This window comes from Syntrophales bacterium (assembly GCA_026417625.1).
GTDB lineage: Bacteria > Desulfobacterota > Syntrophia > Syntrophales > UBA8958 > JAOACW01.
The window spans coordinates 1-115,343 of sequence record JAOACW010000002.1; the positions used below are offsets into that span (position 1 = coordinate 1).

Consider the following 115,343-nt stretch of genomic DNA (forward strand, 5'->3'; position numbering starts at 1 on the left):
AAAATACGATCACGGAGGAAGAGAAAATGGCAAAAGGTGTGTGGATAGTTGCAGAACAGAGAGATGGAGCTCTGCGCAAGGTGAGTTTTGAGCTGGCTAGCACGGCTCGTAAACTGGCGGATCAGCTGGGAGATGAGGTTGCAGCTGTACTTCTGGGAGGGGCTGTGGAGGCTCTAGCGGCAGGGCTTGGGAAATACGGTGGGGGTAAAGGATATGTGGCGGAGGATCCCGCTTTTGAACCCTACACAACGGATGCCTACGCTCAGGCAGTGACAAAGATTGTGAAGGAGAATGATCCCGTTATACTTCTCCTCGCTGCCTCGGCGCAGGGAAAGGATCTTGCAGCACGTTTGGTGGGATCCCTGGCGACTGGTATGGCCTCAGATTGCACGGATATAAAGATAGTGGACGGGAAGCTCTACGCAACGAGGCCTATGTATGCGGGGAAATGCTATGGGGAAGTGGTAATTGACAGTTTCCCCCAAATGGCATCGCTCCGCCCAAATGTATTTCCTTTGGTGGAAAATCCGAGGACTCCTCAGATCATCAAATTCGATCCTGGTCTTGGTGCGTTGAAGACGAAGGTTGTGGAGATTCAGAAAGAGGCCGCCGGTAAGATTGACGTAACGGAAGCCAACATCATAGTCTCCGGCGGAAGAGGTATGAAGGGGCCTGAGAACTTTGTAATTTTAGAGGAGCTCGCTTCCCTTCTTGGTGGTGCCGTTGGTGCTTCCAGGGCAGCGGTGGATGCAGGCTGGCGTCCCCAGTCCGACCAGGTGGGTCAGACGGGTAAGGTTGTTTCTCCCAATCTTTACATCGCTTGTGGTATTTCAGGTGCCATACAGCACCTGGCCGGTATGAGCTCTTCGAAATACATAGTGGCCATAAACAAAGATCCCGAAGCACCTATATTCCAGAAGGCGGATTACGGTGTTGTGGATGACCTCTTCAAGGTAGTTCCCGCTTTAACGGAGGAGGTTAAGAAGCTGCTGTAAAAAAACGCGAGAAAGGGGGGGCAATTATAGCCCCCCTGTTTTTACGGAGGCGCTATGGAAAAGTTCAAATTTTCCGTCGGCCATGAAGGCCGAGAGGTTTTCTGGAACGCCGAACACTTCGAACCATTTCTTTTCTTCTTTACATTTATAGCCCTAGCTATAATGCTCTATGGTCTCTACAGACGCTGGTTGATGTGGTACTCCATAGGTAAAACGGAGCCTGAGGACAGGACGGCGAACTTCAAGGAACGTTTCAAGATGCTCATCGTAAACGGTCTCCTTCAGGTTAAGGTTCTCAAGGATGCCTATCCGGGTATTATGCATGCCCTGATATTCTTTGGTTTTCTTGGGTTGTTTTTAGGAGCTGCCTTTGATGCAACGGAGCATCATCTAGCAGAACCCCTTGGTATGCCTTTCCTTGTGGGTAAATTCTATCTGTACTTCTCCTTTCTGATGGATCTTCTTGGGCTTGCCGTCCTCGTAGGTGTTATAATGGCAGCGTGGCGCCGTTACATCACGAGACCTGATCGTTTGGGTTACAGGGGTGTTCCTGACAATAAACCGGACGATGCCATTGCCCTCATTCTCATAGGGGGTATTATAATCACGGGGTTCATTCTGGAGGCTCTGAGGATCTCCGTGACATGGCAGTATACACCCTGGGAAACGTGGTCTTTTGTTGGTTGGAATCTGGCGAAGGTCTTCCACAACATGAGTCCACACGACGCGAAGACGCTGCATAAGCTGATGTGGTGGTTGCATACGTTTATTGCCCTCGGGTTTATTGCCTACATACCCTATTCGCGGCTGCTCCACATCTTCACGACGCCGGCGAATTACTTCATGGCAACGTTGCGTCCTACCGGGACACTGGAACCCATTCGAGATTTTGAGACGGCCGAGAGCTTCGGTGTGGGTACCATTGAGGAGTTCACCTGGAAGCAACTTTTCGATGCTGATGCGTGCACGCGCTGTGGTCGTTGCCAGGATGGTTGCCCGGCTTATTTAACGGGGAAGCCTCTTTCTCCAAAGAAGCTCGTCCAGGACCTGAAGGACTACTGGGTGGAGAAGGCACCTGCAGCTATTGCCGCTAAGAAAGCGGAACTTCTCGCAGGTGGAGAGGAGGCTAAAGCTCATCCTAAGTTGGTGACGCTTGTTAAATCTCTGGAAAGCATTGACAGGGTTGTAGATTCTTACCTGAAGAGCAAGAAAGAGGTTCAGGAAAGAACACTGGTGGGTGATGTTATCGATCTGGATGAACTTTGGGCATGCACGAACTGCATGTATTGCATGGAGAACTGTTCCGCAGCGATAGAACACGTACCCAAGATCATAGGAATGCGTCAGTACAAAGTTCTCATGGAAGCGGACTTTGCACCGGAACTCCAGCTCACTTACCGCAACATGGAGAACAATTCCAATCCCTGGGGTATTGGATCGCATCTCCGGGCAGATTGGGCGAAAGACCTGGGCATAAAGACCCTCGCCGAAGATCCAGATGTGGAGTATCTTTTCTACGTAGGTTGTGCGGGTAGCTTTGATGATCGTGGAAAGAAGGTGTCAGTAGCCTTTGCCAAAATTCTTCAAGCGGCGGGTGTGAGCTTTGGCATTCTGGGAACAGAGGAGGGATGTTGTGGGGATTCGGCGATGCGTGGTGGAAATGAGTACCTCTATCAAGCACTCGCGCAGGCTAACATTGAGGTTATGAACGGGTATGGGGTTAAGAAGATCATCACGACCTGCCCACATGGTTACAACGCCCTGAAGAAAGATTATCCTCACTTCGGTGGGAATTATGAAGTTTACCATCATACGGAGATCATAGCCAGGTTGTTGAAAGAGGGCAAAATACAGCTTAAGAAGCCTCTCGCAGGTATCTTTACGTATCATGATTCCTGTTTCCTCGGCCGTTACAACAACATCTACAGTGAACCGCGTAATATTCTGAAGTCTGTAGCGGGCATGAAACTTGTGGAGATGGAGAGGAACGGAGCGAAGAGTTTCTGTTGCGGTGCCGGTGGTGCGCGGATGTGGATGGAGGAGCACGGTGAACGTATAAACAACGCTCGAGTGAAGCAGGCTATTGATGTGAGTGCAGAGGGGATTGCCGTGGCTTGTCCGTTCTGCCTTACCATGATGAGTGATGGTGTCAAGGCCCACGGTCGAGAGGAAAGCATGGTTGCCCTCGACATAGCCGAAATTGTGTGGAAGGCTATGGGTCTGGAGGAAGAGAAATAGTCGGAGGAGGGGTAAGTTTAAGCGACTGATCCCTTTTGCGACCCCGGCATGCTTCAAGATGCCGGGGTTTTTATTTTATGATTTTTGGGATTTCTCTTGCGAGTACTTCGGCAACGACGGCGTGTCCCGCCGCTGTCCAGTGGAGATTTACGGGAAAGTACAGGTGGGGATTCGAGTTTGCAGCCTCTCTTAGGGGGTTAAGTAGGTCAATGAAAGATATACCATTATCCCTACACCACGAATAGAGAAAACGGTCGGGGTAGGTGGGGTCGAGGTTGGGTCTCTTTCCCAGGGTCTGTATCCAGATTTCAGGATAGACTTGGGCAGGTCCTGGGGCTACGGCTACGATCAGCTTGCCACCTTCCGCATTTACTTCTCTGGCGAGACGTAAGATGAGGGCCGTTGTTACTGACCAGGAGTTTTTCATTTCCTCATCACGGGGAGAGGTATACATCCTGGCTTCCCATTCGAAGCCTCCCTGTCGGGCTGGTATTATGTTTTTCTTCTCCAGGAAATTTCTTATGCTTGAAAATTTTGTTCCGGTGTTTACGAGAGTCGCGGCAAGGTGGGAGTACCCCAGCAATCGCACCCAAAAGGGGGTAACTTCACTTTCGTTTACGTGGAATTTACTTTGGGGTGCTTTTTTCCGAGGGACAGGTACGTTGCTCAGGACCAGCTTGCCCGTCCTATCTAGAATAAAAAAGGGTTTTTCGTAACCGTAGCGTTGTGAGGAAATGTTGTCCCATAGATCCGTCCAGAGATTTACCATGAGGAGGACGACGTCGGGTTTCCATTTTTTTCCCTGAATCTGCCAGAGCAAGAGTTCCTGGTCTGTGCCGTAACCTGATACCCCCAGGTTGAGAACCTCCCATTCGCCTTTTTGGTCGAGGAGGGCGGTGAATATTTTGTTTTCATCTACGCCGAACCCCCAGGTGTAGGAATCACCCAGGACGAGGAGGCGCTTTTTCTCGGAACGTTCATGAGGTATTTCCCTCCCACGGAACCCGTAACGATTTTGTTTTACATGGCAGGTGCAATCAATCCAGCGAAAGACGTCTACTGCGTTTTCCTTTCCCTTCCAGCCCAGTGTAGGGTCATAAGTGGTGAACTTACCCCTTTCTGATTCCACTATTGTGTTCATCTTCAGTAGGTTAATGTGGGGGAGTCCCAAAATTCTGAGGATCCCTTCGCCAATTAGCATCCCAATTAAGAGTCCAAGGATGAGAAGGGTTATCCTCGAAATGGGAGATGATCCTCTGGAAACTTTTTTTTTCGAGTTGCTCCTGGATTTCTTTATTCTTCTTGGACTCATAAAAAGGTTTTAGGTGAACGAGTATACGTTTGGTTAGCTTCTGTCAAGGAAAAGAGGGCTTATTGTTATGAGTCTTTAATGTTATGCTCTTGCTCAAACTGCATACCGTGTTTGAGGAGGTATACCCCTTTTGTTCGGAAGGCCCATGTAGAATGGGAGTTTTTCTCGTGTCTCAAGATTTCGCTATTAATCAGAGTCTCGGGCGAGGCGAAAAATTTTTACATCAGCGGCGGAAGAGTTCCAAAAAAAACTGGAGGTAATAAGCTGCACCCCACCGCCATATCTTAAGTTTTCTTTCACCACCTATGCGTGGGGGTTCGTCTCCCGGAATCTCCGTAACTTTTAATTTTTTTCTTGCTGCTCGTACAGATAGGAGTGGTTCCCAGCTTATACGTGTGTGGAAAAGTTTTTCTACTAAGTTGTAGTTTTCATCATTTAACAACTCAAGGTCATATATCAGTTGTTTTTTGTATGCCCGGAATATTACCATTGCGTCAGTGTAGTTCCCCCCGTGGAGAACGTTTATTGTTTTTGTGAACAGCCAGTTGCCGAATGCCGTTATGAAATCGTCATCGTAGCTTTTTGCCCCTGACAGATAACGGGAAACGATGACCATGTCGTAACCTTCTTTCATTTTTTCTATGAGAGATGGGATGAGTTCGGGTATGGAGTTCCCATCTGGACTGAAGGTTATAACTATGTCACCCTCCACATAGGGAAGGACCTCACAGTAAGCGTTACGTAACCCCGGTTTTTTCTGGATGTAGAGAAAATAATTGTTATTCTTTGCGTATTCTATCGTTCCGTCAGTTGAACCTCCATCAAGTATGATAATTTGATCGCACAATTCCCTTTTTATCCGCGGCATTATAACTTTCAAACCTTCTACTTCGTTCAGCGTGGGGACAATCAGAGTTGTTTTCATGACGGGATCCAGAATTTTTTATCATTCTCCGTTTTTTTTGCCTTAAGTAAAGATACTAAATTGTAGAGTATGAGGATTACACCTAAGTTCCCGAAGGTAATTAAAAATAAATGGGCGTAAAACACCTTCTTTTCTCGGAATATGAAATCAATTGTGGAGTTTCCTGGAGGAACGACAATACCTTTAAAGCCGAGATTGGTGCAGTAGATCGTTGTTTCTCTTCCGTTTACATAAGCCTTCCAGTATTTGTGAAAGGCATCAGCGTAATGCATGATTATAGGTCTTTGGTAGTTGTTAGAAATTTCCATTTCTATGTGGTTTGCGCTGAATTTTACCACTTTATAAGGGATATCAAGTCTTTCGTTTTTTAATAATGTACTTGAGATATTGTCGTCTAATTGATTAATGGGGTTCTGTACGTTTTTAGTTTCGGTATCAGTGAGTAATATATCTCCTTGATATTTAGTATCAGCAATGAGGTATTCGACTTTAGGTGAGGAATATATATTTTCAAAAAACTGGATTTTTGGGGAGTTACAACCCATAATCTTTAAGAAGGCAGGGTGGGAAGGTATGGGTTGTTCGATGTTTAAAGGTAGAAACTTTTCGTTATAAGCTATGTAATATCTATCTATGTTTATCAAACGATGATCAACCCTAAAGATTGAACTGCAGGGGTCAAAATAGAAGAACTGATCGGAATTCCAGTAATACGCTCCCCATTTTTGAAAAATGCAGTATCCTTTCTTCAAAATCTCTTTGTATTTAATGTCAGCACTTCTGATAAAAGTTTGGAAACGTGCATTTTTGTCGTAATTCATGGACCTGTCTGGTTGGAATGGATAATCCGTAAACTTGAACAATTCATATAGATTTTTTTCTTGGGTTGGGGGGAGCAGAATATGGAAGAAAAGCGATCTATAAGTCAGTAGTTCCCACGAATTTAGGATTATGATGAGTATGAGGAGTTTTATGCCATTTTTTTGAATTAATTTTTTGTTTTTTGCTTTCCAGATTATAAGGAGAAAAATTGTGGTTATTACGATGGATGTTAATTTGAAGATCATTATTTCCGAGCTTGCTTCTTCATATATGAGTGATCTGTGTTTAAACGGGACGAGGACTGATATTAACTTCCCAAGCAGAATCAAGCAGGTAGTAAAAAATAGAAATTTTGTTAGTGATTCATACCTAGACGTCTCATCATTTTTTGCGAGTGATATAGTTTTATCGAAAGCGAAACCGGCGATGAAAATAATGTACAGTTTGGCTATGCAGCTTACAAGACCCACATGGCGGAACCTGTCCATTAGAGGCCAAAAAAAGTAGCTCAACTTAGCGAAAAACCCGCCTACTGAAAACGATACCAAGAGTAAAAGTACTATCAGAAAGGTCAGTGTAATCTTATCCTGCAGAATTTTTTTTATGAGCATGTAGATAGCCAGTATAAAGAACGTAAGGGGCAATATACCCACGTATAGGAATTGATCGAGGCTTAATGTTAGGAAAGGAAAATCGGCTGGAACACCTGTTACAAGCTCCTTGTAATTCAAGTAAGAAATTTTTGAGTAGTTCAAAAAGACGCCATACGCCACCTTCCCACCAGCTTCTCTCATGAAATTTCTATAGACGATTTCTCCCGCTCCACATGATGTAAGGTATTTGTAAATTATGAAGATAGGAGTCAGTGTTAGTACTGTGACTGATATTATTTTTAAGATGTTGAGATAAACTCTTTTATCCTTTAGTTTTTTCGCAAAGATTTCTGTTTTGAACTGCGTAAATTGTATTTTTAACTCCATGTACCGGCGATTATCCTCTGTTTTGCCGGATTTTATGGATAAACTCTCAATAGGGGGAGTGTATAACAGCCAGTAGATTATCACAGTCAGAGCAACGAATAACGTTATTACAGGAAGTTGGTAAGGTAGGTTTCCGTAGAATGACCAGATTATCAAAAGAACATTTCCCATCAAGAAGTTGCTTATGGACTTCTCTTTTATGGCTTTTATGTATAGGTAAAGTACGAGGGGCATCATATAGTACAGGTGAAAGCTCCACCATATTTGGGATGCCCAGATTGCTGTACCGAAGACAGTGGTGGTCACAAAAAGGACTGTCCACGTATTTTTGTAAAATTCTTTCGAGAGAAGAATCGTCCCTGTAATCAGTACTATTTCATCGAAAAAAACGGATGCATAAAACATGAAATAGTAGTTTTCAGGGTGAAAGAATTTTACAAGTGGATAGTAAAAATTGTTGAGTATCCCGTTTTGTATGAGAAACCATATGTTGGTGACGGTTCCTTTGGTCAAAAATGGGAACCACTGGGGTATTTCCCCTTTCATTATCAGTTCATTCAAGAAACTGTACTGAAGTTGAAGGTACTGGAATGTGTCATGACCTAGAGGGATCCTTTTCGATATGACAAAGTTGATAAAGTAGAAAATACCAAGTAGAATGGTTGTTATTCCAAATATAGCCCTGTGAGATATCATACATTTACCGTTAGAAACTTTGCTTTGCGAGCCTAAATGAAAACTCAGGTGTTCTTAATGCCGCTAGTATTAAAAATCAATCATTTTTTCAGTTTCCTGTGATCTTATGATATAATCCAGTAAAAAAGGGAGGATGGCGACCATGACAGAGGAAAGCGTGTATCTCAAGAAACCGTGGCTGAAATCTTATGAAGAGGGTGTTCCTGAGTTTATCGATTATGAAGAGATATGTTTGCCCGACATTCTGGATCGTACTGCCCGTATGTCCCCCGATGCGTACGCCCTCATTTTTCAGGGGACTAAGGTTACTTTTCGTGAATTGAAGGATATGGTTGACCGCTTTGCCACCTGCCTTTCTTCATTTGGTTTGAAAAAAGGTGATGCCGTCGCCATACTCCTACCTAACACCATTCCTCTTGTAGTAGCCTATTATGCGATATTAAAAATTGGAGCGATTGCTGTGATGAACAATCCTCTGTATTCCGATGCGGAACTGGAGTATCAGTTCAACGATTCGGAGTCAAAAGCACTGATCACCCTGGATGTGCTTGCATCTCGGATGATTGCCCTTCGGGAGAGAACGGGTATCAGGCAAATAGTGGTTACGGGCATTGGTGACTATCTGCCATTCCTAAAGAGGATTCTCGGGAGGTGGCTAAAGAAGTACCCTTATGCAGATGTTCCAAAGGCCCCTGAGGTGTATTTATGGAAGGAGTGTTTGGCGAAGTATCCGCCCTCCCCACCTTATGTAAAGAACGACTTTGAAGATGTGGCTATGTACCAGTATACGGGGGGGACGACGGGTGTATCCAAAGGAGCCATGTTAACCCACGCCAATCTAAGCAAGCAGGTGCAGCAGTTGGAAGCGTGGTTCCCGAAATTTGGCAAGGGAAATGAGATCATGCTCGGTGCTCTTCCTTATTTTCACGTTTTTGGACTATCTGTATCTATGAATTTTTCCATCCATATGGGGTGGACACAGGTCCTTGTACCCCGTCCTCAACCAGCACAACTTTTGGAAGCTATCAGGGAATTTCGTCCCACCTTCGCTCCCCTTGTGCCTACGATGTACATTGGTATGCTAAACCATCCTGACCTCAAAAAAACTGATATGAGTTGCATAAAGGGTGCATTTTCGGGAAGTGCACCACTTCCGGTGGAAGTTATCCACAGTTTTGAAAAGGCAACAGGTGCGGTGATCGTGGAGGGGTTTGGAATGACAGAAACGACACCCGTTACTCATGTTAATCCATTCGCGGGTGGCGCCAGAAAGGTGGGAAGTATCGGTATACCCATTCCGGATACACTCTGTCGCATTGTCGATATTGAGACTGGTACCCGGGATATGCCTGTGGGTGAACCTGGTGAACTTATTATCAAAGGGCCTCAGGTGATGAAAGGTTATAAAGGCAAACCGGATGAAACGGCTAATGCCCTGAGGGATGGTTGGATGTATACGGGAGATATAGCGACGATGGACGAGGATGGATATTTTTACATAGTGGACAGGAAGAAAGATATGATCATTTCTGGTGGATACAACATATATCCACGAGAGATAGATGAGGTCTACTACGAACATCCTAAAGTTCAGGAGGCATGTGCCATTGGTATTCCTGACCCCAGAAAAGGAGAATGTGTGAAGCTGTTTGTGGTCCTAAAGGAGGGGGAAACTGCCACTGCTGAGGAGATGATTGAGTTCGGACGGAGCAGATTGGCGCCTTATAAATTACCCGTGGAGGTGGAGTTTAGGAAAGAGTTGCCCAAAACGAACGTAGGCAAAATTCTCAGGAAACAACTCCGCGCTGAAGAGATGGATAAAAGAAAGAGCTGAAATTGAGTACCACCTCTATTAAGGGCACAGGAAGCTCCTGTGCCCTTTTATTTTTATAGATGTTCCACGAATTCTACTTCCCTGGGGACTTTATATGGTGAAAGGTAGGTACGACAGTGTCTTAGGATGTCTCTCACTTCTACCTGAACATCGGAATTTTTGACTATAAGGGCCTTTACAATTTCGCCCCTCATGAGGTCTGGTTTACCAACCACTCGGGCTGCGTTAACAGCGGGATGCATTTCTAACACGAGTTCCACTTCCCGAGGATACACGTTAAATCCGCTTGTGATTATCATCCTTTTTTTTCTTCCCGTGAGGAATATGTAACCGTCGTTATCTATGCGGGCAAGGTCACCGGTATGCAACCATCCATTACGGATGACTTTAGCCGTTAACTCTTCATTATTGAAGTAACCTCTCATCACGTTTGGACCTCTGACAACGAGTTCACCTTCATCACCTGGCTCTTTGGCGTTACCATCTTCATCCACAACTCTTATTTCTACGCCTGGGATGGGGATGCCAATGGAACCAGGTTTATGTAAACCATCGAGTGGCGTTATGGTACATATCGGAGAGGCCTCGGTTAGTCCGTATCCCTCCAGCAGGGGTACACCAAATCTCTCTCTGAACGGTGAGATGTATTCGGGAGGAAAGGACGCACCACCTGTTATGCAGAAACGCAGCGAGTCGAGGTCGAACTTATCCGCCCCCTGATGAAAGATCATTCCCAAGTACAATCGGGGCACTGCACAGGTGTACGTTACCCCTTCTTTCTGAATCGACGAAAATATAGATTCCATGCTGAAATGTTCAAGAAGCACACATTTTGCACCGACGTAGATAGCGGCGAGCATGTTGGCAGCTGCTCCGAAGGCGTGATAGAATGGTATTACAGCTAAACTGCAGTCATCCTCAGTTCCCTTGTACATTGTTTTCAGAAGAACTGCCTGAGTGTAGAGGTTTCCATGGGTCAGAACAGCGCCGAGGGTTTTTTCTGTAAGTCCAGAGGTATAGATTATTACCGCAGGATCATCCTGAGAAGAAGTTGCTGAATCATTTATCTCACCGAAAGTTGTGGTAATTGCCTTCGTAAAAGGAGAAGGACTATCCATGCCTTTCGTTACTAGTAGGTGCCTGCACTTAGGTGTGTCGTTTTGTATCTCCAAGTAGCGTTTCAATAGTTCTTCCTCAGTTATTAGCATTGAGGATCCACTGTCATTCAGGAGATGGCGTAATTCATGAGGGGTGCTCTGAATGCTTACCGTTACTGCAATACCACCGAATTTAACTACTGCAAAGTAAGATATTACGAACTCAGGACAGTTGGGTAGCATTATGGCAACTCTGTCGCCCTTTTTTAGCCCTAGGGATTTTAAATAGGAGCTGAGAGCGCAAACGGCTTTTTTCAGCTCGCTGTAGGTTAGGCGGGCCTTGTCATGAACAAGAGCGATTCGATCTGGAAATCGGTGCGTTGTTTCCTCAAGGATATTCACTATGTTCATCTTTGAATGTTCCTCTGAATAAAGGTTTAAAGCCGCGGCATAAATTGAAGTAGATGCCAGACGACTTCATTTCATCCCTAACATATAGTTTGTCTTATTTCAATTCGTTGTTGATTTTCCTTGCCGGTCAGTGGGTTTCATTGTAGATACGGCTAAAAAACAGAGGAGATTTATAATGAAAAAGAGCATGATACCTTTTTTAGTCGCTGTGTTATTCTCTTTTAGTCAGGCCATGGCGCAAGACTCTCCCATCGGAAAGTGGAGGACTATCGACGATGAGACCAAACAGGAGAAGTCGATTGTGGAGATCTACGAAGCGAACGGCAAGTTATACGGAAGGATCTTGAGGTTAATTCAGGAGAAGGATGGAGGGGCAGGGAAGCTCTGTACTGAATGCCCGGGCAGTGATAAAAACAAACCCATGCTTGGGTTGGTGATCATCCGTGATCTTGTGCGTAAGGGCGATGAATACGCAGGGGGTACCATACTCGATCCCAAAAAGGGTAAGGTTTATAACTGCAAACTCAGGGTTATCGAAGGGGGAGAAAAACTTGAAGTTCGGGGCTTTATTGGCCTTTCTCTCATAGGTAGAACGCAGCTCTGGTACCGCGTGAGGTGAGTAGATGGCTGTTGTTATTGATGGAAACGCCATTGCGAGGAGTATCCGCGAGGATATTCGCGAGAAGACTTCAGTCCTTAAGATGGAGAGAAGAATCACACCTGGACTAGCTGTAATTCTTGTGGGTTCCAACCCCGCTTCGGAGATTTACGTAGGAAGGAAGAAAAAAGCTTGTGAAGAGGTTGGTTTTCTTTCTCGCGATTATCTTCTTCCGGAGGATGTGGATGAAAAAACCCTAATAAACATCATAGATGAGTTGAATGAAGACCCTGATATCCACGGGATACTTGTTCAACTCCCTCTGCCTGGTCATATCCGTACCAGTGAGGTTCTCCAGAGAATTGATCCCCAAAAAGATGTGGATGGATTTCACCCCCTTAACATGGGTTTGCTTTTGACGGGGAAGCCGCTCCATACGCCTTGCACACCGAAGGGAATTATGGAACTTCTTGATAGAACTGGCATTTCAGTCGAAGGGAAGGAGGCAGTAATTGTAGGTAGGAGCAATATAGTGGGTAAACCGACCGCTATTTTACTATTGAACCGGAATGCCACGGTTACAATATGTCACACAAGAACTCGGGATCTACCGTCCCTAACCAGAAGGGCAGATATACTCATTGTGGCTGTGGGGAGAGCTGAGATGATAAAGGGTAACATGGTTAAAGAAGGTGCAGTGGTAATCGATGTGGGTGTAAATCGCCTACCCAACGGGAAAGTGGTGGGAGATGTGGATTTCCAGGAAGTTTCATGCCATGCTGCATACATTACCCCCGTTCCTGGTGGTGTGGGACCTATGACAATTGCGATGCTCCTCGATAATACCTTGAATGCCGCAGTTAGATCACTCCCAGGAGCTTAAATATCTTATCAAAACGCTGTTCCCATGTGTGATCTCTCCGCGCTCTTCTGTAACCTGCTTGGCGGATTTGCTCCGCTTTTTCTGGGTTTTGTAGGAGTTCGCGGATCTTAGAGACGAGGTCTTCTAGTCCCTGGTAGGTCACTATTTCTCTGCCTATTTCGTAAACCTTTTCAAGTTCCGTGTGGTGTTCAGTAAGGTAGAGACCTCCACTCATCGGAATTTCAAAGTCTCTCCCTTTTAAACAATAGGTGTTTCGATGGCCCATGACTCCGCTGAATCCAAGGTTAATATGACTCTTGGAATAGAGCTGAACCATCGCCTCGGTACTTAGAGGTCCATTGAGCCAGCCACTACCAAACGCTTCAACCTTAATACCCCTTGCGCGGAGGTGCTCAATTACATGGCGTCGGTTTCCATAGCACTGACCTACGAAGGAGCACTCTATTGTTTTCTCCAAATTTAGGGGTTTGTGAACTTCAGGGTTGGCACCTTCCGGCAGGTAAATGGGTAGTGCCCCTTCCACTAAATATTTGACAAGCGCATCCTCAGTGCTAGTCCAATTAAGGGTAAAATAACGGCAGATGTCCCGTACGCCAAGAGCTTGTCCATTGTATATCTTTCCCACGAAGTTCTCCTTGTCGTTGAGTGATAGATTTACCGTTGGTATGCCGAGATGTTCAAAAAATTTCATAGTTTCAGGTGTAACCTGTTCACCAGTTACGTACATGAATATAACGTCCGGTCTAATTTTCTTAAGAAGATCTGAGACAAATGTGGTTAGATCGATGTTGAGGGTTTCTTTCATCCGCCTCGGCCATTCGCCTTCGAGGCCCAATCTTTCGAACCAATCATAACGCCATACCTCACCAAACTTCTCCAGAGCGGGCTTAAGGGATGTATCTTCCCAGTTGTAATGGTGGTAAATGGCAAGAATGCGGAGGTCACCTTTTTTCTTGGGTTTTATGCTGGGATGTCTCCTATGGATAATGTCTTTGATTTCACTTTCTCCAGGTACTTTGAGCCCCAGCTTGTGGAACATACGCCTGTACATTGTGTTTTCTCTTTGCAGTCGCCTCCAACCGAGCCATTCCCTTAGTTTTTTACGGTATATTTTCAGTGGATCTTCCATAGGGTGTATAGGCGAGGGCCGTTTGATTTATCCTCTCTACCGTTGATCATGTTTAAAACATGACCAGCGTCTACCGTGGGGATGGAGAGTTTTTCCGAAACATCTACGCAGACCAATAGGGCGCCGATACCGGCTCCCACAAGGCAAAGGTCTGTGTTGTCTGGAATCTGGGAGATTATGCTATTTGAAATCTGGGGCCAGCGGGTGGCAACGTAGTTTGCGGGTATTTCCACAAAAGATAGGTTGGGGTAACTCTTGAAACGTTTGAACCAATTCTCACAGTAATGGGGATTGTTGTCGGAGTTGACAATGCACACATTTTTCCCATTCACCAGTTCAGCAAAATAAGGTGACGTTAACCACGCGTACACCACATAGAAGGGGATATAGTTCTGTTTTGTTATCCTGATTCCGTTTTTGTGCAGGAATTCGAGAAAATTGAGTGATGATGAAGCTTTTTTGATCACCAAAAATGGAAAGATTCTTTTATCTTCGTTGATGTTACCCGGAAAGATCAAGGGCGCCAAAATGCCTTTGGCAGCGAGTTTCCGAAAAGCTGATACGTGGTAGGGTAGCGCCTTTTGTATGTGTCTTTTTGATTCTGCCTGACGGTAAAGGCCGTTGCACTTCATACTCATGTTGTAGAAAGCGTATTCCCCATCGGCAAAACGGACAATGGGTAAGCTCTTTCTGATCGTAATTGCTTCAGCGGTAAGGAGGTGAATTCTGTTCAAGTAATCTTCACCGTTTTTTATGTGCTTGTGAAAAATGCAGATTTCCTGTTCACGCATCTCGGGTTCGTTTATGGAGAACACATATTCGTTGTCGATACCTTCTATGTGAAGTTTGGCAAAAGTGAAATCTTCCTCTTCTATCCATTTATTAAGATTGAATTTTTCTACCATGGTCTTTCAAAATCAGGGGCGGTGAAATGTTTATCAACGATTTCGAAATAACTTTCTTTCGAGTTTCTGAGGAAATGATCCGTCTTTTCCCGGTGTGCTAAGCGGAAGAGGAAGGCTATTGGAGTGAGCACGAAGTAGAATATTAGGGAAAGCACTATTGTGGTGTTTATCCTTCCCAAAGTTCGCATTGCAGATATCCACCATTGGGCAATGATGCGGGCTAATCTGTTGTTGAATGTGTTTATCATGAGTAAAAAGATCGCCAACCAAACGAGAGGTAACCATCTGGTGAGTAAAAAAATAACAATAACGAAAAGTGTAAGTATGTTGAGCGCTCTGACATTCTCAAGGTGTTCTTTCATGTCCTCGCGACTTTCATTCAGAAAAGCGTGTATATAAAAGGTGCCAGTGGCGTGCTGCTCGCTATAATCAAAATGCTTATTAGAAGTAGAGTTACGACCATGGGAAGTAACCACCATTTTTTTCTCTCCTTTAGAAAAAACCAAAAATCTTTAAGTAGTTCCATCTTTTTAAATTTATCAACTTTTTTGATTTTGAACAACATTTAATCATCGATCGATGATCTTTACAATTTTTGGTTCGTTTTGAAGTTGCGTAAAAATTCCTTTGTTGTCTGGTATTTTACGATTTTCTCCATAATCATTTTGTTGCTTCTACGGAAGGGTAGTATTGCCCTTAAAGTTGCAAGACGGAAAGACGTTTTTATAATCTCTTTTCTGAGTATTTTTTTTACGGTGGTGTTGCTGTAGTGTTTGCTGTAAAAGGTGTACTCCGCACGAAGTTTTTTTAACCATAACTCTTTAAGGGGTGTGTTTCTCTCGCTCTGTCCGTGTAAATGGATGACCTTTGCACCTTCGATAAAACCAATTTCCTTTCCCTTTTTCCGTATACGTAGGCAGAGATCCTGATCTTCACCGTAAAGAAAGAAATCTTCGTCAAAGCCACCTACTGTTTTTATAATATCTGCAGGGGCAATCATAGCCGCACCTAACACGGCGGCAATCTTGCCGGGTAAACCACGGAGTTCGTACGATGTGTAACGTTGACCAGGGTATCGATATGACACAGATTCTTGATGGGTCCCATCGGGATTCACCATGTGAAGTCCGGCCAGTCCTACATGCGAATTGCTATTCATAAATTCCACAGCTTTGTTGAGACAGTTTTCTGTAAGAACCGTATCAGGATTCAGGAAGAGGATGTATCTGCCACGGCAAAGTGGCAACACTTGGTTGTTGGCTGCTGCAAAACCTCTGTTTTTTTCGTTCACTATGAGGTGTACCCAGGGATGTCGGGTGGAAATGAACTGTGCACTACCGTCATGGGACGCATTATCCACCACGAATGTTTCGAGATTTAAATCTCTCTGTTGCATTATTGATTTAAGACAGGAATCAGTTAAATCACGGGTATTAAACGAAACAACAACGATGGAAACGTCAATATAACTTGCCATGTTTTTTACTTAATACAATTCTGTAGATTTCGGTCATTTTCTGTGCCGTCCTCTTCCAAGTAAAGGCTCCGGCTGTTTTTATGGCCCCTTGGGAGAGATGTAACTTAATAACCGGCTGGAGGGTGTGTTTTATTAAATACGCAAACCTAGCACTGTCCGCAGGATCATCTATTGTAAAACCGTTCACGTTTTCTTCTATTAGATCTTTGGCACCAACTTTTGAACTCAAAATCACGGGTAGTCCTTTGGCCATAGCTTCCAGCACCACGATACCGAAGGTGTCGAACCGGGATGGCATTACGAATAAATCCGCCGATGAGTAAAGTTCATTTAAGGCTTTACGTGTCAATATCCCTGTAAATGTTACACTGCTTCCTATTCCGGCATTTGTGGCCATCCTTTGGTAAGGCCCTTTGTTATCTCGTCCCACAACGACGAGATGAAACTTAACCTCGGGAAATAAAACACGCAACTTTCCCAGGGCATTTATGAGGAAATCCAGACCTTTGATGTGAAAATTCATGGAGACGAAGAGCACAATGGGAAGATCTGAGGGGATACCGTACTTTTTCCTGGTGTGGTCTCTTAGGTTTTTTGATCCTGGTCCTGTGACCTCTTCTGGGTCGATTCCAGGATGAACAACTGAAACATGCGGTGAGGCGCTGGGGTATCTCCTGAGCAAATACTCCTTGGTCAAATTGGAAACAGCTATAAAGTGACAGTTTCTCTTAGAGTTTACCATTCGCTTTTCAACCCAACCCAAGGTGAGGTCGAAAAGACTGGGTTGGATTTTCCTCCGCACCTCTTTAATCCACAGAAGATGAGGTATACCGTGCAGTGTGTAGATATCCGGTTCAAACATCCTGTCATGGGCGTGGATTATGTCTATTTTAGCTCTTACACACGCGCGATGCGCAAAAAGGGCGAAAGACAACGGACGTAAGAATCGGGGAAATATGGGAATGGGGATACGGTGGAAAATCACAGGTGCTTTACTGGGTTGCCATTGGTTCGCAAAGATGTGAATCTCCCACATAGGATCAGAGGCAAGTTCGTCGGCCAGGGAGGCGGCGAACCCCTCCGCTCCACCTATCATTCCGTATTTGGGGATGCAGAAACCTATGCGAACTTTACTTGATTCCATACATTTTGGATAGCATGTTCCTTGCGATTTTTCATTGTTTAATTCAATAATTTTATATGCTATACGGGCGCAAAAAAGCCATGAGGTAAAACTTTTGGAAAGTAAAATTCCCATTTCGGTGGCAATCATCACAAAGAACGAGGAGGCGAACCTCCCTCGCTGCCTTGCGAGTGTATCGTTTGCCAAACAGGTTGTGGTGGTTGATTCGGGAAGTACAGATGGGACAGTGGATATAGCTCGAAGTTTTGGATGTGATGTATACGAGGAGCCTTGGAGGGGAGGGTTTGGAATTCAGAAGCAATTGGCTGTGGATAGGTGTTGTGAACCTTGGGTGCTCGTTCTCGACGCGGACGAGAGGCTCCCTGAGGAAACGGTGGATACGATAATCCGTGTGGTCACAGAGGGTGATCCCGATGTGATGGGTTACAGTTTTCCCCGAAAGAACTTTTTCCACGGACGTTGGATCCGCCATGCAGGGTGGTGGCCCGATCGCGTTGTCCGTCTTTTTCGTAGGGGCTGTGGAAGGATGTCCACTGCCCTTGTTCACGAAGGGGTAGAGGTTGACGGAAAGGTCATGAAACTTGAATGTCCCATTGAGCATTTTACCGATGGTGATCTGGCGAGGATTCTCCAGAAGATCGATCGTTATTCCACCTTAGGGGCAAAGACGGCTTTTAGTGAGGGGAAAAGGGCGACTATTTTTGGGGCGACAGTTAGGGCCGGATGGACTTTTTTTTATGATTATGTTTTTCGCTTTGGGTTCCTGGATGGGGAGCCAGGTTTAACGCTTGCCGTTACCGATGCGATTAACAAGTTTTTTAAGTATGCAAAACTTGCGCGGTTGTGTCGAGAGAAACTAGAGGTGGAGGAATAGGCGTATTGGTTGATGTATCTGTGATTATTGTCAATTACAATACAAGGGATCTGCTTCGGGATTGTCTGGAGTCTGTGGTAAACACGGTAAAGACGGTTACCTATGAGGTTATCGTTGTTGATAACGCTTCGGTGGATGGCAGTGTTGCCATGGTGAAGGAAGAGTACCCTTGGGTGAAACTGATAACGAACGAAAAAAATAGAGGTTTCGCGGCGGCGAATAACCAGGCTTTCGCTATTATGGAGGGTAGGTATGCCCTTCTTTTAAATACCGATGCCGTTCTTACTGAAGGGGCCGTTCATGAATTGTACTCTTTCATGGAGAAGACCCCCGAGACGGGTATGTGTTGTGGCCAACTTTTAAATGCGGATGGTTCAAAACAGAGTTCTATTGCTGTTTTTCCAACGATTGTCACGCTTTTGTTTAATATGTCTGTTTTGGAGTTTCTCTTTCCATCCCGTTTTCCAGGCAAACGTTACGAACATTTATCTCCCCTGGAGATTGAATCGGGTGTGGGTGCATGTCTAATGATACGCAAGGAGGCGCTGGATCACGTGGGGTGGTTTGATGAAAGGTATTTCTTTTTTTTCGAAGAGACGGATCTCGCTCGCAAGATGCACATGATGGGATGGAAGGTATTTTTTGTACCCACCGCCCGCATATACCATTACCAGGGGAAAAGTATTGGTGTTGAGATAAACTCGCGAATACATTTCTATAGATCGCGGTATCAGTACTTTAAGAAGTGGTACAACCCCATTTATTTTAGCTTGGTAAAATGTGTCATTTTTATTCGGCTTGCTGTGAATTTTCTGGGCCATGCGTTAGCGGCGGCATTTATGCTTGGTCGCGGCGAGGAGGTAGTGAGAAAACTCAAGTTGTACAAAGCACTCATTCTCCTTCATATAAAAGAACCTTCGTCTTTTGGTATTTGATAAAATGGAGTTTGTCGATCTTAAGAAACAACGAGAAAGAATAAAGACGCGCATAGTTCAGAACATTGAGCGTGTTATGTCCCACGGCCGTTACATCATGGGACCTGAGGTTGTGGAGCTTGAGGAGAGACTTGCCTCCTTTGTGGAGGTGGAACACGCCGTAGGTTGTTCTTCTGGGACGGATGCCCTCCTTTTGGCCTTGATGGCGCTGAGTGTTGGACCGGGGGATGCTGTCTTTACTACGCCATTTACGTTTGTGGCGACAGCGGAGGCGATTAAATTAGTTGGCGCTACCCCGGTGTTCGTGGATATTGATCCGAGAACTTATAACATTGATGCGGAAAAACTTGAAAGGGCTATCATTGCCCTTTCAAGGCAGGATTTATCTTTTTACCCCTTGCCACGGAATGCTAGGTATCTAAAGCCACGAGCGGTCATACCTGTAGATCTCTTCGGTTTACCTGCAGATTACGAAGCGATTGAAGAAGTTGCAAAGAGATACGGTCTGTACGTTATTGAGGATGCCGCCCAGTCTTTTGGTGCTGAGTACAAGGGGAGAAAAACCTGTTCCTTTGGGCAAATCGCATGTACCTCCTTTTACCCTGCTAAACCTCTAGGTGGGTACGGTGATGGAGGTATGTGTTTTACAGATGATGATGAACTGGCAGGTGTGTTGCGTTCTCTCCGCGATCATGGCCAAGGGAGTAGAAGGTATGAGTACATTCGTCTGGGAATTAACGGCCGTTTGGATACAATTCAGGCCGCTATCCTCCTGGCTAAATGGGAGATTTTCCCTGAGGAGTTCCAGTTACGCCAGGAGGTTGCAGCGCGCTACAGATCTCTCCTTGGAAGTAACAAGACTTTGGTTCTTCCAGAGGTACCGGAGGGATTAAAGTCAGCATGGGCTCAGTTTTCTGTTCTGGCAACTGATGAAAATACAAGAAGGGTACAAATGGAAAATCTTTCCAGAGCTGGAGTACCTACTGTCATTTACTACCCCAAACCTCTTCATTTGCAATGTGTCTTTTCAGAGTTGGGGTACAACGATGGAGATTTCCCATTTAGCGAGGACTGTGCAAAGCGTATATTCAGCCTGCCCATGCATCCCTATCTAACGTTGGAGGAGCAATTAAAAATTGCGGATGTTCTAAGCGGTACGGTCTACTAGAGATGATTGTTGGTAGATCTTTTAAACTGACCTCGGCCATTAAACGGATACTTCTGATACAGCTCGGTGATATTGGAGATGTGGTTTGGTCCTTGCCTACTATAAGGGCCATTAAAGAAGCGTATCCCGAATCTTTTCTTTCCGTTTGTGTCAGGGAGGGGCATGGTGGAGATTTGCTGAGGGCTGATCCCCATGTGGACCAGGTGCGGGAGGTTGCCCGTAGAAGCAAGAGCTTTTTCAAAGACCTTTGTGCGGATGTTGCTTTGATCAAAGAACTTAAATCGGCTCGTTTTGACGCAGTATTCGACCTGCGGGGGGATGAACGAGGCGCTTTTCTTGCCTTTTTCACCAGGGCACCCCTTAGAGCGGCCCAGTATTACGAAAATGTTTCCCTTCTCCGCAACGTGATGTTTACCCACCTTGTGAGGATAGCCGATGATGGTGAAAGGAGGGGGAGGGCAGCGGAACAGTCACTCAGGATTGTTCGTTGTTTTGGGATTGACACTGAACATAGGATACCAAAAATATACGTGCGAGAAGATTGGTTACATAATGCAAAGGCTATTCTTGGATCGTATCTGGACATGAGAGAAGGAAGGATCCCCTCTTTTATTAGCGTCAGCCCTTTTTCCCGCTGGTTTTACAAAGAATGGCCTATTGAAAAGTGGCAGGAACTCCTCAAGTGGGTGGTCCATAAAATAGGAGTACCAGTAGTTGTTGTAGGTTCAGAAAATGAGCGGAAAAGGGTTGAAGATATAGTTGAACCTATAGCAGATGGGATTGTGTTAAATCTGGCGGGGAAAACCACCCTTTCTACGCTTGCCGCTCTTTTAAGTATGAGCAGTTTACATATTGGAGTAGATACAGCAGGTCCCCATATCGCTGCTGCTGTGGGGACCCCTACAGTAACTCTCTATGGACCAACGGACTGGCGAGAGTGGGCTCCTATTGGGGAAAAACACTTTGTGGTTTCTACGGATTTGTCCTGTGCTCCGTGTTATAAGAAAGGATGTGGTGATCGTGGTAGAAGTCTATGTATGGAGGAGTTGCCCGTTGACAAGGTTAAGGAGGTCATTCGGAGATTTTTTCTGCCTCTTCGATGAGCATGATGGGGATTCCATCTCTGATTTTGTAGAGAAGTTTGCAATTGTTGCATATGAGTCCACTTAACTTTTCGTTGAGGTAGATGTCCCCTTTGCACTGGGGGCATGCCAGAACTTCAAGTAGCTCTTTGCTTATCGTCATGTTTACCTCCCAAAGTTTCACTTACTGCATTAAAAACGGGTTCAACGTCCAAATTACTCATACATGCTTTATTGTAACATTTTTTCAAAAAGCAGGGGCTGCAAGGAATATTGAGACGCACAACCCGATGATGGGTTCCGTATGGGCCTGTTCGTCGGGGATCTGTGGGACCGAACAGGGCTACGACGGGTGTTCCCACAGCGGCGGCAATATGCATCGGCCCTGTGTCGGTACTGACAACCAAATCGGCACGACGATAAAGAGAGGCCAATTGCCGCAGGGTAGTCTTCCCCCCCAAATTTAGAACGGGTGAGGTCATGTTTTTTTCAATACTGGCGAGGTAAGGTCCGTCGTTGTAACCACCTGTAAGTACAATGCCCCTATTCAATTCTTGGTAAATGCGATCACAGAGTTCTGCAAACTTTTTTTCACTCCAAAGCTTCGTTTCCCAGAGGGCGAAGGGATTCACAGCAACAAAGCCATTACAATTTTTGAGGGCTTCTGAACTTCTTAGTAGATCTTCTACGTGCTGGATATCCACTTCCTTTTCGGGGATGAGAAACTTCTTTTCTGTGACGTCCCCACCCAGGTAGGCCACGAAGTCTAGGTATCGGTCAACAGCATGTTTTGTGAGGTCTTCTGGGATCTTTTCTCTGTAAAATAAACCACTCAGTTCCTGAAGGCTTTTGTACCCGAGGGTTCTCATACCCTTCGACAACATGACAATGAGTGAGCTTTTTAAAAGGCCATGGAAATCGATTATTAAATCGTATCTGCGATCTCTTAATATCTTAACGAACGTCGATACCTCTCTGAAGACTTCTCTTACTTTTCCCCGTTTGAGGTTTTCGATCCAGGAAATGCGACGGGAGACGACAACCCTATTGAGCAAAGGATGATCTAAAATGAGATCTGCAGCTTTCTCTTCTACGACCCAGGTGATGTAGGCTTCGGGGTAAAGTTTTCTCAGCGCAGCAAGGGAGGGGAGTGTATGTACTACATCTCCTATGGCGCTCAGCTTAACTATAAGAATGTTCAATTCCCTTATGCCTCCTCCAGATATCCCACGATCCAGTTGGCTGCATCCAGAATATTCGCTGCAATGTAGTCCGGTTGAACCTCAAGGGTCTCTTTAACCTCTGGATTTCCCGTTTTCACGAGGATTCCTTTGCACCCCGCCCGTTTACCTGCGAGGATGTCTTTGAGCATATCACCAATCATCCACGAACGAGAGAGATCTATTTCCCACTCCTTAGCCGCTGTTTCCAGTAGGCCTGGTTCAGGTTTGCGGCATGAACATCTCATCTGGTATTTGCCTGAACCCTCAGGGTGATGGGGGCAGTAGTAAAAAGCATTTAGAATTGCCCCTTCTGCGAGGAACATTTGGCGAATCTTTTCGTGAAGTGCATTCACAAAGGTTTCATCGAAGTATCCCCGAGCAATACCCGATTGATTAGTTACGACTATAGTCAGCAGGTCGTGGCGGTTCAAAAGGCGGACTGCCTCAATTGCACCGGGCAATATCCTTAGTTTCTCCATACTGTCGAGGTATCCCACTTCTTCGTTCAACGTTCCATCTCTGTCAAGGAAGACTGCACGTTTTTTCATATCTCCCCCAGTTCTTTTGCTGATTCAAACACCTCCTCTGGTGTAATGAGAAGCATACATCGGAAATCTGTGGGGCACTTTTTCCGCAGACAGGGACTACATGGTACGTTTTTGTATATCACCTTTGTTTTTGGGCCTAAAGGGGATGTGGTTTTAGGATTTGTGGAACCAAAAATGGCTACCGTGGGAACTCCGAATGCAGCAGCAAGGTGCATAAGTCCAGAGTCGTTTGAAATGAATAGATTGCAGCAGGAAATGAGTGCGAATGCTTCGCGGAGGCTTGTCCTTCCGCCAAGGTCTATAGTCTCGTGGCGGCAGATTGATTTTACCATGGATGTAATCCTTCTGTCATTTTTGCTTCCGAAGAGCAACACGGTGGTGTTTCCTCTCTCCTTAATGAGGTCAGCTACTTTTGCAAATCTTTCAAGAGGCCATATTTTTGCAGGACCGTATGTAGCCCCTGGAGCTATGCCCACTATTTTTTTATTCTTCAGATCATAACGGTCGATTAGTTCGACTATCCGTCGTTTAACATCCTCATCGGGTTCCAGCTTTACTTCCGTTTCGTTATTCTGGCAGCCTAGAGCTTTTACCATCTCAAGATAGTAGAGGGTCTGGTGGACGTGTTTTAGTTCTTTCCTGAGGAGTACAGAATGGGTGAGTAAAAAACCCCGCAGGTCTGTGTTGTAACCTGCCCTTATTTTGATCCCCGCAAGTGAGGTAATGATGGCTGCCTCCATAGCATTCTGGAGCAGTATGGCTATATCAAACTCTTTTTTTCTAAGTTCCCTTGCTAGGCGGATTTTACCTATAGCGCCTTGATGAATCCCTGGATCGTAAAAGTAAACGGTCTCGTCCACTTCAGGTAAAAGTTGGTATACATCTGCTACCCAAGGTTTTGCCAGTACACCAATATAGGCTTCTGGATAGGCCTTTCTTATGGCTCGGATGGCGGGGATTGTCATAACGGCATCGCCTATCCAATTTGTCCCCCTTATAAGTATTCGTTTCACACCTTCTCTGGGTAGTTTTCTATTCCCCCTCACTTCGGGAGTTACACCTGTCAATTCCATTTTAGCTCACTTCTGACATGGTCTCGTCTTCCACCGTTGGTGGAGCCAGAACCACTGTTCCGGGTATTTCCTTATCATGTTTTCAATTATTTTCGCGAATCTCTGTGTGTTGGTAAAGATGTCCCTCTCGTAGTCGCCAGTATTGTCGATCTCGACCGGTTCCAGAAGGATGAAGCGGTAGCGGCCATCACTCATGCGGGGCATGAAAGCGGGAAGCACAGGGGAACCGGTTCTCATCGCCAGAACCGCAAGGCCGACGGATGTACAGGCAGGTCTCCCAAAGAAGTCTACAAAGACCCCTTCCTGGACAGATACGTTCTGATCGCTGAGAATCCCTATTACTCGATTTTTCATTAGAAGGCGAGTTATGATTTTACCTGAACCTCTATTTACTATCAGGTTGTTGCCGTGGAGGGTACGCACTGTGCGAAAGAGATCTTCCAGGAAACTATTATCGAGGGGGCGGTACACAATTTCTAGTGGGACTTTTGTGAGAGGGAATGCTGCCGTCATAAGCTCCCAGTTGCCGAAATGGGCTACCAGGGAGAGCACTCCGTGCCCCTGTTCGAGTGCTTTGTCCACATGTTCGAGACCTTCAAAATCCACCCAATTGTGGAGGTTTTCTTTTGTAATTGCAGGGATGGAGAAAAAATCCGCCATAACAATGCCTAAGTGACGGTAAGTTCCCTTGGCTATGCGGATAATCTCCTTTGTAGGTTTTTCGGGAAAGGCTCGGCGAAGGTTGTGTATTGTTATAAGGCGGTGTTTTGGTGAAAGATGATAGAAACTCCGGAGGAGAATAGTAAAGATGAACCTCCGTAATCTAAGAGGAACCATCCCCATCACTTTCAGTGTTAATTTTGTGGTCCAGTGTTTGATCATCTTCCCTTTAATCTATCGATTTCAGAGATAAGTTCTCCTATGGAGGGTAACACTTTCATTCCTATTCTAAGGGTGAGAACACGTTCACAAAACTCCGGAAAGCCATGCAGCTTCACCTCGTCTTTCTCCGTGGTTATAACGTAGTCTGGGGGCTTTTCTTTGAGGGTGTTTTGGATAAAGGTAATGTCATTTGGTTCATATCGATGGTGATCTGGAAACACCAAGAATGATACCAATTCACAACCGAGAGTTTCAAGGGTTTTTCTGAAAGATTGGGGAACAGCTATTCCCGTAAACGCCGAAACTTTTTTCCCCTTCAGAATATCAAGTGGATATGTGTTTCCTGTGGAGTATGATACGAGGTCAATGGGATAGCGAGAGCCATGGAAGATAGGTATTTCCTGAAGGGCGAATCTCTCTAGTACTTCTTGGATACATGGTGGGATGGATCCCTCCGAAGCGTCTTCTTCACCTGTAAGTATAAGAATGTCAGCCCTTTTAATGGCTTTAAGGGGTTCTCTTAATGGCCCTGCAGGGAGGATCCAGCCGTTCCCAAAACCTCGGCGTTTGTCAATGAGTAGTATATTTACATTCCGATGCAATTTCCGGTGTTGAAAGGCATCGTCAAGGATTATGTAATCTACTTGGAATAGTTCGATTGCCCTCTGACCGGCTAAATGGCGGTTGAGACAGACGATAATAGGGATATCTCTCAATCTCCTCGCCATGAGTGCAGGTTCATCACCCAAGATTTCTGGATTTAGATTTTTGTCTGCCCCACCATAGATCACATTCAACCCGCTTTCCCTTTTTCTACCGTAACCCCTAGTGAGTATTACCGGGCGTTTGTTTTTTCCCCTGTAGGTTTGAGCTAGGGTGATCGCAAGAGGGGTTTTGCCCGTACCACCTACAGTGAGGTTTCCTATGCTTATCACGGGGCAGGGCAGGCGTTTTGGGGATAATATTGTATTGTAGAGTATATTTCTTATTTCCACAGTGGCGCGATAAGCGATGGACAGAGGGGCAAGAAAAAGTAACATTGGTGATTTTCCCCTTCTGTACCAAATCCGCTCAAGCAGGACCTGTAGCGCATATGGTTTCGATATGTGAGTATTTTCATGTTTTCTCATGTACCTTTGTTGAGCGTTCTTCTTCTGCAAACTGTAGGTTGTAAAGTTTGTAGTATTCTCCTCTCTTCGCAAGGAGCTCTTCGTGGGTTCCCACTTCCACAATTTCACCATCCGTCATAACAACTATGCGATCCGCATTCCTTATCGTGGATAGTCGGTGGGCCACGAGTAAGGTGGTTTTCCCCTTCATCAGATTATCTAAAGCTTTTTGCACCTCTATTTCTGCTTCTGTATCTAGGGAAGAAGTGGCTTCATCGAGTATCAGTATGGGTGGATTTTTTAGAAGGGCTCTGGCAATGGCTATTCTCTGTCTTTCTCCACCGGAGAGTCTCGCCCCTTTTTCACCGATAATGGTATTGTAACCTTCGGGAAGTTCCATTATGAAATCATGGGCGTAGGCTGCTTTTGCAGCTTCGATTATCTCTTCATCTGTTCTGCTCATGTCCCCATAAGCGATGTTATTTTTTACTGTATCGTTGAAAAGGATCGTTTCCTGGGTAACGATTCCTATTTTTTGCCTCAGTGATGCTAGGTTGTAATCTCGAATATCTCGACCGTCGATGAGTATTTGCCCTTCCGTTACGTCGTAGAAGCGGGGTATGAGGTTGACTAGGGTTGTTTTCCCGCCGCCACTCATACCCACAAAAGCTACAATTTCGCTCGCTTTTATAAAGAGGTTTATGTTTTTCAACACTGGTTGAGAATCATAGGCAAAGGTTACATTGCGGAATTCTATACCTTCTTTGAGATCTTTCATTTCCACTGCATCTGGTTTGTCCTTAGTTTCTTCTTCGGTGTCTAGTATGTCAAAGACCCTCTGGGCACCAGCTATTCCCTGCTGTATTGTGTTGTTCACGTTTGTGAGCCTCTTTATAGGTTCGTAAAGCATAATTAATGCTGTTAGGAATGAAAAGAATGTTCCCGGTGTAGCTCCTCCTCTGATAACTTCATAGCCACCGTATGCCACAATAACTGCAATACCAATCCCACCGAGAAATTCCATGAAAGGACTGGAAGCCGCATGTATGGAGGTGGTTTTTATGTTCAGTTTGAACAGTTTTTCGTTCTCTTCAGCAAAACGTCTGTTTTCGTATTCCTCCATACCGAAAGCCTTTACTATTCTGGTTCCCGTGAAGGTTTCATGTAGTAGGGTGTTTAGGTTCCCCATCGTCATCTGAGATCGAAGAGCTACGTTCCTCATCTTTCTCCCAAACTGGGCGATGGGATAAACGACCAACGGGAGCACAAACGTAGCGATTATAGCTAGTTTCCAATTCCTATAGAAAATGACGAATATGAGTCCAATCAGAGTAAAGGTGTCTTTGAATAAGCTGGTTATCGCTTCTGATACGGTGCTCTGGATGTATCCGACATCGTTAGTAATCCGAGACATGAGAACGCCAGTTGGATTTCTGGTGAAGAAGGAAAGGGATTGATTCTGGATTTTTCTGTAAAGCTCTCTTCTGAGGTCGGCAACGATCCTCAGGCCGATGTAGTTCATGATAACCACCTGACCATAACTGCAGAGTCCCTTTATGAGGTAGATACCCACAACAATAATAGGAATCCAAACTAGAGCCTTAAGATCCTTTTTAAAAAAAATGTCGTCCAGTGCTGGTTTTACGAGAAATGCAAGTGATGACGTAGACACACCTACAACGAGCATACATAGGAGCGCCAGGAGGAATTTTGGAAGATGAGGTCTGGCGAGTTTTAGTAGTCTTTTAAATGTTTCCATGGCTATAGAATTTCACGGACGAGAGCTGCCGCACGCTCGGAAGCACCCGGTTTTCCCAGTTTTTCTTTTATCTTTGATAGTTCCTTTATCATCGATTCTCTGTATCCTTCATCCATCAGGATTTTCATGGTTTCCTTCGCTATGTTTTCTGCTGTTGCCCTTTTTTGAACTAACTCAGGTACCACAGTTCTACCTGCTATTATGTTCACGATACCTATGTGATCCACACGTACCAACATTCTACCAACCAGGTAGGTAAGGGGGGAAACTTTATACACGATAACCATGGGTTTTTCCATAAGGGCTGTTTCTAGGGTAGCTGTCCCCGAGGCCACGATGGCCACATCGGAAACTCCAAGCACATCATAGGTATTTTTTATAACTTCAATTTTTACACCCGGGTTTTTTAGCATTTCTTCGAAAATATTTAAAGACAATGTGCTTGCAGGGGGAAGAAGGAACTGGAGCGAATTTGTTTTTGATTCCATTATCCGCGCCGCTTCCATCATTACCGGAAGGATTCTTTTGATCTCGCTTTCTCTGCTACCCGGGAGCAAAGCTACTGTTTTTCGGCTTTCCTCTAACCCTAGCCGTTTTATTATTTCCTTCGGGTCGGATTGGGTTCTCACAATGTCCAGTAAGGGATGGCCAACAAATGTGGCCGTTACCCCGTATCTCGCGTAGAATTCTTCCTCAAAGGGAAAGATGACGGCTATTTTATCCACGTATTTCTTTATCTTTTTGATGCGGTACGTTCTCCATGCCCATACCTGGGGACTTATGTAGTAGAACACCTTTGTGTTAAGTGACTTGGCCACTTTGGCAAGGTGAATGTTAAACTCTGGGTAGTCAATTAGAATTACAAGGGATGGTTTTTTTTCCTTCAGGAATTTGATTATTTTTCGTCTCACTTTAAGTATATATGAGAGACTTGAAAATACTTCAGTAAATCCTACCACAGCGAGATGGGATACATGGGCAATGAGGTCTACCCCCTCACCCTGCATATAATCCCCACCTATCCCTGAAAATTTCAGGTCACCGTATTTCTTCAATGCTTTCACGAGTAGCGAGCCATGGAGATCGCCGGAGGCTTCTCCCGCAACGATTAAGACATGTTTTTCCCTTTTCATCACTACTCCGGTTGTGGAGGTACCGTTTTCATTTGGGATATGATTTCCAGGGCGAGTGCCAAGGATCGCCGACCGTCATAGCCTGAAACTTGTGGGGGTCTCCTGTTTTTGACACAGCTTACGAAGCTTTTTATTTCCTCCTCGAGGGGATCGTGTTTAGGGATATCAGGTGTTAAATTCTTTATGAGCCATTTTCCATCCTTATCCTTTATGCGCCCTAAGGATACGAGCTCTCTTTTTGCATAATCAACGGAGTGGTATCCCTCAGGTCCGAAAAAGCGGATTTTCTGCAGAGTTTTTCCCGTTACACGACTGGCAGTGATGTTAGCTACACAACCATCCTCGAAGGTTAGGCGCACGTTAGCTATGTCCACTTTGTCGGAAAGCACGGGAATACCCACAGCTTCCACTTTAGTTACAGGGGATTTACTGAAGTGGAGTATGATGTCCAGATCGTGAATCATGAGATCTAGGATAACATCCACATCTGTTCCTCTTTCGAAGAAGGGATGAAGTCGGTGGGCTTCAATGAACAATGGTTTTTCTATTACGCTTCTTAGGGCAACAACTGCTGGATTGAATCTTTCCACAAAGCCTACTTGAAGGACCTTTCCACTTTTCTCTGCTATATCGATAAGCTCATCTGCCTCTTCTAGAGTTGTGGTTATGGGTTTTTCCACAAGCACGTCTACACCTGCGCAAAGAAAATCTCTCGCAATGAAATAGTGAGAGACGGTAGGCACAGCTATACTTACAGCATCAACCTGCCCCAACAGCTCTCGGTAGTCAATGTAGGGTTTGCATTTGAACCTCTGTGCTGCAGTTTCAGCTCGCTCAGGTATTATGTCCACCACCCCTACAATGTGACAATCGGAGAGTTTCTCGTATTTCTGTAGATGATACGTGCCGAGGTGTCCTACACCTACAACGCCGATTCTAACCCTGTCCATTAACGTGTGATACCCCTCTGGGAGTTTTCGATAAATGAAAGCAGATGGCGTACCTCTGGTATATCTTCTACCTCATTTTTTACCTTTTCCAGGGCTGTCTTGAGAAGCAATTTTGAGCGAAATATTATCCTGTAGGCTTTTTTTAGCGCTGCTATTGTGTCTTCTTTGAAACCCCGCCGTTTGAGTCCCACCATATTTAGTCCATAAAGTCTGGCCATATTTCCTGCAGCCATTACGTAAGGGGGTATATCCCTTGAGACGGCTGAACACCCCCCCACAAAGGCATGCGCCCCTATTCTCGTGAACTGATGAACACCAGTTAATCCACCTATGATCGCATAATCTTCTACATGGATGTGACCTGCCAAATTTGCAGCGTTGGCCATAATCACATGATTTCCTAGCTTGCAGTTGTGTGCTATGTGACAGTAGGCCATTATAAGATTGTGATCTCCCATCATTGTTACCCCGATATCCTGAGCTGTTGCCCGATGAATAGTGACAAATTCACGAATGGTGTTGTAGTTGCCTATAATTACTCTTGTCTTTTCACCCCTGAACTTGAGGTCCTGTGGTTCTGCCCCAATGGAGGCGAACTGATAAATACGGCAGCCTTCTCCTATATCTGTGTGGGCTTGGATAACCACATGAGGTCCAATTACTGTATTTTTGCCGATGTTTACATCTGGGCCTATAACGGCATAAGGTCCTATTTCTACATCTCCATCGATGTTTGCTTTCGGTGAGACGATTGCAGTTGGGTGGATCTTCATTTTCCCTTTTCCTCAAGTTTTTTTTCCAGCTCTTCTATTTTCTGGGAGAGTGTGTTCACTGTTTTTAAAAGCCCTGGCAATTTTGGTAAGGATGAGGCTGTACGCAGCCATTCACGGTACGGTTGATGTGGGGCACCCGCAATGATGTTTCTCGGTTTAACATCTTTATGGACACCACACCTCGCCGCAATCATTGTACCATCCCCGATAGAGATATGGCCGACAATACCGGCCTGTCCCCCGATTACCACTCCCCGTCCTATCTTAGTGCTACCAGAAATGCCTACCTGACCTGCGATAACACTATTTTCGCCAATTACCACGTTGTGGGCGACCTGGACGAGATTGTCAATCTTGACCCCCCTCTTGATCCAAGTTTTACCTATGGTACCTCTATCTATAGTGGTATTAGCCCCTATCTCCACATCATCGTCGATTTGAACGATACCTGTCTGGGGTATCTTGATGTTTTCCTGACCGGGTTTGGCAAAACCAAAACCATCGCTGCCTATTACAGCACCCGCATGTATGATAACCCTTTTTCCTATAATGGAATTTCTGTAAATGGTAACGTTTGGGTAAATGATCGTATTTTCTCCCACCACCACATCATGGTCGAGAAAGACACCGGGGTACAGGACTACACCTTTTTCCACCCTGGTTCTTTCGCCGATAAAGCAGAAGGGGAAAACTGTAGCCTCCGGTGAAACGCAGGCGTTCTTTGCTATCCATGCCTTTTCGCTAGTGTAAGGAGATAGTTTTTCTTGCGGATGAAATAACCTGAGAAGTAATCCGAAGGCAGTGTATGGGTCGTCTACAACGACAAGATTCCTATTTGGGATCAAGGTATCCCGAGAAACAACAATTGCCGTCGCTTTTGTTGTGAGGGCTTTTTTTCTGTACCGCGGGTTGGCCACAAAAGTAATATCCCCCTCGCCCGCCTCATCGATACCCCGGACCGCACGTATAATCGCCTCTTCCTCGCCAACGAGGTCACCCATCAGGTAAGTGGCTATTTCTCTCAGAGTAAATTCCATTTCGGCTACTTCTTCTCTTTATAAGTTTTGTTGAACTCTTCGAGTACTTTACGAGTTATATTTCTCTCTTTGTCAAAATAAACTATAGGAATGGTACTTATGTCCATTATTAGCGTGAACTGTTCCTTTTCACCCAGGCTTTGGATGATCTTTATGATTTCGGGGTAGTATTTATTGAAAAGCTCCTGCCGGCGAGACTGCATCTCATCGTTTGCGTCCTTCACCATATCTTGATAAGCACGAAACTCTTTCTGGTATGCTTGTTCCTTCTCTCTCAGCACTTTTTCCTTGAGTATGGGGCGCTGTTTCTCCAGCTCATCCTTCATCTTTTGTAACTCTTTTTCCTTTTGCTCAATGGCTGCTTTGTTCTTTTCATATATTTTTTTCAGATCTTCGTTTGCCGCTTTGCCCGCCTCCGATGCAACCAGCACTTCTTCTACGTTGACTATCCCTATTTTTTCGGGAACGGCGAATGCGGGAAGTGACAAAATGATGAATATAACTACTGTTAATCCCACTACCCTTAGATATTTTTTCATGATTGCCTCCTTCATGTGATTGAAATTTTACTTTCCTTTACATAAACATACCAATTGTGAATTCCCATCTGTACGGTTCCTCTCCTTCTTTTCGATCTAGTACATATCCCCATTCGAGACGGAGAGGACCAATGGGCGAATACCAACGTACTCCAATTCCTGCTGTTTTTCTCATATCGTCAAAATGATATCCTTTTTCCCAGGCGTTTCCCGTATCGAAAAATACTACACCTTTCAAGCCGGCATTCTTCACGAGAGGAAATATTAGTTCCGCGTTGTATACCATCATAGTTTCTCCACCAATGACATCTCCAGTTTCGGGATCCTTGGGACCTACGTATCTTAGCCCCCGTATGCTTGTTATACCCCCAACGTAAAATTTCTCATACACCGGAATACGTTTACCTTCATGCCCCTGAAGATAACCTATTTTACCCCTTATGTTGAATACACAGTCAAGGGGGAGAGAAAAGTACCACGAGGATTTTACTATGTATTTATCGAATTCATTTGTGCCACCTAGTACGCCGCCCGCGTGCAACCAAGATATACTGTTTATGCTGCCTTTTGAGGGAAAGAACACATCGTCAGTGGTGTTTCTGGTTAGACCCAATTCAGCACTGCTTGTGGTACTTGTACCTTCCTGTTCTTTTATATATTTGGATGCATTCTGCTGGATATTTTTGACAGTGGCACTGTAGAAGCTGTAACTGATGGAACCATAAATTCTCTCCCACAGTGGATAACTCAGTGTTACGCTGAATCCACGGGGGTACACGTCATAAGTGTCATAGTAGTAGTAAGAGTTCCACAGATCAAACTTGCTCCAGAGAGGGATATCGAACAGCCATGGTTCTATAAAACTCAATTCATAATATTTGGAGACAGAACCCAAGGTGGCCTTAAGAGATAGTGTCTGTCCTCTCCCGAATAGATTTTGCTGGGCAATCTGGGCCATAAACATGGCGCGCTGCTGGGCACTGTAACCAGCACCTATGCTTAATATACCGGTTGGCTTTTCCTTGACGCGGATGTTTAGATCAGTTTGCATTGGTTCAAGACCCCGGGCTGTTTGAAAATCGATTTCTTCGAAGTAGTGGAGTCTTTCTAGGTTTCTGTAACTTTCCTTGAGTTTTGTACTGTTGTAAAGGTCTCCCTCCACAACTGAAAGCATCCTCCTTATAACTTTATCTCTCGTTTTTGTGTTCCCCGTGATGTTTATGCGGTTGAAATAAACGAGATGCCCTTTGGAGATTTCGTACGTAATGTCCACAGATTGTTCCTTCTCGTTAACATATGTTTTTGGTGTTACTTCTGCATATGCAAATCCTTCATCGTTGCATACCTGTGTGAGGTACTCTATGTCTTTTATAACTGATTCTCTGTCGAAGAAGATTTTTTTTGGCAATTTCAGATTTTCTATGAGTTTGTCCCGGGGTGTTGAAATCTCATCACCCTGTATCACTACCTTGCCAACTTTAAATTTCACTCCCTCATTTATGTGTATCTTCACATAAATGCCTTTTTTGTCAAATGTGATCTCTGGTTCGCCAACCTGGGCTTGGATGAAACCGTGATTCATGTAGAAAGCCCTCAGTTTGTGGATGTCTTGATTGAGCTGGTCTTTCTTCAGGGTTCCCGAATCGGTGAGAAAGTAGAAAAACCCTTTTTCAGAGGTGGTCATTATCTTTTTAAGTTCCTTGTCTGTGAAGGATTGATTACCTATAAAGGTGATCTTTCTGATGTACAGTTTCTCGTTTTCCTTGATCTGGAAAACTACGCGAACGTTTTTGTCCTTTACCTTTTCTGTTGTATACGTTATTTCTGCATTGTAGTATCCTTTGTTGTCGTAGAGGATTTTCATCTTTTCTATAGAAGATACGATCTTTTCCTCATTGAGGGGCTGGCTTTTCTTGAATGTCAGGGCATCCTCCAGACTCTTTGAGTCTAAAACTTTGTTTCCTTTAAAGACCACGTCGGTTACCAGTCCCTTTTCTTTTAAAAGGAATGCGACGACTTTTCCCTCAGGTGTGTCTGTAACGTCGACAACCACATCTTCAAAGTAACCCAAACGATATATGGATTTTATGTCCTCGGCAATAAGGGATTCGGAGAAAATCTTGCCCGGCGAGCTTTTTATTACAGAGACGATTGCGGCGTTTTCTATGGTTTTATTACCTTTAATCTCAATGCTGGAGATTTTCAGTTTGTACAGAATGTCTCCAAGAATTTGTTCGGCAAGTTTAGTGGCGAGCACGGGAATATTTTCTACTCCTTTTCCCTGTGTGGTTCGCAGAGACATCTTTTTACCCGTAGCAGTATCCGTGACCCTTGCATCTATGTTTATTTGATTGCCTATTTCAACCATACTTCCTGTTACGATGTGACTTGCCCCCAGTTCTCTGCCCTTGGAGAGAAGGAAACTTTCATGTGAAGTTTTCCCTGCTGTTAATCCGAATATAGTTTTTTTGTCCACCAGCTCCACCTTTCTCGATTTTAGAAGTTCTCGATTGAGAGCATCGTACAGTACTTCTTGGAGAAAAGGGATGTTCTGTTTGCTGTACACATTGAAGGGGAAAAGGGCTACTTTTACCTTGTCCATCGCATATGCGCTGGAGGAAATAGCTAACCAAATCAAAGGTAAAAGAGAAAATAGGAGGAAAATATTGATTCTAATCAAGGATCTGTTCTGACGTGAGGATTTTTCCATCCCGCAATCCTATCTGCTTATCCATGAGTTCGGCGAGGCTTCTATTATGGGTAACCACAACGAGGGTTATGTTTTTTGTTTTGTTGAGATTCATGAGAACCTCTTCTATCTTTTTTCCCGTTTCTGTGTCAAGGTTTCCCGTCGGTTCGTCAGCAAGTATTACGTCAGGTTCCATTACAATCGCCCTTGCAACGGCTACTCTTTGCTGTTCTCCTCCTGAGAGTTCTCCTGGACGATGATGGAGACGATCTTTCAGTCCTAGTTCCTCAAGTATCATATGTCCTTTCATTAGGGCTTCTTTTTTTGTGTAACCGGCAATTAGGAGGGGCATTATTGCGTTTTCCAGGGCGGTGAATTCAGGTAGTAAATTGTGGAACTGGAAGACAAAGCCTATTCGGTGGTTTCTGAAGTTCGCGAGTTTGAAATCGTCCCACTTAAAGATGTCCTCACCGTTGTACAGCATCAGGCCCGTTGTGGGGCGTTCAAGGGTTCCCATGATGTGCAATAATGTGCTCTTCCCTGCACCGGAAACGCCGTGTATAGCAAGGGATTCTCCTTTTGCGATATCCAAGTTGATACCCCGGAGGGCATCGACTCTCACGCTGTTTTTCCAGAACGTCTTTGTTAAGTTGCGGATGCTAATGAGAGATATTTCCCTATTGTTACTCATTACGGAGGGCCTCCACAGGGTCAAGTTTTGCCGCCTTCAGAGCTGGATAGATGGTCGATACGAGGGATATGAGGAGAGAGATTGATGCCACTATAATCACATCTGAGGGATTAACCCGTGATGGTAGTTCTGTTAGATAGTAGACATCGCCCGGTAAGAATTTTATTCCCAGTAGATGTTCCAGATAGCGCGAGATGGAACTTATGTTGTAGGCTACTGCAAGACCGGTGATGCAGCCCAGTGATGTTCCGATTAACCCGATGATCAATCCCTGGAAAACGAATATCTTCATTATGCTTTTGGAAGTGGAGCCCATAGATTTGAGTATGGCGATATCCCGATTTTTTTCCATTACGATCATGATAAGGGTGGTTACTATATTGAATGCCGCAACGAGGACGATGAGACTAAGGATAATGAACATAACCTTTTTCTCCATCCTGAGGGCGGCAAAGAGGTTCTTGTTCATTTCCATCCAGTGTCTCGTCCAGTAGGGAAAGCCCATTTTTTTCTCGATTTCTCGCGCCACGCTATCCGCTTTGTAAATATCTTCGATTTTTATCTCAATCCCCGTTACTGCGTCGCCAAGATTGAGAAATGTCTGGGCATCCTTCAGTGATAGACATGCTAGGGAGGAATCGTATTCGTAAAAACCAGTTTCAAAGATACCCACAATGGTGAAATCCTTCATCCTGGGTATAATGCCCATTGGGGTAGTTTCACCGAATGGGGATATTACAGTAAGGGTGTCGAAAAGAGAAACTCCCAGGTGTTTGGCTAGTTCTTTGCCAATTAATATACCTGGAAGGTCGTTCTTTTTGCTTTGCTTCATGAATGATGGTCTGTAATCCCGTTGTAGAAAGACTGGACTTCCTTCACGAAACTTACCCAGAGAGATCACTTTGAAGGCGTTTTCTGGGTCTATGCCTCGCAAGATGGCGCCGGTTACACTGCGTCTATGACGGATCAGCACTTGGGTGTGAATGAAGGGAGTGGAGGCAACTATGCCAGACATTTTATCAATATCTGCTTTTATTTCTCTGTAATTTTTTATTGGTCTTCCATATTCCAGGAGGATTACGTGGGCGTTCAACCCAAGGATCTTGTCTCTCAGATCCTTTTCAAAGCCATTCATCACTGCGAGAACTACAATGAGCGCTGCCACGCCCAGAAATATCCCTGCGATGGATATAAGGGTAATAACTGAAACGAATATCTGTTTTCTTTTGGCTTTCAAGTAACGTAAAGCCACGAACCACTCATAGGACATGGTTTGAGCTCACCCGTTTTTGATTCTCATGTGGGGGAATAGTATAACTTCCCTGATGGATGGGGAGTCCGTGAAGAGCATCACCAGGCGATCAATCCCTATTCCCTCGCCAGCAGTGGGAGGCATGGCATACTCTAAAACCTCTATAAAATCTTCATCCATTACATGTGCCTCTTCGTTACCCTCTTCCCTTTCTCTTGCCTGTATGATGAATCTCTCCCTCTGGTCTTCGGGATCGTTCAACTCTGAAAAGGCATTGGCGATTTCCTTTCCGCAAATATATAGTTCGAAGCGGTCCGTAAAGGCCGGATTGGCGGGATTTCTCCTCGCTAGGGGGGAAACCTCTACAGGGTACTGTGTGACAAAAGTTGGTTGGATTAGGTTTTCTTCCTGAGCTTCGAAAAGGTTCATGAGAATTTTACCGAATGAGTCGTTTTCGGAGACCTTGAGTCCAACACTTCGGGCGAAGTCTGCAATACTTCTTCTGTCAGATAGGACTTTTTCGGACAATTTGTAGTGCTCCTTTACCGCTTCCCACACCGTTATGCGGCGCCAGGGAGGGGTCAAATCAATGGTTTTGCCCTGGTATGTGAGCTGTAAAGTACCTTTTATCTCCTTGGCAAGGTAAACAAAGAGTTCTTCCGTTATTGTCATTAAATCTTCATAGTTGGCGTAGGCTTGGTAGAACTCCATCATTGTGAATTCAGGATTGTGATATGAGGATACGCCTTCATTTCTGAAACTTCGGTTTATTTCAAAAACCCTCTCCAGTCCACCCGTCACTAGACGTTTAAGGTAAAGTTCGGGGGCGATGCGGAGGTACAATTCCATCCCGAGAGCGTTGTGGTAGGTTTTAAATGGTTTTGCGGCTGCGCCTCCGGGTTTAGGTTGCATCATTGGTGTTTCCACCTCTAAAAAATCTCTCTCCTCCATGAATTTTCTGATCAGTGATATGATACGACTCCGCGTCTTGAATATTTCCACCACGTGGGGGTGGGTTATAAGGTCGAGATGTCTTAGTCTGTATCTAAGCTCGACATCGGTAAGACCGTGCCATTTTTCGGGCAAAGGTCGAACGGCTTTGGCAAGAAGACGGAATTCCTCAACATCGATGGTGAGTTCTTTTGTTTTCGTTCTGAACAATTTACCGGCGACAAAAACTATATCCCCCACGTCAAGTTTTTTAAATAGAGAAAATGTGGATTCTTCGAGGTTGTTTTTGCGTAGAAATGCCTGCAACTTTCCATGACGATCCTGAACAGTGATGAAGGCCCCTTTGCCGAAGTCCCTGACGGCCATCATCCGACCGGCGATAGAGAATTTTTCATCGAGATTCGCAAGTGCCTTTTCGTCCCAATCTCCGAACCGCTGTCTTATAGTTCCTGTTGTGTCTTTTACCCTTACGTCGTTGGGATAAAGTTCGACCCCCATCTCCCTTAGGAGTCTTATTTTATCTTTTCTCGCTCTTATAAGTTCACTTTCCGTCATTTCTTGTCACCGCACAAAAAGAAATTGAACAAAATCTGCTATACATTTTATAAAGGTTAGTCAAGGATATTTACGCGTTCCAAATTGAAATTGCCGGGTAAACCCAAGTGTAGTATGGAAGAAAAAAACAAAAGAGAGGAGGTCTTATGGTCAACAAGGCAATCCTCATTGGTAGATTGGGTGCTGATCCGGAGGTGCGTTATACACCCGATGGTTTGATGGTAACGAATTTTAACATAGCTACGGATGAGGTAAGAAGGGACAAGAACGGTGAGCGGATTCAGAAAACGGAGTGGCATAGAATCGTTACTTTCGGAAAACTAGCTGAGATTTGTGGTTCTTACCTTACCAAGGGGAAACTGGTATATATTGAAGGCCGTATTCAAACTCGGTCATGGGAAGATCGAGATGGGATACGCCGTTCGGTGACGGAGATTGTTGCTACAAATATGCAGATGCTCGATTCAAAGGGGGTGCCTAAGGTGGTGGCAAGCGCAGAGGAAGAGACACCTCCTTTCATCGGTTCTGAGTCTTTACCAGATGATGATGTCCCATTTTGAATGGGATATCACTTGGGTTCAATTTTGTTGGGGGAGGAGACGTTAAGCCCTTCGTCTGGTTCTCGCGTTGCCTTCTTGAAGTTTTTGATGCCCCGGCCAAGGGCGGAACCAATCTCGGGTAATTTTCCCGGACCAAATATAATCAAGACAATTACCAGAATTACCAACAATTCTGGTACACCTATACCGAACATCTTTTAATCTCCTTTCTCTTTTTTCTCGATAGTAAATTTATCCAGAAAGTTTGTCAAACACAAATTCCCCTCAAGGTACCTTAATGTGGACAACCTGTCCTTTCCCACCCAGATTTAAAAGTGGTTTCTCGTTGATATATACGTTTACTCCAGCAGCGTTTCCAATATGGAGGTAAAATGCCTCTCTTGCGTATCGTTCTATTCTATCGCCACTTTTTACAAACATCTCCACCGGTTTTTTATCATCCTCTTTTATTCTTATCCATGTCAATTCTTTACCCTCGATTGTAAGTTTGTGTAGTTTTGCCGGGGTTGATCTCTCTGCTTGTGTGGTCACCTGTTCCGTTGTTTGGGTAATCTCGTGTTTGGATTCAGGAACAGATTTATGGACTTCCGTGGGGATGGTTTCTTTATGCTCCGACTCTTTTTTTGGTTGATTTGTTGAATAGAGCAAAAGACCGAGGATAATTAGTATCAACGCAGCTATTGGTAGATATTTTAATTTACCCGTTATTATCTTAGGAATCTTCCCCTTTTTCCTACCGTTTATGACGGTTGTTTTCTTTTTTGCCTTCTGAATAAGGAACTCTTCGTATGCTTTCAGCAGTGGATTTGGATCTATATCCAGTATTTTGGCATACATCTTAATGAAGACCTTTGAGTAAACAGACTCAGGGAGTTTTTCGAATTTTAACTCTTCTATGGCTTGAAGTATATGGACCGCAATGCGTGTTGATTTATGTATGTCCTCGATGGTAAGACCCCTGGACTCCCGCACCGCTTTTAAGTCTATCGTTTTGCCCTCGAAAAGTTGTCCAAATGGGGAGACTCCTTCTGTCTTCATGTTGTCGATCATTGCTCTTGACCTTGGGTCTAAAAACTCTTAAAAATTTGTTCTACCGTAACAGATTTCAAGACCATCTTCAATGGGAAAGGAATTTTTACAGGGAACACGTGGAGGGTTTTGTGGATCTTAGAGAGCTTAGGGAATTTGCAGAGAAGGTCGCTGTTAATGCAGGAGAAATGTTGAAGGAAAGATTCCCTCTGAAACATTCTGTGGAGTTCAAGGGAGAGATTGACCTAGTTACGGAAGCGGACCGCTTGTCGGAAGCTATGATTTTTGAGGCTATTAGAAGTACATATCCTAGCCATGATTTAATAACTGAGGAATCAGTAGGTTTGGAAAGGGGTAATGTATATCGCTGGATTATAGATCCCCTCGATGGGACGACTAATTACGCTCATGGTTACCCTGTTTTCTGTGTTTCCATCGCCCTGGAGTTTGAAGGTGAAGTTGTACTTGGGGTGGTGTACAATCCTATGCTGAAGGAGCTCTTCGTTGCAGAAAAGGGGAAAGGTGCTTTTATGAACGGTGAGCGAATAAAGGTTTCATCTATAGACAACCTATCCAGAAGTCTCCTCGCCACCGGTTTTCCTTATGACATACGCTACAGTAAGGATAATAATCTGAATTTCTTTGTGATTATGGCAAGGAAAGCCCAAGCTATACGGCGAGGAGGCTCAGCTGCTCTGGATTTAGCCTATGTGGCTGCAGGGCGTTTTGATGGCTTCTGGGAATTGAAATTAAAACCCTGGGATATGGCTGCGGGGTGTTTGCTGGTAACTGAAGCAGGGGGTGTTGTCACTGATATAAAAGGGGGTCCTTTCCAACTAGGTTTGGACAACATCCTTGCCACAAATGGTCTTATACACGGGGATATGGTTGAGGCACTCAGAGAGGCTTTACGTTACCATCTGTAGAGGATCAGAAGCTGTACTCTAATTCGAAAACAGCCCTGTCGTTACGTCGCCAGCGTCCATATAGACTTTCACTTTCACCACCGAAGATTTCCAGCGACAGTTTGGATATCACTCCGTCCCGTATTTTGTACTTGGCGAGGTACTTTTGAAACCTTCCCGATTCTCCTTTTCTTAAGGTGAAATTGTATCCGAATTGGAATGTAAGGCGGTCGCTGTATTCGAAATTGATCCTGCTGAAGACATCATTTCTGCCTAGGCGTGATTTTTTTGAGCTTGACACGTAATTTTCAGCACTCTGCCTCTTTGTTATAGTTTCATAGGCATGCTCCACTGTGATGTCAATTTTTTCAAGTCCTACGTTTTTTGCCCAATCGTCTATGGTATATGTGACGCCGAGGAGGTGATGGATGTAATTGTCATCTTTACCGTCATAGGCGTAATTAAAAACCGCTTCTCCATGAAATTCCCACTTTTTATAGGTAGTGGAAAAACCACAGGCGTAGTCATCCACTTTAACCACCTCTTTAATTCTCACTTTTTTGGTTACTCCGGGAACGCTTGTGGCTCGTTCCTCTTCCCTTATCACATAGTAGGGATTTGGGCCGTGGTAATAGGAGAAAAAGAGGTCCCATCCTTTATAAGTGGTTTTCGCCCTGAAAAAATAGCCGAAGTTGGTATCCGAGATTTTTGGTTTGTCGGACTCCATTCCTAGATTGCCCACATCGTAAAAATCCGCTTCTGTTGGATCCCCTTTTCTACGCTCACCCATCCAGCGGGATGTTTCACTGGGCACCTTGTTTTCCTGATAAACTGGTAGAAATGCTCCAGTGAGCGTAAAGTTTTCCAAATAGTAATCAACCCTTGCCTGCCACAGGTTCAGGTCTTTCGGGTCCATGGGGTCGTTTAAATCCTGGGGTCTCATGCGGTCTGCAGGTACGAAAAGCGTGGAGATACCGTTGGTGATCGTTTTTTTTCCGATGATTGCGTTGTAGTTTGTCCCTGTGATATTCAAAAAAAGCTCGTGAACCTCCAAAAACCTCCGACGACGTTCGGTGTCCTGCCACCATTCGTGAAATCGTGTACCAGAGTACGTGTTTCTTTCATTACCAAATTCAGTCCAGATGCCGATGTTTAAATCCCAATTGTTTTTCCCTACTTTATCTGTGAATTTTCCGAGAATGTTGCCGAAGGTGTTTCTCATATCGGCCCCTTCCCTTTCAGGGGGATCTTTCATGTGTTGCGATGCCCTTAATCGAATGGAACCGTGGAAGTTCTTTATTAGATCGTGACCGAAACCTGTACCTTCTTTCTTTTCCACCTTTTCACTTTTTTCGAGAAGTTCCATTTCTTTGAGGAGGTTCTCTTGGCTTGGCGCCTGAGTTGTCTGCTGGGCGAAGTTCAATACAGGCAGTGATAGAATAAAAACGGTGGATAAAGTTATTATCACAGCTTTCTTGGTTATCGATTCAAGTCTCATATCTGCGTTCCCTTCTTTTGTTATCTTTCTACGCGACCAAGGAGCATCTCGTTGGTGTGGACCAATCTCTCACCAAGTATCCGCGAAAGGTTCAAGAAAAGCCTTCCTCCAATATGCGGGTATATCTTTTGAATTCTCTTCAGTCCTTCCCAATCAATCTCCAAATACTGAACAGGGGTTGTGGCTACCACATCAGCGGAACGGGGACCAGCTTTTACTAATGCTATTTCACCGAAGATATCCCCGGGTTTCAGTTTAGCAAAAGTAACTGTTTGACCTGTTTTTTCATCACGGCCGATTACCTCTGCTTCCCCATCCAGAAGGAGGAACATGCTGTTGCCAAACTCGCCCTGGACGACAATGCGTTCTCCTATCTTTTTTTCGCCCATTCTACCCAACAAACAGACCTTTTTACGGTGCCACGCCTTGAGTCCTTCGAAGAAGGGAGACTGTTTTATGACCTCTTCTCGTAACTTCAAACTAAAAAGCTCCCATAGTGTTAAGAGTTGGGTGGTCTTTAGGAGTATGGGAGTTATGATAAGGTCAGCGAGTAGTGCTACGACCATAACTATTGCCGACAGTAGACCGAACTGAATGACGGGTACAAAGTTCGATGCCATACAGACGGCGAAACCGAGGGCAAGGGCAATGGATGTGGAGACAACGGGACGTATTTCACTTTTTAAGACAGTTTTTATGGCTTCTATGTTGTTTTGCAGTCTTCTCATCTCACTGTTGTATCGACTCATTAAGTGCATGGTGTCGTCCACAGCAATGCCGATGGAAATGCACGCGACCATAGCTGTGCCTACGTTCAGGGGTATGTCGAAAATCCCCATAACACCGAAGATCACGATAATGGGAAAAACATTGGGTATGAGCGAAATTAGGCCAGCTTTTACGGACCAGAAAAGGATATACATGCAGAGGAAAACTACAAACAGAAGTAACGCTAAAGATTGCACTGAGTTAATGGCCAACGTTTCTGCAGCTTTGTTGATCAATATGTATTCCCCGGTAAATTCAAATCTGAAATTGGGATTCAGCGTTTTGCGTATGTATTCGCGAAGTTCCTCAAGAACTTTGTTGATCTCGTAACTTGCACTTATGTTGTGACGCACCATGATAACAACTTCGCTGTAATCGGGTGTTACGAAACGGGATAAATCGTCCCTTTGAAAGAACAGCAGATATTGAGCTATTAAATTGGAGTCGGAGGGGATACTGAAATAGTTTGGATCTCCTCCGTTCATTTCCCTGTTTATGAGAGCCACACGATCGGCAAGGGATTCGGTTTTATCGAACCACCCTTTCTGTGACATGTACTGTTGTATAGCGGCTACCTGTGAAAGGTACTGCGATTGCTTGAATGTGTCTGGAACCCCACTGGAGATGCGTATGAAAAAGGTCTGAGCCCCAGCAAGTTCTCTGTGCAACGTATCGCTCCGTTTTCTTAAGTCTGATTGGGGTTTGAAGTAGGCTATGAAATCGTTGTTTACTTTTACGAAGAGTATCGAGCCCAGAGCTATCACGGTAACTGCGGCGAAGACTGCTACTGAGTATTTGATTTTTTTAGGATTATTGACGAGGTCTACGATCCTCTCGGCAATCCACTGGAACACTTTATCAATTATGTGCGTTTTCTCCTCATGGTGTTTTACCTTCTTCGGTCCAAAAAGTCTTAGGTAAGCGGGTCCCAAGCTGAAGGTAATCAAAGGGTTTACGAACAGAGCGAAGGATGAAACAATACCAAACTGAACAAGCATCTTTATGTCGTTGTATATGATGGATAGAAATCCTAGGAATGTGGTCAAAGCCGTCATAAGCACCGCCATTCCCAGCTTGTTGGCCATGGATTCAACGGCTTTGTTTGAATCCCCCCGGTGTTCTTCTATGCCTTCCATGAATTCAGAGAGCATGTGTAAATCTTCAGTAGAACCTACGACGATTGTTATAGAAGGTACGATAACTGTGAGGACGTTGAGGGGAATTCCCACAATGACCATGAAGGCCAAGGTCCACAGCACAGACGTTCCCGCCGTCAGCATGGGCATGAGCCCAGCACTTAAGTTTCTCAATGCGATGATAAGGGTAGCGATCAATACCGTAACTGCAAGTGGTGTTATTCGAAGTTGGTCGCTTATTATATTTTCAGCGATGGCTCTTCTGCTGAAAGAGTTTCCAAACTGAAAGATACGATCAAATTTTCCCTCGTATTTACCGAGAATCTCATCAACCTTCTTTGAGAATTTTGGATGAAAGTCTGGATCTGATCTGTCGACGTTCACGTAGAGGTTTATGGCCGTCATGTTACCATCCCGTGAGATTAAACTGTCCAAAAGCAAAGGGTTCCTCAGGGCGTCAGCTTGGATTCGCTTTGCCTCCTCAAGAGTGGACGGTGGTATGTCCATGAGGGGGTTTGTTTCCAACTCCCCATTTCTTCCTTTGAAGTTCGTTACTGTAAAGAGACTCTCACACCTCTCTACATTTGGTAATTCCTTTAGGTCGTAGTGGAGGTTTTCCAGGACTTTTAACTTTTCTGGTGTGAAAAGGTTTTTGTCTCTAATGAAAACTACCGTTACATTGTCACTTCCAAATTTTTCCACTGTATCACGGTGATACTCTTTCGCAGGATCGCCCTCAATCATCATGCCTTCAGTGCCGGAATCAACACGAACCTGTAATGCGAAATAGCCTGCTACTATGGATATAGACGCTATAATAGCTATCACTAGCTTTGCGTGCCTTGCGCACCAAATCATAAATTTGCCCATTGGAAACCCCTTTGCTTTTTTCTAAATCAGTCGAGGTGTTTGCCCGAAAGTATGAACCTCTCCGTGAAGACAGAATCGTCCACCGGTACATTTATCTTGCGTTCCTTTGTAGCGGTAATTGTTTGGTGGTTCTTTTCGTGGTGAACCATTACTGTTTTCTGAGGTCGCCATACGGTTCCAGCAACGTTTACATACTCATGGTTTGTCTGTGTTTTCTGGAGATTACCGCGACGGTCATAAAACTCGGTTTTTAAAGTTATTAGATTCACCTTTTCTATCCACATTATGCGTTTGGAGTAGCCACTTTCTGCTTTCTTTTGTTCTGTGGCAGGTGTAGCTTCAATTACGTAGCAATCGTAACTTTTTCCATCGTGGTTTATTTTCTCCGAACGGAGGATTTTGTAGTTGTAGTTATCCAGATCTTCCGGTTCCATATCTTCGTATGTGAAGTCTGTACCCATGAAGTAGTTTTTCTTTCCCGCTTTAGCGATGCGTTGTTCGCTCTTTTTTGCAGGCATGTAAAGCCACTGATCGTTTTCTCTGTCCTTGTTTTCCCATGTGCGGAGAGCTGTCCCACGGATATCACCGGGACTTAAGAATACTATAAGGTATTTGTGCAGATCCTTTCCTGTCTCTTTGGCATACCTTTTGACTGTGCGGAGTTCCTTATGGCCGCTTTTATCAACGAGAAGCATGCTTTCAAGCCCTATTTCAGACTTTACCTTGTGTCTTTCCTTCTGTTTTTCCATTACCTGGCGTCCTGTCGGTTCCTGAGCCCCTATGTATGATGCTAGAAAGATAAGTACCGTTATACTTGCTAAATAGACTGTTGTTTTTTTTATCATGAAAGACCCTCCTTAGTTTTATTTTATCCTTTGCTCCAGTTTTTCAATTCTCACTCGTAGCTCTTCCACTTCTTCTTTTTGAGGTATATTGAGTTTTTTGAAGACTTCTTGGAAGATAAGTTCCAGTTTTTCTTCTATATCATCCTCAGGGATGCTGTAGTACCAATATGCGGTAATTTCCGTTAGTATTTTTTCTTTCTTCTCCTTTACTATTTCTTTCGTTCTCCTGGAGGTCTCTATGATGCTTTTTAGAGCTTCCTCTACCTCTTTCTCCGTTATCTCTCCTCGTTTGATCATTTCATCCACGAGTGATTTCATCTTTTCCGCTGTATAAAGAATCAATCCTGCACCCATGAGTAGGGATTTTCTTAACAAAGGCATGGATTTACCTCCTGAGGTGGACTGGAATTTGGATTGAGGATGAAATGTTGAAAGTGTTTGGGTGGCATAAAATTTTCCTTTTTTTCTCTTTTACATCAACGAAATCACTTTTTGCAAGAAAACTTTACCTCTTTTCTTCAGAGTATCCCTGAGCGAATAATGGATATTAGGAGCGCAATTCCTAGGATCCCCGCGAAACCGAAACCTAAAATACCAACAAGAGGGTATCCGAGAAGGTGGGGACCTACACCAGTATTGATTATAAGAGAGGAACCTATTATTAGGGCCGAGATAATGAGGGCAAAGGCAATACGATTGGAAGCTTTGTTCAAGGCCAGTGTAGTTTTTTCCAAACCTCTGTGTTCGAAGGATATTTTGAGTTTTCCCTGTTTTACGTGTTTGATCGTTTCGTGGATCTCCGAGGGGAGTGTTTTCACGTGACGGAAGATGGATTCCGTTTCATCCCATAGATCCCTCATGACCTTGCGGGGATGATATTTCTCCTTGATAATTCTCTTTAAGAAAGGTTTTACCTTTTCCGCCATATCGAAATCGGGGTCGAGGACAAGACCAATGGATTCCATTTGAGAAAGGGCTTTTATCATGAGATAGATATCAGGGGGTATACGGAGCTGGTGTCTAGAGATTATATCTGCCATATCGTGCATGATTTCTCCTATACGGAGCTCCTTTAGTGGTTTATAGAGATGCAGGTCCAGAAAGGTCATTAGATCTCTTTCTAAATACCGGCGATTGGGTTCCTCGTTCCATTCAACGATTCCGAGTACAGCTTCCGTTATAAGTTCAACATCTCGTCGAGCATAGCCAATTATGATGTCAGAAAAGAGGTCTTTGTAATGCTCGTCAAGTTGGCCCATCATCCCGTAATCTAAGAGGCAGATTACGTTATCCGGAAGAATGAAGACGTTTCCCGGATGAGGGTCAGCGTGAAAGAACCCGTGGATAAATATCTGTTCAAGGATTATGTCCGTGCCACGAGATGCGATTATTTTTCGGTCATATCCCGCCTGTTCAAGTCGGTCTATATCTGATACCTTGATGCCCTCTATGAATTCCATTGTCAAAAGACGGTCTGTACTGAGGTGTCGAAATACATGTGGAACGTATATTGCTGAATTGCCTTGGAACTGTCTTGCAAAACGATCCGCGTATGAAGCTTCAACATAGAAGTTGATCTCTTTACGGATGGTGCGGGCAAATTCATCTACGATGAGTGTTGGGCGGTATAGCTGCAATTCCTCTATGTATCTTTCCAGGAGTAAAGCTAGGTGGTAAAGTATGGCTAGATCCTCGGCTATGACTTTTCTGATTCCTGGCCTTTGAACTTTGACCGCTACCTCTTCGCCACTTACGAGTTTCGCTTTGTGGACCTGACCGATAGAAGCTGCTGCGATGGGTCTTTCTTCAAATTCAGAAAATACATCTTCCATGGGGCGTTGGAGTTCTTCTTCAATGATTGTCCTTGCATCTTCAAAGGGAAAAGGTGGTACTTCGTCCTGAAGTTTCGATAGTTCATGAGCCAGATCAATGGGGATGAGGTCCGGTCGAGTGGAGAGGATCTGTCCCATTTTGACAAAAGTAGGTCCTAGTTCCTCAAATGCCATGCGCAGTCTCTCGTAACCGGTTACGATTTCTATTCCTTCTTCGTGTGTGGGTGAGATCATGCGCTTTCTAAAGTTTATGTAACGTCCTAGATTTAAACGATCAACTATGCCGGCGTAGCCGTACTTGACCAAGACGGCAAGAATATTCCTATACCTGCCGACATTTTTATAGGTGTGCGTGATGAGACTGAGCTTGCTGAGTTGCATCAGTCTGCGACTTTTATTTTTTCTTCGAGCTTTGTTAGTCTTTCTTTCAGTTCCTCAATCTCCTTGCGGGTGGGAATATTAGCTTTTGCCATTATTTTCTTTATGGTGTTTTCAATTTTAGCTTCCCATTCTTGCTTTGCCTGGCGGGATTTTTCCCTTAGTTCCTCTAAGGTCTCTTTAGCTTCTTTCTCTGAGAGTTCCCCTCTTTTTACAAGCTCATCGACCAACTCCTTGATCTTTTCCGTTGTCAAAACGGCAAGTCCCGCCCCCATGAGGATTGTCTTTTTCATCGTGTTTAGCATCATTAACCCCCCTTATTTTTTGGGTAACTTTAGTTTTTTGGAGGGATTATGTCAAACAAATAAAAAATTTTTGTGGATTAAACTTGACTGTTTAGGGGGTTAGTTGTAGCTTGCAAAAAGTGAGGTAGTAAAGATGTGAGTGCAACCAATGGCATTTAAGTTTGCAAGCCGGTTTGAGAGTATAGGTGCCTATGTTCCAGAAAGTCGCCTTTCTACCAAAGAACTCATGGACAGAGTGAGCATGTGGGGGAAGATCGATCTCGAGAGCCTAACAGGGATTAGGGAGAGAAGGGTTTGCTCTAAGGGTGAAGATTCTTACACCCTTTCGGTACAGGCTGCTCTGGAGTGTTTCAAGTATTCTAACTATGCACCTTCGGATATGGATATGCTTATAAGTTGCTCAATCTCCCGATTTAAAGATGGCCCTAACTATATTTATGAGCCCCCCCTTTCCCTTTACATAAGGGAAGCAATTGGTGCTAAAAGGGCGATACACTTTGATATTACCAATGCATGTGCAGGAATGTTAACGGGTGTGATGATTATGGACAATTTTATCCGCCGGGGTGTGATTGAGAGAGGTATGGTTGTTTCGGGGGAGTACATAACGACACTGAGTGAGAATGCATTGCCCAAAGTGAAGACTATTATGAGCAAACAGCTTGCTTCTCTTACGGTGGGTGATTGTGGAGCGGCGGTTATACTAGAACGTTCACAACCGGGGAAATCTTCTCTATTCATTTCCAACTTTGTAACCCTGGCACAGTGGTGCGATCTCTGTATAGGGAAAGCAAGCAGGAAAAGTCCCGGAGCGGTGATGTTCACAGATGCCCGCAAAATACACCAGGTGGCGATAAGGGATATGCCGGTTATTTTAGAAAGGGCACTGAAAGATGCAGGGATTTCCTTAGGGGACATCGATCATATAATACCACATCAGACCTCCATCCGAGCCATTAGTTCGGGACGTAAACATCTTGCCCATTACTTTGGGATGCCTCCTCGTAACGTAATCGTGAATCTCGAAGAATTTGGAAATACGTCCTCCACAACCCATTTTCTCGCACTTTACAGGTTTTTAAAGGAGAGGGCATTTCAGGAAGGTGATCGTTTGGCGCTGATTGCTTTGGCTTCGGGTCTTGTTATTGGTGTGATCATTTTTACTATGGATGATTTGGTGTATCGTTATGGCAGCTAAAATAGTTGAGGTGGGTGTTAAGAGAGGTGGATTGTTTAGCCGAGGTTCCATAGATTTGGAGGCTAAAGCGGCTCGTATGTGCTTGAAGAGGGCCAATGTGGATCCGGAGCGTATTGGTTTACTTATAAATGCCGGTTTGTACCGGGATGAGCATATTGGAGAGCCGGCTATTGCCGCTTTCATCCAGAGGAGCATAAAGGCGAATATTGAGTTGGGAGACAAAAAGGGGACCTTTTCCTTTGATCTCTCAAACGGTGGTTCAGGTGTATTGAATGCCATTATGGTTGTGGATGGTTTTCTGGAAAGTGGGGAGATCGATTACGGTTTGGTTGTGGCGGGGGATGCCGAGCCTATCCCCGGGAGAAGCGTGGGNTACAACGGGGTTCCTTCAGCAGGGGCAGTGCTTCTTGGAAGGGGAAGGGAAAATGAGGGTTTTCTTTCCTTCCGGGCATTCACATATCCCGATTTCCTAGATGTGCGCTACGGTCGCATGGAGTGGCAGGAGCAAAGGAAAGAAAACTGGTTGATGGTAAAGGAAGATAATAAGTTCATAGATGCGTGTGTGGATTGCGCTGTTTGTTCTCTGGAGATATTCCTGTCAGAAATTTTCCTGGAACTTGATGATATTCATCTAATTGTACCATCGCAGATGCCGCTGGGGTTTCTCTCTTCTTTCGCAAAACGAACGGGAACGGAAAATAGGGTTGTTGACGTGACTACCCAATACGGTTATATTCATACTGCAGGTATCTTATTTGCTCTGGATACCGCGCGAAAGGATGGGAGATTTAAAGCAGCGGTAAACGTAATTTTTGTATCAGTGGGTGCAGGCATAACAGTTTTTCTGGCTTTTTACAGAAATACAAGTGCTCGATGAGCGAAAATAGGCTTCCCTTCGACATTTCTGCCCACCGGAACCTTTATCCTTTCAAGCTTAACTGGTTTTCAGTGGGGAAGCACAGAATACATTACGTGGACGAGGGTGAAGGTGAACCGCTTATTATGTTGCATGGAAATCCTACCTGGTCGTTCTTTTTCCGGGCACTTATAGTGAGATTCTCCCCAGGGTACCGGGTCATTGCACCGGATCATATGGGATGTGGTCTTTCCTCTCGACCCTCGGAGAATGATTTTGTCTATACCCTCGAGGGACATGTGGCCAATTTAGGGGCCTTGATAGAGTATCTGAATCTGGATACCCGTATTACTTTGGTGTTACACGATTGGGGGGGGATGATTGGTATGGCCTGGGCATGTATGCAGCCGGAGCGTATAGGTAGGATTGTGGTTTTGAACACAGGAGCTTTTCTCATACCCCCTGGGAAAAAACTCCCGTGGCAGCTTGGTTTTGTAAAGTACTTTCCCCTTGTGCCGGCATTGCTGATACGAGGACTAAATGCCTTTGCATATTTAGCTACGTATATGGGAGTTGAGGGAAGTATGACAAGGGAGGTGCGTAGAGCTCTTATAGCCCCTTACAACTCCTGGCATAATCGCATTGCTATTTTGCGATTCGTTCAGGATATCCCTGTAACGGAGAAAGACCGGAGTTACAGACTTGCCCGGTGGACGGATGAACATCTCCAGCTCTTCCGGGATGTTCCTATGTTGATCTGCTGGGGTGGTAAGGATTTTGTTTTTGATGATGCAATTCTTGCAGAATGGAGAAGACGTTTCCCCCGTGCGGAAGTTCATGTGTTTCCCGATGCGGGTCATTACATTCTGGAAGATAAGCCCCATGAGGTGGGGAACCTGATCGAGGATTTTTTAAACCGCTTTCCATTGTGAGGTACAGCGAAAGTGGCAGAAGTACCTGTTAGAACGTCGAATATAAGTGAACACTTGACAGAAACGGCGAGGAAATTGGCTTGCAAAAAAGCCGTTATCTGCCCTGACGGTAGTTCATTCACATTCCAGGAACTAGAGGAGGAAACTGATCGTCTTGCCTATGCCTTCGAGAGAATTGGTATAACCAAAGGGGTTCGCACAATTGTAATGGTAAGGCCTTCACTCCCCTTCTTCTCAATAACCTTTGCCCTCTTCCGAGTAGGAGCCATACCTGTGATGATCGATCCCGGTATGGGCAAACAGAGACTGGTAGAAAATCTTGCAAAAGTAGAAGCGGGGGCCTTTATTGGCGTGCCCCTTGCGCATCTTCTACGTTTGCTTTATCCAAAAAAGTTCAAGAGCGTGAAGGTGAAAGTAACCGTCGGTCGCCCCCACCTTTGGGGCGGATATACTTTGGCAGGACTTCTGAGTGAGCCTTGGCGGTCTTATAAACCCTCCTTCTCCTCCCCCAACGATATGGCCGCTATATTCTTCACCACGGGAAGTACAGGTCCTCCAAAAGGGGTGGTTTACGAGCATGGGATGTTCGATGCTCAGGTTCATTTTTTGAATGATCATTTTGGGTACGGAGAGGATGATGTGGATCTCGCTGCGTTTCCGCTGTTTGCCCTTTTTGATACCGTGTTGGGCATGACGGCAGTGATTCCTGATATGGATCCTACGAGGCCTGCGAAGGCTGATCCCGCAGTTATTGCTCAAACCATAGAGAGACACGGCTGTACTACCATGTATGCATCTCCTGCGCTCCTCGAGAATCTTGCCCGATATGGAAGGGAAAGAGGTTTGAGGTTACCGAGACTCCGGCGCATAATTACCGCTGGTGCCCCTGTTAGGCCCGCTCTTCTCGAGGATTTACACTCCCTGCTGCCCGATGATGCCCTGATACATACCCCCTATGGGGCAACGGAGGTGTTACCTGTATCGGATATTCACAGTAGAGAGATTCTTGAGGAAACGAGGACGATTTCTGAATCAGGCGGGGGGATATGTGTGGGGAAACCACTCAAGGGGATGCAGGTAAAGATCATAGAAATAACCGAAGAACCACTGGATAGCATTGCCAATGCGCGGGAGCTTCCTAGTTATGAAATTGGTGAAATCTGTGTGAAAGGACCGGTGGTAACGAAGGAGTATTTTAGAAATCCGGAGGCAACCCTGAAAGCCAAGATGAAAGATTACGACGGAGTATCCATCTGGCATCGCATGGGTGATGTGGGATACCTCGATGACAGGGGGCAGCTATGGTTCTGCGGACGGAAGTCCCACCGCGTTGTTACTGAGAAGGGTACACTGTTTACCATCCCGTGTGAGGCGATTTTTAATCGTCATCCCCGTGTCCGCAGGAGTGCCCTGGTTGGTGTAGGTCCTGAAGGTCGAAAGAGGCCTGTTATTATCGTAGAACTACACAGAGGTGACAGAGGTTTGCACAAAGATGAGCTTACAGCGGAGCTTTTAGAGCTTGCTAAGAGTGATGCACGCACAGAATCTATAGAAACGGTCCTTTACCATCACTCATTTCCTGTGGATATCAGACACAACGCCAAAATCTTCAGAGAAAAACTTGCCATTTGGGCGGCGAAACAGTTGGGTTTGTAAAAAACTTTATTGTTGAAGGGATTCAGGAAATGGAAGTTCTTGTTACTGGAGGAGGCGGATTCTTGGGCAATGCCATAGTGGAATGTTTGCTTGCCGAAGGTTTTAAAGTGCGAAGTTTTGCCCGGGGTGATTATCCTGAGTTGAGAAAGAAGGGTGTTACAGTGCTTCGGGGTGATCTGGTGGATATTGAGGCTGTTAAAAACGCCTGTGAGGGTTGCGATGTGGTTTTCCACTGTGCCGCCCGTGCAGGTGTGTGGGGGGATTATATGTCCTTTTACCTTCCCAATGTAATAGGAACGAAAAACGTTATTGAAGCCTGCCGATCGGTGGGGGTTAGTCGACTTGTGTACACCAGTTCGGCCAGCGTGGTTTTCGGTGATGAGGATTTAGAAGGGGTTGACGAAACTGTTCCCTACCCTGATCGGCACCGTTCTTTCTACACAGCAACAAAGGCCGAAGCGGAACAGATGGTTCTGAGGGCAAATGATCAAGATTTAAAGACTATTGCGCTTAGGCCCCATCTTGTTTGGGGACCGGGAGATACCCAGATAATACCGAGGATTATTGCCCGAGCCCTTAAGCGTAGGATCGTCCGCATTGGCGATGGGAGGAACGTTGTGGATACCACGTACGTCGATAATGCCGCTTATGCCCATCTCCTTGCAGCTCGTGCCCTCGATGAGAATCCTCGAGTTCGAGGAAGAGCGTATTTTATCACAAACGGGGAACCTGTGAATCTCTGGCAGTTTGTAAACAGAATTCTGGAGCTGGCAGGGATACCGCCGGTCAGAAGAGGTGTATCGCAGAAAGTAGGTGTTCTTCTTGGTTTGGTGGTGGAAGGGTTCTTTCGTGTTTTCCGTATCGAGGGAGAACCATTCATTACGAGGTTTTTAGCTGAGGAACTTTCAACCTCTCACTGGTTTGATATAAGTGCTGCGCAACGAGACTTGAACTACAAGCCTCTCATTTCCATTGAAGAAGGATTAAAAAAGCTCGCTCTCTGGATGGAGAAAGAGGGCCTTACTAAGAAGGGATAGCTGTGTTAGACCTATTCGCTCTGATGGGTGGGTCATTTGTTTTGGCTTTAACTGGAGCTGTTGTTCCCGGGCCTCTCTTTGCTGTGGTGGTATCGGAAACTTTGCGTACTGGTTTTAGAGCGGGACCACTTATGATTACGGGTCACGGTGTTTTGGAGCTTGCACTTGTCATTGCCCTACTGACTGGACTTGGACCTATTTTAAGCACCCCCTTATTCATAAAGTCGGTTTCGTTTATCGGAGGTGTTGTCCTCGTTGTAATGGGATATGATCTCATTAGAAAAACTGTGGGTTTTTCTCTTAGAAATGGGGAGGTGAAAGTTACAGGATATGGGAATCACCCATTGCTTACGGGAATGCTGGCAAGTATATCAAATCCATACTGGACACTGTGGTGGGTGACCGTAGGTGTTGGATATCTGACAGTAGCCCTTAAGTATGGTATTTCGGGGATAGTAGCTTTTTTTACGGGTCATATAGCAGCCGATTATGCGTGGTATGCCTTCGTCTCCTTCGGTGTGACTAGAGGCAGAAAGGTAATGGGTGGGCATGTCCATACTTTAGTCATTAGATTGTGTGGTGTGGTCCTTGTAAGTTTTGGCATTTGGTTTTTGTCTCGCATTGCATAGGGGGGATTTATGTGGAGGGATGAATTGACAAGGGCGGCACTGGATTATTCTCCTCTGGCCATTGTAGTGGTGGACGAGGACTATCGGGTGGTGTTGTGGAATAAAAAGGCGGAACGTATGTTTGGTTGGATGGCAGAGGAGGTGTTAGGTAAAGCTATCCCCAATATTCCGGGGGGTAAAGCTTCAGAGTTTTTCCGTATGATGGAGGAGGTGAAGAGGGGAGGGGAAGAGTTGGAATGGACGCAAAAAATGATGAGGAAAGATGGAAAACTCTTCGATGTAGCCGTACATGTTTCTCCTGTTTTTGATAGAGTTAGTGGCATGACCCATTACATCAGCGTCATTGAATATGTAACTGAGGGCGTTAGACTAGATGCAGAGTTGAGGGAGATGGAGTACATCATCGAGAGGTCTCCTCTTGTGGTGTTTCTGTGGCGTAACGCCCCCGGTTGGCCAGTGGATTATGTTTCGCGTAACGTCAGTCTTTTTGGATATGCGCCGGAAGATTTCACGGAGGGGAGGATTTTGTATGACAAGATCATCCATCCCGAGGATCTTCCCAGAGTGGAGGAGGAGGTTGATCGTTATACCCGAGAGGGACGTGTGGAGTATACCCAGGAGTATAGGATACTCACTGCTTCTGGTGATGTTCGCTGGGTGGATGACAGGACCTGGGTGCGCCGTGATGAACGGGGTAATGTAACTCACTATCAAGGAATTGTCCTGGATATAACGGACAGGAAATTGCTGGAGCAGCGATTGAGAGAGGAGAAGGAACGTTACCGCTACTTTACAGAAGAGATGTCGGATGTACTTTTCACCCTGGATTTGAATCTGAATTTAACTTACGAAAGCCCTTCTGTAAAGAGATTGCTGGGACAAACACCAGAGGAGAGGATGAAGCTTCCCATAGAGAAGAGGGTAACGCCGGAGAGTCTGAGGATTATCTATGACACCCTTGCCCAGGAGCTAGCTCTGGAGAAGACAAAGAAAGCGGATCCTGATAGAGTTGTCACACTGGAGCTACAACTCCTCGATAAGGAAGGAAAACCTCGCTGGTTTGAAGTGGCATTGCGGGGAATGAGGAATGAGCGCAAGAGAGTGGTGGGTTTCCTGGGTGTGGCGAGGGATATAGAGGAGCGAAAAAGGGTAGAAGAAGAGTTACGCAGACTTAATGCGGAGCTGGAAGAGCGAGTAAAAAAACGCACGCTAGAACTGGAAGCGGCTGTTCAAGATCTGGAGGCATTTACCTACTCGGTTTCTCACGATTTAAGAGCGCCGCTGAGAAGCATAGATGGTTTCTGTGCAATAATAGCCGAAGAATACGGTGATTTGTTAGACGAAAAGGTCAAGGGCTACTTTATCAGGATCCGCAAAGCCGTTAGTCATATGTCTCGTCTAATAGACGATCTACTCCGTTTGTCCCGGCTTGGTAGGGGAGAGTTGATTTATGAAGAAGTGGATTTGAGCAGAATGGCAAGAGAGATAGTGGATAGGTTAAGAGAGAAAGATCGTGCGAAGTCTGTAGAAGTGGTTATACACGAGGGGATGTGGACGAGAGGGGATAGACGACTTCTAGTTATCGCACTCGTCAACTTGATTGATAACTCCTGGAAGTTTACAGTTGAAAAGGAGGAAGCCTATATTGAGGTCGGGCAAACGATGACAAAGGATGGAAATAGAGCATTCTTTGTGAAGGATAATGGTGTAGGTTTCGATATGAGGTACGCGTCTAAACTTTTTACTCCCTTCCAGCGTCTTCATTCCTCCGAGAGATTTCCAGGCACGGGAATCGGGTTGGTGATGGTAAAGCGCATAATAGAGCGCCACGGAGGAAAGGTGTGGTTTGAATCTGTACCTGGGGAGGGTGCCACTTTTTACTTTACTTTAGGGGGGACATAGGAGGTATGAGTGATAGAAAAGTGCTTTTGGTTGAGGATAAATTTGACGATGTTGAATTGATAGTAAAGGCTTTAAGGGGGATTAACGTCCACACTAGCATGTTGTTTGTGGCACAGGACGGTGAAACAGCATTAAAGTATATCTTCGGTAATAATAAAGCACGAGTGAAGTCTCTATCTTTTGTCATGCTTGATCTGAAAATACCAAAAGTTGATGGTTTTGAGGTGCTCAGGGAAATCCGCTCTGATGAAGAGACAAGGTTGCTACCAGTGGTAGTTTTTTCTTCATCCTGTGACGAGAGTGATATTGAAAGGAGCTATCGTTTAGGGGCAAACAGTTATGTTTGTAAACCTGTAGAGTTTGAACAATTTTTGGGTGTGGTGAAACAGATTGGACATTACTGGCTTTTTTGTAACAAGACGTGTCCGGTTTTATGATGAATAAAACACTCAGGCTGCTTATTGTAGATGATAGTGAAGACGATGCCACTCTTATGCTTTGGACCTTAAAGAGGGAAGGATATAATTGTATCTCTAAGGTGGTTGACCAAGAGGAGGAGTTTCGCAAAGCTCTTCAAGAAGGTGTGTGGGATATAGTTATTTGCGATTATAGTTTGCCCAGATTTAACGGTATAAAAGCTCTTCAGATTTTAAAAGAAAAGGGGCTGGATATACCTTTTATACTTGTTTCAGGCGTAATAGGAGAGGAAACTGCAGTGGATGCCCTGAAGGCAGGGGCGTGGGATTTTGTGTTGAAAGATAGACTTACTCGTCTGGCACCTGTTGTTGAAAGGTCCCTGAGGGAGGCGGAGCATAAACGAAAGCTTAAGGAGGATGAAGAGTTATTGAGAAAGGCGTATAGGGATCTGGAAACCATCTTCAAAGCTATAGGTTATCCAACAATGATTCTGGATACTAACTACAGGATCCTCGATGCGAATAGAGTGGTCACTATGATAACGGGACTTGAGAAGGAAGAACTCGTCGGTCAATACTGTTACAAAGTGTTTTATTCTGGAGGGATCTCCAACTCCTCTCCTCCTCTTAACTGTCCGATGAGAGAACTGCTGTCGAATGGTGGGAGGGATAACGCCCAGGGTGAGGTGGAATGGAAGGTAGGTTACTTCATCGTTAACTGTACACCTGTGTTCGATGACCGGGGTGAGATAGAAAAGGTTATCCACGTTGCCACGGACATTACAGAGCGGAAAGAGTGGGAAAACGAGCGAAAGGCTACCATCAAAAGGACAAGGGACGTGCTCATTGCGTTTGTCAATGCGATGGCCAGTGCGGTTGAAAAAAGGGACCCTTATACCTTTGGGCATCAGCGGAGGGTTGCTAAATTGGCCCAGGCTATTGCCGAGTCAATGGATTTTCCTCGTGATATGGTAGATGGTATCTACTTGGCGGGGCTTGTCCACGATATCGGCAAGATCTCTGTTCCGTCAGAGATTTTGAGCAAACCATCGACACTTACAGAGATAGAGTTTCAGTTAATAAAGACCCATCCAGGGGTGGGGTGGGACATACTGAAGAACATAGACTTTCCCTGGCCCATCGCACGCATTATCCTTGAACATCACGAACGAATCGACGGTTCCGGCTATCCAAATGGGATTAAAGGCGAAGAGATACTGATAGAGGCCAGAATCCTCGCTGTAGCTGATGTAGTGGAAGCCATGGTTTCCCACCGCTCCTATAGACCGGCGCTTGGCATCGAAGAGGCCCTTTTGCATATAATGACCCATTCAGGGTCATTGTATGATCCTCGTGTTGTGGATGCATGTGTTAAATTGTTCCGTGAGGGAAGGTTCCACTTTGACTGAATGTAAATATCAGTGACGGCAGTGCATGCCCCTTCTGGGTCCTCTTTCTACCTGGATCAGTTTAAGTTTTGCTTGCTGTTCGGGCGTTAGAATTTTTTGGATTTCCAGTCTATATACGGTGTGTTTTTCCCGTAATTGGCTTCTTAGTGCATCTATCTCTCTCTGTAGAGAGATGATTTTCTCCTGATCGGGTGGTTGCTGCAACCACAGGATGCGTAGTTCACCATTCTTGCTGAACAGCTTGTCACGGATGGGTTTTGTTTCCCGAAGATACGCTTCCCTCAAAGAGGAAAGCTTAGCTGCCTGTTCCGACGTAAGGTTTAGGTCCCTTATAGTAGTGATGTCAGCAGGCCCCGAAGGACATCCCCACCAGCCATGCCTGGATTCCGCCGGTGTATACATTGCAGTTAACGCTAGGATGGCAATAACTAAAAAGGCAAGTTTCTTCTTCATGGTTCTTATTCTCCCTTTTTGAGGTTATTTTGAACAAAAAATGTGCCAGGTTTTTACCATTCTGAGATGGAGGATTTGCAGTGTTTTTTTAGATTGCGTTTTGTTCTTGTGGTTCATGGTGGATACTTTGTATACAGATGAGACTGGGAGCTGTATAATTATTATGCGCATGTTAGGTATGTTATCTAGCTCTATTTTCTCGTTTTCACCGTTATGTCAGTTAATGTTTGTTTATGATTATGGGTGAGTTCATTAAAGTTGTTGTCTTGCACTTCGATGAGGTGTATTGTCTTTACGATCGGAAAATAAGGCGGTGGGGGGAAGAGATCGATCTGAGAGATATTCAGGAAACGAGGTATCTTTGTTCGTGGGAGAATCTGGCGAGGATAGAGAAACGCCTTCCCGATTTTGGTAGATGTGTGACCTTTATAGGTAAGGGTGATTACCACTACGTGACTTATCTCTTTCTAAAAAGGTTGGGGACCCCCTTTGTCCTGCTCATTCTCGACAACCATCTGGATATGAAGAAAACCTTTAATGGTTACATAAGCTGTGGTTCGTGGGTAAGGGAGGCAGCAGAGCTTTTAAAACTTGAGAGGGTGTTTTTTGCCAACGATAGGATAAGGGGTGCTATAGGGGATAAAATAACTGGTTGTTCCTTCGTTTCCGAAGAGATAAAGAAGTTGGTGGGTGATATGCCCCTTTATGTGAGTATCGACAAAGATATACTGAGCAAAGCATATGTAGACACAAACTGGGATCAGGGAGATCTTTCCCCAGCTGACATTATTGAGATCATAAAGAGTTTCCCCAAAGAAAAGTTCCTTGGCATTGACATATGCGGTGAACCTGATGGGTTGAGTTTTTATGAGCATTCAAGAAGCGAAGAGATCAACTTGATGATTCTGAGAGGGATATTTGAAGAAAAGTGATGGGATCTTATGCGAATTGCCGTTATTTGTCATCTTTTTCATTCCTGCGCAGTTTAAGCGTTTCATCGAACTTAAGCCTTTTTGGGTATTGGTGGGATAAAGGTACTCCGCGATGGGATATATGGTCCTTTGCGTTTCGTATTTATGGCTGATCATGAGTACTCCCGTAAATATAACTTCTACGATTTTCCGCATAGGCGTTTAGGGATTCGTTTGAGGAATCTGATATTGATATCCTTGTTGAGATTTTCGCCTTTACGGAGAAGATTCGTACGCCCTTTGAAAAAAAGATGGTGGCGCCCTGTGTTCGCTGGTTGAAGGGAGGGAGAAGAAAAACTGTTAAATCTCCATCCTACGCTATCTGTAGTAAATGTTTCCCACCGGGACGATTTGATTGTTGTTTAAATTAACCGGATCGGGGGTACGCATGTTATGGGAGTCTTTTACCAAAGTTCTGTTCGTGAAGTTGACTCTTCTGGGAAATGGTTTTATCTATGGGATAACACAGAGAGATTTGTACACCCGGGGTTGGTTGGGCAGAACACTCAATGTTGGGGTGGCCTTGGGTTACGGTATGATGATGCTTTCTTTCCTCGGGGTTAAAGGTTAAAGCGGGAGAAATGGGTATGGTAGATGCGATGTTACGTGATTTTTTCTCTGTAGCGCGAAAGGTGGGTGTTTCCATTTCCACTTCTGAAGCCATAGATGCCGTGAAAGCTGTCGAACTCGTAGGGTTTGGAGATAGGGATACCTTGCGGGATGCTCTCCTCGTTTCCCTCGCAAAGACATTTTCTGAGAAGGCTCAACTTGCGGAGTGTTTCGATCGCTTTTTTTCCCTTAGGGCTATCCCGTTGAGCAATTCAGTCAGAAAAGAAAGGTCAGCTAAGTTGTTTAGAGAGAGGATTAAAGGTGATGTTCCACTTACATGGGCACTCATCACCGGCGATGTGGCAGGACTTTTCAGTGCCCTCGGTGCCGCAGCCGATCAGGAAAACATATCGGGTATGCGTTCAAGTATTCAGCTTAACCTGTTTACCTGGAGGATATTGAACAGGATGGGTATTTCTGAACTTGATGCACAGATACGGGAGCTGTGTGAGCAGGGAGACACATCGGCTCTTGAACTAGCAGCTATACTGCAGGATTTGCGCGACCAGTTCGTGAAGGGTGTGCGGGATTATGTGAGGCGGCGCTTTGAGTCATCCTGGGATTTGGAAGAGTTTAGAAAAGGTGAGGAGTTGAGATTGCGGCGAGTAAGTCTTTCAGCTGTGGAGGAGAAAGATTATGAAAAAATGCAGTTCCTAATCCAGCGGATAGTGAAGCGACTGAATGATCTTTACTCCCGTCGCCGCAAACGGGCTCGCCGGGGTGTCCTAGACTTCAAAAGAACACTGAGGAAAAATGTGACGTATCAGGGGTTTCTTTTTGTTCCTATGTGGAAAAAGCGGAAAATAGATCGTCCGGATGTGGTGACTATATGTGATGTTAGTCGTTCTGTTATAAGGTACGTTCGTTTTCTACTTCTTTTTCTCTATGGATTGAGCAAAGAGATTGTACGGATAAGGTCGTTTGTCTTTTGTACGAATCTTGTAGAGGTCACTGAGCTTTTTGAGAGGTATTCCGTAGCCGAGGCTATAGAAAGGATCCAGAATGTGATCGACATCCCCCTCATAATGGGGCGAACAGATTACGAGAGGGCATTCGGTGAGTTCTGCAGGCATTATTTGGATGCGGTAAATCACCGAACAACAGTTCTCGTTCTCGGGGATGCTAGGAACAACTATACTGATCCTCATCCCGAAAATCTCCGTGCCATATACGAAAAATGCCACAGACTTATATGGTTGAACCCGGAAATTCCCTCTCTTTGGGGCTCAGGAGATTCAGAGATGCACCGTTTTGCACCGTTCTGTACTAAGGTGCTGGAATGCAACACGGTGGACCATATTGACCGTATTGTTTCTGTAATACTTAGAAGGTGAGTATTTGGAGGTGTAAATCTTGGACAGGATAATTACCGCGATGAGTAACCCAGCGTTTTATCCTCACAACCCGGAGAGTGTTGATGTAGTTCAGACCCATATCTCTTTCATATTTCTCGCGGGTGATGAGGTTTATAAGGTAAAAAAGCCAGTGGATTTTGGTTTTCTTGATTTCACCACTTTGGAGAAGAGACGTTTCTTCTGTGAGGAGGAGTTGCGATTGAACAGGCGATTGGCCCCTTCTGTGTATCTCGATGTGGTACCTGTGACCGAACAAGGGGGTTCACTTAGTCTGAGCGGTGCGGGGCAGGTGGTGGAGTATGCGTTGCGCATGAGGCGTCTTCCTGAGGAGAGAATGCTGAAGAAGCTTTTGAACCGTGAGGATTTTGATCCCTCTGTGATGGATGTTATAGCGGAAAAGCTCGCGTCTTTTCACAGGGATGCAGCGACGGGAGAGCAGGTAAATGTTTATGGAAGCTTGGATACGATTCGAAGGAATCACGAAGAGAATTTCTACCAGACTGAGAAATATCGAGATATAACCATACCTTCAATCACTTTCCGTTTTATAAAATGTTACGCTTACTCATTCATGGAAGAAAAAAAGGAACTTTTTGAGAAAAGGGTTAGGGATGGTCGCATCAGGGAGGGACATGGAGATCTCCATTTGGAGCACATTATAGTGGCCGACGAGGAGGTTGTTATATTTGATTGCATAGAGTTCAATGAGCGTTTTCGCTGCGCGGATGTTGTTGCTGACGTGGCCTTTCTTGCGATGGATTTAGATTATAACGGTTATCCCTCGTTTGGTGATCGGTTTGTGAAGGCGTACGTAAATGCAAGTGGTGATGGAGAGCTTAACACTCTGCTGGATTTCTACAAGTGCTACTATGCATACGTTCGTGGCAAGGTGGTAAGCTTCAAGCTAGACGATCCTCACGTGGATGACCGGGAGAAGGAAAGAGATCTTGAGGTGGCCCAGAGGTATTTTGATCTCGCGTATACCTATGCGGCTCGCATGGATGTTCCCGTGCTTGTCGTAATGGCGGGATTGATGGGAACGGGAAAAAGCGTACTAGCCGAAAGAATAGGGAAGAGGATCGGTGCGGAAGTAATAAGAAGCGATGTTTTGAGGAAGGAGATGTTTTCTATTCCGTTAACAGAACACCGTCTGGATCCCTTTGGAGAGGGGTTATACACAGAAGACATCTCTAAACGAGTTTATGCCCGTGCCCTTGAGCGGGCTCTATCCACGTTGTCGAGAGGTAAGTCGGTAATTATCGACGCTTCATATAAGAGGGCAGAGGAGAGGAAAAAGGTTTCAAAAGCAGCGGAAACTATGGGTGTAAAGTGTTTCGTTGTGGAATGTTTGTGTCCGGAAGAGACGGTAAAGTCGAGATTGGAATCTCGGATGAGGACCTCTTCTGATGCTTCAGATGGACGCTGGGAGATCTTCGAAGCGCAGAAAAAGGATTTTGAACCAGTTCGAGAATTTCCGTCATCGCTTCACATTAGAGTTGATACATCACAGTCCATAGAAAGATGCGAAGAGCTTGTACTTACCCGTTTGAAGGGATGGGTTGAGTTATAATTTTGTGATTACTTTATTAATCACGGTGTATGCCTTCCTCTTCCGTCTTCCGGTAGTTTTAACCTCTGGTCTTCCGCGGCTCTATCGAGTAGAGATTCCTTTATTTGTTCTTTTTTTGCTTCGTTTTGTTGTTTTTCGATTTCCCTTTTATCAGTCTTGGCTTCCTCTTTGGCGAGGCGTTCCCTTGCTTCCTTCAGGTAAGTTTTGGTTTTGTAATCCAGACCTAGATTGGGGTAGTTCTTCTCGATGTACTCAAATCGTTTAATCGCGGCACGGTATTTCTTCTGTTTGAAGTAAAATTCGCCGACATAGAACTCGTGTTCCGCTAATCTCCTTCGGCATTCCTGCAATTTCTGCTCAGCTAAAGGGGCGAATTTACTCTGTGGATATCTAGTAATTAGCTTTTCGAATTCCTTAACTGCCCTTATAGTCGATGTTTGATCCCTATCTATGGACATCATCTGTTTGTAATGACACATACCTAGCTGGTATATTACGTAAGGTACATGTTCGTTAGTAGGGTGAAGATTGAGAAAATCCGTGTATGCCAGCTCTGCTTCTGCGTAGTTACCTTCACTGAAGTACGCGTCTCCTATGCCTATCTCTGCCATGATAGCAAGATGATGGATGGGGAACTGTTCTTTGAGTCTAGTGAAGTGCTCAATAGCTCTTTTGTACCTGCCATCTTTGTAAGCTTCCACACCCGCCGCGTATAGCGCTTCAGGTGTTCCCCTGGCCATCTTTCTCCTGCCCCAGAGATCTTTCCACCAGGCACACCCTGTAAAGGTGAGGAGCAGAGACACCATTAGAGTTGCAGAGATTATTTTTCTATGGTTCCTCAAATGTGGCCTCAGTTTTAAAGTACCTTTTTTATCATCGCCTCGATCTTGTCTTTGGGTACCACACCAATCACTCCGTCAACGGGGGCCCCATCTTTAAAAAGGATAAGGGTAGGGATGCTCCGGATACCGTATTTCGACGTAGTAACTGGATTTTCGTCCACATTCAATTTGGAGACTATGATGCGATCACCGTATTCCTGAGCGATTTGTTCAATGGTGGGTGCAAGCATTCTGCATGGACCGCACCACGGAGCCCAGAAGTCAACAAGCGCCGGTTTATCGGCTTTGAGTATCTCTCTATCGAAACTCTGATCAGTCACTACGAGAGGGGTTTCCCCTTTCATTTTCTCCTCCTAAAAAAGGCTAATATTGAAAATTTTTTCTCACATCGCCTCAACCTTGTCAATCTTCTTTTCTCTACATTGAAAATCTGGTATGGATTCTTTTAAAGGCAACGTTTGAAAACACTATGAGACGCTTGGGAATCATATCTGGTACCATTGCCCTCTGGCAAGATAGAATCGCACGGGAATTTGAACGAAGGGTAATTGAAACCCCCTATGGAATTACTCCTGTATGGTTCTCGGCAGATGTAGCAATAGTGGCACGCCATGTCGAAGAGTCAGGTCGTGTCTATGTCCTGCCTCATAGGATAAATCACCCAGCGAATCTGGCGGCCCTTAAATCGCTTGGTGTTACTGAAGTGGTGGGTTTGAACTCCGTTGGTTCTCTCAAATTGGATATTACACCTGGCTCTGTTGTTGTGCCCCACGATTTTGTTATGCTTTACCCGGGACCAACCATAGCTACGGATGCTCCATTACATATCCTTCCAGTTTTGAGTGAGAGAGTGAGGGAGAAGTGTCTTAAGGCGGCGAACCTCTGTGGCATTGAGGTGGTTTCCAAAGGTGTTTACTGGCAGACACCGGGGCCAAGACTGGAGACAAAGGCAGAAATAGCAATGATGGCAAATATAGCCGATGTTGTGGGAATGACTATGGCTTCCGAAGCGATTATCGCGAGGGAGATGGAGATAGAATATGCTTCACTCTGCTCCGTGGATAACTACGCTCACGGTATTGTTGAAGAGGCTCTGTCATTGGAGACAATTCTTGAAAACAGCAGAAGGAATGCCCAAAGAATTGCCACTATCATTGAAAGGTACATAGAGATGATGCGTTAAAGGTTGGTGATCGTGTTTTCCATGGGGATGATTTATGAATGCTAATGAGGCGAGAAGATTGGGGTTGCTCCTGGAGACCATGGCTAAGTTAGAAGAGGCTATAGCGGAACTTTACGATGAATGTGCCTTAAAATGGTCAAATGAGGGGATGTTCTGGAGGGAAATGGGTGAAGAGGAAAGGAGGCATGCGAAGATACTCAGACAGCTCGTAGAGATTTTGAGGGAGAATCCCGACCAGTTTGAGATAGGCCGTCTCTTTAATGAGGTGGCGATTAATACGGTGATTTCTGGGGTAAGAAAACATACTGAAAGTGTTCGAAAAGGAGTTTATGATTTTGTTAAGGTTTTGAATATTGCCAATGATCTGGAGTCTTCCCTTCTGGAATTCCGTTATACGGAGCTTTTTAAGACGAGAAACGTTGGGTATCAGAATTTGCTGAACGAGATATTTCAGGAAACGGTGAACCATCGTAACCGGTTGCTAAGGAAAATAAAAGAGTCGAATGTTTAGAAAGGTCTTTAGGTGAAACCACCTCTATTCCTTACCGTTTAGAGCCTTAATTTTTATTTGCAATAAAAATTTTATACCCCTTTGAGGTTTTTGGTTTTTTCCCTTTTTATATATGGCATTTCTCTCTGGGACTTATGATGTTTGAATCGTTCCTGGAACGGTTGTATGTCATATGCATTTGTGTGATTTTGAGAGCTGTAAATGCTGTCCGATAAACCGATGTCTCAAATCGGGTTGCAGGTGTATGTGAAAGATTTTAGGTGTCCAGTTAATAAGCAATAAATTGTCGTCTGCGGTCTCTACGTACTTTGTCAGACCAGCTCTTGTCCCTTATGTTAATTTGTGATAATCGGGATTTTTTCGAATATTTCACAATTCCTCGAACGAAGGAGAATACTGAGCCATGCATCTCTGGTTTACTGAAAGTGATATAAGGAGTTTTGGTCCTTTGTTTAAAGTAAAAAGAACACTTTGCCTTGTGGAGAGTAAGTTTCAGAAGATAGCCGTTTACGAGACACCTGAATTGGGACGTCTACTCGTTATTGATGGATTGGTTATGAGTTGTGAGTACGATGAGTTTGCCTATCATGAAATGTTGGCTCACGTACCTCTCTATGTACATCCCAACCCGAAATATGTCCTGATTATCGGTGGAGGTGATGGAGGAACGTTGAGAGAGGTTGTTAAACATGAGACGGTTGAAAAGGTGGATCTCGTGGAGATAGATGAGGAAGTGATAAAAATAACCAGAGAGTTTCTCCCAGGTCTCGCATCTGCCTTTGATCATCCTAAGGTCACCATCTGTATAATGGATGGCTATGAGTATGTAAAATGTGCCCGTAATCTGTATGATGTAATACTGGTGGACGGATCCGATCCGGTTGGACCGGCGGAGAGACTTTTTTCGCAGGAGTTCTTTGAATTATGTCGCCGGATACTGAATGATGAAGGGGTCTTTGTGTCTCAGACAGAAAGTCCATATGATGTGAATCTAAAAGCACACGTGCCGGTTATATTCAGCCGTTTGAGGGCCGTTTTCCCCAGAACCATGATGTATCTTGCCAATGTGTCCACCTATCCATCGGGATTGTGGTCTTTTGCCTTCTCTTCTGACCGGTATGATCCAATTGAAGATTTTCGGAAAGATCGTTTTGAGAGGGATGGGCTTGTCCTTAAATACTACAATGCGGATATACACAGAGCTGCATTTGTATTACCAAATTTTGTCAGAGAGATAATAGGGAGCAAGTGAGTGTTGTTGCTCAGAGGGTTTTTATCACATTGAGAGAGGACCATTCACCTCTCGAAATGTATGTAGCGAGGGTCTTTTGGGGAAATAAAATGCGATCTATTTCTTCTATCGTAAATCCTTTCCGTTTAAGATCTTGGACTTTAACCTGCAAATCCTCAAGGTACTCTTTTTTCTTTTGGATTAATTCCCGACCTTTAGTGTAAGGACCTCTGTGAGAGCAGAAAAGGTGAGTAAAGTCAAGTGAGAGTATCTTTTCCAGAGCTTTTATCATATCAGCTGCATTTTCTTCATGAAATATCGAAATGGGTTTTGTGGTGAGAAAAAGATCGCCAACGAATAGCCATCCCCTGCATGGTTCGTGAATTACAACATGGTCGTAACTGTGACCGCCTACATGTATCACATGGAGGCGGTGACTCTTAGTTTCCAAAAACTCCGGGTGGGCAAGAGCTTTAAAAGGTAGTCTCCTTCCCCAGAATAGACGCCTGTAAAGTGGAAGGGGACTTTCGATCTCTGTTTCCTCAATTCTTAGAGGACTAACGTAGATGGGGACTTCTGGGTAAACATCGTTTATCCAGTATCCCAGCCCACAGTGATCTTCATGAAGATGCGTTATTATGACCTGATTAGGTCTAAATGTGGTGAGGAATTTTTTTATATCCCGGGAGAGATTTGAAGGACCTGTGTCGATTAGAGTTCCCTCAACGTAGTAAATGTAGACATCAAGTTTTAAACCAAAAAAACTTGCTGTGAGTTTTCCGATTACAAGATCATCCTTCGGGTCGTGAAAGATTTTAGGCATAACTTAACCCATTTGTGAGTCCCTATCAATAATGTTCTCCAGAAGTTGCACCTCTACCTCTTCACCGCTAAGAATGCTTTCCCTTTCTTCAGGCAAAACGATTAGAGCATTTGCTTTTACCATGGATTTAAGAATGCCCGATCCTTGAGCACCTGTGGTGGTAACGTAAAATTCCTTTTCCTTTTTTTCCACTACGCCTCTTAGAAAGTACCTGAAACCCTTCTTTTTTTTAATGTTCTCGGTGGTAATTGCCCTTATTACGGGACGAAAAAGTTTTCTGAAACCCATCATTTTGAGTAAGGAAGGTCTGACGAACTGTTCGAACGTCACCATGGACGAAACGGGATTTCCAGGCAAACCGAATATGGGCGTTTCGGAAATCGTACCAAAGGCGAGGGGTTTGCCAGGGCGCATCGCTATCTGCCAAAATTGCACTGTTCCCATGTCTCCCATCACGTGTTTGACCAAATCGTACTCCCCGACAGAAACCCCCCCTGAAGTGATAATTATATCGGCTCGTAGACCCGCCTTGAGTTTTTCGATCAGGTCTTCCCTTCTGTCTTTTGCAATCCCAAGGTTTACAGGGATCGCACCACACTCCTTCACCTGAGCCATGGTACTGTAAGTGTTACTACTTATAGTTTTCCAAGGACTTTCTCCTTCGTCGATGTCGATGATCTCATCTCCCGTTGCTAGAATGGCAACTACCGGTCTTTGGTGTACTTCTACAAAAGCTCTGCCCAACGCGGCTAACATTCCCACCTCCGGTGGACGGATCACTGTTCCTCTAGGAAGGACAAGTTCCCCTTCTTTAACATCCTCACCGGCATATCGGACGTCAGTGTTGGGGTTCACCTCGGTGAATATGAAAATTTTCCTCCCCTCTCTTCGTGTGTCTTCTACTCTTACCACTGCGTTTGCACCCTCCGGAAGAGGGGCGCCTGTCATAACACATGCCGCTTGGCCGGGATGGATTTTCTTCTTCGGAAAGGTTCCTGCAGGAATTTCCTCAACAATGTCCAGAATAACGGGATTTTTTTTGGAAGCTCCTTTTGTATCCTCGAAACGGACAGCGTAACCATCCATAGCGGAATTGTTGCGCGGGGGTATGTTTCGTTTTGCCCATATGTCTTCCGCAAGAACCCGCCCCAGGGCATCTAGAATCCCTACCTTTTCGGTGGGGAGAAGCTCGAAAGTTGCAAGTATTCTCTCTTGGGCTTCTCTTACAGTTATCATGGTGTATTTTGTCCTTGAATAGCCAATAATAATGTTATAGTAGTTCCCGTCATGCATGAAGTAGAACTGAAAGTCAAGATAAGAAGAATGCTTGCTGAGAAAGACGGAATTCTCCTAGCCCATTACTATCAAAGACCTGAGGTTCAGGAGATAGCTGATTTTGTTGGTGATTCTCTGGCTTTGAGTATTCAGGCAGCACGCACTAAAGCGAAAATTATTGTGTTTGCAGGTGTTCACTTCATGGCTGAGAGTGCGGCGATACTATCCCCTGAAAAGACTGTCGTATTGCCCAGGATCGATGCCGGCTGTCCTCTTGCGGATATGGCTACTTCAGAAGATTTAGAACGGGCCAGACTAGAATATCCCGATGCGGTTTTCGTTGCGTACGTGAATTCTACGGCAGCCGTCAAGGCCAAAAGTGACATATGCTGTACGTCAGCTAATATTTTAAAGGTCGTCTCATCGCTTGAAGATGTGCGCAAGGTTGTTATATTACCCGATGGCAATCTTGCCCGCTACTGTGCCCGATTTTTTCCTGAGAAGAATATCATCCCCTGGCCGGGGTACTGTCCTGTGCACAAACGCCTCCGTGTGGAGGATGTAATCAAGGTTCGAAAAATGTATCCTCGGGCGGTATTTGCCGCTCATCCAGAGTGTGATTCAGAAGTGCTGGACCTTGCCGATTTTATTGGTAGTACAGCGGGTATAATAAGCTTTGCAGGTGAGACTGAAAAAAGGGAAATCATAGTTGGCACTGAATGCGGTATTTTCACAGAGTTAAGGAAGCGATATCCTGAAAAGGTATTCATATCACCTCTTGAAGACTTTATCTGTCCAGAAATGAAGTACACTACCCTTTGGGATGTGTACAGGGCCCTTAACGAGGTTAGTCCAGTGATTAGCATTTCTGAGGAGATCGCGGAGAAGGCGAGGTGGGCACTGGACAGAATGTTATCAGTTAGGTAATTATTCGCATTTCATGTGAAACTCATCCATTGTTATAGGGACTTTATGGCAATCGAAGAGATACTGGAGCGTCTGCGATCAGGGGAAAGGGAACTCCATATCGGTGAGATAGCGGGAGTAGGAAAGGCGTTTCTTGTTTCATTTCTCGTCCGTGAGCTTGAAGAGAGAATTTTAGTGGTATGTCCCACGGAAAAAGATGCTCAGTTAATGTGCATGGATCTAAAGTTCTTTTTACCAGGGGAATCCGTTTTTTTATTTCCTTCCCTGGATCTAATCTCAAGCGATCCTTTCCTGTACGATCGCCAAAGTGAGATCAAAAGAATTTTTGTTCTCAATTCCCTATTGGAAGGTAGTTCTCGGATAGTTGTCACCTCTATGCAGGCGTTGATACAGAGAACATTGCCCCGTCGAGTTTTTGAGTTATACCGAAGAAAACTCTCGCTTGGAGATATCATCGAAAGAGATGAATTAGTGAAAACGCTCATGGCTGGTGGATACACAAGAAATACCCTCGTTTCTTCAGAAGGTGAGTTTAGCGTCAGAGGGTACGTTGTAGATTTCCAGCTACCTGGGTCAGAAAATGGAATTAGACTGGAATTCGTTGGAGATGAGATTGAATCAATGAGGGTTTTTGACCCGGTGACACAGAGATCTGTGGAGGAAAAAGAAGGGGTTGTGCTTATTCCCGCGAAAGAAATGGTTTTTTCGGATAATAGTAAAGAAATTGCCATCCACAACTTTCGCAGAAGGTCGGAGATTCTGGGTGTCCAAAAGCGTATACGTGATTCATTGATGGAAAGACTTGCTACCTCTTTTTTTGAAATTAATCCTATGTACCATCCCCTGTTTTATAGAGACCCCGATGAAATGGGGGACCTTTTTTCATATCTGCCCCCAGGTACCATTCTTGTCGTGGACGATCCGTGGATGATTAAGAGAAACCTGGAGAAGCTTAAGGACGAATGGGAACGGCAACGTGAAAGTGCCCAAACGGAAGAGAGGTTTTTCCTAGATTGGGAGGCGCTCTTTTTAAGTGACAGAAAAATAGAAGTGGAGCTCACCTCATTTTCGCGTTTGTATCTAGAGAGTTTGGTAATAGGTACGGAGACGGAAGGAAACCCCGTTTTCTCTTGCTCAACTGAGCTTGGGTTAAACAAGGCTTCAACAAATGTGGAAGGTGGACCGCTAGTCCATCTCATAGAAAAGATAAAAATGTGGTTGGAGATGGGAATGCGGGTGATTTTTGTATGTGGTGGTGCTGACTCGGTACAACGGTCGATTCATCTGTTGAAGAATTATGGTCTTTCCCCTCAGGAGATGAAGAGGGATAACCGCTTTGTAGCAAATCTTTGTGGGGTGGGGAGAAGGGGTTTGGTGGAGATCTGTGAGGGACAAATAAACCGAAGCACCATAATCAAGGACATGGGCCTTGTTTTCATCTATGAGGATGATGTCTTTGGTAGAAAGTTGAGGAGACGGAGGATTTATAGATCTCCTCGAGAGGCTTTTTTCCTAAGATCTTTTTCGGAGTTGAAAGAGGGAGATTATGTTGTTCACAGAGATCATGGTATTGGTATCTTCAGGGGGCTGAAGAGAATAAAGGTTGAAGAAATAGAAAACGATTTTCTCCTCATTGAATATGCGGAGGGTGATAAGTTGTTTATCCCCGTGGACCGATTGGAGGCCATTCAGAGGTATATAGGTCCGGATGGTCATGTGCCACGTGTGGACCGCCTCGGGGGTAGCAATTGGGAAAGCGTGAAGGAACGTGTTAAGAGGTCTATTAGAGAAGTCGCTGAAGAGTTGGTGACTATATATGCTGCAAGGGAAGCTCTGGAGAGGGAGCCGTATGCTTCACCTGATAGCCTTGATGAGGAGTTCGCAGCGCTTTTTCCATATGAGGAAACACCCGATCAAGCAAAGGCCATAGAGGATGTTTATGTAGACATGGAGTCAACAAAACCAATGGATCGCCTAGTTTGTGGTGACGCCGGATTTGGAAAGACAGAAGTGGCAATTAGAGCTGCGTTTAGAGCCGTTATGAGCGCACGGCAGGTAGCGGTACTTGTTCCCACCACTGTCCTTGCTGAACAGCATTACGTGACGTTCAAAGAGCGATTCCGGAATTACCCTGTGAGGATTGAGGTGCTAAACAGGCTTAGGTCTAAGTCTGAACAGAGAAAAATTATTGACGATCTAAAAAAGGGATTAGTCGATGTTGTTATTGGAACTCATCGTCTGCTGCAAAAAGATATTCAATTTCGTAATTTGGGTCTTGTTATCATAGATGAAGAACAGCGTTTTGGAGTGGCTCACAAAGAAAAATTTAAGAGGTTGAGAACCCTTGTAGACGTTCTGACCTTAACGGCCACACCCATTCCCAGGACTCTTCATCTTTCACTGGTAGGAATCAGGGATCTCTCGGTGATCAACACAGCACCGGAGGGTCGTCAGCCCGTAAAGACATACGTTGTAGAGTTTGACGATCACGTGATCAGAGAGGCTATTCGACGGGAGCTCGACCGAGGCGGGCAGGTGTTTCTGCTGCACGACAGAGTCCGATCAATAGTACCAATGGCCCGTTACGTGCAGCGTCTCGTACCTGAGGCCAAAGTAGGCGTCGTGCATGGGCAAATGAAACCCGCGGATATCGAGAGTGAGATGGTGAAGTTTATCCACAGAGAGAGGGATGTGCTTGTCTGTACCACAATTATCGCTTCTGGTTTGGATATTCCAACGGCCAACACAATAATAGTTAACAGAGCTGATCGTTTCGGGCTTTCCCAGTTGTACCAGATAAGGGGTCGAGTGGGACGGTCTAGGGAAGAGGCTTATGCATACCTCGTTGTGCCCAAGGGGATTTCTCTTTCCACAGATGCTGCGAAGAGATTGAAGATTTTAATGGAGTTTTCTGAACCTGGTTCTGGATTCAGGATCGCTGCTAGTGATTTGGAGTTGAGAGGTGCTGGAGATCTACTTGGTTTGGCTCAGTCTGGGCATGTATCGGCTGTGGGTTACGAGTTATACACTGAACTTATGGAGAAGGCTCTTAAGGAGTTGAGGGGTTTGTCCCAGCCGGAAGAAGAATTCCGGCCCGAGATTCACATTGGGGTATCCGCTTTTATTCCTTCGGATTACGTGGAGGACGAGAGACAACGTCTTTCAATGTACAAGAGGATCTCTATGGCACAATCGGAGGCGGAAATCGAAGAGTTAAAGCGGGAAATGTTGGATTGCTTCGGGTGTATACCGGAGGAGGTGGAAAACCTGTTAAACGTGATTCGCATTCGCAACGAACTTATGAAGATAGGGGGGAAGAGATTGGTGTGCAATAGAAACCAGCTCACTATTACTCTTTCCTCAAATAGCCCTATTGAACCAAAAAGGTTGATGTCTCTGGCGAGGGATGAGCTGAAAGGATTGCGTCTCAGCCCAGATTATGCGTTGACGGTTCCTATCGGATATGTCGAAGGGCGCAACGTGTGCGAGAAGGTATTTTCGGTGCTAAGATTGGTGAATGTTCGTGCTAAAGTGTTCCAACGTCAAAAGGAGGGGTTAGTTGTTTGATATGGGGTGAAGAGGATGAGAAACTTAATCGGAATAATAACGATGCTTATTTTTGTTTTTTTTGTATCCACTCAGGATGTTAAGGCTGTGATAGTGGATCGCATTGTGGCAATAGTGAACAATGAAGTGATTACACTTTCGGAGCTGAACGCTGCTTTTGAGCCGTACCTAAAGAACATAGATCAAAGTTTGCGTGGTACAGAGAGGGAAAAGTTAGTCGATGAGGGGAAAAAGGCCGTGCTAAATCAGATGATCAACACAAAGCTCATTGAGCAGGAGGCGAAAAAGTCGGGTATTACCGTAAAAGATGAAGAGGTGATGGGTGCTATTCGAGAAACACTTAAGCGAAAGAACATTTCTCTTGAGGAATTTGTTGTGATGCTCGAGCGCGAAGGTGAAACCCTGGACGGGTATAAAAAGGAGATTTACAACCAAATATTGCGACAGCGACTGATAGGACGGGAGATACGTGCGAAAGCAGTAGTTAGCGAAGAGGAAATAGGGGAGTATTATCGGGTTCATCGGGAGGATTACGAGGGCAAAGAAGCAGTAAGAGTAAAGAAGATCTTTTTGCCCGCTCCAGCAGAAGGGGAAACAAGGGAGGATATAAAACGGCAGATTTACGATATTTACCAGAAGATTCTTGCGGGTGAATCATTTGAGGTGTTTGCGAGCAAGTACGCTCTCTCACCGGAATTAGCCGCATCCGGAGGAGATATAGGTTTTGTGGAGAGGGGAACAATGATTCCTGAGCTGGAAAAAGAGGTCTTTTCCCTCCGGGTGAATGAGGTGAGTAGAGTGATAGAACTTTCGCACGGGTTTTACATCCTAAAAGTGATTGACAAACGGGGAGCAGGTTTAAAACCTTTTCAAGAGGTGAGGAACGAGATCATTCAAAAGATTGAGGAGATGAAGACTAACCAGTTAATTGAAAAATGGTTGAATGAGTTGAGGAAAAAGTCTTACGTTGAGATTCGCTTGTGAATGTCATAAGGATCAGAGGAGCATCTCAGCATAATCTGAAATCGATAAGTTTGGATATACCCCGCGATCGCCTTGTGGTTATTACAGGCGTAAGCGGTTCGGGAAAGTCATCCCTTGCATTCGATACCATCTACGCCGAGGGGCAGCGTCGTTACGTGGAATCTCTTTCGGCTTATGCGCGGCAGTTTATCGGTCAGATGGATAAACCCGAGGTGGAATCTATCGAGGGCCTTTCTCCCGCCATTGCCATTGAGCAGAGAAGTGCGGGACAGAATCCTCGATCAACGGTGGGTACTGTAACAGAGATCTACGATTATTTACGTCTGCTCTTCGCCAGAATTGGGAAGCCCCACTGTCCCCAGTGCGGAAAAGAGATAAAATCCCAGACAGTCGATGCTATGCTGGAGATTATTCTAGCTATGCCTGAGGGGGTAAGGATAAATGTTCTTTCACCCGTGATAAGGGGTAAAAAGGGGGAATTTCAAAAAGAATTCAAAAAGTTTCTGCGCGATGGTTTTGTCCGTGTCAGAGTGGATGGTTTGATGCGTGACCTTACTGAAGATATTGTTTTGGATAAGAATAAAAGACACGATGTTGATGTTGTGGTGGATCGTTTGATTATCAGAAAGGGAGTGCGCCAGAGATTGAGAGATGCGCTGGAGATGGCGACGAAGCTCGCTGATGGTTTGGTTAAAGTAGAAGTCCAGGGTGGTGAAGAGATGTTTTTTAGTGAACGCTTCGCCTGCCCCGATTGTGGAATTAGTATGCCGGATTTGGCCCCACGACTTTTTTCTTTTAACAGCCCTTACGGTGCTTGTCCTGAGTGTGGTGGTTTAGGAACAAAAATGTTTTTCGATGAGAATCTCGTTGTTCCCGATCCAAGTCTTTCGCTCAGAGAAGGAGCTGTGCTTCCCTGGGCGGGTAAAACATCCCTCTATTTTTTCAACATGCTTGATGCTCTCGCTGAACACTATGGTTTTGACATAAATACCCCGTTTGCCGAACTGCCTCAACATGTGCAGAGGGTTATCCTTTACGGATCTGGGGATGAGGAGATTCGTTTCCGCTTCGACCGTGACGGTCGGAGGATTTTCTACACCCGTTCCTTTGAAGGTGTGATTAAAACACTCGAACGCCGGTACAATGAAACAACTTCCAGCGCTGTGAGAGCGGAGCTTTCCCGATACATAAACTTTAGAGAATGTCCACTTTGCAAAGGATCACGTTTGAGAAAGGAGAGTCTCGGTGTCACCATCGGCGGATTAAACATTTACGATGTTTGTCGTCTTTCCATAAGAGAGGCGGTTTCTTTTTTCGAGGAACTCTCGCTGACACCTCAGGAAAGGATTATCTCGGAGAGGATTCTTAAGGAGATAAAATCTCGCCTTCAGTTCTTAGTGGATGTAGGTATGGATTATCTTAGTCTGGACAGGCAATCCTCCACTCTTTCAGGAGGGGAAAATCAGCGCATCCGCCTTGCAACACAGATCGGATCAGGGCTCATGGGAGTTCTTTACGTGCTTGATGAACCCACTGTTGGACTACATCAGAGGGATACGCAGAGACTCATTAGGACCTTGAAGCGACTGCGCGATTTAGGAAATACTGTTATCGTTGTAGAACACGATGCCGATGTTATCCGTTCGTCAGATTGGATAATTGACATGGGACCGGGTGCCGGTGAATACGGTGGAAGGGTTGTGTTTCAGGGAACACCTGAGGAGATATGTAATGACAATGAGTCGCTTACAGGTCAGTACCTTTCTTCAAAACGTGTCATTCCTATACCGGAGAAACGGCGCAAACCAGGATCCCGGTGGATAATCATAGAAGGGGCCCATGAACATAATTTGAAAAACATTGATATACGTATACCTGTTGGTTTGTTTACAGTGGTTACAGGGGTTTCAGGTTCGGGAAAGAGTACCATGGTTGTTGATACCCTCTACCGTGCTTGCACTCATAAGTTGTACCATCGCCGTGGAGGGATCGGCAAAGTTAGGCGGATTGTTGATCTGGGCGGTGTAGAGAGGGTGATTCTAATAGATCAGCAACCTATCGGAAGAACACCTAGATCAAATCCTGCAACCTACACCGGGGTTTTTACGCCCATCAGGGAGCTTTTCGCTTCGTTGCCAGAATCAAAGGTCAGAGGTTATCTCCCCGGCCGCTTCAGTTTTAACGTCAAGGGTGGACGGTGTGAAGCCTGCGAGGGTAACGGTGTCATAATCATAGAGATGCATTTTTTACCTGATCTCTATGTTACATGTGATGTTTGTAAAGGAAAGAGATTCAATCTCGATACATTGGAGATAAAATACCGAGAGAAAAACATTGCCGATATTCTTGAAATGACGGTAAGTCAAGCTCTTGAATTTTTTGAGAATATCCCCGTTATACGAAATCGCCTAGAACTCCTCGCCGATGTTGGGTTGGGTTATATAAAATTGGGACAGTCGGCCACCACACTTTCAGGGGGTGAAGCTCAGCGGATAAAATTGTCGCGGGAGCTGGGGAAAAGATCGAATAGCAACACGCTTTACATCCTTGATGAACCCACGATTGGTTTGCATTTCGCTGATGTAGAGCGTCTTTTGGATGTCCTTATGCGTCTTGTAGATATGGGTAATACCGTCGTGGTTATAGAGCACAATCTTGATGTTATAAAATGTGCGGATTACATAGTCGACCTTGGCCCTGAAGGTGGGGATGATGGGGGCTGGATAGTAGCCGAAGGTTTGCCTGAAGATGTTGCCAAAAATGAATGTTCATGGACGGGAAAATTTCTGGCACCTATTCTCTTCAACACTTAGTTCGTAACCTCTGGCTGTATAGTAGGAAGCTTTGTCAAAGAAGATAACGATTCGTCTATCCAGTTCCAATGTGGCATAGATGTCCTGGGTTTTCTCCCACATTCCCTGGGAGAGAGCGAACTCCCAGATATGTTTTTTGACCAGACTGAGAGCACTCAGAACGTGGCTCAAAGCCACTCCTTGGAATCTGCATTCCCTTCCCCATTTGGTGAAGTAGCTCCTTACATCCTCATCCCCGTAAGATCCACCAAGCCAGCGCCCGAATTGTGAGAGTATTCTGTCCATTTCGGCAAAAAGGAAGGACTGGTCGAATTTCCTGTAGCCAACCGTTGATGGATTAGTGAGTATGTCCTTAAGCCATCTCCTCGAGATAATTTCAGCATTGTGCTCTATGACTTCCACAAGATTGTCAGATAGGAGTTTCCTCCCTATGGAAGTGACTTCATTTTCCTTAATGACATCTTTGAAGGACTCCACGATAGCCCAGTATTCTTCTTTTTCCCGTTTGAAACGTTCCACCGCTGCCCTGTTGGCATAAAAAGGTATAGATGGGAGTCTTGTGATGGGAAAGTAGCGTGCCTCCAGGGTGTCACTACCCCCACGGAGTTCTCCCCCTGTTTCCTCAACCTCAAAAGTGACGAAGAGAAGATCACCGTAGTAGCTACTTTTTGTGGATCTTATGTCAACTATACCCAAGATATGGCCTTCAAGTCCCGTTTCTTCCCTGAGTTCCCTTAAGGTGGCCTCTTCTATGCTCTCTCCTGCCTCAACGAAGCCGGTGGGTAAACACCACCTTCTGGGATATGGATGGCGGGCCCTTTTTACGAGGAGAATCTCCCTTTTCCTCGCTACGATTGCTGATACTACGGGAAGGGGGTTATCGTAGAAGAACCTGTTACAGGACAAACAATAATCTCTAATTATCCCATCCTCTTCTTTTTTTGTTAACGCTTCCCCGCAGATGGTACAGTATTTCCTCTTATTATTTTTCATTTTTGACACCTTGAGATGGGTTCAGATGAGATGAAAATACGATCATCCTTAGTTATTGTTATTATCCTTTTCTTGCGGGTTTGTAGGTGGACCCAGTTTATAAGCTCATTTAAAATCTGTGTTTCTTCGAGTTCTGCGTTGCTTATAAAGAAGGGTGCTTTGAACCGTATGTACTCCACCAGTTCCTCCGCATCCTCCCCAGTGAAGATGAGTTTGTTTCTGAAGTTTTTCACAGTGGTTCTTCTAAAAAATGGTTTCAGGCATTTAAGACCATTTTCTGCACAGAAACGGCCTATAACCTCTTCTAAAGGTAGCAGTTGGTTTTGCGACGAGGTACCTTTTCTTCTGAGTACCTTCTTTATTACCTCTGCGAGCTCGGAGGTGTTATTACGAAAATGGGTAATAGCTACAAGTAACCCCTTTTTATTGAGTATACGAGATAGTTGATAAATGGCGTCCGGGAAGTAATAGAGGGCATAAGAGCAGAGAATAAGGTCGAATGTGGATTCGGGTAGAGACGCCAAAATGCTTACCCCACCTCCGTAAAAGTCGCCTCTAACACCAACTCTTGCACACGTTTCCAGGAAAGGTTCCTTGTAGGAGGGTATGATATCCACCCCCAATACCTGGGCGTCTGGAGGGATCCGATCTTTTAAGGCTTCAGTGAAAGTTCCTGAGGCACAGCCGAGATCAATGATTCTTTTGAACGATGATAGATCTAGCCCTTCTAGGGCGTAGCTATGAATACTGCGGGGATTAGTGGAATGTTTTCTTATTAGTTCCCCGATTCTCTTGTGGGTGTTGATGTCTTCGAACGTTCGAATCAACTCTGTATCATACATGAAATAAAGTTAACCATGGGTAAAAAGTTTACTTATCTCAAGACCCCCTCTGAACTCAGTTTACATTTAATCCCTTTTCTCTCAAGTAGGTTTTTACCTCAGGGATGCTCAACAACCGAAAGTGGAATACAGAAGCAGCAAGGAGGATCTCTGCCCGACCTTCAGTAATGGCTTCGTAGAAGTGTTCAAGTTTTCCAGCCCCACCGGAGGCGACAACGGGTATCGAAACGACGGATGTAATAGCCTTTAAAAGAGGGATATCGTAACCATTCATCGTCCCATCGCCGTCCATGCTTGTGGGTAGTATGATTCCCGCACCACGATCCACACATTCTTTTGCCCATAATACCGCATCTTTTCCTGTAGGTCTGGTTCCCCCAGCGACCACAAGTTCAAATCCCGAAGGCATAAGGGCATTCCGTCTTGCGTCGATGGCGATCGTGATTTTCTCTGAGCCGAAGCGCCGTGCTGCTTCGTCTATGAGTGAAGGGTTTGCTATGGCTGCGCTGTTTACAGAAACCCTCGCTGCCCCCTCTGATAGAATCAGTTCCATATCCTCAATGCTGCTTATACCTCCACCAACTGTTAATGGGATGTGGATCACCTTAGCTACCTGGCGGACCCATTGGAGGCGCGTTTTTCTGTTTTCTAACGTGGCGGCTATGTCCAGCATAGCCAGCTCATCGGCCCCCTGTTCTTCGTAGAAAAGGGCATTCTCCACCGGATCACCCGCGTCGCGAATGTCAGTAAAATGAACACCTTTGACCACTCTTCCATCCTTCATGTCCAAACAGGGCATTATTCTTATGATTTTCATAGTAAAGCCATATCTCCTTCGTTTATACTAAATTTTTTCTCACAAAATCGTGGGCGTTCTTGAATATCAAAAGCCCCATTCCTTCTTCAGGTAGTTGTTCTCTAGTCCACCGGGGATGATTCGTAAAATGCAGATACGCTTCTGGATGAGGCATCAAGCCGAGTATCCGGCCTGTAGGGTCGCATATACCGGCGATTCCATCTACAGACCCGTTTGGATTTTCTGGATACGCCATTGTAAAGTCTCTGTACATCCGGTCACTGTACTGTAGCACGACTAAATTGCTTTCGTGGAGCTTTGTGCGTATGGAATCGTCACCGGTTACGAATTTTCCTTCACCGTGTCTAACTGGTAGGTACATACCCTTGGATCCCCGTGTAAATACACATGGACTATTCGGGTTTACCTTCAAGTAGACCCAGCGGTCCTCGAAGCGTCCGGAGTCGTTGAACGTTAGCGTGCACGATTGTATTCCGTAGCTGCCCCCAAGACCGGGCAGTAAGCCGAGTTTAATTAGAAGCTGGAATCCGTTACACACGCCAAGTATTAGTTTTCCATCAAAGATGAAACGGAGAAACTGGTCAAATAACCTTTCCCCTGATCCCTTAACACGGGCGTGAAGAATTCTGTTTGCACAGGCTTTGGCTGATCCTAAATCGTCTCCGTCTAGGAATCCACCAGGAAGATTAAGGAAGTGATAATCGTCTATCTTTTTCTCACCATGTAACAATTCGCTGAAGTGAACTATATCCACAACATCAAATCCTGCCAAACTGCAGGCATACGCTGTTTCCAGTTCACAATTAATACCGTATCCTGAAAGAACTATCGCTTTCGTTTTCGCCGACATATTTTAAAAATTGAGGGGTTTTTTCCAGGCAGACCTAAGGTCGTCTATGTCCTCATTGACTATAACCTTTCCGTCCAGTCCTCTTATTATCAATCTTCTCTCCTCGGTAACAACACCAATTATTCCCAATGGTAATCCAAAAAATCTCTTCTCCAGTTTTTCTTTCTTATCAGGCGGAACGGTGATTACGAAACGGCTTTGGGATTCGGAAAAAAGAAGCGTGTCGTTACGGGTAACACCTTCCTGTGGGACATTTTCAAGGAAAACCTCCATCCCCAGATTGCCGGCGAAAGCTGTTTCCGCCAGAGCCACAGCTAGTCCTCCGTCAGAGCAATCATGGCATGAGGCAACAAGCCCTTCATGAATAGCGTTGCTCAAAGTTTCGTATATTACTTTTGCCTTTTCAGGTCTTACCTTAGGAACGTTAGCACCAATGAAACCGTTTTGGGCATACCACTCTGACCCCCCCATTTCATTGTAGGTTATGCCTAATACATAGACTATATCTCCTGGATTTTTGGCGTCCATAGTTACAGTTTTTCTCACGTCCTCAATGTATCCTACAACGGAAAAAAGCAGTGTGGGGGGTATGGATATCTTAATGTCTCCGATTATATAGTCATTTTTCATGCTGTCTTTGCCGGAGATGCAGGGAACCCCGTAAACTGTGGTTATGTCGTACAGGGCTTGGTTTGCCCTAACGAGTTGCGCGAGTTTATATTCCGCATCGGGGTTTTTTGCTGAAGGTACAGGGTCACACCAGCAAAAATTGTCTAGGCCTGCCAGGCGCTTGAGCGAACCTCCCACGGCAATGGCGTTGCGAATCGCCTCGTCAATGGCACAGGCAGCCATGTGGTAGGTATCAATATCGCCGTACCTTGGACATATTCCGTTGGCAACAACTACACCCTCAAAGGAGTTCAACAGGGGACGAAGTACCGCCGCATCACTTGGACCGTCATTGAAGGTTCCCACAAGGGGTTTTATCACACTCCCTCCCTGAACCTCGTGGTCATACTGACGAATTACGGATTCTTTACTACATATGTTGAGTCGTGAGAGTAAGTCTTTCAGTGCTTTACCTAGATACTCTGGACAAGAAAACTGAGGTTCTTCCCTTTTTGGTGGTTTCCAGCGGGCCCTGAGTTTCATTTGGGGTACGCCCTCATGGAGAAAATCTAAGTGAAGGAAAGCTACAGTTTTACCATTGTAAAGGACGTGGAACATACCGGTATCGGTGTACCTACCCAAATCAGTGGCCTCAACGTCCATTTTGCGTGCCAGAGACAGGAATTCCTCCAGTTTTTCCGGTGGTACGGCGAGAGTCATCCTCTCTTGGGATTCTGAGAGGAGGATTTCCCACGGATCGAGTCCAGCGTATTTTAAAGGGGCTCTCTCCAAATGGAGTTCACACCCCCCTGATAGACGGGCTGTTTCTCCCACGGAAGAGGAGAGTCCTCCCGCCCCATTGTCTGTTATGCAACGGTATAGTCCTCTGTCCCTAGCCTTCAGCAGAAAATCGGTCATTTTTTTCTGGGTTATGGGATCCCCTATCTGAACGGCCGTAGTTGGTGATCCTTCGTGGAACTCTTCGGAAGAAAAAGTAGCCCCATGGATGCCGTCCTTGCCGATCCTCCCACCGGTCATTACTATTCGATCCCCTGGATTGATCTCCTTAATATGAGATAATTTTCCTGAGATTCTGGCGGGCATTATTCCTCCAGTGCCGCAGTATACGAGGGGTTTTCCTAAATAACGTTCGTCAAATACAATACAGCCGTTTACCGTAGGTATGCCGCTTTTGTTTCCACCATGCTCCACTCCTTCGCGAACCCCTTCGTATATCCTTCGGGGATGCAGCACTCTTGGAGGAAGTGGTTTGTCGTATGTGGGTGGGGCGAAACAAAAAACATCGGTATTGAATATGAGTCTCGCTCCTAGACCAGTTCCGAAAGGATCTCTGTTCACCCCAACTATGCCAGTTAAAGCCCCCCCATAGGGATCGAGAGCTGAAGGTGAATTGTGCGTTTCTACCTTGAAAACTAGATTGTAGTCATCATTGAATTTGATGACACCTGCGTTGTCTACAAATACAGACAGACACCAGTCGTTTTCTCTGAGCCTTTCCCTTATGAGATTTGTTGCACCTTTTATGTAAGTCTCGAAAAGGGAATTTATTTCTAGCACGTTTCCATGTTCGTCCTCGTATGTTATGAAACTGTTGAAGATCTTATGTTTGCAATGCTCCGACCATGTCTGGGCGAGGCACTCGAGCTCTACGTCAGTAATTTTGCTTCCGAGTCCAACCGTGCGTCTCATTTTGAGCACGTCCTCTCGCCTTAAGTAATTACGTATAGCCCTTAATTCTTCGACCGTTAGGGCAAGAACTCTTTCCGTGCTTAAGCGTTCTAAAGTTTCATCGTCAACCTCAAGATCAATTTCCTCTACCCTGGGAGTTTTATCACTTGTTACTCTGGGAATGTATATCTTTACCCCTTTCTCGGGATCCCAGGTTCTTCCCTCCACGATTTCATAACGTTCTATAAGGTCGTTAGCCAGAAGGTCTGAAGCAACTTGTTCAGCATCTTTTCTGCTGAGTGGACCGGATAGCAAGTATTGTCTGGATGTGTATACGTTGAACGGATGATCTGATGGAAGGTCTAAGAGGAGACCTAAAGCTTCTCTCGCCGTTTTCCCTACGTTGTCTGTCACGCCTGGCCGGAAACCAACCTCAATTAGCCAGTCAAATTTCCTTGCCAGAGGTTTATCGATTGAGTATTCTTGTACAATGGGGTCGCATAGAGGACCTGATGCATATAACTCCAACTCCTCAGCTGATAACTCACCATCAATGGTGTAGACATTTATGATACGGACCTCTTCTATGTTGAGACGGAGATGTTCCCGAATTTTTCTTTTGATCTTCTCCGCGAAAGCGTCTTTGATACCTTCTTTGAAAGCTATCTCTATTCGGTGTGGCATAGATGAAGCTTATATGACGCGATAGATTATTGTCAAGGGATAAGGAGAAGGGATACTGATACGATTGACAAATGTTACCGAGTTCATATAGAGATTTTACATGATAAGCATTTCAAAACTGTACTGTGGGGCTGATGAACCAGGGGATGCCATTCGATACGGTAATTCCTCCGCGAGAAGGCCCGTTGTTGTCTGGAACGTTACAAGACGCTGCAATTTGAGATGCATTCACTGCTATTCCAGTTCGAAAGATGTCAATTATTCTAACGAACTTACCACAGTAGAGGCCAAGCAGGTCATTGCAGATCTTTCATCATTTGGGGTTCCTGTTCTTTTATTCTCCGGGGGGGAACCTTTGATGCGCTATGATCTGGAGGAGTTGGTAGATTATGCCGTAAAAGGTGGTTTAAGAGTGGCTATCTCTACCAATGGGACCCTGATAAGCCGCGAGACGGCAGTGACGTTCAAGGCTCTTGGTGTATCCTATGTGGGTATCAGTTTTGACGGGTTAGGAGAGGTTCATGACCGTTTTCGAGGTGTGAGAGGAGCTTTCGACGCTTCTGTTAAGGGGTTAATCAACTGTAGGGATGCAGGTTTGAAAGTGGGGGTGCGGTTTACAGTAACTAGGAGAAATGTGTCCTCTGTGCCGGGTATGTTTGACTTTGTGGTTCGAGAAGGTATATCGCGTTTATGTTTTTATCATCTCGTGTATTCTGGCAGAGCTTCACATCTTATAAAAGAGGATCTTCCTCCAGGTGAGACACGTAAACTTATGGATACTCTTATGGATTGCACGAAGACGCTTTTTGAGAGAGGTGATGGAAAGGAGGTCCTCACCGTGGATAACCATGCCGATGGGCCGTACATTTATCTTAGGCTTCTTAGAGCGGGTTCTGAGAGGGCTAATGAAGTCTTAAAGCTACTTTCGGTAAGTGGGGGCAACAGTTCTGGTCAAGGTATTGGCTGTATTAGTTGGGATGGGGAAGTTTACGCTGATCAATTTTTGAGAACTGTTTCTTTGGGAAATGTACGGGAGAAGCCATTTAGTGAGATATGGTGCAATGGGGGTGACGGTTTGTTGAGAATGCTCAGGGATAGAAAACGTTACCTAAAGGGTAGATGTGCACACTGCCGCTTTTTAGATTTATGTGGTGGAAATTTCCGAGCACGGGCAGAGGCTGTAACAGGAGATATGTGGGCTTCTGATCCCGCGTGTTACCTTACTGATGAAGAAATCGGTTTGAGAGATTAACGTAAAGGAGGGAGGAGTATGGTGTTTCCCGATTACCGCCCCAGGAGGTTGAGGAAAAGTGAGAACTTTCGCAGACTGATAAGAGAAACGAGGCTTTCCGTTGATAATCTTATATATCCTCTATTCGTGGTGCCGGGGAAAGGTGTGCGGAGGCCGGTGAGTTCCATGCCCGGTGTGTTTCAGATGTCGGTGGATGAAATTTTAAAAGAGGTAAAAACTGTAAAGGAGCTTGGAATTCCTGCTGTTCTTCTCTTTGGAGTCCCCGAGGAGAAAGACGAACATGCGACCGGTGCATTCAAAAAGGATGGAATAATTCAGAGGACTGTAAGGGAAATCAAGAATAGAGTTGCAGAAATTATAGTTATATCCGACGTCTGCCTCTGCGAATACACGTCTCATGGGCATTGTGGAATTCTCAATGGTCGGGAAGTGGACAACGATGCGACCTTAGAAGTCCTTACGGAAACGGCTGTTTCCCATGCACAAGCGGGTGCAGATATGGTGGCACCATCTGCGATGATGGATGGGCAGGTGGGGGCTATAAGGGAGGCTCTCGATGAGGCTGGATTCTCATCTGTGCCTATTATGGCTTATTCTGCAAAGTATGCGTCAAGTTTCTATGGTCCTTTCAGAGAGGCAGCGGAGAGTGCCCCCAAATTTGGAGATAGAAAGTCGTACCAAATGGATCCTGCAAATGTAGATGAGGCTATTCGGGAAATTATGCTTGATGTAGAAGAGGGAGCAGATATTGTAATGGTAAAACCAGCATTGGCATATCTTGATGTTATAAGAAGGGTCAAGGAAGAATTTGATTTGCCACTTGCTGCTTATAACGTGAGCGGTGAGTATTCCATGATAAAAGCGGCGGCGCAAATGGGTTGGTTGGATGAATCTCTGATAATGATGGAGGTGTTAACTGCTATTAAAAGGGCAGGGGCGGATATAATAATCACCTATTTTGCAAAGGAGGCAGCTAAACTACTGACTAAATGAAAAGATTTTCAGCCACACTTCGCCTTATCGCATGGGAAGTTACCCGTCGTTGTAACCTCGCATGTATTCACTGCAGGGCAGATGCTAAGTCCGAAGGGGGCGTCGGAGAGTTAACCACCGAGGAGGCAAAAAAGTTTTTATTAGAGGTGTCTAAACTAGGCAGGCCAGTTTTGATACTAACTGGGGGAGAACCACTGTTGCGTGGGGATATCTTTGACCTTGCCGATTACGGTAACTCACTAGGCCTGAAGGTGGTAATGGCGACAAACGGTACCCTTGTTGATCGGTCTGTTGCCCGCGAAATCAAGAAGGTTGGCATACAGAGGGTAAGCGTAAGTTTGGATGGTGCTGATGAGAATAGCCATGACACTGTGAGGGGAATGCGGGGGGCTTTCAATGGAGCTTTGAGGGGCATTCGAATGCTTGTCAGGGAAAATGTGGAATTTCAGATAAACACCACCGTAACGGAAAATAACGTTCATCAGTTAAGGGATATTCATAAGCTTGCTGTTCTTCTCGGTGCTGCTGCTCATCATGTTTTTTTCCTTGTTCCTGTGGGTAGAGGTAAGGGACTAGTTGAGAAGGGACTTAAATCTGAGGAGTATGAAGAGGTCCTCGAAAACTTCTACGAGATAAGCATAAGGAGTTCCATTCCTGTTAAAGCTACGTGTGCTCCCCAGTTTTACAGAATAGCCAGACAGAAATGCGAGAATGTTAAAGGAGTGAATCGAAAAACGGAGGTTAGGGGACTCGCCACTGAAACAAGGGGATGCCTGGCGGGGATTTCATTCTGCTTTGTATCGCACGCCGGACATGTCCAACCCTGCGGTTATCTGGAGATAGATTGCGGTCAGATCAGAGAGGAAGGTTTCACACGCATCTGGGAGAGTTGTGAGGTTTTCGAAAAACTCCGAGATCTAAGCAATCTTAGAGGTAAGTGTGGGAGGTGTGAGTTCAGAGTGGTTTGCGGCGGGTGTAGAGCGCGGGCTTATGAATCCTCGGGAGATTTCCTCGATGAAGAACCTCTGTGTCTTTATGATCCTCATGGATTTGGAAAATAGAGGGGGACGTTGGTGGAGGGCAGGTCATTAAAATTGGATGGTATAGACATAAAACTTCTAAATATGCTTCAAGACGGTCTTCCTCTTGATCTGTGTCCTTTTGATGAGTTTGGGCGTGTATTAAATATACCTGGTGCAGAGGTCATCGCAAGAATTAAAAGAATGTTGGAGGATGGTATCATTAAAAGGACCGGTGCTATTTTTGATCCCAAACAGCTGAACTTCGTGAGTACATTATGTGCCCTCCATGTTTCTGAAAGTGAAGTTTTGCAAATTGCCGCCATTATCAATGAATACCCAAATGTAACGCACAACTACCTCAGGAAGGGAGAGCCCAATCTATGGTTCACTGTTATTGCGCCTTCAGAAAAAGAACTATCTCGAATCCTGGATGAAATAAGGGAGAAGACGGGAAAGTCTGAGATATTTAACTTTCGCGCAGTGGAAACATACAAGATAGAAGCCTGTTTTGAGTTTAAAGATGAAACAGAATGATGGGTCAACACTGTATCTGGTGGATGGGAGCAATTATTTATACAGGGCATTTTATGCCATAGGAGAGTTATCCAGTTCCAAGGGGTTTCCCACAAATGCCGTATTTGGTTTTACCAATATGTTGCTGAAACTTTTGCGGGAAAGAGAACCTCTGTACGTTGGGGTGGTTTTTGATGTTAAAGGACCTACGTTTCGACATGAAACATATGCAGATTACAAAGCCACCCGAAAACCTATTCCGGACGCCCTTATCCCACAGATATCGGTAACGAAGGAAATAATAAAGGCTCTCGGTATAGCGGTGTTGGAAATGCAGGGTCTGGAAGCCGACGATATAATTGGAACATTGGCTAAATCCTGGGCTTCTCAGGGCTTTAATGTTGTCGTTGTTTCCAGCGACAAAGATCTCTTGCAAATTGTTTCAGAGCGAATATGTGTGCTGGACACGATGAGGGACAAGTGTTACGACGCTAAAGCTGTGGAGGAGCGCTTTGGGGTCCCTCCTTGTCTTGTGGCTGATGTCCTCGCCCTTATGGGCGATACAACCGATAACATTCCTGGCGTGCCAGGTATCGGGCAAAAGACAGCGAAGAAGTTGATTTGTGAGTTCGGTTCTCTGGAAAATCTCCTCAAGCGTGTGGACGACGTAAAACCGCCCCGTTTACAGGAGGCAATCATTAAAAATGCCAATCAGGCTAGAATGAGCTATGAGTTGGTGCGTATTCGCACTGACGTTGGGATTGATGTAGGTGTTGAGACAATAAGAAGGACAAAGGAGGATAAGGCAAAACTCCTGGAACTGTTCAGGGAGTTAGAATTCTATTCCCTGCTACCGAAATTGGAGTTTGAAGCTAGTAAGAGCAGGGGACGGTGGATTCGTATAGAGGATCGTCGGATGCTCGAGTTATGTATTGACCACATAAGGGAAAAGGGCATTTGTGTACTTGATACGATTCCCTCGGGTTTACAGCCGGTAGGTGCTCGTATTCTGGGCATGGTGATAGGCATTCCTGAGATGGGTCTTTGGTATTTGCCTTCCACTGTGCTCGACGATGGTGGGTGGTTTTTGTTGCGGGATGTACTCTCCGATGAGAGTATATCTAAGACTGGTCACGATCTTAAGTTTACCCACATACTTTTGAAGTCTTACGGTGGAGAAATAAAAGGTGAAGAATTCGACACTATGATTGCGTCGTATGTTTTGAACCCTTCACGGCGGGGATTCGATCTGGCTGAACTTTCACTTGAATTTATGGGGGTACCTTTTTCAGATACTGAGAAAGAAACGAAGAGGATTTGTTCTACCGGAGTAGAAGGGGATGATCTTGATAGTGCTCTGATCGATAGCACAAGTAGGAAGGTAGAAATAATCTTGCAGCTAAGGACAGTACTGGAAGAGAAGTTAAAACAAAATGGACTGTATGAGCTCTTTCGGGATATCGAGATGCCCTTGGTGAATGTTCTTGCGGATATGGAGTACCACGGGGTTCTCCTTGACGTTGAGCTGCTTACCCGTATGTCTCTAGAGCTTGAAGACTTGCTCAACAGGTCTATGGAGAGAATTTACAGATTGGCTGGAGAGAGATTCAATGTAAATTCCCCTAAACAGCTTCAGAGAATTCTTTTTGATAAACTCGGTTTGCCCCGGGGCAGAAAGACCAAAGGTGGTTATTCAACAGATGTGGAAGTTTTGACTAGTTTGGCTATTAGTTATGAGCTTCCTGCGGAAATTCTCGCTTATAGAAGCCTTATGAAACTGAAGACGACCTATGTGGATGTGTTGCCTCAACTTGTTAATCCCAAGACAGGCAGAATACATACCTCTTACAATCAAGCAGTGACAGCTACCGGTCGGTTATCCAGCAGCAATCCCAATCTGCAAAATATACCGGTGAGAACAGTAGAGGGAAAGAGAATTCGGAGAGCCTTTATTGCTCCAGAAGAGTGGTGGTTGGTTTCGGCGGATTATTCACAAATTGAGCTGAGGATTCTGGCTCACCTCTCTGGGGATAAATCCCTGATACACTCATTTATTTCTGGAGAGGATATCCATACTCGCACCGCATCTAATCTGTTCGGTGTTTTTCCCGAAATGGTGGACGAGAGCATGCGCCGTCAGGCAAAGGTGATAAATTTTGGAATAATTTATGGTATGAGTCCCTTTGGTTTATCGAAGGAACTTCACATATCGAAGGAACAGGCTCAAAGATATATAGATGAGTACTTTTCCAAGTATGAAGGTGTTAAGAGGTACATCGAAGAGACACTTGACCGAGCCAGAAAGTTGGGCTATGTGCAAACCCTTTTTGGAAGAAGAAGATTCCTTCCTGAAATAAATGCAGATAATGCATCAGTCCGTCAGTTCGCTGAGCGAACAGCTATAAACACACCTATTCAAGGTACGGCAGCAGACATCATCAAAATAGCCATGATTCGCATTGCCCGTCGTCTAAAAGAGGAAAACCTTAAGAGCAAGATGATCATGCAGGTGCATGACGAGCTGGTTTTTGAAGTGCCCGAGGCTGAGAAGGATACTATGACAAAATTGGTGAAAGAAGAGATGGAACACGTTGTTAATCTCGAAGTGCCACTTCGTGTTGAAATAGGTTATGGACGGAACTGGGATGAAGCTCATCCGTGAGATGGCTATTCGAAAAGGAATTGTTGCTGCCGGTTTTTTAATTTTAGCTTTTATCCCACCTGTATCTGTAACTGTTCTTCATGCAGCCAGCCTTGAGGAGGCGATAAAAGATAAACTTGAGTTTTGGATACCATCTTTCCGTATTGTAAGAGAAGGTACGCCTTCACTTGAGGACATGCTCAAGGGATTTTACATGTCTAGAAATTTCAGAGCATTGTGGAATGACAGTTCAAGCATAAATTCCCCGCTAAATGAATTTTTAGATTTGATTGCCTCCTCACGGAGGGAGGGTTTAAGACCTGAACATTATAATTTTTTCTTGCTCAAGGAAATGTGGTCTCGTGAGGATCTTACCTTGGAAGAGAAAGCGAGAAGGGAGATTTTCACTACAGAGATGTTTCTGTTGTATGCGTGTGACCTAGCGTGGGGTCGATTCGACCCCAAAAGGGAATTTTTTCAATGGAGTCACCATAGGCGGGCCGTTGATCCTTATGCTGTATTAAGATTGGTTGCCGAAGGAGAAAGTGTAACCAAGGCTATCAGCTCTCTCGATCAGAACCATCCTTCGTATAAGGCTCTTAAGTCGGAGCTTCAAAAATACCGGGAAATTGCGAAGATGGGAGGATGGTCTTCAATTCCTACAAATGTAAATTTGAGGAAGGGCAAAAGAAGTCCTCTGATACACCAGCTCAAGGAGAGGCTGTTGCTCTCAGGGGACCTGAGACCGGAGGATGTGGGGGATGTATATCTTTTCGATGACAAACTGGAGCGGGCTGTCCGCCTTTTCCAGTGGCGTCACGGTATAGCTCCCACCGGTGTTGTATCTGGAGAAACAGTGAAAGAGCTCAATGTTCACGTTAGTGAGCGGATCCGACAGATAGAGATAAACCTGGAACGTTGGCGGTGGTACCCTGACAGTTTTGGAGCGCGATACATTCTAGTCATAATACCTGAATTTTTACTTTACGCTGTAGAGGGTGGAAGAACTGAATTATCGATGAAGGTTGTGGTAGGAACGAAGAAACAACCGTCTCCCGTATTCAGCGATATCATGAAATATGTGGAACTGAACCCAGCCTGGAATATCCCTGTATCTATTGTGGAGAAAGAAGTTATACCGGAGTTACTTAAAGATCCAGATTACCTTCAGAAGAAAAGAATTCGGGTATTTAGCGACTGGAGTCCTAACGCGAGGGAAATTGATCCAAAAACAATCAACTGGAGAAAGATAAATCCCGATTCGTTTCCCTTCAGGATTACCCAGGATCCAGGAGTTAATCCCCTGGGGCACATCAAATTCGTGTTTCCCAATCAATTTGACGTTTACCTCCACGACACAACTCAAAGGAGTCTGTTCCGTTATCCTAAGAGGATGTTCAGTCATGGATGCATCCGAGTGGAAAGACCTTATGACCTTGCCGCATGGGTGTTGAAGAGTAATTCCGGATGGGACAGAACTCGTATCGTAAAAGAAGTAAAAAGAGGGAAGAGGCAAGTAGTGGCCCTAGCGGAAACTGTTCCAGTGCACGTGCTCTACCTTACTGCCTGGGTGGACGGCAATGGTTTTCTCCATTTCCGTGAGGATGTTTACGGTTTGGATGGGACTCATGAGCGTACTCTCGACAGGCTTCGAGGAGCATTTAATCATGGTATGTAAAAAGTGCAATTCGCTAAATTGGAGATCGTTTCAGAGGTTGCTTTCCCTAAATGGTTAAGAGGGCTTTTTTATGGTTTTTGATATTTTTGATACTTGGGTCGTTTTTTGACATCCTGTATTCGGGCTTTGTGCCCGATGTGAACGCTCTGAAGAAGAAAAGCCCTGTTAAGACCTCGTTTATGAGATTTAGAGAGGAGCAATGGCGGAACGAAGGGAAAAATTTAAAAATAAAACAACAGTGGGTTCCTCTTAACCGCATTTCCCCGTATCTAATAAAGGCGGTAATTATTGCTGAGGATGATAAATTTTGGAAGCACGAAGGGTTTGATTTTGCTGCGATACAAATGGCACTCGAAAAGGACATCCGTAAAAAGGCCTTTGTCGCTGGAGGAAGTACGATCAGTCAGCAATTAGCGAAGAACCTGTACCTCACACCTTCAAAGAACCCTATTCGTAAGATTAAGGAGGCCATTTTGACGTGGAGATTGGAAAGGGCTCTCTCCAAAAGGAGGATAATAGAAATTTACTTGAACGTTGTGGAATGGGGTGAAGGTATTTTTGGGGTGGAAATGGCGGCAAGAAACTATTTCGGTAAATCCGCTGCAGAACTAACTCCGTGGGAAAGTGCGAAGCTAGCTGCTGTTCTGCCCAATCCTTTGAAGTATAGTCCAACTAAAGATTCTAGCTTTGTTCTCCGTAGGGCAGAGCGCATTTATGCTATTATGGTTCGTAGGGGAATCGTCATACCGGAGTATGAGGAGACAATCCAGGAAGTGCGGGAAGAAAAGACTGTGGATAGCTACGAGAGTAAGGAAAAAAATGTAGGTGATGGTGAAGAAAGAATGGAAAAGACATCTATTGATAAGGAGAGAAGGGGCTTCGTGCCGTCTTCGCAATCGTTAGGTCAGGAGAGCAAGTGACGGGTTATTTAATTGACTTGCTCATTTTCCAGTGTTAGAAAATTATGAATGTAGGAAGGAGAGGTGAGTTTGATTTTTTGGTTATGAAAAAACTTCTTTTTGTGATGGCCGTTTTCGCTATTTTGCTGTTCATCCCCTTTGAGGAGGCGTCTGTGTGGGGTGAGAGATATGAACCAGAAAGAATGGTGGATGCAGCCGTTAACTGGGGCAACGGTAAGGTTTATTTTTTTAAGGGTGGAAAATACATAAGATACAGTGCACGGCCGGATATGGACGATGAATTATTCGGACCTCGTCCGGATCCCGGTTATCCTAAAGAGGTAAACCATGAGACGTGGCCGGGACTACCATGGAAAGAATTTGACGCTGTTTTGAACTGGGGATCTGGTGTGGCCTGTTTTTTTAAAGGAGGACAGTTTGTGCGTTACAACATGATTGCTGACAGGGCAGAGCCAGATTATCCTTTGCCCATCAATGACAAGACATGGCCGGGGCTCATCTGGGAGGATGGTATTGATGCAGCTGTTAACTGGGGTAATGGGAAGGTGTTTTTTTTCAAACGGGGTGAGTATATACGTTACGATATTAAGACAAACAGGGCCGATCCGGGTTATCCAAAGCCTATTAACTACCTAACGTGGCCTGGACTTGTTTGGACAGATGGTATTGATGATGTGGTTATATGGGGTAACGGGAAAGTTTATTTCTTCCGTGGTGATGAGTACATAAGGTACGATATCAAAGAGGACAGAGTTGACCCAGGTTATCCGAAGAAGATAGACAGCCAGACGTGGCCTGGATTACAGTGGAAGTAGGGGATGCGCTTTATGGATAAGTATGTCTGTAATATTTGCGGGTATATTTACGATCCCCAAAAAGGTGATCAAGAGGGAGAAGTGGATCCCGGTGTTCCTTTTTTAGAATTGCCTGAAATTTGGGTCTGCCCCATTTGTGGATCAGGTAAGGAGGAGTTTTATATAGAATCGTGATTCTGGCTTTTCAAATTGTGCTATCTAAGGCCCCTTGGGTCAGGGGTATTTCTTTGATATGCCAGCGGAAGCATAAGCGATGGGAATTTTTATCCGTTGGTTGATCCTCACTATAGCCATTGTAATTTCCTCATACTTTATCGAGGGGGTTAGGGTTCAGGGTTTCTTATCTGCTTTTTCTGCCGCAGCAGTGCTGGGTGTGATGAATGTTTTTTTGAGACCTATTCTCCTCCTTGTGACTTTACCCATTAATGTTCTAACTTTGGGTGTTTTCACTTTTTTGATCAACGCCCTTCTTCTGAAAATGACTGCTGCGGTTATTCCTGGTTTTGACGTGGAAGGGTTCTGGTCGGCTGTTCTGGGTGCAATGGTCGTCAGTCTGGTTAGTTGGTTGCTTAACTTTACGATTGGTGATTCCGGCAGAGTTGAAATCATCACTTGGAAACGGAGGCAGTAGTGATTGAAGCAGCTGATCTGACCCCTGCAATGCGGCAATATGTGGAGATAAAGTCAAGATATCATGACTGTATTCTTTTCTTTCAGATGGGTGATTTCTATGAGATGTTTTTTGAGGATGCCATCACTGCGTCCAAGATTCTCGATATAACCCTTACCACGAGGAACAAGAATCAGAAGGATGCTATACCTCTTTGCGGTGTGCCCTGCCATGCGGCCAGCGGTTATATCGCACGTCTTGTGGAAAGGGGATTTAAAGTTGCTATCTGCGATCAAGTTGAGGATCCTCGAACGGCGAAGGGTATTGTTAAGAGGGAGGTCGTTCGCGTCGTAACGCCAGGTCTTGTTATTGACGGGGAAGGTCTGGAACCAAAGGAGAACAATTTTATAGCCGCAATTCTGGAGAGAGGTGGCACCTTTGGCTTTGCAGCTTTGGACATATCCACAGGTGAGTTTCTCATAGCGGAATTAGAAGATTTTACAGGTGTAGTGAGTGAGCTCGAACGGATACGATGCCGAGAAGTCGTTCTTGAGGAAAAAAAGGATCTAAAAACCTCATTCTCAAAAGCTCTCACCGAAGGCTACACCGTCAGGATAAATTTTCTTCCACCCCAGTATTTTTCTTTAGAGGCAGCCCGGAGACTTTTGAGACAGACGTTTTCCGATGGTGATGTGGAATCTACTTTTGCAGATAGAGCAGTACTTCTCACTGTGTGTGGTGCGCTTCTTAGGTACTGCGAGGAAAACCAGAAAGACTGTCTCAAACATCTTAAATTACCATTAGAGTATCGTCCTTCGTTCCATATGATCCTGGATGATACGGCCCGGTTAAATCTGGAACTTTTCACGCCACAATCAGGTGGTGAGCCGAAAGGCGCACTTCTCAATGTTCTCGATGAGACGGTCACGGCGATGGGGGGACGCAAGCTGAGATGGTGGATGAATTATCCTCTTGTTGAGCCCGTAAGAATTCGGGAACGTCTTGTTGCAGTAAAGGAGCTCTTTGAGAACCCTGGACTCCGTTATGAGATACGACGGGTTCTGGCGGAGATATATGACCTGGAACGGTTGGGGGCGCGATTAGCAATGGAGATGGCAACAGCTCGGGATCTGAATGCCCTTAAATCATCTATGCGATCCGTCGCCATTATCAAAGAACTTTTGGAGGCATGTTCGTCACCACTAATCTCATCATTAAAAATGTCTCTAGATGATATGCCGGACGTGAGGGATGTGATCGAGAGATCAATTGTTGATGACCCACCCTTGTCGATTAGGGAAGGTGGTATCATTAAAGAAGGATACGATGAGCAGTTGGATAGAGATATAGCTATTTCCCTTAACGCTAAAAAGTGTATTGCAGCCCTTGAGGCCTCTGAGCGGCAGAGGACGGGGATCGGTTCGCTGAAGGTGGGTTACAACAGTGTGTTTGGTTATTATATCGAGATAACAAAGGCTAACCTACACCTCGTTCCGTCTGACTATGTTAGGAAGCAAACGCTGGTTGGGGCGGAACGATATGTGAGTCCGGCGTTAAAAAATTTTGAACAGGATGTGTTAAGCGCTGAAGAAAGGCGTCGTCACAGAGAATATGAGCTCTTTGTAGGAATAAGGGCAAGTATCGCAAAAGAGGTCCGGCGCATTCAGAGAACTGCGGAGGTTATTGCTACTCTTGATGTTTTGTGTTCATTGGCTGAAGTCGCTCAGCAGAGGAATTACTGCTGTCCAGAGGTGGATGATGGTTTCACAATTGAAATAGATGAGGGAAGGCATCCTGTGGTGGAGGCAATGGGTTTTGCAGAACCTTTTGTGCCAAATGACACCTATTTGGATACTGCAGAAAACCGCTTCCTCATAATCACAGGGCCTAATATGGCAGGTAAATCCACTTACATTCGTCAGGTGGCGCTAATTGTTATCATGGCCCAAATGGGAAGTTTTGTTCCCGCTTCCTTTGCCCGCATTGGTGTTGTTGATAGAATCTTTACGCGTATCGGTGCATCTGATCGTCTCTCCAGGGGTGAGAGCACATTTATGGTAGAGATGAAAGAGGTGGCGCGCATACTTAAGCACGCTACGAATAGGAGTTTGATTGTGCTCGACGAAGTGGGACGGGGGACGAGCACCTTCGATGGTTTGAGTATCGCGTGGGCGGTGGCCGAGTACATTCATGATGAGGAACGTTTGAAGTCTCGGACACTGTTCGCGACCCATTACTATCAGTTGACAGAACTTGCGAAAACTCGGGAGGGTATCAAGAATTACCACGTTGCGGTACGAGAATGGGGAGATAAGATAGTTTTCTTGCGGAAGATCACGAGAGGAGGAACGAGTAAGAGTTACGGTATTTATGTGGCAAAAATTGCTGGGGTACCAGACCCCGTTATCCAGCGAGCTAAGGAGATTCTTAGAAACTTGGAGAGAGGAGAGTTCGATTGTGAGGGTAAACCGAAGATAGGTAGGGGAAAGGAAAAGGGCAGTTTGCCCGTTATTAAACAATTGGATCTGTTTGCGGATGAAGATTTGCTGATTAATGAGTTGAAAGAACTCGATGTTATGAATCTTACACCTCTCGAAGCTTTGAACATAATTTACAGATGGAAAGAAATGATACGGTAGTTGAGGATTAAGATTTTGGCGTATATGTAAGTACTACTGTGGAAGTAGCTTTATGGATAAACAAAATTCGTTAATCGAGAAACCATTTCCTTTTCTTCATATCTTACGTGCTTCCGCTGAAGACTTAGAGATTCGAGTTATCGGTTCACTTGGAATGGACCAGGTGGAGCAGTTTCTTAAGTGGGGAATGGGTTTTCTGGAGAGGTTTCCCGAAGTTAAAACTGTCGTTGTTGATATGGTAGAACTTAAACATTTGGACACCGCAGGTGCTCTTGCGCTTGTAGAATTGGAGCGTGTCTTAAATGAGAGGGGCAAACGGGTGTCTTTTAGGGGCGGTGAGGAAAAGGTGAGGAACGTGCTGAGTCTGGTATCCCCTAATTATCTCACCGCAAAACCTCTGAAAGGTGAAAATGACCGTCTTTTTTTGCTGGATAGGGTAGGTGAGGGGTTTTTACTTTTGTTGAAAGACGCCTATGACATTTTAACGTTTGTTGGGGAATTGCTCGTGGGGTTGGGCAGAGTTATTACAAATCCCCGAGAGGTCCGCTGGAATGATGTACTTTTCTATATGAAAAGAGTAGGTGGTGATGCCTTACCAATTGTGGGATTGCTCAGCATGCTTGTGGGCGTAATCATGGCATTTATGTCTTCTCTTCAGCTCAAGCAGTTTGGTGCTAATATATATGTGGCAAAGCTTGTGGGGCTCGCCATTGTAAAGGAGTTGGGACCTATGATGACAGCTATAATTGTTGCTGGACGATCGGGTTCTGCTTTTGCAGCGGAGATTGGGACGATGAGGGTAAATGAAGAAACCGACGCTCTTTTTACAATGGGTTTTGAACCGGTGTTTTTCCTGGCCATTCCTAAAGTTTTAGCGTCACTTTTCGTAGTTCCCCTTTTGGCCCTCTACGCTATGATGTTTGGAATTCTAGGGGGGTTGGTAGTGGGAGTTGTTGGCTTAGAACTAACTTTCTACACGTACTTCCAGCAGACGATGGAGAGTATAACTACGTTTGACATTTTAGCCAGTTTCGTGAAATCGGTGGTTTTTTCTTTATTGATTGCCGGAATTGGGTGTCAACGAGGATTTAAGGTTCAAGGTGGTGCAGAAGCTGTGGGAGCTGCGACCACCTCGGCGGTTGTCTCGGCTATATTTCTTGTCGTGGTTACTGATTCTTCGTTTGCAGTACTACTGCACTACGTGAGATAAATAAATACAGCTATAATGGCACAAGAAGCGGTTATCAGGGTGGAAGAAGTATCCATTGCGTATGGGGAAAACGTAATACTCAGGGACATTTCTTTTGAGGTTAAGGAAGGAGAGATATTTGCAATTGTAGGTGGGAGTGGATGTGGTAAATCTACACTTCTGAAGGCGATTATTGGTTTAGTCCCAGTTCGGACGGGGCGTATTTTTTTGAGGGACACAGATGTAGTTAATGGAAGCGAAGAAGAAGTCAGGCGGGAACTTGTAAACGTGGGTGTCCTTTTTCAGTCCGGTGCTCTGATCGGTTCTCTTACTTTGGCTGAGAATATTGCGCTACCTATTTTGAGGCATAAACGACTTCCGCTTTCATTTGTGGAAAACTTAATAAAGGTTAAACTTGGACTTGTGAATCTTACTGGATACGAGAATCATCTGCCATCGGAACTTTCCGGAGGCATGAAGAAGAGAGCGGGCCTGGCACGGGCTCTGGCACTTGATCCGCAGATACTTTTCTTTGACGAACCAACCGCAGGTTTGGATCCCATTACATCTGAAGAAATATACCAGCTTATTAGGAGTCTCAATGAAAGTCTGGGTACCACTATGGTGATAGTGACTCACGATATAAGTATGGTCCTTGAAATTGTTCATAGGGTTATAATGCTTGATGGTACTGAGAGGAGAGTGATTGCGGAGGGTTTCCCTGATAAGCTCTGCCGGAATTGCTCTGACCCAAGGGTCAGGAAGTTTTTCAGAAAGGGGTTGTATTAGAATGATTACGCGGAAAACCTCACGATTCGTGCTTGGTCTGTTCGTTACGGTTGGCGTATGCATAGGTGTGGTATTGTTAATCTGGGTGGGTGCGTCCCGTTACTTTGAGGAAGGTGATTTTTACGCCACATACTTCGACGAATCAGTTCAAGGTTTGCAGGTGGATTCCAGTGTTAAGTACAGGGGGGTTGATGTGGGACGGGTGGTGAAGATCGGCGTGGCACCTGATAATCGCCTTGTGGAAGTTATTTTGAAGATCAGGAAGCGAGGCATTGTTGATGAGGGAACTGTTTCGGAGCTAAAAACAGCAGGTATTACGGGAATTGTGTTTATTGAGCTCGATCGTGTGGAAAGTGCCGAACCAGTTGTGGGACCAAAGATCACTTTTACACCCAATTACCCTGTTATTCCGTCACGACCTTCCAATATTCGCCAGATCAGAATGGGCATTGCGGAGATATACGAGAAGATAAAAGCAATAGATGTGGAGGGTATCACAGCTGAGTTCAAAAAAACAGCGTATGCCTTGGAGTCTTTCTTTGACAACCCGGAGATGAAAAAAACGATGTATAATCTTCAGGAGATGAGTGCTGCGCTGGAAAAGGTAGCAAAGGGGCTGGAAAAGAAGTTGGCTGAGGGTACATTGGACGAAATTATTGGTGAAGCGCAAGTTGTCCTGAGGGAGACGAGGACAACTCTCTCTGCGATGAGGGAGGAGATCGACGGATTTAAAATGACCGAGAGGAGTGCCGAAATTTCGCGTTTGGTTGATGATTTGAATCGTAAAACCAAACAAGTTTCATCGCGCATAGATGTTCTTTTACGTGGACTTAATGAGAACACTGTACTCCTTGATCGTTTGCTGGAGCGTTTGAGCAATGATCCCTCAGAGCTTATCTTTGGAGGGAGAGTGCCTGATGAGGAATAGAAATTTACTGTGGGAGACTATCTTTTTGCTTTTTTTAATTTTTTCGGGATGCGCTGGAAGGGGCGGTACGTTTATTGAGTCTGTAAAATTTGCCCTTGAGTATTCAGTGCCTCCGATGAATTTTAAAGAAATGATCGATGCTTCCGTAAAGGTGGAACGTTTTTCTGCAAGTACGGAATACATGACAACGGTTATGTTGATCAAACCTTCTGAATATGTGAGGTCTTCCTACCGTCGCGGTAGGTGGCACGTCCCCCCTGCGGATTTGGTGACCTCTTTGTTTCTTAGGGATTTGAGGTTTTCAGGTTTGTTCAAAAGAGTGTATTCCCCTGATGATATTTTTGCCGTTGACTATAACGTTGATGGTCGAATTGAAGAGTTTCTTCAAGTGGACACTCCCGAAGGTTCCTATGCGTCACTCATCATTCTAATGACCGTTACCAAAAGGGATACTCAACATCAGGGGGTGAATGTGGTTTTTCAGAAGACCTATAGGGCCATAGAACCGCTTAAAGAGAAGAACCCCCGTGGGCTGGCGGAGGGTATGAGTCACGCCACCATGAGGGTTTCCCTTTCATTCATGGAGGATCTCCGGGAGAGGTTAAGTCCGTGAGTTATTTTATACAGACCCTTCTCACCTGAGCTATGTCGGTGAAACCCTGGAAACATTTAATAACGCCATCCTGAAACAGAGTGGTCATCCCTTCGCTTATGGCTATTTCCCGTAGTTTTTCCACCGGTTCTCTCCTTTGGATGGCTCTTTTTATGTTATCTGTTGCTACAAGAAGCTCGTGTATTCCCATCCTTCCCCTGTAGCCTGTGTTGTCGCACGAAGGACAACCTTTAGGTCTATAGAGTTTTAGGTCTTCGGTGTATTTTATATTCAACTTTTCAAATTCTTTGGGCCCGTAGTTCTCGACTATTGTCTCAAATTCTTCAAGACTTGGGTGGTAAGCCTCTTTGCAGTTTTTACACAGGGTTCTCACAAGTCGCTGGGCAAGGATACCAAGGAGGGCATCGGCGAAGTTTAGAGGATCAATGCCCATATCCAAAAGGCGCGTTATAGTTTCGGGGGCGCTGTTTGTGTGGAGGGTACTGAAGACTAGATGTCCTGTGAGAGAAGCTTCCACACCTGTTTTGGCAGTTTCATAGTCTCTCATTTCACCCACCATTATCACATCAGGATCAGCGCGGAGAAAAGCACGCATAGCTGCGGCAAAGTCGAGACCGATTTTGGGATTAACTTGAACTTGTCTTAGACCGTACTGGGTTATTTCCACGGGATCTTCCGCTGTCCAAATCTTTCGATCCGGTGTGTTTATGTGTTTTAGAATAGCGTGAAGCGTGGTGGTTTTACCTGAACCTGTTGGACCAACAACGAGAATCATACCGTAGGGTTTCTCTGCCAGCTCTTTAATTGCGTTATAGTTACGAGGGAGCATACCCATGGCTTCGAGCGGTAGTGTTTCCCCCTTTGCTAAGATACGCATGACCACATCCTCTACTCCACCTTGTGTCGGGATCGTAGCCACGCGCAATTCAATTTCTTCTCCTCCGGTTCTTTTGAACTTTATCTTGCCGTCCTGGGGAAGTCTTTTAACTGTGATGTCCAGATTGGACATGATTTTTATCCGGGAAACGATGGCTGATCTATAGCTGTAAGGTAGTGTCTGGTAAAGGGCACACATTCCGTCAATACGGAATCTCACTTCGACGTTTTTTTTCTTTATATTTGGCTCGATGTGAATGTCGGAGGCGCGGCGTGTATAGGCGTCGTTTATTATTTTATTGACAAGCTGCATTATAACACTGTCGGATTCAGATATAACTTCTACGCTTTCTTCTTCTTCAGGCTCTTCTTCAGCATCCGATTCAAGTTTGCTCAAGAGTTCAGTAATAGATTTTTCCTCCTCCGGCGATTTGAAAAAGTAGTTGATGAACTTTATAATGTCGTCGGCAAGGGCAACGTCGTATTTGATGTTTCGTGTTTTCAGAAGATTTTCGATCATATCTCTTTTGAGAATGTTGTTTGGATCGTCAACAATAACGTGGATTTTGTCGTCTATTTTTCCTATGGGTACCCAGAATTCCCTGCGCAAATATTCGCTATTCAAATTTCTGATGAGTTCGCCAGGTATAGGTATTTTTTCATCGAATTCGATGAAGTTGCAACGGAAGAACTCTGCAAGGGATCTTCCTATCTCTTCCTTCGGGATCCCGTATTTGCTCATAAGGTAGGATTCAATGGACATCTTTTGGGCTCGGGATTCTTCCCAGGAGTTTTCCAGTTGCTCTTCAGTTAGGTACCCCTTATCGAGAAGGTAGGCAAAACGTGTTTTACGTCTTTTCGTGTAGCGCTCTAAGTTGGAAAATGCGAGACCCAAGATGTTGCATATCTCTACAAGAGTGTTAACTTCATCTTCGGAGAATTTACCGGTACCTGTTTTTCTATTCAAGATTTGAACCACTCCCATAAGTTTTCCGTCGTAAATGATGGGGGAACATAGTACCTGCCGAGTACGGAAACCGGACCGCTTGTCCCAGCTGGGATCAAAGGAGAGTTCAAGATCGATTTTCTTGAGCTCCTCTTCGTCGTACGCGTCGGCTATATTAACTACCTTCTTGTTTTGGGCGACGTAGCCGGCTATGCTTCTGTTGCTTATGGGAAGACGAATCTCATTCAGTTTTGCACCGGAAAGGACGAAGGAGTAAATTTCATTTTTTTGCCTATCAACAGCGTAGATAGTCATGGAATGTGCGTTGAAAAGGTTTAGTATACTGTCCTTAAGGTCAACTATGATCTGCCTTACATTCTGCGCGGAGTATATGCGGTTTGTGATCTCCTGTATCTTTTTCAGAAGTATCAGTTTTTCTTCGAGCGTGTTGAAGTGGTGTGTTGTGTTTTCTGTCATACTAAGTTGTTACAACTTTTGAAATATCGGCAATCCTGTAAAAAAGATTCCAGATTTCTCTGAGAAGAGAAAGTCTGTTGTTCCTGATTTTTTCATCTTTCTCCATAACGAGCACATTGTCAAAGAAACGGTCGATGGGGTTCCTCAGTCTGGCCAAGGATTTAAGAGCTTCCACAAACTTTTCTTCTTTGAGGAACTGATTGACTTCCTCTTTAATATCGCATAGCGCAGTGTAGAGATTTCTTTCTTCATCCGTTTGGAATAACGATTTTTCAACTTCCCCGCCTTCGTAATCTTTAAGTATGTTGCTTACTCTGCGAAATGCAATGGACAATGCGTCGAAGTCTGGATGTTTACGAAATGACTCCACTGCTTCGATTTTCCTTACAGTTTTACAAATATCAGAATACCCTGTGGATATAACAGCATCGACTACATCATGTTGGTGACCTTGACTGATAAGCATGTTTTCTAGACGACCTCTGAAAAATTGGAGCACGTCTTCAACAACATCATCAAGTTTTCTATGTAACTTATCTTTCAGGATCTCCGCGCTTCTCTGGACTATATCATCGAGTTGAAGGGGATATCTTTTGTTTATTATGATGTTTATTATACCAAGGGCCTGTCTACGAAGTGCATAGGGGTCGGCCGTGCCAGTAGGTAGTAAGTTTACCCCGAAGAATCCGACTATGGTATCCATTTTATCCGCGATGCTTACAATGGCTCCTGCATCGGTTTCCGGTAATTCACCGCCCGCCGTCGTGGGTAGATAATGTTCATATATGGCCTTCGCTACATCAGGATCCTCTCCAGCTATTTGGGCATATTCCCGGCCCATAATCCCCTGTAACTCGGGGAATTCGCTAACCATAAGCGTGTCAAGATCGGCTTTTGAGAGGGTTGCTACACGGTCCACGGTGGATTTTAGCTCAGGATTTATAAGGTCTACGAGATATTCTGCGAGTTTTCTAAAACGTTCTACCTTTTCGTAGGAGGTCCCAAGCATGCTGTGGTACACGACTTTTTTGAGGTTTTCTACCCTTTGCTCGAGGGGTATTTTCTTGTCCTCCTCGAAGTAAAATTGTGCGTCTGCCAGACGGGCTTTTAGAACTTTTTCGTTTCCTTTTATCACTACCTCCGGGTTTCTTACCGCCGTATTATTAACGACAAGGAAATACGGCATTAAGTGGCCTTTTTCGTCAGTCACTGGGAAGTACTTCTGGTGAGAAATCATGGAGGTTGTAAGTACCTCTTGCGGTAATTTCAGATATTCGGGGTCAAAACCCCCACAGACGACAGTAGGGTATTCAACCAGGAAGGTAACCGTTTCTAGGAGATCTTCCCGAATAAACGGTCTTCCACCAACGGATCTTGCTGACCTTTCTATCTCTTTAAGTATAATGTTTCTTCTTATTTCGGGGTCAACAATGACATAATTTTTTGCCGTCTTTTCTATATAATCGGTGAAGTTTTTCACTTCAAATGCCTGTGGGCTCATAAATCGATGTCCATAAGATAGATTACTGCTCTTAATATCCCCGAGCGAAATAGGAACTATTTCACCGTCAAAGAGCGCAAGAATCCAGTGGATTGGCCTTGCGAATCTTATATCCAGTGATCCCCAACGCATAGATTTCTGAAATGGAATGGAGAGTATAAAGTTTCTTAGGAGATCCGGAAGGAGTTCTTTTGTTGGTAGACCCTTTATAGTCTTTTTGGCACAGATGTATTCCCCTTTTTCTGTTTGCACCAACTCCAATTGCGACACATCAATACCTTGAGATTTCGCAAATCCGATAGCAGCTTTCGTAGGAGCACCATCTTCGTCAAAAGCCACTTTTTTTGCTGGTCCTATCTTGATCTGAGTTTCTTCACTTTGGTTTTTAGCCAAATTTTCTACCCTAAGAACGAGCCGCCTCGGAGTGGCCATCGTAGTTACGGGTCCAAAGGATACGCGCGATTCCTGTAACCTTCTACATAAGATTTCTTTCATGTCATCTATTGCTTTTGGTAAAAAACGGGCAGGAATCTCTTCCGTTCCAATCTCCAACAATAACTCGGCATCCATAGCTTTGCTCCTCTCATCGATTCATAAGGGGGTAACCCATCTTTTCCCTCTGCTTTAGGTATAGCTCTGCACTTAATCGTGCTAAGTTTCTTACCCTCGCAATGTAACTTGTACGTTCTGCGACACTTATCGCTCCCCTGGCATTCAGAAGGTTGAAGATATGGGAACATTTCAAACAGCAATCATAGGTTGGTAAGACCAGCTCTTTTTCTGAAACGCGAAGCCCTTCTGTTTCGTACATATCGAAGAGTTTTCTTAGCATAGAAACATCGGCGAGCTCAAAATTATAAATGGACCATTCCACCTCACCCTGATGGTGTACATCACCGTATGTTACGTGTTCATTCCACTTTAAATCGAACACGTTGTCTATGCCCTGAATGTACATAGCAATACGTTCTATGCCGTACGTGATCTCTGCACATACTGGTTTGAGGTCTATCCCTCCTACCTGCTGGAAGTAGGTGAACTGCGTAATTTCCATCCCATCTAGCCAGACTTCCCATCCTAGTCCCCATGCACCCAAGGTGGGGGATTCCCAATCGTCTTCTACGAAACGTATGTCATGATCGAGGGGGTCAATACCTAGAAACTTTAAGGAATCTAAGTACAAATCCTGGATATTCGGCGGTGATGGTTTCATAATCACCTGGTACTGGTAGTAGTGTTGAAGTCGGTTGGGGTTCTCCCCGTATCTTCCGTCGGTCGGACGTCTCGACGGTTCCACGTATGCTACATTCCAGGGTTCCGGCCCAAGGGCTCTTAGAAACGTAGCGGGATTGAAAGTCCCTGCTCCTACCTCCACATCATATGGTTGCTGAATGACGCAGCCCTGGTTAGCCCAGTATCGCTCCAGCGCGAATATTAACTCTTGGAAAGTCACAGACTCTTACCTCCCCTAAAAAATATATGGACTTTTTAGCTTTCGGAAGAGTTACTTTACGGTTGTTTTTTTGTATTTGTTTTTAATTGTAGTGTCAATGGTTAATTTGACGCGTATGTTCCCATGAATGGATCTGTTCCAAGACCTTAAGAGACTTCAGTTCTTTACCTGTGAGGTGAAAGATGAAGCTCTTCAGTACATTCTTCGCCTCTTCTGCTATTTCCTGTGAAAGCTGTATGTGACGTAATTTGGTGAGAGGGACCCTCATTGCTAGGTTAAGTGTTTTGATAGTTCCTAAACTTACCGGCAATCCCATTTGTTCTCCAAAGTAACATCTGTCACATACGATGCCTCCACCTTCTTTGGCGAAAGTATAGCGGACACCCTTTGATAAAGGCAACTTGCATTGTGTACAGTGATCGAGAACAGGTTGGAATCCAGTGAGTTTTAGGAGTCGTGTTCCGAAAAATAAGGAGAGGTTGGATGGAGGGATGTTTTCTTCAAGGAGGGAGAGGAATCCACAGAGTTCGCTGTATATGGTGCGTTGGGGTTTACCTTCAGGTGTAAATGCATCGACCAGTTCGGTAAAATAAGCTGCGACAGTTGTTTTTACTACTGATATACGAAGTTTCTCAAAGTGTTGGATTACATCGCAGTTTTCCACAATAACGAGGTCTTCTCCCATCTTTCGCGAGAAGTAAAGTAGGGAACGGCAGAAGTTATCAAGAGCGTTGGCAAATCTTTTTCTGCTCCTCTTTGCTCCCTTTGCGATACCCCTGAGCTTTCCGTAATCTTTCGTATAAAAGGTTATTATAAGGTCAGATTCCCCGTAGTTTAACCTTTGCATAACCACAGCTTCTGTTTTTCGATGTTCTCTCATCAATGGTTAGGGGTTTGAGTGATAAACCACCCTTCCCTCTTTAATTGTCATGACAGATTTACCTTCGAGTTCCCAGGACGTGAAAGGAGTATTGCGTCCCATGGAGCAGAATTTCTCTGGTTCCACTTTCCATTTATGGTTTAGATCTATGACTGTTATATCGGCTCTGCTGCCTGGGCGTAAGGTACCTCCTGGTATTTTGAGAATGGTTGCAGGTATGGTACTCATTTTAGCTATCAATTGGTACAAAGTTAGTATACCACTGTGGACGAGGCGCAGACTTAGGCCCAAAGACGTTTCAAGGCCAGCGATACCGTTTGCTGCGGATTCAAATTCCACTTCTTTGTCGATGGCTGCATGGGGTGCATGATCGGAAGCTATAGTATCTATCGTTCCGTCCCGAAGACCCTCCAAAATGGCTTCGAGATCGGCTTTTGATCTCAAAGGTGGATTTACCTTGGCATTCACATCAAAATCATAAAGTGCTTCGTGAGTGAGGGTAAAGTAGTGGGGTGCGGTTTCTGCAGTAACCTTTACTCCCCTTGCTTTTGCTTCACGGATCAAGCGTACTGCCCCTGCTGTACTTACATGGGCGATGTGAACCGCTGTTCCTGTATATTCGGCAAGCATAATATCACGGCTAACCATGATGTCCTCTGAGATGGAAGGAATTCCTGGGAGTCCCAGTTCCGTGGATACAATACCTTCGTTGATCACCCCTCCTTCGGAAAGGTCCGTGTCCTCACAATGGGAAATTACGGGGATACCAAGGGAATAAGCATATTCAAGTGCTCTTCTCATGAGAGCGCTGTTCTTAACTGTTCGTCCATCATCGGAGATTGCCACGGCACCCGCTTCTTTGAGGTCCCAGATATCTGTCAGAAATTTGCCCTCTGCATTGACGGTCATTGAAGCGACGGGATATACATGGACGAGGCCACATTCTTCCCCTTTCCTACGGATGAATTCCGTTACTGCGCGATTATCGTTTATGGGTTTTGTATTTGCCATACAAGCAACTGCTGTGAATCCTCCCGCACACGCTGCCATACTACCGGTGGTTATGGTTTCTTTGTATTCCCATCCGGGTTCGCGGAGATGCACGTGCATGTCAATCAGCCCCGGTGTAACCACAAGTCCAACAACATCGATCACGGGTAGCTTTTCTGCCCCCGCTGGTAGCGGTTTTCTGCGAGGAACGAGCGCTTTTATTATGCCGTTTTCCACCAATACATCTGCTACTTCGTCCATATTTTGCGAAGGGTCAACAACCCTGCCACCTCTGAGTATAAATGACCGATCTTTATGAGGATCCATTATTTACCTCCTATGAGAAGGTACAACAGTGCCATTCTAACTGCCACGCCGTTTGTTACCTGGTCGAGAATAACCGAATGGGAGCTTTCAGCAATATCAGGTGATATCTCGATGCCTCTGTTTATCGGACCGGGATGCATTATCAGCACATTTTTTTTAGCAAGGGAGAGATGTTTACGGTTGAGACAGAAATGAGCGGAGTATTCCCTTAGACTTGGGAAGAGAACCTGTTTTTGCCTTTCCAGCTGGACACGGAGCATCATGATGACATCAGCATCCCTGATTGTGTCCTCTAATGTGGTGTGGACCTCTACTCCCAGACAGTGGATGTCTCGAGGTATCATCGTTACTGGGCCACCAACAGCTACCTTTGCCCCCATTTTTTTAAGGCCAAAAAGGTTGGAACGGGCTACCCGGCTGTGGGCAATGTCCCCAACGATACTGACTTTTATTCCCTCAAGGGTTCCCAGTCGAGATCGAATAGTCATCATGTCCAAAAGTGCCTGTGTAGGATGCTCATGAGCTCCATCGCCCGCATTGATTATCGATTGTCGAAGCAATCGGGCAAGCATATGGGGTGCCCCAGCGGCACTGTGGCGAATTACTATGATATCGGGATTCATAGCTTCTAAGTTTTTGGCCATGTCTATGAGAGTTTCTCCTTTTACAATGCTGCTTGTTGAAGCTGAAATGTTTATGGTATCCGCACTGAGTCTTTTACCCGCTATTTCAAAAGAAGTTCTGGTTCTTGTACTTGGTTCGTAGAAAAGATTTATTATTGTTTTACCTCTGAGTGTGGGTACTTTCTTGATTTCCCTTGTGGAAACCTCGATGAACGATTCAGCGGTATCGAGAATCAGATTGATCTCCTCCTTGGATAGTTCCCTTATCCCAAGAATATCCTTTCGCTGAAGCATTATTTGGATTCCTCCTCTTCCGTTTCAATTACAACCTCGTCCGATCCATCGACTTCTTTGAGATGAACAGAAACGGATTCCCAGAGAGCTGACGGTAGATTTTTTCCGACAAAGTCCGCCTGAATAGGCAATTCCCTGTGGCCGCGATCAACTAGAACTGCCAGTTGAATGAGTTTGGGTCTGCCAAAGTCTACAAGCGCATCCATTGCTGCTCGTATTGTTCTTCCTGTAAAAAGCACGTCGTCGACCAGGACTATTTTTTTCTCATCTATGGAAAAAGGGATATCCGTTTTACCAAGTTTGGGTTTTCTGTCTGTTAGGAGAAGGTCATCTCTGTAAAGTGTGATATCCAGGATCCCCAGGGGGGGGTCTACATTTTCAAAGGAACTAATTTTCCGCTGAAGTCTTTTGGCCAGGAAAACTCCTCGGGTCCTAATACCTACAAGGGCGAGATCCTTAACCCCTTTGTTACGTTCAAGAATTTCGTGAGCGATTCTTGTTAGGGAACGGTCAATACCCTCCTCGTCCATAACCACCCTTTTTCTCTTTTCTTCCATGCCGTTTTTCTTCCCCCTGTAAAAAAAAGGCCTCCCCGCAGGAAGGCCCTTTTGTTTGTAATTCCGTTTTGCGATAGAGGCTTCAATGTGAATCCTCCTTGTGGCTGGTTTTGTTTCTTACTGTAAAACAAAGAACAAGTCAAGTCGCAGGTTCGCGGCTTATTGAATCACCTTCCCTATCCTATCCCACCGTACTCGGTGTTTTTCCTTGTCCCAGGAAAAATAAATAATCAGAGCTTTTCCAAGCACGTCTTTCAAATCCACAAAGCCCCAGTATCTGCTGTCGTAGCTTTGGTCTCTGTTGTCACCCATTGTAAAAATCTTTCCCTTTGGCACGGTTATTGGGCCGAAGTTGTCTCTTGGTTGAATGGATGCGGGGTAGATGGAACTGTCGGTGTATACCCCGTATTTATCCTCGTAGGGTGAGCCATTGATGAAGATTTTTTTGTTTCTTATCTCCACCGTATCTCCGGCCACTGCTATTACACGTTTTATAAAGTCTTTGGAACGATCCTCAGGATATATGAATACAACGATATCACCCTTTTTTGGTTCATGGAACGGGATTAGTGTTGACCTTACAAATGGTAATTTTACCCCATAGTAGAACTTGCTCACCAGGATATAATCACCTACCAAGAGGGTTGGTTTCATGGAGCCCGAAGGTATTTTGAAAGCCTGTATTATAAAAGTGCGAATGAAAAGGGCGATGAGTATAGCTATAATTATAGCCTCGGCGTATTCTTGGATTTTAGATTTATGTTTTGTCATGGTGTTTCCCATCAGGAGTATATTCTCATCAGTGTTATAATAATCATGAGCATAGCAAGGCATCCTTTTGCTAAAGTGCTTAAAAAGCGCAAAAACATCAACTTTAAATCAAATCGAAGTGCTGGATGGACGTTATACCGGTTTACAATCTCTAAGGTGAGGATTCCCAAAAGGGCACCAGAGAAACCACCTATTATTACGCCTAAGCCGTATAGGTAGGGGGACAAAATTACGATGCCCAGTGACGCTCCCAGAAATGAGATGAGAATAGCTTTACCTGAGAGGCTCCATTTGTATGGTATCGATGTGTTAACTATAAATTCCAAGAATTCTGCTATAAGTGATATGATGATAAGTACCGTCAGTATTTTCCAGTCTATGCTCTGAAATCTTGTTAAAATGGCGATTATTGAAGCGGCAAACAATATAACAAATGTTCCAGGAAGCCTAAATATGGTTGCCATTTGCCCTATAAACATGATTGCGATTAGTAGACCTAATAGTATCTTTTCGAAAGAAAGCACGTCTATTTTTTCCTGAGCTTGAGACGAGAGGGTTTTAACTTTTCCCATGCTAGAACGACGGGACTTGCTATAAAAACAGAAGAATACGTACCAAATATAACCCCCACGAGAAGAACAAAGGCAAAGTCATTTATCACCGGTCCTCCGAATATGTATAAAACCGCTACTACCATTGCTGTTGTCAGCGAAGTGAGTATAGTTCGGCTTAGCGTTTGATTGATACTGTCGTTCATTACGATGGGAAGCGGTTTTTTTGATTCCTTGCGGACGTTTTCCCTGATACGGTCGAATACCACTATGGAATCGTGAATGGAGTAGCCAATAGTTGTGAGAAGTGCAGCAACCACCGGTAGGGAAAATTCTCTGCCTAGCAGGGCGAAAAAACCCATAACAACGATGACGTCGTGAATAACGCCTATAATGCCTCCTACGGCGTAGCGTAGTTCAAAGCGGAGTGCTATGTATATAAGCATACCAATCCACGATAGTAATACGGCGAAGATGGCTTTTCTTGTCAAATCTTTCCCCACTTTTGGTCCTACGTATTCAACCCTCTGTATCTCAATTGTACCCGATCCAAATAGGCTGCTTAATGATTCCTCAAGTTTTTCTGAGATGCCTTTGAATTCCGAGGAAGTTTCGGCAGTCCTCACAATGAATTCATTCTGGCCAAAAGGTTGGATAATCGCATCGCTGATGCCCAAACCGGTAAGGGCATTTCTGATGCTATCCGTGGGTATCTCTCTGTTTACCTTTATCTGTATAAGGGTGCCACCCGCAAAGTCAATGCCATAAGTTATACCTTTGATCAATAGCACCGCAATACTGAATATCGTCAGAATTATAGATAAAATAACGCACCATTTCATTGCCCTTACGAAATTTATGTTGATACCTGGTTTTACTAGTTCCATGAGAAACCTCTTTTCTAAATGCTTATGGTGGAGATCTTTCTACGCCATATAAAATAGTCGAATATGATTCTTGTGGTGAACACTGCAGTGAAAAGGCTGGCAATTATTCCCACACTTAATGTTGTGGCAAAGCCCTTAACAGGTCCTGTGCCAAATCCGAATAAAAATAGACAAGCAATAAGTGTGTTCACGTTGGTGTCTAGAATGGTTAGCATGGCTTTAGAATAACCTGTCTCAACCGCTGCTTTTGGAGTTTTTCCTGCCCGGAGCTCCTCCCTTATGCGTTCGAAGATAAGAACGTTTGCATCAACGGACATACCAATGATTAGAACGATACCCGCAATGCCCGGAAGTGTAAGTGTGGCCTTAAATGCCGCGAGGAACGCTAGAATAAGAATCATGTTCAATAATAGGGCGATGTTCGCCACAATACCAGAAAGTTTGTAGTAAACCGCCATAAAAAGTGCAACCAGGACACCTCCAATAATAGCCGCTTTGATGCCTTTGTCTATGGAATCTTGTCCAAGGGAGGGTCCAACGGTGCGCTCTTCGAGGATTGTAACGGGTGCTGGCAGGGCCCCGGCTCTAAGGACAATGGCCAGGTCTTTTGCTTCATCCATGGTGAAAGCACCTGTTATCTGTGCATTTCCTCCAGATATCTTCTCCTGAATTACCGGGGCTGAATACACAATCCCATCGAGCATAATGGCTAATCGGCGCTTGATATTTTCTCCTGTTATGCGCTCAAAATCTAAAGCTCCCTGGGCGTTGAACTTCAGTGTTACATGGGGTTCACCAAAGCGACTACCGATGACAACTTTGGCACTTTCTAAAGCACTCCCCGTAAGTAATGTTTTGCTCTTTAGGAGTATCGGTATAGTAGTCCTTTTTCCAGTTTCTCGGTCCACTCTGTACTCGTAAGCCAATTCGCTTCCCTCGGGCACGTTGCCCCTAAGAGCTTCCTCTAGGGAATGTTCGTCGTCTACCAGCTTGAATTCTAGAAGGGCGGTTTTACCGATGAGGTTTTTAGCTCTGTTTGTATCTTTGATCCCGGGCAATTGAACAACTATGCGATTCTCTCCTTCAGGAATAATTTCTGGTTCCTTAACCCCGAACTGATCTACTCTGTTTCTTATGGTTTCGAGGCTTTGCTCCACAACGTTTTTCTTCATCTCCTGAAGTCTTTTGTCTTTGAAACGGACTGTAACTCGCTCTTTTCCTTCCCGGGTTTCTGTAGAGTATATCTCAAGATCGGGAAATGAATCTTTAACTATTTTTCCGAAAGCGTCTCTGGCAGTTACTGTTGGGAATTCGAATGTAACCGAGAGATCTTTTTCCCTCTCTTCAATGATGCGAAAGCGGATACGCTGTTCCATCAAAAGTTCTTTGATGTTTTCAATTGTCCTATGCATAGTGGAAGCGATGGCCTTCTGGGTATCAACTTCAAGGAGTAGATGTGTACCTCCTTGAAGGTCGAGTCCCAGGGGAATTTTCTCTGTGGGTAGGAATTTTTTCCAACCTTCAGGAAGTTGGGGAACGATAGAGGGTATTAAATAAATCAGAGCAATTAGTGCCACTACAGTTGCAATGGCTGCTCTTATTCTTAGACTTTTTATCATGATTCACTCCTTGTTTGCTTTTTGCAGTACTTCACCAATAAAGTTGCGCGCGACTTTGATTCGGACTTTGTCCGCAATTTCAAGGGTGACCACAGTGTCTGTAAGGGCAACAATTTTTCCATAAATTCCCCCTACCGTCATAACGACATCGCCGTGGGAGAGGTTGGCTAACATCTCTTTTCGCTGTTTTTCTCTTTTCTGTTGTGGTCTGATGAGGAGAAAGTAAAAGATAGCGAATAAGATTATCATTACAAGTAAAAATCCCAAATCCACCCCACCACTCATGGGGCTTCCGTTCGTTGCATATGCACTGTTAACCAATGTTTTTTCCTCCTTCCTTTTCAGATTTTTTTAAAAATTCGTCTCTGAACTGTGTATATGTACCTGTTGCGATTGCTGTTTTTGCTATTTCCAGAAGGTTTATGTAATATCTCACGTTGTGAATGGTGTTTAGTATCATGGAAAGTATCTCTCCCGCCCGGAATAGATGCCTCAAGTATGCACGGGAAAAATTCTGACATGTATAACAGTCACATGCTTCATCTAAAGGTCGAGGATCATCCCGGTAGCGGGCTTGCTTTATAACAACCTTTCCTTCACTTGTAAACAGTAATCCATTTCGGGCACAGCGAGTGGGAAGCACACAGTCAAACATGTCGATTCCATAACTGATAGATAAAACGAGGTCCTCCGGGGTACCAACACCCATTAAGTAACGGGGTTTGTTCTCCGGGAGAAGGGGTACGGTTTCCTCGAGGATGCGAAACATTTCATTTTTTGGTTCTCCCACACTTAGACCACCAAGAGCATAGCCTTCGAAGGGAAGATCTACGAGTTCTTTTGCGGCTTTTTTCCTTAAATCGGGGAATACGCCACCTTGAATAATGGCAAATAGAGGTGTGTTTTTTTTTCGAGCCTTAAGACTGCGTAAGGCCCAACGGCAGGTACGTTCCGTAGCTCTTTTTGCCATCTCGTATGTTGACGGGTAGGCGATGCACTCATCGAGACACATCATAATATCTGATCCTAAGGATTCCTGAATTTCAATGGTTAGCTCAGGTGTAAGTAAATGACGGGTGCCATCAATATGGGACTGGAATACTACCCCTTCTTCGCAAATGTATCTTAGGTTTGCCAGGCTAAATACCTGAAATCCTCCACTGTCGGTTAATATTGGTTTCTTCCAATTGATAAAGTTGTGTAGTCCTCCAAAATTCTCGATGAGTTTGTGACCAGGTCTTAGAAATATATGGTACATATTAACCAGGATCATTTGCACTCCAATTCTATCCATAATTTCTGGAGTCAGAGCTTTGACAGTACCCTGAGTACCCACGGGCATAAAAATGGGTGTTGATACTTCTCCATGAGGTGTTCGTATATTACCTATTCGTGCCTGGGAGGCACTATCTTTCTTGCCTATCTTAAAAGGGAAGCCCATTGTCAGTGCTCTTTCTAGATTATCAACATGCAATCGCCGTAGCTGAAGAATCGATATTTTTCTTTGATCGCCTGTTGATAGGCTTTTTCTATTAGAGATTTACCAGCGAAGGCACACACG

The 115,343-nt window shown here is 44.9% G+C and carries 104 protein-coding genes (1 of these 104 running past the window's edge); 46 read left to right on the plus strand and 58 right to left on the minus strand.

Annotated elements, in window-relative coordinates:
- Both N2317_01555 and N2317_01560 read left to right on the plus strand, forming a co-directional pair.
- Nucleotides 1–995 (plus strand): electron transfer flavoprotein subunit alpha/FixB family protein (locus tag N2317_01555; GenBank protein ID MCX7816182.1); only part of this gene is annotated, 995 nt, incomplete at its 5' end.
- Nucleotides 996–1,049: 54 nt separating this feature from the next.
- A complete protein-coding gene (locus N2317_01560) occupies nt 1,050–3,233 on the plus strand; it encodes a heterodisulfide reductase-related iron-sulfur binding cluster (GenBank protein ID MCX7816183.1) in 2,184 nt (727 codons plus the stop codon).
- Nucleotides 3,234–3,303: 70 nt separating this feature from the next.
- Here the strand turns inward: N2317_01560 and N2317_01565 are convergent, their stop codons facing one another.
- From N2317_01565 to N2317_01575, 3 genes are all read right to left on the minus strand, one after another.
- Nucleotides 3,304–4,434 (minus strand): GDSL-type esterase/lipase family protein, encoded by a 1,131-nt coding sequence (locus tag N2317_01565; protein ID MCX7816184.1) that lies wholly within the window; start codon nt 4,432–4,434, stop codon nt 3,304–3,306.
- A 334-nt stretch (nt 4,435–4,768) separates the two neighbouring features.
- A complete protein-coding gene (locus N2317_01570; protein MCX7816185.1) occupies nt 4,769–5,470 on the minus strand; it encodes a glycosyltransferase in 702 nt (233 codons plus the stop codon).
- Nucleotides 5,467–7,968, minus strand: coding sequence for a hypothetical protein (locus N2317_01575; protein MCX7816186.1), 2,502 nt, complete (start codon nt 7,966–7,968; stop codon nt 5,467–5,469). Before N2317_01575 ends, N2317_01570 begins: the two co-directional genes overlap by 4 nt.
- Nucleotides 7,969–8,110: 142 nt before the next feature.
- Here N2317_01575 and N2317_01580 point away from each other — a divergent pair, with 142 nt between their 5' ends.
- Nucleotides 8,111–9,802, plus strand: coding sequence for a long-chain fatty acid--CoA ligase (locus tag N2317_01580; GenBank protein MCX7816187.1), 1,692 nt, complete (start codon nt 8,111–8,113; stop codon nt 9,800–9,802).
- A gap of 53 nt (nt 9,803–9,855) precedes the next feature.
- On the opposite strand, the gene N2317_01585 is transcribed toward N2317_01580, so the two are convergent.
- The gene (locus N2317_01585) at nt 9,856–11,310 is read right to left on the minus strand and encodes an AMP-binding protein (GenBank protein ID MCX7816188.1); all 1,455 of its coding nucleotides are present in this window, start codon (nt 11,308–11,310) and stop codon (nt 9,856–9,858) included.
- 175 nt (nt 11,311–11,485) lie between these two features.
- Between N2317_01585 and N2317_01590 the strand changes: the two genes are divergently transcribed.
- On the plus strand, nt 11,486–11,929 hold the full coding sequence (locus N2317_01590; protein MCX7816189.1) for a DUF2147 domain-containing protein: 444 nt from the start codon (nt 11,486–11,488) through the stop codon (nt 11,927–11,929).
- A gap of 4 nt (nt 11,930–11,933) precedes the next feature.
- A complete protein-coding gene (gene folD / locus N2317_01595) occupies nt 11,934–12,791 on the plus strand; it encodes a bifunctional methylenetetrahydrofolate dehydrogenase/methenyltetrahydrofolate cyclohydrolase FolD (protein MCX7816190.1) in 858 nt (285 codons plus the stop codon).
- Here folD and N2317_01600 read toward each other — a convergent pair.
- From N2317_01600 to N2317_01625, 6 genes are all read right to left on the minus strand, one after another.
- Nucleotides 12,769–13,842, minus strand: a complete 1,074-nt coding sequence (locus N2317_01600; protein ID MCX7816191.1) for a glycosyltransferase — start codon at nt 13,840–13,842, stop codon at nt 12,769–12,771. The two genes, folD and N2317_01600, sit on opposite strands and share 23 nt — an antisense overlap.
- A gap of 62 nt (nt 13,843–13,904) precedes the next feature.
- A complete protein-coding gene (locus N2317_01605) occupies nt 13,905–14,825 on the minus strand; it encodes a hypothetical protein (GenBank protein ID MCX7816192.1) in 921 nt (306 codons plus the stop codon).
- The gene (locus tag N2317_01610) at nt 14,819–15,187 is read right to left on the minus strand and encodes an SxtJ family membrane protein (protein MCX7816193.1); all 369 of its coding nucleotides are present in this window, start codon (nt 15,185–15,187) and stop codon (nt 14,819–14,821) included. Before N2317_01610 ends, N2317_01605 begins: the two co-directional genes overlap by 7 nt.
- A 17-nt stretch (nt 15,188–15,204) precedes the next feature.
- Nucleotides 15,205–15,351: a DUF5989 family protein gene (locus tag N2317_01615; GenBank protein ID MCX7816194.1), complete on the minus strand. Its 147-nt coding sequence runs from the start codon at nt 15,349–15,351 to the stop codon at nt 15,205–15,207.
- A 60-nt stretch (nt 15,352–15,411) separates the two neighbouring features.
- Complete coding sequence (locus N2317_01620) at nt 15,412–16,302, minus strand: glycosyltransferase family 2 protein (GenBank protein MCX7816195.1); 891 nt, start codon at nt 16,300–16,302, stop codon at nt 15,412–15,414.
- Complete coding sequence (locus tag N2317_01625; protein ID MCX7816196.1) at nt 16,286–17,446, minus strand: glycosyltransferase family 4 protein; 1,161 nt, start codon at nt 17,444–17,446, stop codon at nt 16,286–16,288. The genes N2317_01620 and N2317_01625 overlap by 17 nt, the downstream gene beginning before the upstream one ends.
- Before the next feature lie 94 nt (nt 17,447–17,540).
- Here N2317_01625 and N2317_01630 point away from each other — a divergent pair, with 94 nt between their 5' ends.
- The 4 genes from N2317_01630 to N2317_01645 are packed head-to-tail and all read left to right on the plus strand — an operon-like array spanning nt 17,541 to nt 21,526.
- Complete coding sequence (locus tag N2317_01630; protein MCX7816197.1) at nt 17,541–18,320, plus strand: glycosyltransferase family 2 protein; 780 nt, start codon at nt 17,541–17,543, stop codon at nt 18,318–18,320.
- 5 nt (nt 18,321–18,325) lie between these two features.
- Nucleotides 18,326–19,255, plus strand: coding sequence for a glycosyltransferase family 2 protein (locus N2317_01635; GenBank protein MCX7816198.1), 930 nt, complete (start codon nt 18,326–18,328; stop codon nt 19,253–19,255).
- A gap of 4 nt (nt 19,256–19,259) precedes the next feature.
- The gene (locus N2317_01640) at nt 19,260–20,423 is read left to right on the plus strand and encodes a DegT/DnrJ/EryC1/StrS aminotransferase family protein (GenBank protein MCX7816199.1); all 1,164 of its coding nucleotides are present in this window, start codon (nt 19,260–19,262) and stop codon (nt 20,421–20,423) included.
- A 2-nt stretch (nt 20,424–20,425) separates the two neighbouring features.
- Nucleotides 20,426–21,526 carry a glycosyltransferase family 9 protein gene (locus N2317_01645; GenBank protein ID MCX7816200.1) on the plus strand — a complete coding sequence of 367 codons (1,101 nt, stop codon included), beginning with the start codon at nt 20,426–20,428 and terminating at the stop codon, nt 21,524–21,526.
- Here N2317_01645 and N2317_01650 read toward each other — a convergent pair.
- The 16 genes from N2317_01650 to lysS all read right to left on the minus strand — a co-directional run bounded on the left by N2317_01650 (nt 21,495) and on the right by lysS (nt 38,669).
- Nucleotides 21,495–21,668: a Trm112 family protein gene (locus tag N2317_01650; GenBank protein MCX7816201.1), complete on the minus strand. Its 174-nt coding sequence runs from the start codon at nt 21,666–21,668 to the stop codon at nt 21,495–21,497. The genes N2317_01645 and N2317_01650 overlap by 32 nt on opposite strands.
- On the minus strand, nt 21,643–22,707 hold the full coding sequence (gene waaF / locus N2317_01655) for a lipopolysaccharide heptosyltransferase II (GenBank protein ID MCX7816202.1): 1,065 nt from the start codon (nt 22,705–22,707) through the stop codon (nt 21,643–21,645). The genes N2317_01650 and waaF (N2317_01655) overlap by 26 nt, the downstream gene beginning before the upstream one ends.
- A 5-nt stretch (nt 22,708–22,712) precedes the next feature.
- Nucleotides 22,713–23,276, minus strand: coding sequence for a D-glycero-beta-D-manno-heptose 1,7-bisphosphate 7-phosphatase (gmhB, locus tag N2317_01660; GenBank protein ID MCX7816203.1), 564 nt, complete (start codon nt 23,274–23,276; stop codon nt 22,713–22,715).
- On the minus strand, nt 23,273–24,349 hold the full coding sequence (gene waaF / locus N2317_01665; protein MCX7816204.1) for a lipopolysaccharide heptosyltransferase II: 1,077 nt from the start codon (nt 24,347–24,349) through the stop codon (nt 23,273–23,275). The genes gmhB and waaF (N2317_01665) overlap by 4 nt, the downstream gene beginning before the upstream one ends.
- Before the next feature lie 6 nt (nt 24,350–24,355).
- Nucleotides 24,356–25,231 carry a lysophospholipid acyltransferase family protein gene (locus N2317_01670; protein ID MCX7816205.1) on the minus strand — a complete coding sequence of 292 codons (876 nt, stop codon included), beginning with the start codon at nt 25,229–25,231 and terminating at the stop codon, nt 24,356–24,358.
- Nucleotides 25,228–26,271, minus strand: a complete 1,044-nt coding sequence (gene lpxK / locus N2317_01675) for a tetraacyldisaccharide 4'-kinase (protein ID MCX7816206.1) — start codon at nt 26,269–26,271, stop codon at nt 25,228–25,230. The genes N2317_01670 and lpxK overlap by 4 nt, the downstream gene beginning before the upstream one ends.
- Before the next feature lie 76 nt (nt 26,272–26,347).
- Nucleotides 26,348–28,099, minus strand: a complete 1,752-nt coding sequence (gene msbA, locus N2317_01680; protein MCX7816207.1) for a lipid A export permease/ATP-binding protein MsbA — start codon at nt 28,097–28,099, stop codon at nt 26,348–26,350.
- A gap of 2 nt (nt 28,100–28,101) precedes the next feature.
- Entirely contained in the window at nt 28,102–29,232 is a 1,131-nt protein-coding gene (gene lpxB / locus N2317_01685; GenBank protein ID MCX7816208.1) for a lipid-A-disaccharide synthase, read from the minus strand.
- A 2-nt stretch (nt 29,233–29,234) separates the two neighbouring features.
- On the minus strand, nt 29,235–30,182 hold the full coding sequence (locus N2317_01690; protein ID MCX7816209.1) for a Gfo/Idh/MocA family oxidoreductase: 948 nt from the start codon (nt 30,180–30,182) through the stop codon (nt 29,235–29,237).
- Complete coding sequence (gene lpxA, locus N2317_01695) at nt 30,182–30,955, minus strand: acyl-ACP--UDP-N-acetylglucosamine O-acyltransferase (protein ID MCX7816210.1); 774 nt, start codon at nt 30,953–30,955, stop codon at nt 30,182–30,184. The genes N2317_01690 and lpxA overlap by 1 nt, the downstream gene beginning before the upstream one ends.
- A complete protein-coding gene (gene lpxD / locus N2317_01700) occupies nt 30,952–31,992 on the minus strand; it encodes a UDP-3-O-(3-hydroxymyristoyl)glucosamine N-acyltransferase (GenBank protein ID MCX7816211.1) in 1,041 nt (346 codons plus the stop codon). The genes lpxA and lpxD overlap by 4 nt, the downstream gene beginning before the upstream one ends.
- A 5-nt stretch (nt 31,993–31,997) precedes the next feature.
- Nucleotides 31,998–32,531 carry an OmpH family outer membrane protein gene (locus N2317_01705; GenBank protein MCX7816212.1) on the minus strand — a complete coding sequence of 178 codons (534 nt, stop codon included), beginning with the start codon at nt 32,529–32,531 and terminating at the stop codon, nt 31,998–32,000.
- Nucleotides 32,532–32,568: 37 nt separating this feature from the next.
- Nucleotides 32,569–35,133: an outer membrane protein assembly factor BamA gene (gene bamA, locus N2317_01710; GenBank protein ID MCX7816213.1), complete on the minus strand. Its 2,565-nt coding sequence runs from the start codon at nt 35,131–35,133 to the stop codon at nt 32,569–32,571.
- 70 nt (nt 35,134–35,203) lie between these two features.
- A complete protein-coding gene (locus N2317_01715; protein MCX7816214.1) occupies nt 35,204–35,911 on the minus strand; it encodes an ABC transporter ATP-binding protein in 708 nt (235 codons plus the stop codon).
- Nucleotides 35,904–37,181 (minus strand): lipoprotein-releasing ABC transporter permease subunit, encoded by a 1,278-nt coding sequence (locus N2317_01720; protein ID MCX7816215.1) that lies wholly within the window; start codon nt 37,179–37,181, stop codon nt 35,904–35,906. The genes N2317_01715 and N2317_01720 overlap by 8 nt, the downstream gene beginning before the upstream one ends.
- A 9-nt stretch (nt 37,182–37,190) precedes the next feature.
- Nucleotides 37,191–38,669 (minus strand): lysine--tRNA ligase, encoded by a 1,479-nt coding sequence (gene lysS, locus N2317_01725; GenBank protein ID MCX7816216.1) that lies wholly within the window; start codon nt 38,667–38,669, stop codon nt 37,191–37,193.
- A gap of 146 nt (nt 38,670–38,815) precedes the next feature.
- On the opposite strand from lysS, the gene N2317_01730 reads away from it, so the two are divergent.
- Nucleotides 38,816–39,229 carry a single-stranded DNA-binding protein gene (locus N2317_01730; protein MCX7816217.1) on the plus strand — a complete coding sequence of 138 codons (414 nt, stop codon included), beginning with the start codon at nt 38,816–38,818 and terminating at the stop codon, nt 39,227–39,229.
- Between the two features lie 8 nt (nt 39,230–39,237).
- Here N2317_01730 and tatA read toward each other — a convergent pair whose 3' ends face one another.
- Nucleotides 39,238–39,423, minus strand: a complete 186-nt coding sequence (gene tatA / locus N2317_01735) for a twin-arginine translocase TatA/TatE family subunit (GenBank protein MCX7816218.1) — start codon at nt 39,421–39,423, stop codon at nt 39,238–39,240.
- Nucleotides 39,424–39,493: 70 nt separating this feature from the next.
- Nucleotides 39,494–40,279, minus strand: coding sequence for a DUF4115 domain-containing protein (locus N2317_01740; protein ID MCX7816219.1), 786 nt, complete (start codon nt 40,277–40,279; stop codon nt 39,494–39,496).
- A gap of 110 nt (nt 40,280–40,389) precedes the next feature.
- Between N2317_01740 and N2317_01745 the strand changes: the two genes are divergently transcribed.
- Complete coding sequence (locus N2317_01745; GenBank protein ID MCX7816220.1) at nt 40,390–41,184, plus strand: inositol monophosphatase; 795 nt, start codon at nt 40,390–40,392, stop codon at nt 41,182–41,184.
- 4 nt (nt 41,185–41,188) lie between these two features.
- Here N2317_01745 and N2317_01750 read toward each other — a convergent pair whose 3' ends face one another.
- The 6 genes from N2317_01750 to N2317_01775 all read right to left on the minus strand — a co-directional run bounded on the left by N2317_01750 (nt 41,189) and on the right by N2317_01775 (nt 48,795).
- A complete protein-coding gene (locus N2317_01750) occupies nt 41,189–42,661 on the minus strand; it encodes a hypothetical protein (GenBank protein ID MCX7816221.1) in 1,473 nt (490 codons plus the stop codon).
- A 20-nt stretch (nt 42,662–42,681) separates the two neighbouring features.
- Nucleotides 42,682–45,435, minus strand: coding sequence for an efflux RND transporter permease subunit (locus N2317_01755; protein ID MCX7816222.1), 2,754 nt, complete (start codon nt 45,433–45,435; stop codon nt 42,682–42,684).
- A gap of 26 nt (nt 45,436–45,461) precedes the next feature.
- Entirely contained in the window at nt 45,462–46,280 is an 819-nt protein-coding gene (locus tag N2317_01760; GenBank protein ID MCX7816223.1) for an outer membrane lipoprotein-sorting protein, read from the minus strand.
- An 18-nt stretch (nt 46,281–46,298) separates the two neighbouring features.
- Entirely contained in the window at nt 46,299–46,661 is a 363-nt protein-coding gene (locus tag N2317_01765; GenBank protein MCX7816224.1) for a phasin family protein, read from the minus strand.
- Between the two features lie 137 nt (nt 46,662–46,798).
- A complete protein-coding gene (locus N2317_01770) occupies nt 46,799–48,493 on the minus strand; it encodes an AarF/ABC1/UbiB kinase family protein (GenBank protein ID MCX7816225.1) in 1,695 nt (564 codons plus the stop codon).
- Complete coding sequence (locus N2317_01775; protein MCX7816226.1) at nt 48,493–48,795, minus strand: hypothetical protein; 303 nt, start codon at nt 48,793–48,795, stop codon at nt 48,493–48,495. The genes N2317_01770 and N2317_01775 overlap by 1 nt, the downstream gene beginning before the upstream one ends.
- A gap of 148 nt (nt 48,796–48,943) precedes the next feature.
- Between N2317_01775 and N2317_01780 the strand changes: the two genes are divergently transcribed.
- From N2317_01780 to N2317_01820, 9 genes are all read left to right on the plus strand, one after another.
- The gene (locus N2317_01780; protein MCX7816227.1) at nt 48,944–49,993 is read left to right on the plus strand and encodes a hypothetical protein; all 1,050 of its coding nucleotides are present in this window, start codon (nt 48,944–48,946) and stop codon (nt 49,991–49,993) included.
- Nucleotides 49,983–50,870 carry a hypothetical protein gene (locus tag N2317_01785; GenBank protein ID MCX7816228.1) on the plus strand — a complete coding sequence of 296 codons (888 nt, stop codon included), beginning with the start codon at nt 49,983–49,985 and terminating at the stop codon, nt 50,868–50,870. Before N2317_01780 ends, N2317_01785 begins: the two co-directional genes overlap by 11 nt.
- Nucleotides 50,867–51,781: an alpha/beta fold hydrolase gene (locus N2317_01790; protein MCX7816229.1), complete on the plus strand. Its 915-nt coding sequence runs from the start codon at nt 50,867–50,869 to the stop codon at nt 51,779–51,781. Before N2317_01785 ends, N2317_01790 begins: the two co-directional genes overlap by 4 nt.
- A gap of 12 nt (nt 51,782–51,793) precedes the next feature.
- Complete coding sequence (locus N2317_01795; protein MCX7816230.1) at nt 51,794–53,437, plus strand: fatty acid CoA ligase family protein; 1,644 nt, start codon at nt 51,794–51,796, stop codon at nt 53,435–53,437.
- A 29-nt stretch (nt 53,438–53,466) separates the two neighbouring features.
- Nucleotides 53,467–54,474, plus strand: a complete 1,008-nt coding sequence (locus N2317_01800; protein MCX7816231.1) for an NAD-dependent epimerase/dehydratase family protein — start codon at nt 53,467–53,469, stop codon at nt 54,472–54,474.
- A gap of 2 nt (nt 54,475–54,476) precedes the next feature.
- Nucleotides 54,477–55,103, plus strand: a complete 627-nt coding sequence (locus N2317_01805; protein ID MCX7816232.1) for a LysE family translocator — start codon at nt 54,477–54,479, stop codon at nt 55,101–55,103.
- A gap of 9 nt (nt 55,104–55,112) precedes the next feature.
- The gene (locus N2317_01810; protein ID MCX7816233.1) at nt 55,113–57,005 is read left to right on the plus strand and encodes a PAS domain S-box protein; all 1,893 of its coding nucleotides are present in this window, start codon (nt 55,113–55,115) and stop codon (nt 57,003–57,005) included.
- A 5-nt stretch (nt 57,006–57,010) separates the two neighbouring features.
- The gene (locus N2317_01815; GenBank protein MCX7816234.1) at nt 57,011–57,442 is read left to right on the plus strand and encodes a response regulator; all 432 of its coding nucleotides are present in this window, start codon (nt 57,011–57,013) and stop codon (nt 57,440–57,442) included.
- The gene (locus tag N2317_01820; GenBank protein ID MCX7816235.1) at nt 57,439–58,830 is read left to right on the plus strand and encodes an HD domain-containing protein; all 1,392 of its coding nucleotides are present in this window, start codon (nt 57,439–57,441) and stop codon (nt 58,828–58,830) included. The genes N2317_01815 and N2317_01820 overlap by 4 nt, the downstream gene beginning before the upstream one ends.
- Before the next feature lie 9 nt (nt 58,831–58,839).
- Here the strand turns inward: N2317_01820 and N2317_01825 are convergent, their stop codons facing one another.
- Nucleotides 58,840–59,283 carry a Spy/CpxP family protein refolding chaperone gene (locus N2317_01825; GenBank protein MCX7816236.1) on the minus strand — a complete coding sequence of 148 codons (444 nt, stop codon included), beginning with the start codon at nt 59,281–59,283 and terminating at the stop codon, nt 58,840–58,842.
- Nucleotides 59,284–59,522: 239 nt separating this feature from the next.
- Here N2317_01825 and N2317_01830 point away from each other — a divergent pair, with 239 nt between their 5' ends.
- The 4 genes from N2317_01830 (at nt 59,523) to N2317_01845 (ending at nt 63,788) form a co-directional block, all read left to right on the plus strand.
- The gene (locus N2317_01830) at nt 59,523–60,215 is read left to right on the plus strand and encodes a hypothetical protein (GenBank protein ID MCX7816237.1); all 693 of its coding nucleotides are present in this window, start codon (nt 59,523–59,525) and stop codon (nt 60,213–60,215) included.
- 427 nt (nt 60,216–60,642) lie between these two features.
- A complete protein-coding gene (locus N2317_01835) occupies nt 60,643–60,825 on the plus strand; it encodes a hypothetical protein (protein ID MCX7816238.1) in 183 nt (60 codons plus the stop codon).
- Nucleotides 60,826–60,841: 16 nt separating this feature from the next.
- Nucleotides 60,842–62,197: a VWA domain-containing protein gene (locus tag N2317_01840; protein ID MCX7816239.1), complete on the plus strand. Its 1,356-nt coding sequence runs from the start codon at nt 60,842–60,844 to the stop codon at nt 62,195–62,197.
- A 19-nt stretch (nt 62,198–62,216) separates the two neighbouring features.
- Nucleotides 62,217–63,788, plus strand: coding sequence for an AAA family ATPase (locus N2317_01845; GenBank protein MCX7816240.1), 1,572 nt, complete (start codon nt 62,217–62,219; stop codon nt 63,786–63,788).
- 20 nt (nt 63,789–63,808) lie between these two features.
- Here the strand turns inward: N2317_01845 and N2317_01850 are convergent, their stop codons facing one another.
- Together N2317_01850 and trxA are read right to left on the minus strand one after the other, a co-directional pair.
- Nucleotides 63,809–64,594 carry an outer membrane protein assembly factor BamD gene (locus tag N2317_01850; protein MCX7816241.1) on the minus strand — a complete coding sequence of 262 codons (786 nt, stop codon included), beginning with the start codon at nt 64,592–64,594 and terminating at the stop codon, nt 63,809–63,811.
- 50 nt (nt 64,595–64,644) lie between these two features.
- Entirely contained in the window at nt 64,645–64,974 is a 330-nt protein-coding gene (gene trxA / locus N2317_01855) for a thioredoxin (protein MCX7816242.1), read from the minus strand.
- Between the two features lie 125 nt (nt 64,975–65,099).
- On the opposite strand from trxA, the gene N2317_01860 reads away from it, so the two are divergent.
- The 3 genes from N2317_01860 (at nt 65,100) to speE (ending at nt 67,576) form a co-directional block, all read left to right on the plus strand.
- Nucleotides 65,100–65,813, plus strand: a complete 714-nt coding sequence (locus tag N2317_01860) for an MTAP family purine nucleoside phosphorylase (GenBank protein ID MCX7816243.1) — start codon at nt 65,100–65,102, stop codon at nt 65,811–65,813.
- Nucleotides 65,814–65,847: 34 nt separating this feature from the next.
- Complete coding sequence (locus tag N2317_01865; protein MCX7816244.1) at nt 65,848–66,324, plus strand: hypothetical protein; 477 nt, start codon at nt 65,848–65,850, stop codon at nt 66,322–66,324.
- 403 nt (nt 66,325–66,727) lie between these two features.
- Nucleotides 66,728–67,576 (plus strand): polyamine aminopropyltransferase, encoded by an 849-nt coding sequence (gene speE / locus N2317_01870; protein MCX7816245.1) that lies wholly within the window; start codon nt 66,728–66,730, stop codon nt 67,574–67,576.
- Nucleotides 67,577–67,586: 10 nt separating this feature from the next.
- Here speE and N2317_01875 read toward each other — a convergent pair whose 3' ends face one another.
- Nucleotides 67,587–68,378 (minus strand): MBL fold metallo-hydrolase, encoded by a 792-nt coding sequence (locus N2317_01875; protein MCX7816246.1) that lies wholly within the window; start codon nt 68,376–68,378, stop codon nt 67,587–67,589.
- Between the two features lie 3 nt (nt 68,379–68,381).
- Nucleotides 68,382–69,614 (minus strand): molybdopterin molybdotransferase MoeA, encoded by a 1,233-nt coding sequence (locus N2317_01880; protein ID MCX7816247.1) that lies wholly within the window; start codon nt 69,612–69,614, stop codon nt 68,382–68,384.
- Between the two features lie 51 nt (nt 69,615–69,665).
- Between N2317_01880 and nadA the strand changes: the two genes are divergently transcribed.
- The 4 genes from nadA to uvrA are packed head-to-tail and all read left to right on the plus strand — an operon-like array spanning nt 69,666 to nt 77,944.
- Nucleotides 69,666–70,580, plus strand: coding sequence for a quinolinate synthase NadA (nadA, locus tag N2317_01885; GenBank protein ID MCX7816248.1), 915 nt, complete (start codon nt 69,666–69,668; stop codon nt 70,578–70,580).
- A 45-nt stretch (nt 70,581–70,625) separates the two neighbouring features.
- Nucleotides 70,626–74,147 carry a transcription-repair coupling factor gene (gene mfd, locus N2317_01890; protein MCX7816249.1) on the plus strand — a complete coding sequence of 1,174 codons (3,522 nt, stop codon included), beginning with the start codon at nt 70,626–70,628 and terminating at the stop codon, nt 74,145–74,147.
- A gap of 15 nt (nt 74,148–74,162) precedes the next feature.
- On the plus strand, nt 74,163–75,131 hold the full coding sequence (locus tag N2317_01895; GenBank protein ID MCX7816250.1) for a SurA N-terminal domain-containing protein: 969 nt from the start codon (nt 74,163–74,165) through the stop codon (nt 75,129–75,131).
- A complete protein-coding gene (gene uvrA, locus N2317_01900) occupies nt 75,128–77,944 on the plus strand; it encodes an excinuclease ABC subunit UvrA (GenBank protein MCX7816251.1) in 2,817 nt (938 codons plus the stop codon). The genes N2317_01895 and uvrA overlap by 4 nt, the downstream gene beginning before the upstream one ends.
- On the opposite strand, the gene N2317_01905 is transcribed toward uvrA, so the two are convergent.
- From N2317_01905 to N2317_01925, 5 genes are read right to left on the minus strand one after another with little or no spacing between them, the layout of a single operon-like run.
- Nucleotides 77,900–78,937, minus strand: a complete 1,038-nt coding sequence (locus N2317_01905) for an NUDIX hydrolase (protein MCX7816252.1) — start codon at nt 78,935–78,937, stop codon at nt 77,900–77,902. The genes uvrA and N2317_01905 overlap by 45 nt on opposite strands.
- On the minus strand, nt 78,934–79,779 hold the full coding sequence (locus N2317_01910; protein MCX7816253.1) for a class I SAM-dependent methyltransferase: 846 nt from the start codon (nt 79,777–79,779) through the stop codon (nt 78,934–78,936). The genes N2317_01905 and N2317_01910 overlap by 4 nt, the downstream gene beginning before the upstream one ends.
- A gap of 55 nt (nt 79,780–79,834) precedes the next feature.
- Nucleotides 79,835–80,596, minus strand: a complete 762-nt coding sequence (gene hisF / locus N2317_01915) for an imidazole glycerol phosphate synthase subunit HisF (protein ID MCX7816254.1) — start codon at nt 80,594–80,596, stop codon at nt 79,835–79,837.
- 22 nt (nt 80,597–80,618) lie between these two features.
- Complete coding sequence (locus N2317_01920; GenBank protein ID MCX7816255.1) at nt 80,619–81,446, minus strand: phosphoribosylformylglycinamidine synthase subunit PurQ; 828 nt, start codon at nt 81,444–81,446, stop codon at nt 80,619–80,621.
- Between the two features lie 3 nt (nt 81,447–81,449).
- Nucleotides 81,450–84,428: an AIR synthase-related protein gene (locus N2317_01925; protein ID MCX7816256.1), complete on the minus strand. Its 2,979-nt coding sequence runs from the start codon at nt 84,426–84,428 to the stop codon at nt 81,450–81,452.
- A gap of 100 nt (nt 84,429–84,528) precedes the next feature.
- Between N2317_01925 and N2317_01930 the strand changes: the two genes are divergently transcribed.
- The 15 genes from N2317_01930 to N2317_02000 all read left to right on the plus strand — a co-directional run bounded on the left by N2317_01930 (nt 84,529) and on the right by N2317_02000 (nt 101,030).
- Entirely contained in the window at nt 84,529–85,680 is a 1,152-nt protein-coding gene (locus N2317_01930; protein ID MCX7816257.1) for a radical SAM protein, read from the plus strand.
- A gap of 18 nt (nt 85,681–85,698) precedes the next feature.
- Nucleotides 85,699–86,673, plus strand: coding sequence for a porphobilinogen synthase (gene hemB, locus N2317_01935; protein MCX7816258.1), 975 nt, complete (start codon nt 85,699–85,701; stop codon nt 86,671–86,673).
- Nucleotides 86,670–87,734, plus strand: coding sequence for a heme b synthase (gene ahbD, locus N2317_01940; protein MCX7816259.1), 1,065 nt, complete (start codon nt 86,670–86,672; stop codon nt 87,732–87,734). The genes hemB and ahbD overlap by 4 nt, the downstream gene beginning before the upstream one ends.
- Before the next feature lie 12 nt (nt 87,735–87,746).
- Nucleotides 87,747–88,229 (plus strand): Lrp/AsnC family transcriptional regulator, encoded by a 483-nt coding sequence (locus tag N2317_01945; protein ID MCX7816260.1) that lies wholly within the window; start codon nt 87,747–87,749, stop codon nt 88,227–88,229.
- Nucleotides 88,216–90,870, plus strand: coding sequence for a DNA polymerase I (polA, locus tag N2317_01950; protein ID MCX7816261.1), 2,655 nt, complete (start codon nt 88,216–88,218; stop codon nt 90,868–90,870). The genes N2317_01945 and polA overlap by 14 nt, the downstream gene beginning before the upstream one ends.
- Complete coding sequence (locus N2317_01955) at nt 90,854–92,527, plus strand: L,D-transpeptidase family protein (protein ID MCX7816262.1); 1,674 nt, start codon at nt 90,854–90,856, stop codon at nt 92,525–92,527. Before polA ends, N2317_01955 begins: the two co-directional genes overlap by 17 nt.
- Before the next feature lie 50 nt (nt 92,528–92,577).
- Nucleotides 92,578–93,447: a monofunctional biosynthetic peptidoglycan transglycosylase gene (gene mtgA, locus N2317_01960; protein ID MCX7816263.1), complete on the plus strand. Its 870-nt coding sequence runs from the start codon at nt 92,578–92,580 to the stop codon at nt 93,445–93,447.
- 83 nt (nt 93,448–93,530) lie between these two features.
- Nucleotides 93,531–94,262 carry a hemopexin repeat-containing protein gene (locus N2317_01965; GenBank protein ID MCX7816264.1) on the plus strand — a complete coding sequence of 244 codons (732 nt, stop codon included), beginning with the start codon at nt 93,531–93,533 and terminating at the stop codon, nt 94,260–94,262.
- Between the two features lie 12 nt (nt 94,263–94,274).
- Nucleotides 94,275–94,436, plus strand: coding sequence for a rubredoxin (locus N2317_01970; protein ID MCX7816265.1), 162 nt, complete (start codon nt 94,275–94,277; stop codon nt 94,434–94,436).
- Nucleotides 94,437–94,515: 79 nt separating this feature from the next.
- Complete coding sequence (locus tag N2317_01975) at nt 94,516–94,893, plus strand: phage holin family protein (GenBank protein ID MCX7816266.1); 378 nt, start codon at nt 94,516–94,518, stop codon at nt 94,891–94,893.
- The gene (gene mutS / locus N2317_01980; GenBank protein ID MCX7816267.1) at nt 94,893–97,511 is read left to right on the plus strand and encodes a DNA mismatch repair protein MutS; all 2,619 of its coding nucleotides are present in this window, start codon (nt 94,893–94,895) and stop codon (nt 97,509–97,511) included. Before N2317_01975 ends, mutS begins: the two co-directional genes overlap by 1 nt.
- A 52-nt stretch (nt 97,512–97,563) precedes the next feature.
- The gene (locus tag N2317_01985) at nt 97,564–98,721 is read left to right on the plus strand and encodes an MlaE family lipid ABC transporter permease subunit (protein MCX7816268.1); all 1,158 of its coding nucleotides are present in this window, start codon (nt 97,564–97,566) and stop codon (nt 98,719–98,721) included.
- Nucleotides 98,722–98,736: 15 nt separating this feature from the next.
- Nucleotides 98,737–99,489, plus strand: coding sequence for an ATP-binding cassette domain-containing protein (locus N2317_01990; protein MCX7816269.1), 753 nt, complete (start codon nt 98,737–98,739; stop codon nt 99,487–99,489).
- 1 nt (nt 99,490) lies between these two features.
- Complete coding sequence (locus tag N2317_01995; protein MCX7816270.1) at nt 99,491–100,417, plus strand: MlaD family protein; 927 nt, start codon at nt 99,491–99,493, stop codon at nt 100,415–100,417.
- Nucleotides 100,407–101,030 (plus strand): ABC-type transport auxiliary lipoprotein family protein, encoded by a 624-nt coding sequence (locus N2317_02000; GenBank protein ID MCX7816271.1) that lies wholly within the window; start codon nt 100,407–100,409, stop codon nt 101,028–101,030. The genes N2317_01995 and N2317_02000 overlap by 11 nt, the downstream gene beginning before the upstream one ends.
- A 1-nt stretch (nt 101,031) precedes the next feature.
- Here the strand turns inward: N2317_02000 and N2317_02005 are convergent, their stop codons facing one another.
- The 14 genes from N2317_02005 to queA form a co-directional block, all read right to left on the minus strand.
- Nucleotides 101,032–103,329, minus strand: a complete 2,298-nt coding sequence (locus N2317_02005; GenBank protein MCX7816272.1) for a GspE/PulE family protein — start codon at nt 103,327–103,329, stop codon at nt 101,032–101,034.
- Between the two features lies 1 nt (nt 103,330).
- Complete coding sequence (gene glyS, locus N2317_02010; GenBank protein ID MCX7816273.1) at nt 103,331–105,400, minus strand: glycine--tRNA ligase subunit beta; 2,070 nt, start codon at nt 105,398–105,400, stop codon at nt 103,331–103,333.
- Nucleotides 105,401–105,413: 13 nt separating this feature from the next.
- Entirely contained in the window at nt 105,414–106,283 is an 870-nt protein-coding gene (glyQ, locus tag N2317_02015; GenBank protein MCX7816274.1) for a glycine--tRNA ligase subunit alpha, read from the minus strand.
- 94 nt (nt 106,284–106,377) lie between these two features.
- Entirely contained in the window at nt 106,378–107,163 is a 786-nt protein-coding gene (recO, locus tag N2317_02020; protein MCX7816275.1) for a DNA repair protein RecO, read from the minus strand.
- Between the two features lie 6 nt (nt 107,164–107,169).
- Entirely contained in the window at nt 107,170–108,480 is a 1,311-nt protein-coding gene (locus N2317_02025; GenBank protein MCX7816276.1) for a dihydroorotase, read from the minus strand.
- Nucleotides 108,480–109,397, minus strand: a complete 918-nt coding sequence (locus tag N2317_02030) for an aspartate carbamoyltransferase catalytic subunit (protein MCX7816277.1) — start codon at nt 109,395–109,397, stop codon at nt 108,480–108,482. The genes N2317_02025 and N2317_02030 overlap by 1 nt, the downstream gene beginning before the upstream one ends.
- The gene (gene pyrR, locus N2317_02035; protein ID MCX7816278.1) at nt 109,397–109,954 is read right to left on the minus strand and encodes a bifunctional pyr operon transcriptional regulator/uracil phosphoribosyltransferase PyrR; all 558 of its coding nucleotides are present in this window, start codon (nt 109,952–109,954) and stop codon (nt 109,397–109,399) included. The genes N2317_02030 and pyrR overlap by 1 nt, the downstream gene beginning before the upstream one ends.
- A gap of 159 nt (nt 109,955–110,113) precedes the next feature.
- Nucleotides 110,114–110,725, minus strand: a complete 612-nt coding sequence (gene lepB / locus N2317_02040) for a signal peptidase I (protein MCX7816279.1) — start codon at nt 110,723–110,725, stop codon at nt 110,114–110,116.
- 11 nt (nt 110,726–110,736) lie between these two features.
- Entirely contained in the window at nt 110,737–111,297 is a 561-nt protein-coding gene (locus N2317_02045; GenBank protein MCX7816280.1) for a DUF456 family protein, read from the minus strand.
- On the minus strand, nt 111,252–112,163 hold the full coding sequence (gene secF, locus N2317_02050) for a protein translocase subunit SecF (GenBank protein MCX7816281.1): 912 nt from the start codon (nt 112,161–112,163) through the stop codon (nt 111,252–111,254). Before secF ends, N2317_02045 begins: the two co-directional genes overlap by 46 nt.
- Before the next feature lie 14 nt (nt 112,164–112,177).
- Nucleotides 112,178–113,782 carry a protein translocase subunit SecD gene (secD, locus tag N2317_02055; GenBank protein ID MCX7816282.1) on the minus strand — a complete coding sequence of 535 codons (1,605 nt, stop codon included), beginning with the start codon at nt 113,780–113,782 and terminating at the stop codon, nt 112,178–112,180.
- A 3-nt stretch (nt 113,783–113,785) separates the two neighbouring features.
- Nucleotides 113,786–114,103, minus strand: coding sequence for a preprotein translocase subunit YajC (gene yajC / locus N2317_02060; GenBank protein ID MCX7816283.1), 318 nt, complete (start codon nt 114,101–114,103; stop codon nt 113,786–113,788).
- Entirely contained in the window at nt 114,096–115,223 is a 1,128-nt protein-coding gene (tgt, locus tag N2317_02065; GenBank protein ID MCX7816284.1) for a tRNA guanosine(34) transglycosylase Tgt, read from the minus strand. The genes yajC and tgt overlap by 8 nt, the downstream gene beginning before the upstream one ends.
- 14 nt (nt 115,224–115,237) lie before the next feature.
- A protein-coding gene (gene queA / locus N2317_02070) for a tRNA preQ1(34) S-adenosylmethionine ribosyltransferase-isomerase QueA (protein ID MCX7816285.1) crosses the window boundary here: on the minus strand, nt 115,238–115,343 show its 3' end. Its footprint extends 935 nt past the window's final position; only the last 106 of its 1,041 coding nucleotides appear in the window; the start codon falls outside the window, past its right edge; it ends in the stop codon at nt 115,238–115,240.

What these genes read in the sequence shown, in the direction of transcription:
- N2317_01560 (MCX7816183.1), top strand. Translation starts at nt 1,050, where the DNA reads ATGGAAAAGTTCAAATTTTCCGTCGGCCATGAAGGCCGAGAGGTTTTC.
- N2317_01565 (MCX7816184.1), bottom strand. Translation starts at nt 4,434, where the DNA reads ATGCTAATTGGCGAAGGGATCCTCAGAATTTTGGGACTCCCCCACATT.
- N2317_01570 (MCX7816185.1), bottom strand. Translation starts at nt 5,470, where the DNA reads ATGAAAACAACTCTGATTGTCCCCACGCTGAACGAAGTAGAAGGTTTG.
- N2317_01575 (MCX7816186.1), bottom strand. Translation starts at nt 7,968, where the DNA reads ATGATATCTCACAGGGCTATATTTGGAATAACAACCATTCTACTTGGT.
- N2317_01580 (MCX7816187.1), top strand. Translation starts at nt 8,111, where the DNA reads ATGACAGAGGAAAGCGTGTATCTCAAGAAACCGTGGCTGAAATCTTAT.
- N2317_01585 (MCX7816188.1), bottom strand. Translation starts at nt 11,310, where the DNA reads ATGAACATAGTGAATATCCTTGAGGAAACAACGCACCGATTTCCAGAT.
- N2317_01590 (MCX7816189.1), top strand. Translation starts at nt 11,486, where the DNA reads ATGAAAAAGAGCATGATACCTTTTTTAGTCGCTGTGTTATTCTCTTTT.
- folD (MCX7816190.1), top strand. Translation starts at nt 11,934, where the DNA reads ATGGCTGTTGTTATTGATGGAAACGCCATTGCGAGGAGTATCCGCGAG.
- N2317_01600 (MCX7816191.1), bottom strand. Translation starts at nt 13,842, where the DNA reads ATGTACAGGCGTATGTTCCACAAGCTGGGGCTCAAAGTACCTGGAGAA.
- N2317_01605 (MCX7816192.1), bottom strand. Translation starts at nt 14,825, where the DNA reads ATGGTAGAAAAATTCAATCTTAATAAATGGATAGAAGAGGAAGATTTC.
- N2317_01610 (MCX7816193.1), bottom strand. Translation starts at nt 15,187, where the DNA reads ATGAAAGAACACCTTGAGAATGTCAGAGCGCTCAACATACTTACACTT.
- N2317_01615 (MCX7816194.1), bottom strand. Translation starts at nt 15,351, where the DNA reads ATGGAACTACTTAAAGATTTTTGGTTTTTTCTAAAGGAGAGAAAAAAA.
- N2317_01620 (MCX7816195.1), bottom strand. Translation starts at nt 16,302, where the DNA reads ATGGCAAGTTATATTGACGTTTCCATCGTTGTTGTTTCGTTTAATACC.
- N2317_01625 (MCX7816196.1), bottom strand. Translation starts at nt 17,446, where the DNA reads ATGGAATCAAGTAAAGTTCGCATAGGTTTCTGCATCCCCAAATACGGA.
- N2317_01640 (MCX7816199.1), top strand. Translation starts at nt 19,260, where the DNA reads ATGGAGTTTGTCGATCTTAAGAAACAACGAGAAAGAATAAAGACGCGC.
- N2317_01645 (MCX7816200.1), top strand. Translation starts at nt 20,426, where the DNA reads ATGATTGTTGGTAGATCTTTTAAACTGACCTCGGCCATTAAACGGATA.
- N2317_01650 (MCX7816201.1), bottom strand. Translation starts at nt 21,668, where the DNA reads ATGACGATAAGCAAAGAGCTACTTGAAGTTCTGGCATGCCCCCAGTGC.
- gmhB (MCX7816203.1), bottom strand. Translation starts at nt 23,276, where the DNA reads ATGAAAAAACGTGCAGTCTTCCTTGACAGAGATGGAACGTTGAACGAA.
- waaF (MCX7816204.1), bottom strand. Translation starts at nt 24,349, where the DNA reads ATGGAATTGACAGGTGTAACTCCCGAAGTGAGGGGGAATAGAAAACTA.
- N2317_01670 (MCX7816205.1), bottom strand. Translation starts at nt 25,231, where the DNA reads ATGATCAAACACTGGACCACAAAATTAACACTGAAAGTGATGGGGATG.
- lpxK (MCX7816206.1), bottom strand. Translation starts at nt 26,271, where the DNA reads ATGTTACTTTTTCTTGCCCCTCTGTCCATCGCTTATCGCGCCACTGTG.
- msbA (MCX7816207.1), bottom strand. Translation starts at nt 28,099, where the DNA reads ATGGAAACATTTAAAAGACTACTAAAACTCGCCAGACCTCATCTTCCA.
- lpxB (MCX7816208.1), bottom strand. Translation starts at nt 29,232, where the DNA reads ATGAAAAGGGAAAAACATGTCTTAATCGTTGCGGGAGAAGCCTCCGGC.
- N2317_01690 (MCX7816209.1), bottom strand. Translation starts at nt 30,182, where the DNA reads ATGGACAGGGTTAGAATCGGCGTTGTAGGTGTAGGACACCTCGGCACG.
- lpxA (MCX7816210.1), bottom strand. Translation starts at nt 30,955, where the DNA reads ATGAAGATCCACCCAACTGCAATCGTCTCACCGAAAGCAAACATCGAT.
- lpxD (MCX7816211.1), bottom strand. Translation starts at nt 31,992, where the DNA reads ATGGAATTTACTCTGAGAGAAATAGCCACTTACCTGATGGGTGACCTC.
- N2317_01705 (MCX7816212.1), bottom strand. Translation starts at nt 32,531, where the DNA reads ATGAAAAAATATCTAAGGGTAGTGGGATTAACAGTAGTTATATTCATC.
- bamA (MCX7816213.1), bottom strand. Translation starts at nt 35,133, where the DNA reads ATGGACAAGGTAAAAGTAGCCCTTTTCCCCTTCAATGTGTACAGCAAA.
- N2317_01715 (MCX7816214.1), bottom strand. Translation starts at nt 35,911, where the DNA reads ATGAGTAACAATAGGGAAATATCTCTCATTAGCATCCGCAACTTAACA.
- N2317_01720 (MCX7816215.1), bottom strand. Translation starts at nt 37,181, where the DNA reads ATGTCCTATGAGTGGTTCGTGGCTTTACGTTACTTGAAAGCCAAAAGA.
- lysS (MCX7816216.1), bottom strand. Translation starts at nt 38,669, where the DNA reads ATGACGGAAAGTGAACTTATAAGAGCGAGAAAAGATAAAATAAGACTC.
- N2317_01730 (MCX7816217.1), top strand. Translation starts at nt 38,816, where the DNA reads ATGGTCAACAAGGCAATCCTCATTGGTAGATTGGGTGCTGATCCGGAG.
- tatA (MCX7816218.1), bottom strand. Translation starts at nt 39,423, where the DNA reads ATGTTCGGTATAGGTGTACCAGAATTGTTGGTAATTCTGGTAATTGTC.
- N2317_01740 (MCX7816219.1), bottom strand. Translation starts at nt 40,279, where the DNA reads ATGATCGACAACATGAAGACAGAAGGAGTCTCCCCATTTGGACAACTT.
- N2317_01750 (MCX7816221.1), bottom strand. Translation starts at nt 42,661, where the DNA reads ATGAGACTTGAATCGATAACCAAGAAAGCTGTGATAATAACTTTATCC.
- N2317_01755 (MCX7816222.1), bottom strand. Translation starts at nt 45,435, where the DNA reads ATGGGCAAATTTATGATTTGGTGCGCAAGGCACGCAAAGCTAGTGATA.
- N2317_01760 (MCX7816223.1), bottom strand. Translation starts at nt 46,280, where the DNA reads ATGATAAAAAAAACAACAGTCTATTTAGCAAGTATAACGGTACTTATC.
- N2317_01765 (MCX7816224.1), bottom strand. Translation starts at nt 46,661, where the DNA reads ATGCCTTTGTTAAGAAAATCCCTACTCATGGGTGCAGGATTGATTCTT.
- N2317_01770 (MCX7816225.1), bottom strand. Translation starts at nt 48,493, where the DNA reads ATGCAACTCAGCAAGCTCAGTCTCATCACGCACACCTATAAAAATGTC.
- N2317_01775 (MCX7816226.1), bottom strand. Translation starts at nt 48,795, where the DNA reads ATGCTAAACACGATGAAAAAGACAATCCTCATGGGGGCGGGACTTGCC.
- N2317_01780 (MCX7816227.1), top strand. Translation starts at nt 48,944, where the DNA reads ATGGCATTTAAGTTTGCAAGCCGGTTTGAGAGTATAGGTGCCTATGTT.
- N2317_01790 (MCX7816229.1), top strand. Translation starts at nt 50,867, where the DNA reads ATGAGCGAAAATAGGCTTCCCTTCGACATTTCTGCCCACCGGAACCTT.
- N2317_01800 (MCX7816231.1), top strand. Translation starts at nt 53,467, where the DNA reads ATGGAAGTTCTTGTTACTGGAGGAGGCGGATTCTTGGGCAATGCCATA.
- N2317_01810 (MCX7816233.1), top strand. Translation starts at nt 55,113, where the DNA reads ATGTGGAGGGATGAATTGACAAGGGCGGCACTGGATTATTCTCCTCTG.
- N2317_01815 (MCX7816234.1), top strand. Translation starts at nt 57,011, where the DNA reads ATGAGTGATAGAAAAGTGCTTTTGGTTGAGGATAAATTTGACGATGTT.
- N2317_01820 (MCX7816235.1), top strand. Translation starts at nt 57,439, where the DNA reads ATGATGAATAAAACACTCAGGCTGCTTATTGTAGATGATAGTGAAGAC.
- N2317_01825 (MCX7816236.1), bottom strand. Translation starts at nt 59,283, where the DNA reads ATGAAGAAGAAACTTGCCTTTTTAGTTATTGCCATCCTAGCGTTAACT.
- N2317_01830 (MCX7816237.1), top strand. Translation starts at nt 59,523, where the DNA reads ATGGGTGAGTTCATTAAAGTTGTTGTCTTGCACTTCGATGAGGTGTAT.
- N2317_01835 (MCX7816238.1), top strand. Translation starts at nt 60,643, where the DNA reads ATGTTATGGGAGTCTTTTACCAAAGTTCTGTTCGTGAAGTTGACTCTT.
- N2317_01840 (MCX7816239.1), top strand. Translation starts at nt 60,842, where the DNA reads ATGGTAGATGCGATGTTACGTGATTTTTTCTCTGTAGCGCGAAAGGTG.
- N2317_01850 (MCX7816241.1), bottom strand. Translation starts at nt 64,594, where the DNA reads ATGGTGTCTCTGCTCCTCACCTTTACAGGGTGTGCCTGGTGGAAAGAT.
- trxA (MCX7816242.1), bottom strand. Translation starts at nt 64,974, where the DNA reads ATGAAAGGGGAAACCCCTCTCGTAGTGACTGATCAGAGTTTCGATAGA.
- N2317_01860 (MCX7816243.1), top strand. Translation starts at nt 65,100, where the DNA reads ATGAGACGCTTGGGAATCATATCTGGTACCATTGCCCTCTGGCAAGAT.
- N2317_01865 (MCX7816244.1), top strand. Translation starts at nt 65,848, where the DNA reads ATGAATGCTAATGAGGCGAGAAGATTGGGGTTGCTCCTGGAGACCATG.
- speE (MCX7816245.1), top strand. Translation starts at nt 66,728, where the DNA reads ATGCATCTCTGGTTTACTGAAAGTGATATAAGGAGTTTTGGTCCTTTG.
- N2317_01875 (MCX7816246.1), bottom strand. Translation starts at nt 68,378, where the DNA reads ATGCCTAAAATCTTTCACGACCCGAAGGATGATCTTGTAATCGGAAAA.
- N2317_01880 (MCX7816247.1), bottom strand. Translation starts at nt 69,614, where the DNA reads ATGATAACTGTAAGAGAAGCCCAAGAGAGAATACTTGCAACTTTCGAG.
- nadA (MCX7816248.1), top strand. Translation starts at nt 69,666, where the DNA reads ATGCATGAAGTAGAACTGAAAGTCAAGATAAGAAGAATGCTTGCTGAG.
- mfd (MCX7816249.1), top strand. Translation starts at nt 70,626, where the DNA reads ATGGCAATCGAAGAGATACTGGAGCGTCTGCGATCAGGGGAAAGGGAA.
- N2317_01895 (MCX7816250.1), top strand. Translation starts at nt 74,163, where the DNA reads ATGAGAAACTTAATCGGAATAATAACGATGCTTATTTTTGTTTTTTTT.
- N2317_01905 (MCX7816252.1), bottom strand. Translation starts at nt 78,937, where the DNA reads ATGAAAAATAATAAGAGGAAATACTGTACCATCTGCGGGGAAGCGTTA.
- N2317_01910 (MCX7816253.1), bottom strand. Translation starts at nt 79,779, where the DNA reads ATGTATGATACAGAGTTGATTCGAACGTTCGAAGACATCAACACCCAC.
- hisF (MCX7816254.1), bottom strand. Translation starts at nt 80,596, where the DNA reads ATGAAAATCATAAGAATAATGCCCTGTTTGGACATGAAGGATGGAAGA.
- N2317_01920 (MCX7816255.1), bottom strand. Translation starts at nt 81,446, where the DNA reads ATGTCGGCGAAAACGAAAGCGATAGTTCTTTCAGGATACGGTATTAAT.
- N2317_01925 (MCX7816256.1), bottom strand. Translation starts at nt 84,428, where the DNA reads ATGCCACACCGAATAGAGATAGCTTTCAAAGAAGGTATCAAAGACGCT.
- N2317_01930 (MCX7816257.1), top strand. Translation starts at nt 84,529, where the DNA reads ATGATAAGCATTTCAAAACTGTACTGTGGGGCTGATGAACCAGGGGAT.
- hemB (MCX7816258.1), top strand. Translation starts at nt 85,699, where the DNA reads ATGGTGTTTCCCGATTACCGCCCCAGGAGGTTGAGGAAAAGTGAGAAC.
- ahbD (MCX7816259.1), top strand. Translation starts at nt 86,670, where the DNA reads ATGAAAAGATTTTCAGCCACACTTCGCCTTATCGCATGGGAAGTTACC.
- polA (MCX7816261.1), top strand. Translation starts at nt 88,216, where the DNA reads ATGAAACAGAATGATGGGTCAACACTGTATCTGGTGGATGGGAGCAAT.
- N2317_01955 (MCX7816262.1), top strand. Translation starts at nt 90,854, where the DNA reads ATGAAGCTCATCCGTGAGATGGCTATTCGAAAAGGAATTGTTGCTGCC.
- mtgA (MCX7816263.1), top strand. Translation starts at nt 92,578, where the DNA reads ATGGTTAAGAGGGCTTTTTTATGGTTTTTGATATTTTTGATACTTGGG.
- N2317_01965 (MCX7816264.1), top strand. Translation starts at nt 93,531, where the DNA reads ATGAAAAAACTTCTTTTTGTGATGGCCGTTTTCGCTATTTTGCTGTTC.
- N2317_01970 (MCX7816265.1), top strand. Translation starts at nt 94,275, where the DNA reads ATGGATAAGTATGTCTGTAATATTTGCGGGTATATTTACGATCCCCAA.
- N2317_01975 (MCX7816266.1), top strand. Translation starts at nt 94,516, where the DNA reads ATGGGAATTTTTATCCGTTGGTTGATCCTCACTATAGCCATTGTAATT.
- N2317_01985 (MCX7816268.1), top strand. Translation starts at nt 97,564, where the DNA reads ATGGATAAACAAAATTCGTTAATCGAGAAACCATTTCCTTTTCTTCAT.
- N2317_01990 (MCX7816269.1), top strand. Translation starts at nt 98,737, where the DNA reads ATGGCACAAGAAGCGGTTATCAGGGTGGAAGAAGTATCCATTGCGTAT.
- N2317_01995 (MCX7816270.1), top strand. Translation starts at nt 99,491, where the DNA reads ATGATTACGCGGAAAACCTCACGATTCGTGCTTGGTCTGTTCGTTACG.
- N2317_02000 (MCX7816271.1), top strand. Translation starts at nt 100,407, where the DNA reads ATGAGGAATAGAAATTTACTGTGGGAGACTATCTTTTTGCTTTTTTTA.
- N2317_02005 (MCX7816272.1), bottom strand. Translation starts at nt 103,329, where the DNA reads ATGACAGAAAACACAACACACCACTTCAACACGCTCGAAGAAAAACTG.
- glyS (MCX7816273.1), bottom strand. Translation starts at nt 105,400, where the DNA reads ATGGATGCCGAGTTATTGTTGGAGATTGGAACGGAAGAGATTCCTGCC.
- recO (MCX7816275.1), bottom strand. Translation starts at nt 107,163, where the DNA reads ATGAGAGAACATCGAAAAACAGAAGCTGTGGTTATGCAAAGGTTAAAC.
- N2317_02025 (MCX7816276.1), bottom strand. Translation starts at nt 108,480, where the DNA reads ATGGATCCTCATAAAGATCGGTCATTTATACTCAGAGGTGGCAGGGTT.
- N2317_02030 (MCX7816277.1), bottom strand. Translation starts at nt 109,397, where the DNA reads ATGCTTCAGCGAAAGGATATTCTTGGGATAAGGGAACTATCCAAGGAG.
- pyrR (MCX7816278.1), bottom strand. Translation starts at nt 109,954, where the DNA reads ATGGAAGAAAAGAGAAAAAGGGTGGTTATGGACGAGGAGGGTATTGAC.
- lepB (MCX7816279.1), bottom strand. Translation starts at nt 110,725, where the DNA reads ATGACAAAACATAAATCTAAAATCCAAGAATACGCCGAGGCTATAATT.
- N2317_02045 (MCX7816280.1), bottom strand. Translation starts at nt 111,297, where the DNA reads ATGGGAAAAGTTAAAACCCTCTCGTCTCAAGCTCAGGAAAAAATAGAC.
- secF (MCX7816281.1), bottom strand. Translation starts at nt 112,163, where the DNA reads ATGGAACTAGTAAAACCAGGTATCAACATAAATTTCGTAAGGGCAATG.
- secD (MCX7816282.1), bottom strand. Translation starts at nt 113,782, where the DNA reads ATGATAAAAAGTCTAAGAATAAGAGCAGCCATTGCAACTGTAGTGGCA.
- tgt (MCX7816284.1), bottom strand. Translation starts at nt 115,223, where the DNA reads ATGGGCTTCCCTTTTAAGATAGGCAAGAAAGATAGTGCCTCCCAGGCA.